Origin of the sequence: Alteromonas profundi, assembly GCF_010500865.1 — a bacterium.
Classification (GTDB): Bacteria; Pseudomonadota; Gammaproteobacteria; order Enterobacterales; family Alteromonadaceae; genus Alteromonas; species Alteromonas profundi.
On the sequence record NZ_JAAAWN010000015.1, the window covers coordinates 1 to 106,538 of the forward strand.

A 106,538-nucleotide genomic window follows, 5' to 3' on the forward strand; every position below is an offset into this window, starting at 1 on the left:
TGTATGACCTCCTCCAGCACCCTTTTTCCGAGCTCAGTATCCCACCGGTTCTTCAAAAAACGTTGAGTAACTAAGTCAAAAGTGAATCCTTCTCTATCCATCTACAGAGTCTCTATAAGGTATAACACTAAACTAAGGGGCAATTACTTGTTGGCGAAAATGGCGCAGCCGCCAACGAGTAATTGTCCCAGCGAACGAAGTGAGCGTGCTTGAGTGCTTTGTTATGTGCCATTGCTCACCCTCCAATAAGTGAACCAGAATGTATATGCTACGCAAACTGAAAAGTAAATATACATCAAGGTGATTGTTAACCCAAAACCACTAATTGAAAAAAACAGAAGAGCTGGTATTGCACTTATTGGCAACAAATAAACTAGTCTGAATTTATTGCTACGCTGTAAAAAAATAACAAGCGGTAACCCAAAAACTAACGTTAAAACCTGTGCGACTACCCAACCAGGTATAGCTGCAAGCATACTGTAATATATTGACTGCCCAAGATTAAATAGAGAATTGACTACATCATGTATGACGAGCGGTATAAATAGCGCTGGGACAATTGCAATAGGTGCGGTAATGCTTGCGATTATTAGCTTTCTTGTTTTATCGCTGAATGTTCTCATGGCACATAACACTAAGCTAAGGGGCACATAAACGTGGGGCATAATGGCGAAGCCGCCCCGCGTAAATGCGTCCGAGCGACCGAAGGGAGTGGTCTTAAGCGCTTGTATGGATAATAACTCATGTAAATCATCCTGATTTTAATCAGTTTGAGGTAAAGTGAGACCCAGGCTTTAGCAGCAACTAAAGCTTTCTTTTGTGGTAGTTCGATTGAGCGATGGCTCCTCAGTTGAGAGACCGATAACAAGAAAGAACACCACAAAGGACTCCAAGCTCCACACTCGAATAGTCTACTGGGTCTCGATTGCACCGGTCACCGGACCGCATTATGCAAGCAAGAGTTAGCTTATTATGAATACAAAAACAAAGCAAAACGTTAGCGTCGGTGTTGATACGGGTAAGTTTCAGTTGGATATTTATATCCGTCCACTCGACATATATTTCACCGTCAATAATGATGAAAAAGGCATTAAAGAAGCCGTTAAAACAATCAAGAAATATTCACCCGAACGTATCGTTATAGAGGCCACTGGTCGTCTCGAAATGCCTTTTATCATGGCATGTGCAAGCGCTAATTTACCCTTTGTTATTGCGAATCCTATCCACGTAAAACGCTTTGCCGGAGCGTTAGGCCAGCGAGCAAAAACTGATAAGCTCGATGCGCAATTAATTGCGCATTATGGTGAAGCCATTCAACCCAATCTCTCTCAGCTAAAGCCAGAAGCGATGCAGGCTATGAGTGATTTAGTCGCAAGAAGAAATCAATTGTTGGTCATGCAAACGATGGAAAAGAACCGCCTTCAAATTCTGCCCAAAGAACTCGCCATGACCATCAAACCTATATTGACGGCTTTCAAAAATCAGATTGAAAAAATAGAAAGTAAAATTGTTAAACTCATTGAATCATGCCCAGACTATCAAGCTAAAAACGATATATTACAGAGTATGAAAGGCATTGGGAAAATAGCCTCAGCTTCCATCATCAGTAACCTACCTGAATTGGGATACATGACCAACAAACAAGCTTCAGCGTTAGTCGGCGTGGCACCCATGAATCGAGAAAGTGGCCGCTACAAAGGCCTACGAAAAATCCAAGGCGGGAGGCATCAGGTCCGTACAGATTTATACATGGCCATGATGTCAGCAATTCAAAGTAATCCAGTATTTAAGGCAACATATCAACGCCCTTAAAGTGATTCAACCTGCGTAGTCCAATCATCAATGGCTTCAGCTGAAAAGTAACGATGTTTCGTTACACCGAAAACATTTTCAAACTCTCCATCATCAACTTCATCTGAATTGATAAAACCAACGATTTGAAGCTCGAATAATAAGAACAATAAGCACCTCTCCGATGGCTCGAAATATTTCTTCCTGAACTCTTCTGGAAGCTCATTTGCGAGACCGTCTGAGATAACAAAACCGTTCGTAACAAACTGCTCGTTCTTATGTTCGTACACGTAATCCAGTGTTTTTGGATTGAAATACCAACATAAACGGAATTTGTCGGGCCATGGTGTTCTTGTCGCTCTTTTGAACTGATGAATGAACGTGATTTGCAGATCACGCTTCTGAGTCTTCTTTGTCATAGTTATGTCCTGTTTTAGTAAACCTCAGGATTAACTAGGCACAGATGGAGGGGGATTGTTGAAGCTATAAGATAAACTAACCTTCAGTGTATTTTCTTTGGAGCTAACCTATTCAATTTTTTAAATATTAACTTCAATTCTTTTTTTCGGTTTTTCTCTTTAATTGAGTCTTTTCTTATAACCCACTTCAATACTAACCAACTAAAATTCTCATAGAATGTTACTTGTCTCTTTTGTGATGAGCTTATAAATTCACGAAAATATAGACCAAAATCAACAACCATTGATTTGTAAGCTTCATATAAATACAATTCGTCATACAAATCATGCCTTATTGCATTTGATGCCTGCTCCCAAGTATTCAATACATACCTTATCGCTATAGTATACTCGTTACTTCTTTGTTCTGGTTGTGCCAACTCAGCGAAATCGAGTTCATTTCTTTTCGCAATAGCTTCGCCAACCTTTCTAACGTGTTCTATATATTCGTCATTATCTTGTAGTCTTTTTTGGAACTCCAAAGAATTCGCCTCTCTAGCTGTTTGACGTGAGTATGCTAGATTTAAAAGTGCAGCTGTTAGAGCAAGTGTCGCTGAAAGCAAAATCGCTGTTGCAGATATCAGTTTTTCATCTACACGATGAATTAAAAATATCCCACCTATAGACGTTATCACTACAACACCCACAAGAATGTAATTTAACTTAGTTCTCTTCTTCAAAACTCACCCACAAAAAAAGAGCCATTAGGCTCTTCTTATAATCTTGATTACATATTTGGTTAGGCAGCTGCGCCAAATCCCCAATCTTCTTCTCTATACATAGGAAACTCCCTATTTATAACCACATATACCAATAAACTATAGTCTCGATATACTATAGATGTCAACATCAAACAAAAACATCTACAAAAAAACATCTACAAAAAAATAAAAAACCTTTAAAATCAACAATTTAGATGATTAATACTACTGGGCAACAGAGTTACGCTTTAGCTACGCTAAAGCGTAACTCTGTTGCCCATTCAAGTCAATGCTTTCTTTTTCTTAGTTTACAAGAGCCACATATAAAAAGCAACTTAGCTGCACGCCCCAACATAAAGATGAGTGCTGCCCCCCGTTTATGGAGTAGAGCCAATGATATCAAGAAGAGCGTATGGTTTTAGAAACTTTGAAAACTATAGAATGAGAGTGATGACCCATTGTGGATGGGATGGTGTTATCAATCGTGTAAGGTGAATGCTGATCCCCCGTTTATGGGGTAGAGCCCAATTGTGGGACAGTTTTGGGACGCTCTTTATACGAGCAATCAATGAGCGGGGTAAGTCATTGAAAAATAGGAGAAGTTGGTCGGTGTGAGAGGATTTGAACCTCCGACCCCTGACACCCCATGACAGTGCGCTACCAGGCTGCGCTACACACCGACCGAAAGAGCCGACAAGTCTACTCAATTTTTTTCACAATGCAACGATATTTAGCAAAAAGCGCGGTTAAGCGCTTAATTGCTAACCAATTAAGTGTTATCGCCCTCTTTCGTCTCTGCAATACAGTCTTTTCGGGGGGGAAACAGGGCCTTAACTTAATGTTATGTAGCATACTCCTGTTACTACAAAGGCCACTATTACATTAAGTACTATCCCCTCACGGGCCATGGTTTTTATATCAAACTTATCCGTTGAATATGCAATGGCGTTTGGCGCGGTGGCAACCGGTAGCATAAAAGCACAACTTGCGCTTATTGCTGCGGGTATCATAAGTAGCTTAGGGTCTACCCCAACGGCAATACCGGCGGCGGCCAATATAGGCATAAGCAGTGTAGAGGTTGCGGTATTTGATGTAATTTCGGTTAAAAAAGTTACAAATAAGCAAATACCTAAAATGAGCAATATTACTGGCAAGGTGGAAAGCCCGGTAAGCCATGTGCCCATTAGTACGCTTAACCCTGATGCCATAAAGGCTTTGGCGATACATATGCCACCGGCAAAGAGTAACAACATGCCCCAAGGTATGTCGTTGGCGGTTTTCCAATCGAGCAGTTTATCGTTATTACCTTTTTTATCTACTTGGCCGTTGTCGTTACCGCTGTTAACTAAAAACATCGCAACCACGCCCGCTACTGCAATGGTGCTATCGCTTATGGTGGTAACGCCAATCCACGCGGTCCAAAATGGTCGAAAAATCCACGCGAAAGCAACAGTACCGAAAATGGCGAGTACCCGCTTTTCTGCGCTGCTCCACGCACCAGGCTGTGGAAGGTTGATATCGCCAACCGTGCGAATTCCCCTCGCTAACCATAGCGCCATTATTGGAATGGCAACTATAACTATAGGTACACCTGTTTTCATCCACTCAATAAAGCTGTATTCCATACCTTGGGTTTCTTCATACACACTCATGAAAATAATATTGGGCGGGGTTCCAATTGGCGTACCTACGCCGCCTAAACTGGCGGCATAAGCTATACCTAAAATAAGCGCCACACCGAATTTGGGGTTATCGAGGGCATTAACGATGGCAATGGCCATTGGCAACATCATTAAAATAGTGGCGGTGTTGCTTATCCACATACTTAAGGTGGCAGTGGTTAGCATAAAGCCAAGTATAACTTTAAGCGGGCTACCTGAGCCGGTTACGCGCAGCATGTAAATGGCGAAGCGTTTGTGTAAATTGGCTCTTTCTAACCCTTTAGACAACATAAATGCTGCCATTAAAAGCATGATAACGTGGCTACCGAGTGACGAGGCCGCTTCTGCATGGGTTAACACGCCAAACAGGGGGAATAGCGCGAAAGGAATAATAGAGGTTGCTGGAATGGGTAAAGCTTCCGTTACCCAAAGCACGGCTACAAACAGCGTGATTGCAGCAGTGAAAACAATATCTTTTGGTTGTTCAAATACGTATAACGCGCCACCCACTAACAATGACGACAAAAACGCGATAACTATTATGGTGTTTTTCTTTGTCGCGTGCTTCTGCATTGCGCTTCCCTTTTTACCGGTAGTAATTATAAATTTTTTTTATACCTTTATATTTTCTACCAGCAAATGAAAAGAAACGCACTACATGATATTGAATTTACATTTTATTTTTCTTGTTCGTCAGATGAGATTCGACTGGCCACGGCTCCGTCTTGCCCTTTGTACTTGGCATCTACGCGAGCGTTATACGGCTTTTCTGCTGGGCTTGATAGCACTTCAAAACTAAGCGCCCCTATTTTCATTTTAGGTTTAAGGGCCAAGGGTAGTTTTCCGCTGTTGTAAAATTCAAGGACTATATTACCCGACCAACCTGGGTCAATTCGATGAGCGGTGACGTGCACCATCAAACCAAGCCTCGCCAGTGAAGAGCGCCCGTCCAGCCAACCTACAATATTATCGGGCAACGTAACTGACTCGTGGGTAATGGCCAAGGCCAGCTCGCCTGGGTGTAAAAAGAAGGCCTTACCTTCAGGCAGTTCAATTTCATCACTCATTACGTGATCAAGCGCTTCTTGCACCTGGGCTTTGGGGCCGCTTAAATCGATATAGGGGGCTTGGTGATCTTCAAAAACACGAAACTTATTACCTAAGCGAATATCTACCGTTACCCCGCTAATTTCGTCGTAGCTAGGGGTAGGATCGAGTTTTATTTTACCAGCTTGTAGATATTCGAAGATATCGCGGTCACACAAACGCATGTTATAAATTCCTTATTACAGTAGGCCGCTATTATGCGTATGTCCTAAGGGCCAATCAACTACTGAACGCGGGGTTTTTCGAGTTAATCAGCCCATTGTGCAACGGCAACTAATATTCACCCTTTCCCTACAATACCTATTGGGTCACCTTTAATATGCTTTGCCCCTTCGCTACGAGTGGGAACGGTGAGCGCCAACTGCATAGAAAGTGCCCGTGCTGCGTCTCGATAGTTCTCGGCTAATGGGCTTTGGGGTTCGCTTACCAACAATGGGCTGCCTGCATCGGCATGCTCGCGAATATTAATATCGAGTGGCAACTGTCCTAATAACGGAAGCCCATGGCGCTCAGCCAACGCTTCGCCGCCATCTTTTGAAAATACATAATCTTTGGTGCCACAGGCTCTGCATTGGTAATAACTCATATTTTCAATAAGACCAAGTACAGGTACATCTACTTTTTCAAACATACTTATGCCCTTTTGGGCATCAGCAAGGGCAAGATCTTGAGGGGTGGTTACTACCACTGCGGCGGTAAGGGGCACTTGTTGGGCCATAGTAAGTTGAATATCTCCCGTGCCGGGGGGCATATCTACAATAAGATAATCAAGAACAGGCCATAACGTCTCATCGAGTAATTGTTTTAACGCCCGGCTCGCCATCGGGCCGCGCCATACGGCAGCATCTTCTTGGGGAACCAAGTAACCGATAGAGTTCGCAACCATGCCATGAGCTTGAAGCGGTTGCATATGTTTATTATCGCTACTTGAAGGGTGTGCGCCTTCGTTGCCTAACATAATAGGAATAGAAGGCCCATAAATGTCAGCATCTAAAATACCCACTTTGGCGCCTTCTTGTTGTAATGCAAAGGCTAAGTTAATACTGGTAGTAGATTTCCCCACCCCACCTTTACCCGACGCCACAGCAATAATATTTTTTATATTAGTTATCGGCGCTACGGTTGATGCGTTGGGGTTATGGCTGGCAATACGCGTTACTACGGTTAGCTGGTTTTCTGTAATAACGCCTGAAAACTCACTAAGTAAGTGCGCTTTCATGGCGGCTAGTTGGCTATTGGCGCAAAATGGCAGAGTTATAACCAGTTGAGTGGCATTATCGCCCTTTACTTCCTTACACCAAGGTTGGGTATCAGCCACGTCCAAACTAAAGTAGCTGGCTAAAATTTTAGCCGCTTTTCGAGGTAAATTTGCTGCTTTTTTGGAAAAGAACATACACCTTCCTTCTCTAAGGTAGATTAAAGTGAATTACGTAATGCAAAAAACGCTAATTTCAGCTAGTATTTGCAGCCATTTTGAAACGCAAAGAATCATAACGTCATTATGTCAGATAAACGCCGCATTCTGGTGACCAGTGCGTTGCCATATGCCAATGGCTCTATTCATTTAGGTCATTTGCTAGAACATATTCAAACCGACATTTGGACTCGTTTCCAACGTCTTCGTGGGCACGAATGTTACAGTGTTTGTGCAGACGATGCACACGGTACGCCGGTTATGCTTAAAGCCCAAGAGCTTGGCATTACGCCTGAAGAGATGGTGGCGAGAACCCGTACTGAGCATCATCAAGACCTGCTCGATTTTCATGTTGAATACGATAACTACTATGTTACGCATTCACCGGAAAACAAAGCCTTGTGTGAAGAAATTTATACGCGCTTAGACAATGCCGGATACATTAGCAAACGCACAATTAATCAGCTTTTCGACCCTGAAAAAGAAATGTTTTTGCCCGACCGCTTTGTTAAAGGCACGTGCCCAAGTTGTGGTGCTGAAGATCAAAACGGCGATAGCTGTGATGTGTGTGGTGCAACTTATAGCCCCACAGAAGTTAAAGATCCACGCAGTGTTGTTTCTGGCGCTACGCCGGTATTGAAAGAGTCTGAGCATTTCTTTTTCGACTTACCTAAGTTTGAAGACATGCTGAAAGGCTGGATCCGTTCTGGCGCCTTACAAGAAGAAATGGCCAATAAGCTTCAAGAGTGGTTTGAAGAAGGTTTGCAGCAGTGGGATATAAGCCGCGATGCACCTTACTTCGGTTTTGAAATTCCTGGGGCGCCGAATAAGTTTTTCTACGTATGGGTTGATGCCCCTGTAGGCTACATGGCTAGCTTCAAAAACTTCTGCGATCAAAACGATTTAGTGTTTGATGATTTTTGGAAAGAAGATTCTGATGCCGAGCTATACCACTTTATCGGTAAAGACATTACCTATTTCCACTGTTTATTTTGGCCAGCCATGCTAGAAGGCGCAGGCTACCGTAAGCCTACCGGCGTGAATATTCATGGGTTTGTAACGGTAAATGGCGCGAAGATGTCAAAATCTCGTGGCACCTTTATTAAAGGCCGTACCTACTTAGACCATCTTAACCCTGAGTACCTGCGCTATTACTTTGCCTCTAAGCTAAGTGAAGGGGTTACCGATATCGACCTTAACTTCGCCGATTTTGCCCAAAAGGTAAATTCTGACTTAGTGGGTAAGGTAGTTAATATCGCAAGCCGTTGCGCCAGCTTTATCACTAAACGTTTTGACGGCAAGCTATCTGACAATATTATTGAGCCTGACCTAATGGCGCAATTCCAAGCCGCCGCCGACAGCATTGCCGATTTGTATGAACGTCGCCGTTATCATCAAGCTATTCGCGAAATTATGGCGCTAGCTGACAAGGCAAACCAGTTTATTGATAACAATGCGCCTTGGGTTACCATTAAAGATGAAAACAAGCAGCAGTTTACCCACGATGTATGTTCACTGGGTATCAATATGTTCCGTATGCTTGTGGTGTACTTAAAGCCAGTTTTGCCTGTATTAGCGCAAAAAGCAGAGAGCTTTTTAAACGACGAGCTTACGTGGGCGTCGTTAGACACTATTTTAACTAATCATGGAATTAATAAATTTAAACCCATGATGCAACGTGTAGATATGGAGAAAGTTGACGCTATGGTTGACGACTCAAAAGAAAACCTTGAACCTACGCAGCCTGCGATTAACCCTGACAGCCCGCTTGCGAAAGATCCTATCAGCGAAACCATCAGCTTTGATGACTTTGCAAAAATAGACTTACGTATTGCGCGTATTGCTAATGCTGAGCATGTAGAGAAAGCCGACAAACTACTACGTTTAGAGCTTGATTTAGGTGGTGAAACCAAGCAAGTATTTGCCGGTATAAAATCAGCCTATTCACCCGAAGCGCTTATTGGCAAGCATACCGTAATGGTGGCTAACTTAGCGCCGCGTAAAATGCGCTTTGGCCTTTCGGAAGGAATGGTATTGGCCGCAGGTCCAGGCGGTGAAGATTTATACATTTTAGAGCCCCATGAAGGTGCTAAGCCAGGCATGCGAGTGAAGTAACTTGCTTGCGGCAATATAGTTAACACCAATATTGCCTTAAACGTTCTATTGAAAAGCGCGGCTTGTATAAGCCGCGCTTTTTTTATAACACATTAAACGCCTATTTGGGTGTGTCTGATAACCGGCACGAAGGCGTGCGTGCACTTGCCGCTCCAACGGGGGCGAAGCGGGGTTTCACCCTTAGCGGTGAGCGAATAGCTGTCATGGGGATCACCCTTTTTCGGGCCAAAATTACATAAGCAGCACTACACCAAGGAATATAGCTAGACAGGAATTGCTGGATTTTCTCTGAATATTGCCAGCGCGGCTGAAAAAACAGCGTGGAAAACATGATTTGTCGTTGCTCAACTATTTCAAAGCCAAGTAACTGTAACCAGTCTTTAATGCGATATGAGGTAAAAAAGCGCGCATCGTGCAGAATATTATTGCGTTTTACCGGTAAAAATTTCGCTATGCCCGCTAAACTAAGGGGGTTGAACCCGCTAATCATGACATACCCACTTTGCGTGATAACCCTATCTACCTCACGAAGAATCTCATGGGGATCTTGGGCAAAATCGAGTTCGTTGGCTAATAAAAGTCCATCAATACTATTTTTTGAAAAAGGCAGAATATGCGACTGACCTACAATATAGTTTCCCGTTCTAATTGCTTGCTCATCAAGAGATGTTTCGCTGTTAAGGGGGGCATCGGTATTTTGCACCTGGCTAACCGAGTCTTTTAGGTCAGATGAAATATGGGGAATTACGTTCACCATATTTCTTATCGGGCTTTGTGTAAGTGGAATATAAGAACTCAATGTACCTAGCTTAACAAAGTGGTAACCAAATATACGCTGTGCGTAGTCGTTACATACCTGTGTCACCGCTTGTTGGATAAGCGCCCCTGCTGGAATGTCTAACCAATGGGTAGGGTAGCGCGGCGGCTTACTTTGAAATGCTGATTTCATTGGCTGTGGTGGCACCTTTAGGTTGCTCTGCGTACTACAAGTTCTTATAGTAACGCATAATTGTAGCTACACAAGCAGGCGCATCATGACAACAGAACATCTTCCTAAGGGTATTGCTCTTACTCCCATCGCCGCATTTACTGATAATTATATTTGGTGCTTGAACGACGCAACGCATGCGGTTGTTGTAGACCCTGGCGATGCCGACCCTGTATTGGCCTATTTAAATGCCAATAAGCTTACCCTAAGTGCCATTCTTATTACCCATCACCACCACGACCATACCGGCGGTATTGCTAAGCTAGCCTCGGCCTACCCCGACGTACCAATTATAGGCCCGCGAGGCAACCATATTCGTGGTATAACAAAATCGGTGTCGCAGGGCGACGCGGTACATCTACCCATTTTGGGCCTTCACTTTCAAGTAATGGAAGTGCCTGGACATACCCTCGATCACATTGCTTTTTTCGGCCACGACATGGTGTTTTGTGGCGACACTTTATTTTCAGCCGGATGTGGCCGATTGTTCGAAGGCTCGCCCGAGCAAATGCTGCATTCACTGAATAAATTAAAGCGCCTACCGGATAGCACAAAAGTATGCTGTGCCCATGAATACACCTTGGCCAATATAAACTTTGCGTTGGCGGTTGAAAGCGATAACAGCGCGCTAATTGATTATCAAAAATGGGCCGAGGCGCAGCGTAGCAACGGCAAGCCTACCCTCCCCTCAACCTTAAGTGAGCAAAAAAAGATTAACCCTTTTTTACGTTCCCATGAACTTTCTGTCAAAACGGCTGCCGAAGCCTACTGCGAAAAAATACTCAACGATGACGTAGCTGTGTTTGCAGCTATACGACGTTGGAAAGATAAGTTTTAATGCATAATTCGCGCATTTTTAGTAACATGCGCGGTTTGCTTTTGTGTCTAGAGGTTCCTCCAATAATGCAGTTGAAGTTTGTTTTGTCTCCCCTTGTCTTAGCAATAGCGCTAAGCGGATGCCAGATCACGGATGAACACTCCCAAACCGCCGAGTCGAATGTTGCGCCCCTCGCTGATTGTGATGAACTTCACACCAACGAAGAAGCCATTAATGATTGTGAAATTGCACGCGATGGCGTGATAGATGTGGTTCACCCTAAAGATGAATTGCTTGATGAAACGGTGGCGTTGGTAGAAGCACAAGATGTTGAAGCAGAAGTTGTTATTACTGATGTGTGGCAGCGCGTTAGTGATGGACTGTATTTCGACGTACCCGATGACAGGCGGGTAGATGTTCAAAGAAAGTGGTATTTGAAACACCCTGAATATATGGCACGGGTGGTCAATCGAGCAAAGCCTTTCTTACATTACATTGTAAGTGAAGTTGAGCAACGCGACATGCCTATGGAGCTGGTTCTACTGCCTATAGTAGAAAGTGCCTTCGACCCCTTTGCATACTCTCATGGTCGCGCAGCCGGTATGTGGCAATTTATCCCGGGCACGGGAAAGCGCTTTGGTATGGATCAAACCTGGTGGTATGACGGCCGTCGTGATGTGGTCGCGTCTACAAAAGGCGCATTAGATTACCTTACCTACCTAGCCAATATGTTTGACGGCAACTGGTTACACGCGTTAGCCGCGTATAATAGTGGTGAAGGCCGAGTTTCAAGAGCCATACGCGCGAACAAAAAAGCGGGCAAGCCCACTGATTTCTGGCATTTAGACCTACCGCGAGAAACTCGCGCCTATGTACCTAAATTACTTGCTCTTGCGGATATTTTGAAAAACCGCGATACCTACGCTTTTGCGTGGCCTGCGGTAGAAAACGTAGCAGTTATTGAAATTGTAGATATCGGTTCACAGGTTGATTTGGCCTTTGCCGCCGATCTCGCAGGCATGACCTTAGAAGAGTTACATGCGTTAAACCCAGGCTTTAATCGCTGGGCAACCTCCCCAGAGGGGCCGCATCGATTAGTTCTACCGGTAGAAAAAGCGGCCGATTTTTCTATGGCGCTTGCCAAAATTGACCGCAACGATAGGCTAAATTGGGTTCGCTACGAAGTGAAACCGGGTGATAGTTTAAGTGAAATTGCCAGCCAATATCACACCACCGTAAAGGTGATAAAGCAGGTAAACGATCTATCCTCTAATACCATCCGTGTGGGTCAACCTATAATGGTTCCTGTGGCGTTAAAAGCCCTAGATAGCTATTCGCTATCGCAGGGAGAACGTCTTGCTCGTACCCAAAATGCGGCGCATGGACGACATAAAATTACTCATACGGTAAAATCGGGTGATACCTTGTGGGATATTGCACGTAAATATAATGTATCTACCAAGAAGTTAGCAAAATGGAATGGCATGGCCCCCACTGATATGCTGCGTCTTGGTAAAAAGCTTGTTGTTTGGCAAGGCAGTGAAAATGCAGACAACGCCGACGCCATTATTAAGCAACTTACGTACACAGTAAGAAATGGTGATTCGCTGTCGCGTATTGCTGCTAAGTTCAATGTTCGTATAAACGACATAAGTAAATGGAATGATATTAGTCGCAAACGCTACTTGCAGCCGGGTCAGAAGCTAAAGTTGTTTGTGGATGTAACAAGGCTAAATAGCACAGGGTAAATTATATGCTAAAGATTAACCGGGAAAATTTACGCAATAGCCATGAAACCCCCTGGTTAATTTTAGATTTAGTCATGCTAGGTATTTTGTTTATTAATCTAGCATGGCTAATTTTCGATGCGCTATACGCATCCGATTTTATCTATTCGCAAATTGCTACCTATTTTCCCGCGCTGATTAACGCCTACGATCCTATCCACCATAATTTTTTATTGGTCGACCTGGTATTTATCACCATCTTTCTCACCGAGTTTTGCTTTCGTTGGATAGTTGCGGTTGTTCGAAAAGAACACCTACGATGGTACTTTTTCCCGTTTTTGCATTGGTACGATATTGTCGGGCTCATCCCTTTAGGTGCCACCCGCATATTCCGTTTTTTACGTATTTTTTCTATTTTACATAGGTTGCATAAATACAAGATTATCGATTTAAACCAAACTGCTATTTTTCGCTTTTTCGCGTTTTACTACGATGTATTTGTGGAAGAGCTAAGCGACCGCATAGTGGTAAAAGTAATTAGCGACGCACAAAAAGATATTGAAGCAGGCTCTCCTTTAGTTGACGATATTACCCGCACGGTACTTGCGCCAAGGCGCCCAGTCCTTACACAGTGGATGGCTGGCGTTATTAACCACCTAGGCCAGTCTATAAGTAATGATGAACATGGCGATGTTATTCGCGAGCATGTACGTAAAAGTGTGGGAAAAGCAGTAAGAAGCAATGCCCAAGTCTCTTCTCTTCACTACCTTCCTGTTATTGGCAAAACGATTGAAAATACCCTTGAAGAGTCGGTAACCGATATTGTAACCACGTCACTGGTAAATTTATTGAGTGATTTGGATGCCGAGCGAATTGATCATTTTATTTCAGTGGGTATGCATGATTACACGCCCACGGCAGACGCTTTGGATAAAGAAGTGCTCAGCGTAATAAACGAGTGTTTAGAATTAGTCAAAGCCCACGTAGCCCAGCAACGGTGGAAATCGGAGCTTATGGAAAAAGAGAGCGCTATACCTGCTGAATCGACCGCTACGCCGCCTACGCAGCACAAACCGCGTTAAACCGCCGCCTTGAACAAGTCGCGTTTAAGCCATCGCTATAACAAATAACATGCCTTACGTCGTTCACACGGGCAACAGAACCCCATATTTATTGCAAAATTCATCCCTGTCGTTAAGAATTTAGACACCTTATCAAAATAGTTAATGATAACTATTATCATTAGCGCTTCTACTATGATACACTTTTTGACACACAACTTGGATAACCCTTTGAATAGAGGAACCTTTAATGTCGAAAAATTGCAATGAGTGGTTTGTCCCCTCGTTAACTGCATTGGCGATCGCTGTTGCTTTACCGTCTGTAGCACAAGAAAAAAATGACGAAGAGCTAGAACATATAGAAGTAAACCCACTGCAGTCGTATCGAAGTACGGCGACAAAATCGTCCCTACGCCCGGTAGATTCGCCGGTTAGCGTTAGTGTTATAGACCAAGAATTATTGCAGCTTCGTCAGGCAGATTCTGTGTCTAAAGCGTTGCGGTATGTGTCTGGTGTTACAACCGAAAGTCGCCCCACTATTACTATTTTCGATCAGTTCAACATTCGCGGTTTTGATACCTATCAAACGTTCTACGACGGCTTGCCTTTACTTACCAACAATAGTTGGAACCTATACCCTCAGGTAGACGCTTTCGCCACCGAATCGGTAGAAATATTAAAAGGCCCGGCATCTTCACTTTATGGCCTGGTTCCTCCTGGTGGAATGGTTAATCAGGTGGCAAAATTCCCTAAAGACGAAGATGAAACTTTGCTACGCGCGGCGGTGGGATCAGACAGTCTTTTCGAGCTTGGTTTAGATACAACAGGTGCACTTAGCGAAGATGCACGTTACCGCGTTGTGGCCCTTGGACGCACACGAGACGGTTATCAAGATACAACTGAAACGGAGCGCTATACCTTTGCGCCATCGGTTACTGTCGATGTAAGTGATGCTACCGAGTTAACCCTTTCTGTATTCTTCCAAGACGATCCAGAAATGGTACCGTCTACTTCGCTACCGGGACTAGGTACCTTGTACGAAGCGCCTTATGGCAAGTTAGACGTAAGTACCTATGCGGGTGATGAAAACTGGAACAGCTTCTCTCGCGACGTATTGATGGTGGGTTATAAAGTTAATCACGAAATCAATGACGATTGGTCTATATTGCAGAAATTCCGTTATACCGACGCCAATGCGTTGCAACGTAATACGTACCACAACATTGCGCCTATTGACGATGTATTGCTGGCACGTTCTGCTTACCTAACCGACGAAAAAATCAACGGTATTACTGTAGATACGCAAGTAGCTGGGCAAGTGCAAACCGGTAGCATTCAGCACAACCTGTTATTTGGCGTAGATTATCAAACCTCAGACTCCCAAGTTAAGTATCGTGATACCTTAACCACAGATACGCCTTTACTAGATTTAAGCGATATCAATAACGACCTTTTCGACGTAGATAGCCTGCCTCTCGATTTCTATCAAGCCGATCACCAAATCGATATTGAACAGATTGGTTTGTATGTGCAAGATGAAGTGCAGATAGACAAGGTAACCTTGTTATTCAATGGTCGCTACGACCAGTTTGAAAGCACCGATGATGTTGATAACGTATACGATGGCTTTGCGTATGGTAGCACTGATGAAATAGACCAGAACGAGTTTTCAGGTCGTGTGGCTGCGATGTATACCTTTGATTCTGGCTGGCGTGTTTATGCAAATTACTCCGAGTCGTTTGAGCCCGTTGTAGGCGTAGACTCGCAAACCGACGAAGCGTTTAAGCCCACCACAGCAGATCAGGTAGAGGTTGGCACCAAATACCAAAGTGCGAATGGTGCTACCACCTTCTCTAGCGCCTACTTTGTGCTAACCAAACAAAATGTCGTGGTAAATTCACCTGATTACCTACAAAAAACCCAAACCGGTGAAGTTGAATCTAAAGGGCTCGAGCTTGAACTTGATACGCGACTAACCCAATCATTGTCGTTACAAGCAAACGCCACATTCCTTGATATGGAAGTTACCAAGGATGAACTTGATAGCGACGTAGTAGGTAAAACCCCAGTATGGGTGGCCGATAAAACAGCGTCACTGTGGGCGTCGTACTTTTTAGATGATGCAATAGAAGGGTTAATGGTGGGTGCAGGTATTCGCTATGTAGGCGAAACCCAAGCAGACAAGTATAACTCCGACGTTGTACCGTCTTACACCTTAGTTGATGCGGTGGTTACCTATGACATGCCTGAATATGATTTACGTCTTACAGGCAGTGTTAGTAACCTTACTGACAAAGAGTATATTGGTGCATGCTACGACACTAATAACTGTTGGTATGGCGCCCAGCGTCGCTTCGAATTAGGTATCGAAAAACGCTTCTAAACACATAAGCCAAAAAAAGCCTGCTAGCTAGCAGGCTTTTTTATGTTGGTTGGGCTTTAATCAAGCAATACCTAAAACGTATTACTTCACTACGCCCCGGATACGCTTTTAGGGCACGTTATTAGCCATACAGTATTGGCAAAGCAAACTTATGCCCGGCGCCACGTGGTGCCGCCTGCGCCATCTTCTAACACTATGCCTTTCGCGGTTAACGCGTCACGGGCGGCATCGGCAGCCGCCCAATCTTTTGCCGCACGAGCATCGTTACGTTGCTTAATTAATGCTTCAATTTCAGCGCTTTCGTCATCGTTTTCGTTGCCGCCTTTAAGGTAGCTATCTGGATCGCTTTGAAGCATACCTAAAATACCACCAAGACCTTTTAATACACTTGCCAGCTTACCGGCTTCTTGTACATTGTCTTTTTGACGGTTTATCTCTCGTGCAACATCAAAGAGCACAGAGAATGCTTCTGGTACGTTTAAATCGTCATTCATGGCAGCTTCAAAACGCGCTAAATAGCCACCATAACCAAGCTCGACAGATTCATCTATTTTTACGCCACGCATAGACGTATACAAACGCTCTAGGGCAGCTTTTGCTTGCGTAATGTTATCTTGCGAATAGCTAAGCTGACTGCGGTAATGCGCCGACATAAGAAAGAAACGTAAGGTTTCCGCATCATGCTCTTTAAGCACATCACGTAAGGTAAAGAAGTTGCCTAGCGACTTTGACATTTTCTCATCGTCTACCTGCACCATTCCGGCATGCATCCATACGTTTACATAGGGTGTGTCAAAGGCGCAGCACGACTGTGCCACTTCATTTTCATGGTGTGGAAAGATAAGATCGGAGCCACCACCGTGAATATCAAAATGGGCACCAAGGTGTTTATGGTTCATTGCCGAACATTCAATATGCCAGCCAGGGCGACCTTCACCCCATGGCGATGACCATGCAGGCTCTCCTGGCTTCGCGGTTTTCCACAATACAAAATCTAACGGATCGTCTTTGCCAGAAGCCACTTCAACCCGTGAACCTGCATTGAGTTGTTCCAGATCTTGCTTGCTTAGCTTGCCATATTCAGGAAATTTACTGACATCAAACAGAACATCGCCACTAGAGGCCTGATAGGCAAACCCTTTATCTACCAAACGCTGAATAATGTCGATAATCTCGTCCATGTGGCCGCTAACGGTAGGCTCTACATCAGGCTCGGTAAGATTAATCGCAGCAAAATCGTCGTGCATCATGGCAATGGTGCGCTTAGTTAGTGCATCAAACGATTCGCCATTTTCATTGGCACGGCCAATAATTTTATCGTCGATGTCGGTAATATTGCGTACATATTTCACCTGGTAGCCAAGATGGCGAAGGTAGCGTACTAGCACATCAAAACTTAAATATGTGCGGGCATGACCCATATGCGAAAGGTCGTAAACGGTAATTCCACACACATACAAGCCCACTTTCCCTTCTTCAAGCGGAACAAACTTCGCTTTTTCTCGGGTTCGGGTATTGTATAAATGCAGCATAATTATCGTTTCCTTAGTAAATTTTTGGCCGCAAAGTTTAGCACTGTACGCAGTTAAATGATAAGACTTTGCACGGCTTTTTATGCTTCATGCTTCCCTGCAAACGATTTTTTGGGTTACCATAAGTTATTAGAGACTACATATAAAATCAGGACACACGAAAATGGTTACATTTAAAACAAATTACGGCGACTTTACGCTTGAGCTATTTGCCGATAAGGCGCCTAAAACGGTTGAAAACTTCTTGTCTTACGTAGAAGACGGCTTTTACGACAACACTATTTTTCATCGTGTAATTGACGGATTTATGGTTCAAGGCGGCGGCTTTACCGTTGACATGGAACAAAAAGACACGAAAGACACCATTGAGAATGAAGCCAACAATGGCGTAGCAAATGAAAAAGGCACTATTGCCATGGCGCGTACCAACGATCCGCATTCAGCTACGGCACAATTTTTTATTAACGTAAACAACAACGACTTTCTTAACCACACCAGCGAAAGCGTAAACGGTTGGGGTTACTGTGCGTTCGGTAAAGTTGTAGAAGGTATGGACGTTGTAGAGAAAATTAAAAGCGTTAAAACAGGCTCTAATGGGTTCCACCAAGATGTACCTGTAGAACCTGTTATCATCGAAAAAGCGATGACTGTTTAATCATCCTCTTCCTTGGCTGCTTTGTTTTGCAAAGCAGCCTTCTTCTACCCTAGCGTTGTACTATGCCATTTACTTACTTTATCGCCGATTTACACCTGAGTGCCGACCGCCCAGATATTACAGAATGTCTACTTGCATTTTTATCATCAGACGCGAAACAAGCTGACGCTTTGTATGTATTAGGCGATTTATTTGAAGTTTGGATTGGCGATGATGATGTTACCCCTTTCAATACAGCTATTGCTGACGCGTTTCGTGACGTAAGTGCGCACTGCCCCGTCTACTTTATGCACGGAAATCGCGATTTTGCTATTCGTGATGCATGGTTAAACAAAGCGGGGATGACACTGCTTGAAGAACAAACCGTGGTAGATCTTTATGGTACACCTACCCTTTTAACTCACGGCGATGAGTTATGTACTCGCGACGTGGCCTACCAAAAGTTTAGAAAGAAATCTCGCGGTTGGTGGTGGCCTAGGCTAATGCTTGCACTTCCTTTATGGTACCGACGCCGTGTTGCCGAAAATGGCCGCGCAGAAAGTAAGGCCAAACAAAAAGGGCTTAAGCCTGAAATAATGGATGTGACGCCTGAAGAGGTAGAAAAGGCCATGGCCCGTCACGATGTACAACGATTAATTCATGGTCATACTCACCGCCCGAATATTCATTCACTCACAGTAAACGGTAAACCCGCCACCCGTATTGTATTAGGAGATTGGTACGATCAGGGCAGCATTTTGAAGGTAACCCCCAAAGAGGTTATGTTACAACATAACAAATTTATTAAGTAAATTCTGATACTTAGCTATTAATATCAATTGTCACTAAAATTTAACACTCGGTTTTAGCCCCTTTCTCTGTTCCGCCAACAACCTGATCTGTAAGTATATTTAATTTTCACTTACCAATAGCCTCTCGTTATCCGTGGTCCTATTTGCAGACATTAATTTGCGTTAACAATACTGTCAAACAACCGTCACTTTCTCTCCCTATCGTAAAAACAGAGCCACGCTTGTAAGAATAATTATCATTTGCAAAAGGCTCTACAGCTTTACAAAAATTAATACAAACCTTCTACCAACTTAATAACAAGTAGGAAAAAACGATGACTCGTACTTGGAAAGCGACAGTGGGTGCAATAGCACTTGCGGTATCGTCTGGTTTGCACGCAGATGTGCTACCTACCAATCAATCAGATAGTGCTTGGTACACAGATGCCCAGACACAGCTTCTAAAAAAGCTTGCCACCAATAATCAGTTTAAAGCGAAAAATGTAATTCTTTTTGTTGGCGACGGTATGGGCGTATCTACCCTTACCTCTGCGCGCATACACAAAGGACAACTTGAAGGAAACATGGGAGAGGAAGGATACCTTTCATTCGAGTCGTTCCCGCATACAGCACTGGTTAAAACTTATAACGTGGATGCCCAAACGCCAGATTCTGCAGGTACTATGACTGCGATGATGTCAGGCCTTAAAACCGATGTGGGTGTTATTGGTGTGGACGAAGACATTGAACGCGGCGAGTGCAGTACTGTTGCCGGCAACGAAGTTATCACTGCTCTTGAGCTGGCGGAGATTCGTGGCCTATCTACCGGTATCGTTTCTACTGCACGTATTACCCATGCTACGCCTGCTGCTACTTACGCAAAATCGGCCGATCGTAATTGGGAAGATATCTCTGATATGCCTGAAGATGCGGTGACGAATGGCTGTGTAGATATCGCCGATCAGCTCGTAAACTTCGAACGGTTTGTGGAACAACGTTATACCGGCGTAGATATTGATGGTATTGAAGTAGCGATGGGCGGCGGAAGACGTCACTTTTTGCCTAACGATGCATCTGCGAATAGCCCAGATGCGTCAAGTGATGTTGAAGGCGATCGTACTGACGAACGTAACTTAGTTACTGAATGGCAAGATACCTACGCAAACGGTGTTTACGTTTACGATCAAAACGGTTTTGACGCCATAGATACAGAAACTACCGAGCGCGTTTTTGGGTTGTTTAACGAATCGCATATGCAATATGAAGCCGATAGAGCGAACGATATTGCCGGTGAACCTTCAATTGCTGAAATGACCGAAACCGCCATCAACATTCTTGATAACAACGATAGCGGCTTTTTCCTTATGGTTGAATCTGGCCGTATAGACCATGCTCACCACGCCGGGAATGCGGCCGGGGCACTAACCGACACCCTCGCATTTGAAGCCGCAGTAACGGCTGCACTTGAAAATACCGATCCTTCTGAAACGCTTATCTTAGTTACCGCCGACCATGGCCACGTGTTTACTATTGCGGGTTATCCTAAGCGCGGAAATCCTATCTTAGGCAAAGTAGTAAATGTGGGTGAAGAGGCTCCTGCTACTGCTTCAGATGGCACGCCCTATACAACATTAGGTTACACCAATGGGATGGGGTTTCATGACCTCGGTGATGAAACTAACGCTGACGCTGTTTACGGATTAGACATTGCAGCAGGTCGCGCAGACTTAACCAATGTGGATACCACAGCTGCTGGTTATCACCAAGAAGCGCTTATTCCTTTATCGTCTGAGACTCACTCAGGTGAAGATATTGCTCTTCACGCAACGGGGCCAGGCAGCCAATTAGCACAAGGCGTGGTAGAACAAAATGTTGTTTTCCACCTCATCAACCAAGCTCTTGGCCTGATTAACGAATAAGTGGAGAAGTACTATGACTCTTTTTAAATTAAGTATTATTGCCGTTGCTATTGCGGGCCTATCGGGCTGTGTATTAGAAGGTGACGATGGTGCCGACGGCACAGATGGTGTTAATGGTGTTGATGGCACAGACGGTGCTAATGGCAGTAACGGTCAAGACGGCGCAAATGGCGTAACCAGTTTAACCATGCAAACAAACTTAGCCCGAGGCAATGAGAACTGCCCTAATAGCGGGGTACGTTTTGATACGGGCTTAGACACAAATGGCGACGGTGTATTAGGTGATGATGAAATTACCGAAACCAGTTATGTGTGCGTGCCTGGCGTATCACAAGTTGCATCAGGTGAATTACTGACCAGCCTAAATAACGATTGGTTTACGGCAGCGCAAACAGAAGTAGAGACCAACAAACAAGTTTGGTTGCAAGCCACAGGCTCTAGCACAGTAAGTTCAACAAGCGTAAACAATGTGAGCGTTCAAGCGGTGGCTACCGATGATGTACAAGCGCTCGCTGAAAGCCTTCGGGGTAGCGCAAAAAATGTGATTCTTTTCGTTGGCGACGGTATGGGTATTTCAACCGTTACCGCAGCGCGTATTCTTGAGGGCCAAATGAACGGGTTAGCAGGTGAGGAATACGAGCTAAGCTTTGATAAATTTCCTTTCTCAGGGCTTGCGAAAACGTATAACGTGGATGCGCAAACACCAGACTCTGCTGGCACCATGACAGCCATGATGAGTGGTGTAAAAACCGATGTAGGCGTAATTGGTGTAGATGAAGACATTGAACGTGGCGACTGCGCCACGGTAAGTGGAAATGAACTTGTGACCGCCTTAGAGTTAGCAGAAATTGCAGGCAAATCTACCGGTATCATATCTACTGCTCGTATTACCCATGCAACACCCGCAGCAACGTATGCTAAATCGGCTGACAGAAACTGGGAAGATATTTCTGATATGCCGGACGCTGCGGTTGACGCTGGCTGCGCCGATATTGCCGATCAATTAGTTAACTTTGAAAGCAATCTTGAGACAAACTATGCTGACTTAGACGTAGACGGCATTGAAGTGGTTATGGGCGGCGGGCGTCGTCACTTCTTACCGAATGAGGCAACGGCGAATAGCCCAGATGCGGCGAGCGCTGTTGAGGGTGATCGCACCGATGGCCGAAATCTGGTTAGCGAATGGCAAAGCATGTACACAAACGGGGTATATGTTTACGACCAAAGCGGGTTTGATGGTATTGATACAGAAACCACTGAACGACTCTTCGGTTTGTTTAACGAGTCACATATGCAATACGAGGCCGATCGCAGTAACGATATTGCTGGTGAACCTTCTATTGCAGAAATGACCGAGACCGCCATCAACATTCTAGACAATAACGACGACGGCTTTTTCCTTATGGTTGAGTCGGGACGTATTGACCATGCCCACCACGCGGGTAATGCTTATGGTGCACTGCATGATACTTTAGCATTTGCAGAAGCCGTGGCAAAAGCGGATGAGCTCACCGATGATTCTGACACGCTAATTATTGTCACTGCCGACCACGGCCACGTATTTACCATTGCAGGCTACCCTAAACGCGGTAACCCCATTCTCGGTAAAGTAGTGAACGTAGGTGAAGAAGAAGCTGCAACGGCTTCCGACGGTACGCCTTATACTACCTTGGGTTACACCAATGGCTTAGGCTATCGAAATCTTGGTGATGAAACCAATGCTGATGCGTCTTACCTTGCGGCGCCTGATACCGGCAGAAAAGACCTCACAGAGATTGATACTACAACGCCGGGTTACCACCAAGAAGCACTTATTCCACTTGGCTCAGAAACGCATTCTGGCGAAGATGTGGGTATTTATGCTAAAGGGCCTGGTGCATTTTTGGTTAACGGTACCAACGAACAAAGCGTCATTTTCCATGTTATGGATTTTGCCGCAGACTTCGTTAGCGAAGCCGATAGCGTAGTGGAATAACCGCCGCTATCGTTCGCACCATAAAACAGTAATAAAAAGAAAGTATCATTCAATAAAGTAAGACCGTGGAGGCCACTTGGCCTCCACAATTTTTGGAGCTTAAAATGCGTCGTTTTTCAGTATTGCTTGTAACTTTGCTTAGTCTTTTGGGTATAAATGCGGCAAACGCCAACATAGACTGCGCACTGAACCCACAAGCCTTAAAAGCTACCTATCAGGTTGCCACCACAAAAGGTACAAAGCGTTCCTCCCCCACTACGCTGGTGCTTTGGCGTGATGGCGACAAAGTAGCGCACCAATATCCGCAAACCAATATTACCGAAACTTGGCATCTCATTCGTAACAGACACATCAAAACGGTACGCTATTTTGATGCCCATGAACGTGCCATAGAGTATCAACCTAACGAGCGCATTCACGGCCATGTGGAAAAAGACTTTTCTTATCGCTACCAACTTATTAGCGATAGTGTTCTAGCGCGCATGGTAAAACAGCCTTCAACCGGCGATACGCCTGCAAATAGCTGTTATACAGAAATCAAAATGACCTTAGAGGAAAACGGACAACATATTGCGTTAACCTGGTTACCCGCTTTACGCTTAATAAAAGATTTTCAAGTAACAGGGAAAGGCATGAAGCGCGAATGGCAACTTACTTCGCTCGCACACCACTCGCAAGGCAATAACCGCGACAAAAACATTGACCAAGGTACAAGCCAAGCAATAGACACCAAGGCATTTTTTGCCCAGCGCGAAGCCTACCAAACTACTGATTATGCAGACATTGGCGATGATCATACCGACCCATTTCTAACCAAAATGGTGCATCAGGGCTTTATCGAAGCGGGTGCCTCTGGTTTTTATCATCAAGATGGCAGGGCTATTGAAGGTCAACACACTCACTAGACAAAAGTATAAATATCAAACAAAACTGTCCTTCGCTATAGCGTTTAGCATACATATGGGGCTAGTATATAGCCCTACGTATTTAAACGGTTAACATGATCATCAAGGATGGTGTAGCGTATGTTGGACACATTATTAAGCGACGCAAACTACTGGTTTAGTGTCGCTTTCATTAGCGTTGTTATTCTGTTTGTCTTAGAGCTTAGCTTTTTACTATTTGGTAGAAGCGTTTTAGGCTTACTTGATGCCCCCGCCGCCACTACTCAACATTCACAAGATACGGGGTTTCTTAGCCTCTTTAGTTGGCTGAACGAAGAGAAAGCCCCTTTATTGGTATGGCTAATCTGCTTTTTATTTTTATTTGGCAGCTTGGGGCTTACGCTAAACGCAGCCACCACCTCGCTACTGCAATTTACCTTACCGCCATGGATTTCACTTACCTTCGCAACGGTATTTGGAATGATTACGACTGCGAAGCTCATTGGCGGTATTGCTAACGTATTGACGAAGTTTCAATCCTGTCGGCACCTCAATGAGGAGTTTATTGGTGCAGTAGCGCATATCACCATAGGACGTGCTTCTCGGGGCAATCCGGCGGAAGCTAAATTTACTGATAACTACGCTCAGCTTCACTATGTGTTAGTAGAACCCCGTGAAGAAAGAGAGTTATTTGATCATGGTGAGCGCGTAATTTTGGTTGAACGGACACCGCATAGTTGGCTTGCTACCCGCTATCAATAGCCTAAGAATATTAATAGCAATAGAGAAAAAGGCCCGCGCCTAAAGAACTAGGCGCGAACCGTATATTGCTTAAAAGCCCTCTAAAACCAGCTTCCCGATTGCCCTACCCGCCTCTAGCTCACGATGGGCATGAATAATATTTTGTGCGTTAATGGCACCTAGATGCTTCCCAACCGTGGTTTTTAACACCCCGTTGTCTATAAGTTGCGCAACTTCGCTAAGTAGCTTACCTTGCTCATCCATGTCTTCGGTGGTGAACATAGAACGGGTAAACATAAACTCCCAGTGAAGAGACAAGCTTTTTTGCTTCAGCTTTTTAATATCTAGCGCCTCAGGATCATCGATAAGCGCAATTTTCCCCATAGGTTTCATAACAGCGACATAGTCATCTACATAACTATCAGTATGATTTAAACTAGCTACGTGAGTAACTTGGCCTATACCTAAGCGTTCAATTTGCGCGGCCAAGGGTTGAGTATGATCCACTACATAATCGGCCCCTAAATTAGTGACCCACTGTTTAGAGCTTTCTCTTGAAGCCGTTGCAATAACCGTGGCATTCGTTAGTTTCTTTAGTAGTTGCAGCATGATTGAACCTACTCCGCCAGCCGCACCGACCACCAAAACAATATCGTTGGCGCCTGACCCATGTTCTACTGTTTCCTTTGGCAAGGCTAAGTGGGTAAATAATAATTCCCACGCCGTTATGGCAGTAAGCGGCAGCGCTGCGACATCGCTGTCAGATAATGTTGTAGGCGCTTTTGCGATAATGCGTTCGTCCACTAACTGAAACTCTGCGTTACTGCCTTGGCGGGTTAAATCGCCTGCGTAGAAAACCCTATCCCCGATAGCAAAGTTTTCTACTTCATCGCCAATATGGGTAATTTCACCTACGGCGTCCCAACCAAGTACTTTTATATCACCATTTTGCGGCGTTACCCGTTGACGTATTTTGCAGTCAACCGGGTTCACAGCAATGGCATTTACCTTTACCAAGACATCACGTCCGGTGGCTGTAGGCGTTTCAATATCGAAACTTTGTAATGCATTATCGTCAGTTATGGGTAAAGACGACGTATATCCAATGACTTTCATAAGGCGATCCTTTTACGAATTTATAGGTCAGTAGTATGGGCACAAATCAGGCATTTTAAAGCACCCGGAAAAAAAACGCTTGAACGTTTACCCATGCTTTTACGCCGTTTTTAACCCTTTAATACTCAACGGACTTTTGTTCTATACCGTGGTGCGCTACATGTTGAATAAGCTGAGGAAAAAACACATTAAAATGATGCTCAAAGGCCGCATAATTAGCCTCAAGGGTTGTAACACTTTGCGCAAATTGATTGGTAAACCTGATCCTATTTGCTACCCGTGAAATGGCATACGCGATACCGTCGAATTTAGCATAACTATTAAACCAGTCGTTCTCTATCATATGGGAAACTGTTTTATACATAGCCAGAGGCATTAATGGCCTGGCCTCGTTAAGTAACCCGTAACTGCGCTGACAAAACTGGGTAAAAGGTGTATTGCTATAACAACACCAATGCTTAATTAATAAGTGATCAAACATCATATCTAATGCCACAGGTGCAAAGCGACGATGCTGGGGCGCAAACAATAACTTGGCGTGCTTTACCTGTTCATGAGCGTCGGTAAATTTATCTACCAAATAGTGGTTACTAAGGCCATTTCTTACCCCATCAGGTAGGCCGTTTAGGCTAACGCCTTTGCGAAAATCGCCAAGTAAATTTCCACAGTGCGACTGCGCTGTGGGTTGCGCTAAGAACAAATGTGCTAGGTAATTCATTCGATGAGTATGCAATGTTTATATTATAAAGCAATGTTCGTCCTCAAAAGAACACTGTCACTAAACCCATATTCGTGGTTTTGTCGCAAGGTAACAATTAAAATAGCCCTATTATTTAATCATCGCCTCCCCTCTAACCAAAAAGAAATTATGCTATTATTCTGCAGTCCGTAGAGCGCGGATTAAATTTTATCTAGTTTGAATGAGACGTACCTTTGAAAGATTTACTCGCCCCTATTAATACCTTTTTACAGTGTGAAACACCCGACGCATGGGTAAACGAAGCAACCAAAAAAGAAAATTTACCTACGGTATTATTAGACCATTTGGTGTGTGAGCTTAAAGCGGCGCAAAGCGCTATGTACCTTATTCGAAAATACGCGGTAGATAAAGAAAGTGGCGATGCACTGTTAGCATGGTTAAAGCCCTTTGAAGACTTTACCTATCGTAAGGTGGGCGATTGGCGCGAATTGGCCAATCATGAAAAGCTTAATAAGTCGATGATCCCAAAATCGGGGGCGCCTTACAGCCAAGACCTCATTGATAAAATGGTCATGCTAATTAAAGAAGAGTTGCATCATTTCTATCAGGTTCTGGAGATTATGGACGACTATGGCATTGCTTATGAATCGGTAGGTTCCAGCCGCTATGCCAGGGGTATGCTTCGCCACGTGCGTACCTACGAACCGCAAGCCCTTATTGATAAACTTATATGCGGCGCCTATATTGAAGCACGCTCATGTGAACGATTCGCCAAGCTAGCCCCTCATGTGGACAAAAAGCTCAGCGACTTTTATATATCGCTATTACGTTCTGAAGCCCGCCACTTTCAAGACTACCTCACCCTTGGCGAAGATATTGCCGGGCATGATATTAGCGACCGGGTCAGCTTCTTTGGTGAAGTAGAAGCCGAACTTATCGCCTCCCCTGATCACGACTTTAAATTCCATAGTGGCATACCTCTCTCATGCTAAATGGATATTTTTTCAACAATTAGATTGACCATTTATTAACCTTATTGCACACTGAGTTGTAAATAATTTGTTAACTTTAACAAATTACAGCAGGCCGCGCCTGTTTATAACAACAAAAATGTGAGCAATTAGGGTAATAATAATATGATACTCAATCACTTAGTCGGTATTTATACACATCCTCGCGAAGAATGGCAGAGCATTGATAGCCGCCACGAAACTTATTTTTATGCACTTACACACATTGCTGTTATCGCGCTAATTCCGTCGATTGTAGCTTACTATGCAAGTGCCCATATTGGGTGGAGCATTGGTGCGGGAGATCTTATTCGCCTGAATGAAGGCAGTGCATTTATGATGGGGTTGGGCATGTATTTTGGGCTTGTAACCGGGGTTATCGCTCTGGCTGTGCTTATACATGAACTTGCAAAAGCCTTTGACGCTACGCCAACCTATACCCAGTCTCTTGAACTTGCCGCATACACTGCTACACCGCTATTTATGGTGGGCTTTGCAGGGCTTTACCCCGAACTGTGGGTAGTGATGAGCGCCCTGTTAGTGGGCGTAAGCTATTCGGTATATTTACTTTATTCAGGTGTGCCAATTTTGCTGCATATGCCAGAAGATAAAGGGTTTATCTATTCGAGTTCAGTGGTGACCTGTGGCTTAGTTTTGCTAGTTATTTTAATGACTGGTTCGGTTTTAGTTTGGGGGTTATCTGGCGGGCCTGTGTTTGTACACTAATACGTGTTTAAGTGTTCACGAAAGGTAATTGATATTAAAAACCCGCGTAAGTGAATTAGCTTACGCGGGTTTTTCAATAAATAGCGGTTTTACGCGCTTAGCTATTAGCGCCGTTAGTCGGCTGCATCCATGTTATGCATGTCTAAGTTACTTAACTCAGCTTGCATTATTGGTGCTTCACGAGACTTTTCGCCGCGGGTAATATCAATGCGCTCAAGATACTCTTGGTTAATATCAGCAGTAATATAGTTGCCGTCAAACACTGACGTTTCAAAACGTAAAATAGCATCGTTCTCTTCACGCACGGCTTCAACCAAATCTTCTATATCTTGGAAAATGAGACCATCGGCTTGAATAAGCTCGGCAATTTGATCGATTTCCCGGCCATAAGCAATAAGCTCGTTAGCCGAAGGCATATCTATGCCGTACACATTAGGAAAGCGAATTTCCGGTGCTGCCGAGGCAAAGTAAACTTTCTTAGCCCCCGACTCTCTTGCCATTTCAATAATTTGGCCTGAGGTAGTACCACGTACAATAGAATCATCCACTAAGAGTACATTCTTACCCTTAAACTCAGATGAAATAGCGTTAAGCTTACGGCGTACCGACTTTTTACGCATAGTTTGGCCTGGCATGATAAACGTACGGCCAATGTAGCGGTTTTTCACAAAGCCCTGACGATAAGGAAGGTCGAGGGTATTAGAAATTTGCAGCGCCACATCCATTGATGTTTCCGGAATAGGAATCACCACATCGATATCTAAATCGCTCCATTCACGCTTGATTTTTTCGCCTAACTTACGCCCCATGTTTACCCGCGATGCGTAAACCGACACGCCGTCGATAAAGCTATCTGGGCGGGCAAAATAAACAAATTCGAAAATACACGGTGACGTTACGGGGTTTTCAGCGCACTGTTGGGTATGAAGTTCTCCCGCTTCACTAATAAAGATAGCTTCGCCGGGTGATACGTCGCGGATAAATTGAAAGCCTACGGCATCTAGCGCTACACTTTCAGAGGCTACCATCCACTCTTCGCCTAGTTCAGTCATACGCTTGCCTAGCGCTAACGGACGAATACCGTTTGGATCTCTAAAGGCAACAATACCCTGCCCAATAATGGCTGCCACTACCGCATAAGCGCCGCGGATTTTTTTATGAACCCGGGTAACCACTTCAAAAATATGTTCTGCAGAAACGCTCATACCCGCTACTTGCGTTAACTCGTGCGCTAAAATATTAAGCAGCAATTCTGAGTCGGATGTAGTGTTAATATGACGACGTGCAATACGAAATACTTCTTCTTGTAAGTCGTGTGCATTAGTAAGGTTACCGTTATGGGCAAAGGCGATACCAAAGGGTGAGTTTACATAGAAGGGCTGTGCTTCTGCAGAACTCGAGGTACCTGCCGTAGGGTAACGAACGTGTCCTATACCCATGTTTCCAGACAATCGTTTCATATGACGGGTATGGAAAACATCACGCACCAGACCATTTGCCTTTCGCAAATTAAACATATTTTGGTCGATAGTCATGATTCCTGCAGCGTCTTGACCACGATGTTGTATCACAGTTAAACCGTCATACAGTGACTGAGCCACCGGTGTTTTACCAACTATTCCGACAATACCACACATGTGCGTTACCTATATCAAGCGGGATTTAAAAAACTGGAGGAGTCTTTTACAAAAGTAAAAAACCACTCAATAATGACACCGAATTCAGGAATTAATACTGAAGCTTGCCACCACTGTGATGTTGCTGAAGCGGTGAATGTGTCTAAGAAAAACAGTAGCGCGCTGACTACGAGAACGCCTCGTAGCGCACCAAAAACTATACCTAGCACCCTATCGGTTCCCGATAAGCCACTAACTTGTACAAGCTGACCAATAGCAAAGTTAAGCAAGCCGCCGAGAATAAGCGTGGCCACAAAAAGTGCCAATATGGCGGCGCCGTTACGTAAATAGATGTCGTTAATTGCGGTAAAGTAAACCGCTAAGTCCGCATAGAAGTTGCTGGCAATAAAGAGCGCCGCAAACCACACCACAAGGGAAATGGCTTCTTTAACAAAGCCTCGAATAAGGCTTATTAAGGTAGATACCGCAACGATACCCAAAATGGAAAAGTCTACCCAGTTCATCGTCTCAAAATTGCGTTGTTGTTGCTGTTAATAAGGAAAGCAACATGCCGTTGGCGAGATGGCGCGCATTCTAACAGAAGCGGTATAAATTACCAACGCGTAATGTTGCTCTCACGCCTGTCGTGTAAATCTAATTTACTTTAAAGGTAGTTACCTTACCTTTTAGCTCGGTTAGTTCGCGTAAATGGGGTAACGCGGCTTCGAGTTTTTGTTTTTCTAAATCGGGGCCTACAAATACTTTGGTTAGTGGCCCTGAACTGGTTTGAATTCGGCGGCTAAATGCGCGGTAGCCCGCTTTTTCAAGCTTTTTGAGCAAGCTTGCTACGTTCTTTTCGTGACGAAAGCTACCCAATTGAATAACCCACCCCGCATCATCGCTTTGTGCATCGTCGGGGGCGTCTATCACCGTCTGGCTCGCCAACTCATCTTTTGGCTCAATCGTTGCCTCTACGGGTTTAGGCAATGACGCTTGAGCAACAGTGGCTGATGCTGTATTGCTATTGCTTGCACTTTCAGCTGAAGCTTCATCGTCTACGGGGGCTTCATCGACAACTTCAACCGGGCGCTGTGCGGCGTTTGCTACCCGCTGGGTAGGAAAAGGCTCTGGCTCAACAATCGGTTTTTTCTGGGGGCTTGCTGGAACAGACACAAAAGGCTCACGGTTGGTTTGCTTTTTGCCGTCTAGAAAGTCTGGTAAAAAAATTACAGCGAGCGCTACCACAATGATAGTCCCCACCAGTCTATTCTTTAATGCCGACGACACTATTATCTCCCGTTAATACCTAATTTACTCTGATTGATGCACTGACATTACTTCAGCAACAGTCACAAATGATCCAAACACAAGCACCAAGTCGCCCGGGGAATATGCCTCTCGCGCCTGACTATAGGCACTAGCCACACTGTCAAATGTTGCTATACAGGAGGCAGAAACCTTATTTTGCGTAAGGGCATCTGCTAATGCTTGTGCGCCTAGCCCTCGAGGACCGTGTGTGTCTGCTACATACCATTGTGCATTTAGTGGGGACAAAGGTGCAAGCGTTTCTGTTACCGACTTATCTTTTAGCATTCCCACTACCGCGTGTATTCTACTTGCTTGGTAGTGTTCTAGCCATAGGCGCATGGCTTTTGTCGCTTGGGGGTTATGGGCTACATCAACCACCACCAACGGAGCCTCGCTTATTTGTTGCTGCCTTCCGGGCAAGTGGGTGTTAGCTATTATATGTTTTACACGTTCTTCGCTTGGCAGTAAATCTAAGGTTTCTAACGCCGCAAGCGCAGTACATACATTTTGTAAGGGAATATGCGGTTTGGGAAGCTGTGTGAGTACCCTCGACTTTCCGTGCCAGTTCCACGTAGTCTCATCAATATAAGGGGCGGAGAAAAAGTCACGTGTGGCCCACACTGCATCGACATTAAGCCTGTTTACTTCCTCGTGTAGTGACGCTGGCGGGTCTAGTTCCCCCAACACAGCCTTGCCCTGTGCACGCATAATACCGGCTTTTTCTCGGGCAATTTCATCCCGCGTATCGCCAAGCCAGTCTTGGTGATCCAAATCGATAGTAGTAATAATGGCCAAGTCGGGGTCGATAATATTAGTCGCATCAAGACGCCCTCCTAGCCCCACTTCCAAAATGGCTACATCAACCTGCCACTGCTGCATCATTTGCATCGCCGCCAAGGTGCCAAACTCGAAATAAGTGAGGCTAATTTCACCGCGCGCTTGCTCAATGTCATTAAACGCAGCGACAAATGCACTGGCATTCGCCCATTCGCCGTTTATCCGCACACGTTCGCGATAATCAACTAAATGAGGAGAGCCATAAACCGCTACTGTTTTGCCTTGGGCCAACAAAGCTTGTTCTAGTAATCGGCAGGTCGTGCCTTTGCCGTTGGTGCCCGCTACGGTAATAACTAGTGTGTCGCTAAGGGTAATAGCTAGGCGCTCAGCCACGTTTTTCACCCGAGTAAGGCCCATATCAATGGCAGTAGGATGAATAGATTCTAGGTAAGTAAGCCACTGCGTTAACGAAGACTCGCTTGATACAGTGGCTGGATTATGTTGTTTATTCACTAATTTTGATGATGCAACTTGAGTAATAGGCCGTGCAATTTATCACGCATTTCTCTGCGGTCAACAATCATATCAATCGCGCCTTTCTCAATTAAGAATTCGCTGCGTTGGAATCCTGCCGGTAATTTTTCGCGCACAGTTTGCTCTATAACCCGGGGGCCAGCAAAACCAATAAGTGCTTTAGGTTCGGCCACATTTACATCGCCAAGCATAGCTAAACTTGCTGATACACCACCCATTGTGGGGTCGGTCATCACAGAAATGTAGGGCAACCCTTTTTTGCTCATTTTCGCTAGCGCAGCGGAGGTTTTTGCCATTTGCATAAGCGACATTAGCGCTTCTTGCATACGCGCTCCACCACTGGTTGAGAAGCAAATAAGTGGCGTATTATTTTCTAAACACGCATTTACCGCCGCAATAAAGCGCGCACCTACTACCGAGGCCATTGAACCGCCCATAAAGGCAAATTCAAAACAAGCTACGACTACCGGCATACCTTTTAGTTTGCCTTGCATTACGACAAGGGCGTCTTTCTCATTGGTGGCTTTTTGCGCCGCAGCGATACGATCTTTATAGCGTTTTGAGTCTTTGAATTTAAGTACGTCTTGAGGTTCATGCTCTGCACCAAGCTCGACACGATCACCTTCATCTAAAAACGCATCAATGCGACGGCGCGCGGTAATACGCATGTGATGGTCGCATTTAGGGCAAACTTCCTGCAACTTTTCCAGCTCTGTTTTGTACAACACAGCCTGACACTCACCACATTTGGTCCAGATCCCCTCAGGAACATTACCTTTAGTGGACGTTTGGGTACGTGGAAGAATTTTTTGAATCCAACTCATGGAAAATGAATCCTTTATATTTTTAGTGTACCGGCAAACATAGCGTTTTACTTATATTGGCTGCCAGTACTGCTTGAATATTTCGGCGACTACACACGGTGCAAAGAGAAAAAACGCACTGCGATAGCCCTGCTACATAATATAGCGCGCTATTAGACCACAATACAGGAAAATGGAAAAAACAAAACTGGTCTAAGAAGTTGAGCTGTATATAAATGTCAGCACAAATATACAGCTCTTAGCCGTTACATGCACAGCGAAACTGGCGTTATGACTCTGGAAGAAATAAGGGCCCTAACGGCGGCTTAGGCAGTGCGTGTTCATCAGGATAGGTAACGTCCACCAAGTAAAGGCCATTCGGTTTTGCTGTGGCAGCAGCTTTGCTTCTGTCTTTTAAAGCAAGCAACTCACTTATCCAGGTTATAGGCTTATCCCCTGCGCCTATCTCAACGAGCGCGCCGGTAATGTTACGCACCATGTGGTGCAAAAAGGCGTTCGCTTTAATATCTATCACCACATAGCGGCCTTGGCGGTACACGGTTACATTAGTAACGTTACGAAAGGGAGTTTTACTTTGGCATAAGGCAGCCCGAAACGAGGTAAAATCTTGTTCACCTAACAGCGACTGTGCTGCTTCGTGCATTTTTTGCTCATCGAGTTGGCGATGCACATGGGTTACACCATGGTGCAAAATCGCCGGGCGCAATCGCGCATTATGAATAACATAGCGATAACGACGGTGAGTGGCTGAAAAGCGTGCATGAAAGTTCTCAGAAACGTCTTTCACCCAGGTAACGGCGATAAAATCAGGTAAATTCGCGTTTACGCCTAAGGTCCAAGCACGCTGTGGACGCTCAATATCTACGTCAAAATGCACTACCTGACCGGTGGCGTGAACCCCCGCGTCGGTGCGCCCTGCACATTGTACCTCTATAGGTTGGTTCGCTACCGTGGAGAGTGCTTTTTCCAGATACTCTTGTACACTAGGCACTTCTCGCTGACGTTGCCAGCCGTACACTGCAGCCCCATCATACTCAACGCCTAAGGCAATTCGCCCCATCTTAATGACACCTCTATGTTGAAAAGCGCCATAGTGTAGTCATACCACCCTCAACATGCAATTAACTGATAGATTTAAGAATAGATTCTGCTTCTTGCTTTTGCTCTTCGCTACCGTGGGCGACCACATCGTTCAGCAATTCTTTGGCTGAGACAACGTCGTCCATTTCAAGGTAAACTCTCGCCAAATCGAGGTTGGCGTTTTGCCCCGCGTCTTTGTCAATATCTATAACTTCATCGGTATCGCTTACGCCGGTAAAATCAGACAAGCTCACGTCTAAATCGAGTTCCGCGCTATCTGGGTCCATTTCATCCTCATCACCGCCATCATCCATTAAGGCGTCAACATCTAAAAATTCTTCAGGTGGCGTTTTATCTCGCTGCTGGGTTTGTACAAAATCGTCATCGTTAAGTAATGCTGACAAGTCTAGATCAGGGTTATCTAACTGTAATTCCGCTTCGTTTTCACTCTCATCTTTCGCCTGCGATGGGTTGTCTAGCGCCTGCTCTTCATCGTGGTCAAAGGTAGCCTGTGGCGCGTTATCAGGCGCGTCAGTAGCCTGCGGAGGCGTTGGTGTTTGTGGCGATGCATCAACCGCGTTATCAGCGCTATCCGCTTCTAAGCTTTCAAGTAGTTCGTCAAACTCATCGTTATCAAGCTCATTAAATATATCGTCATCTGAACTATTGCCCTCAGAAGCTTCATCTCCTGTAAGCCAATCATCTAACCCAGGTACATCGTCTAATTCGTCTATCTCTTTTTGTTTATTGCTATCAAAGGGTTCTGATGCAGGAATATCAGCATCTCCGATTACGCCATCTTGCTCCTGTGCTAGTTCAAAATCATCCACATCATTGTAGGCACTATCTAAAATACTATCGTCAAAATTTTCAAGTGGCTCAGACCCACGGGCTTGTGTGACAGACGGTTCAAATTCTGAGTGGGGTTGTTCATGTGTATCTTCAACTTCACCAAAACTTGGAATATCATCCATTAACTGTTTATCAAACGCCGCTAAGGCATCGTCAAGGGGGTCGTCGCTTGCCGGTACGTTTTCCTTATCGGCAACGGTGTCGTCTGCATCGGTTATTGCGTCAGGTACTTCATCTTGCTGCGGTAGTTCGCTATCTTCGTCAAACGTAGGCCCCTGCGCTTCAACCTCTTCCTCTGATTTGTTATCTAATTCGTTATCTGCTTCGATAGCTTCGTCAAAGCTTTCACTCTTTGTTTCTCCTTGAGCTGTGTCTTTTTCAGCCTCTGGCGCTGTATCATCCAACCCTGCTTCAAGTTCTGATAGAAGTTCGTCAGACAAACTGTCTATCTGCGAGGCGCTTTGTTGCTCCTCAGCTTCAAGTTCAGCAAGCAGTTCGTCAGTGAGCGGATCGCTTAATTCTTCATTGTCATCAATGTCGAAAGCGCCTTCAGCTTCAGTTGGCTCAAACTCGGGTTGGTCTGCGTCAGTAAGCTCAGACTCGGGTTGGTCTGCGTCATTAAGCTCAACGCGGCTATCGTCAGTACCGCGTCCGTCGTTTAATGTATCCGAGGAATCGTCCCTTGCTTCAAGGTTTTCTTCCTCTAATTCATCGCTATCTTTTGCGGGTAACTCGCTATCCTGCTCAGATACTGAGGGGGCTTGAGAACCAAGATCTTCTGTATTATCTGGTGTTTCGGGGTTTGTGTATTGCTCATTAGTACTTGGCTGCGCGTCGGTAGGCACATCGAAGGGTTCATCAGCGGCTTCATCAAGCTCTATGTCATCGCTTTCTGCTTGCAGTTCGGCAATAAGATCATCGGATAAAGGATCGATAAATTCATCCGCATTCGACATATCTTCGACGTCAACTTCATCAAGATCATCGGTAAGCGCATCAAGGCTTTGAATACTTTGTGGCGAGGGTGCAGGGTCGCTGATTTCAATTTCATCATCGTCCTCATCATCATCGTCATCATCGGGCAGGCCGCCCATCATCTCTATCTGCTCAATTTCGCTAAGCAAACCATCGGTTATTCCATCTAGCTCTTTATCTTGCTGAACAATCTCATCTTCGAGCTTTTCAATCATATCGTCATTGATAAGATCATCATTGCTATCAAGCTCATCCGTCAAGCTAGGCTCAGAAGGTGTAGACTCTAGTAAGTCGTCGATACTAATTTCGGGTTTGTCGTCTTCATCTTCTACTGAAGGCAGTGCGGCAGCACCTAGGGTTTCCCCTTGGGCGGGGGCGTCAATTTCAGCAACGCTGTCTGTATCTAACGGCTCATCGCTGGCAAACTGAGAGGCACTGGTATTTTGTGCATCGTTTAAAATATCGTCTATATCAAAATCGTCAAGGTCGCTTTCTTGAGGCTGTGACGTCACTTCAAAATCATCCTCGTTTTCTTCACCGGCATCTAAGTCGGTAAGCTCGTCATCATCTTCTAGGTTACTATCTGCTTCAGCGTCATCTTGGGTCGTCTCTGTGTCGGCTTCGCCATCAAGGTTTTCATCAAAGTCTTCAAGGGCATCGCCCTCACCCGATAAGTCATAGCCATCGATATTTGTGTCTTCTGATAACACATTGTCTGATATATCATCATTATCAAACAGGCTGTCTAATTCGCTTTGGTCAAGTGCATCATCGCCGGCTTCAAACAAGTCATCTTCACCCTCATCGTCTGGCACCAACATATCGTCTTCAAGCTCAGAGAAGGTATCAAGTTCATTGTCTAAACTCTCTTCAAGCTCAGAAGTTAGAATGTCATCAAGCAAGTCATCATCGTTAAATAATTCGTCATCAGTAAGATCTGCCGTATCATCTAAGTCAACATCAAGGGCCGAGGCTAAATCATCTACATCACTTTCAGGTACCGGTACAGGGGCTGGTTCAACGGCTGATTCAAGCTTTTCTTCCGCCGGCTTTCTTTTTAGTAGCCACACTATTAAGCCGCCCACGAGCAGCAAGGTAACGAATATAGACCCAATTAATAAGCTTATTGGGCTGGCAAGAGTATTCATAAGCGAGCCTTGCTTTTCAGCTTCACGCTGTGCTTGCTCGGCCCTAATCATCTCCAATAACTCTTCTTGCAACGCAAGTTGAACATCCAGTTGCTGCTTTACATCGCCTTCAACCTGTCCGCGCAGCGACTCTAACTCGCCATTAACTTGGTTTACACGCTCATAAAGTTTTCGGTTTTCGTTCAGCAACGCCTCTACATTTTCAAGGGAGGCGGCAAATTGCATGCGTAGTTCGTCAAATTGACGGGTTTGCTCGGCGTCTAGGCGCGTTATTTTTTGCTCAATATCAGACTGGGTTTGCGTTAGGTCTTGCTGATTGACCAGCGGCGAGGCGGGCTTAACATTGCGTACGCTGTTACCCGGTTGATTGGCCATTTCGGCAAACAGTCGTTCGTCTTGCTCCGCGCGTAACCGGGCTTTTTCAGCATCAATACGGGCGATATAGCGTTCAGAGGGAAGTTTCAGCGTGGCGCCGTCTACCAAAAGGTTTAAATTTTCTTGTTCAAAGGCAGTAGGATTTAGTTCATAAATCGCCGTCATTACCTGATAAACAGTGAGATTATTGTTCTGCCGGTATCGTTCAGCAATGCGCCAAAGGGTATCTTGGGCATCAATAGGGCCATATTCCAAACCAGAATATTGGCTGCTTGCACTTTTCGGGCCTCTAAGTTGCGTGGCGCGCTCTTGTGCATCAACATTAATGTGGGGGGCAGATAAAAATAAGGTTAAAAAAAGTAAGCCCGGTAAATGCAGTTTCATAGCAATCCTATATGCCCTCAAGCGTCGACATTGTCTGTTGAGAAAGACAATGAACGTGGCCATATTTGTACGCTCTTTTGTTGAATCTGCGCACAAACCTCTGACCTTTTATTCTTATAGTTTGATAGTTTAAACACGCGTAAAAAGCGCCGCCATCAAAATCATCATGTAAAAACTCGTGGAGCTCGCTAACTCTCAGATTTAAAGAAGCTTAGCGCTATTTATTATCATATTTTTCACACTGGTTTAGGAAACTATAAACCAGTTAGCATGGGCAATCTAGTTAGCCCGATGGTTTTCGCTATCTATTTGGTGAATATCGATATAATGCTTATCGGCTGAATAGCTAAAATATTTACATTTCACAGCCACAAATTATATCCGGCGCCCCAGCAATACGAGTGAGACCCCGGATAACCTCGCGTTACATGTAGTCGCGTATTAGGGTTTCAGCAATCTGAATACTGTTGGTCGCGGCTCCTTTGCGGATATTATCAGACACCACCCATAAATTAATACCACACGGGTGGGTGATATCGTTGCGTACTCTGCCAACATGCACATTGTCATTGCCGCTCGCGCTGCTTACCTGGGTAGGAAATTGCTCTGCTCCTTCGTATAAGGTTACGCCGGGGGCATCGGCAAGTAACTGCTTTACCTCTTGAGCATCAATAGGCGCGCGTGTTTCTAAATGAATGGCTTCAGCATGTCCATAAAAAACAGGTACGCGCACAGCGGTGGCGTTCACTAAAATAGTGTCATCAGACATTATTTTTTGGGTTTCCCACACCATCTTCATCTCTTCTTTGGTGTAGTCATTATCTTGAAACACATCAATTTGAGGGATGGCATTAAACGCAATTTGACGACTAAAGGCTTCGGTTTTCACCTCACGGGCGTTTAGCAAGCTTGCCGTTTGTTTAGCTAACTCTTCCATAGCAGATTTGCCCGCCCCCGAAACAGATTGGTAAGTGCTAACATTAATTCTGTCTATTCCCACTGCATCTTGAATAGGTTTTAACGCAACCATCATCTGAATAGTTGAACAGTTGGGGTTGGCAATAATATTCCTGTTTCTAAAATCGGCCAGTGCATGGGGGTTAACTTCTGGCACAACAAGGGGGATATCATAGTCGTAGCGAAAGTGTGATGTATTATCTATAACGATACACCCAGCTTCTGCTGCCTGCGGGGCGAATTCAGCAGAAATATCGCCTCCGGCTGAAAAGAACCCAAATTGCACTAATGACCAGTCGAACGTGTCGGCACTAAGTACTTCAATGTCTTCACCTTTAAACGACACTGTAGTTCCCGCAGAGCGCTCGCTGGCTAGCGGATAAAGGCGGTTAACCGGAAAGCCCCGCTCTTCCAACAACTCGATCATTGTTTGTCCTACCATACCGGTTGCGCCTAATACGGCAACATCAAAGGCTTGTGACATAATGTTGGTTTCTCCTAAAATTTGATATAAATGGTGTAAAACTAATTAGTTACTGAAAATCCGAGTGCGCTAAGCTGCTGCCTTATTTCAATACTGGTATCGCTTTGTAGTTGTAACGCATAAGCACTACATTCGCGGCGAATACGGTATTGTTTTCGCAAGCGCGAAAAAGTATTAGCGATAGCCTTGGAAAGGGCGTCATTATCTTTTGGCGCATTTTCAATCGCATCGGCCATTGCTTGGCGCATTGCAGCATCATCTTCCGACACATCGTATACGGGTAGCATTACCTTCGCTAAATCTTTTGCTGAGAGAGCTTTTTCTGTCGGACACGTTAATGCTATCGATAACGGTGGGGGTGGCGCCAAAAAATCACTCAGCTGTTTTTTAATGGGTTTATTGACTAGCTGACAGAGCTGTTCGTACACTATTTGCGTGCCGCGAACTTTGCCTTCTACTGAATGGCCTGCAATATGGGGTGTAACCATCCAACATAAGTTAAAAAGAGCAGGATTGATGGCGGGTTCGTTGTTAAATACGTCTAACACTACCACTGGTGCATTGCTACTTTGTAACCGTGAGATAAGGGCTTGTTCGTCTATTACTTCACCGCGACACGCATTAATTAACAATTGCGAGGCGTTCAGGCATGCCAAGGCATCGCTATCAATAAGTTTCCCAGTGGCATAAGGCCCCGTTTTTACATAGGGTACATGCAAAGTAATAACATCACAGCGTAAGATTTCTGCTAAGGGGTAAAAACGTCTGCTATCGTTAGTTTGTTCAAGGGGGGGATCGCACAACTTATAGTTTATGCCAAGCGCGTCGAGTTTATTAGCAAGCGCAGTGCCTACATGCCCTGCCCCAACAATACCCACGGTACAGCGTGAGGTATCCACTCGCCCTTTTTTTTCAGCTAGCAATAACGTACTTACAACGTATTCAGCTACCGCAACAGCATTGCATCCTCCGGCTGAATTCCACCGAATATTTTGTGATGCAAGCCATGCAGTATCAAGATGATTGGTTCCCGCTGTAGCGGTTGTAACCAGTTGTAAGCGCGTGTTGGCGGGCATAGTGTGCGCGTTCACCTGTGTGGTTGAACGAATTGCCATCACATCAGCATCCTGGATGTCTTGCGCCGCAAGCGATTGCCATGCGTACGTTTTTACATCACCAAGATCGGATAGGTATTCCTTCCCAAAAGGGATGGTGTCTTCAAGTAATATTTTCATGGCGCCAAGTTTAACGTAAACAAGGCAATTAGTAACCTTGCCAACGTATTTCTTAGCGCATTTTTGTTAAATCAGGTTAACTATCGAAACCGGGAAGCTGACGACTAACTCGGCGCTTAATACCCGGCCAAGCAAGTGCCCCTCCGGCCTGCTTAGTAACTTCAGACGCTTGCGCGCGAATACCCTGTAAAATCGCTGAATGAATAGGGATCAATGGTTGCCCGGTGGCCTGCGCTCTTAATTGAATTTCACAGGCACGCTGCATAATAAACATATATAAAAATGCATCGGCAATGGTGTCTGCACAGGTTAACAACCCATGATTACGCAAAATCATAAAGTGGGTATCTCCAAGATCCCGCACCAAGCGTACTTTCTCTTCTGGGTCTAGCGCCACACCTTCATAAGCGTGATAAGACAGTGAGGCCAGAGGAAATAACGATTGCTGGGAGTACGCTTGTAAGCCCTCTTGTAATGTAGATACGGCTACCCCTTCTGCCGTGTGTAAATGCATAACACACTTGGCGTCTTCTCGTGCCTCATGTACGGCGCTGTGAATAGTAAAGCCGGCTGGGTTAATATCAAACTCACCTTCCATCACTTTATTGCCCTGAAGGTCAACCTTTACCAAGCTTGATGCTGTAACTTCATCGAACATCATGCCATATGGGTTAATTAAAAAATGATGTTCTGGGCCTGGCACACGCGCTGATATATGAGTAAAAATAAGGTCGTCCCATCCGTACATCGCCACCGCGCGATAACAAGCGGCTAAATCTACTCGGGTTTGCCACTCTTCACTGCTTACTTTCTGTTGAACTGACGTTGCCACTTTTGCTCTCCCTTACGGTAATACTAACGTGTTAGCTGATGGTAGGTGCACTACTGGCTTCTGTATTCGCACATAGGGTCTGTTCGTATTCACACCGACGTTAAGCACAAATATCGGTATTCACACTGTATGTTATGCCGATAACAATACTCAGTAGCTTGCGCATCGAAAGCCCTGATATAGCATGCAGCGCACCATTGTAAAAAACATGTTAACAGGCACGAATAAAAAAAACATATAACGATAATTTATTGATGAGTATAGACAGGACATCATAGTCAACACCGCGTAGCGTGTGTACACCCCAGGTTAGCAAGACATGCTATTGAATACGCCTGCCCCAACGCTGTTAAAAAATGCGTTGGTTGGCCACCCTATGGCATGGTGCTATTAGGTTGGAGTAACCGTAATCTCAAAAAATAAAAGAAGGGGCAGCTTTTAAAAAGAAATTGGAGAGAAAGCAAAACAAATGAAACACTTACTTGGCCAAGCGCTGATTGACCAAGTAAGTGTTATATAAAGTACAAATTATTTTTCGTAGCGCTGCATTACTAATGTAGCGTTTGTACCACCAAACCCGAAACTGTTCGACATTACAGTGTTGAGTTTAGCCTCGCGGGCTTGCGTTACAATATCAAGGCCCGCCGCAGCTTCATCTAAGTTATCAATATTGATAGACGGGGCAATGAAGTCATTTTCAAGCATGAGTAGGCTGTATATAGCTTCGTTCACACCCGCCGCGCCCAGCGCATGACCGGTAAGCGACTTGGTTGCACTAATTGGCACGCCCGATGAGCCAAATACTTCTTGGATCGCCGCTAACTCTTTTACATCGCCCACTGGCGTTGAAGTGCCGTGGGTATTAAGGTAGTCAATAGGCGCGTTAACATTTTGCATGGCCATCTTCATACAGCGAACTGCGCCTTCACCAGAAGGTGCAACCATGTCAAAACCATCAGATGTAGCGCCATAACCCACCACTTCACCATAAATTTTTGCGCCCCGGGCTAACGCATGTTCAAGTTCTTCCACAACCACCATACCGCCGCCGCCAGAACTAACGAATCCATCTCGTGCAGCATCATAGGTACGTGACGCTACAGCCGGGTTATCGTTATACTTAGAGCTTAAAGCGCCCATAGCATCGAACTGACTTGAAAGCGCCCAGTGAAGTTCTTCACCGCCACCGGCAAAAACCACGTCCTGCTTACCTAATTGAATAAGCTCAAGCGCGTTACCGATACAGTGCGCACTCGTTGCGCATGCAGAGGCAATAGAGTAGTTAACCCCACGAATTTTAAACGGCGTAGCCAAACATGCAGACACGGTAGAGGCCATACAACGCGGTACCATATAAGGCCCAACACGTTTAACGCCCTTTTCCCGTAACACATCAGCCGACAATACTTGGTTTTCCGACGAAGCCCCGCCAGAGCCCGCAATTATACCCGTACGCTCGTTAGATACGTCTTTGTCTTCTAAGCCAGAATCTTCGATTGCTTGTTGCATTGCCACGTACGCATATGCCGCGGCATCGCCCATAAAGCGCATAGCTTTACGGTCTATATGTTCTTTAAGGTCAATATCAATATTGCCCCATACTTGGCTGCGAAGCCCCATTTCAGCGAACTGTTCTGAAAATGTAATGCCCGACTTGCCCGCTTTTAGAGAAGCCAGCACATCTTGTTTATTTACCCCGATGCTTGAAACAATACCAAGCCCGGTGATTACTGCTCTTTTCATAGTTTACCCTTTGCGTTGATGCGCCCTATGGTAACGATTTTGAATAATAAAGTGGTCTGCTCTGCATTTGTACGCACACCCACTTATTCCTATTGGTTGTTATTGTTGTATTCATTGTTACTGTGAACGTCATACTGTTGATAATGTAGCATGAATTCTGGATTTGGCGACCACGCCCGCCTTAAGTGTTCACAAAACATTCATCTCTACACCGACAAAACGAAAATTAAACGTAGAGTTACAAGCACTGCGCTGCGCTTTTTAGTAAAATATACGCATTTGACCAGTCTTAGATTAGCGAGCCCGAAGAAAACGTGAAATCACCTCAAGCACAAGTTCACTTTAACGATAATGGTATTCCTGTCGCCTCCCAATTCGATGATGTTTACTTCTCTAACGATAGTGGCATTGATGAAACCCAACACGTTTTCATTGACGGCAACGACTTACTCGCGCGCTGGCAGCATTGGTCACATTCACAATTTGTGATTGCCGAGACAGGGTTTGGCACTGGGCTTAACTTCCTCGTGGTGATGCAAGCGTTCGCGCAATTTAGACGTGAGAACCCAACCCACCCCTTAAAGCGTCTTCATTTCTTAACGACGGAGAAATTTCCGTTACCCAAAGACGATATGGCACGGGCACTCAGTGCGTTTCCTTCACTAAGTGGCATGGTAACGGCACTACTAAATCAGTACCCCCTTGCATTAGATGGCTGCCATAGGCGCCATTTTAGCGACTACTCAACTACCTTAGACCTATGGATTGGTGATGTGCATCACCTTTTACCTCAATGGCATTCACCGAAAGCGGGATTAATTGATGCGTGGTTTTTAGATGGCTTTGCGCCAAGCAAAAACCCAGATATGTGGACAGATAACCTATTTAGCCAAATGGCCAGGCTGTCGAAAGTGGGGGCAACCTTTGGCACTTTTACTGCGGCAGGCGTAGTTAAACGTGGCTTAGCCGCCGTTGGCTTTGAGATTAAAAAGCGTAACGGATTTGGGCGTAAACGAGACATGCTAACTGGGGTGTTTAATGCAGAAAAAACACCTTCAACTACACGTGAAGGCCCCTATTACCGCTATAACCAAAGCCCCCTTTACGCTGGCGATAGCGTTATTGTGGTGGGGTCTGGGTTAGCTGCAGCACTTACTACGTTAGCACTCGCTAAACGGGGCATTAAGGTTACGCTTTGCCACGATAAAGCGACCCTTGCCTCTGGCGCCTCCGGCAATCCCCAAGGCGGCTTTTACCCCCAGCTACATTCCCAGGTAAGCCTTGCTAGTCGTCTACAAGCACACAGCTTTTTATTTGCACGTAATTTTTACGACGATGTCATTGCCCAAGCTGGTAGCGGTAAGGTAAGTCATGATTTTTGCGGCGTAGTGCAACTTAACTTTAACCCCAAGGTTGCGCAACGACAGCAAAAATTAATTGAAAATAGTGTATGGCCAGAAGGTCTCATTCACTACGCGTCATCAGACTTCATTTGCCAAAAAGCGCAAGTACAGCTTGCCCAAGATGGCCTATTTATACCTCAAGGCGGCTGGCTGTCGCCCCCCGAACTGGTTGCTGCGCTTATTGAGCAAGCTAGGGCTTTGGGCTGCGTTTCACTACTGCCCATGCATACGTTTAGCCATTACGAACGTAAATATCTCGAAGGTGAAAAGCCGTCAGTGCTGGCACATTTTGACAATGGCGCGACACTACAAGCTAAGCATCTTATATTGGCATTAGGTGCAGGCGCTGTTGCATCTTCTTCATTTACGTCGCTGCCGCTGCGCCCAGTAAGGGGGCAAGTAGAGGCTATTCCTAGTCAGGCGCCCATAAACCAATTAGCCACTGTGCTTTGTCATAAAGGCTATATGACACCTGCCTATAATCATCGCCATGCTCTAGGGTCAACGTATGGCAAAAATGACTTAGACATTGAGGTGCGTAGTGAGGATACACAACAAAACCTCGTTACTCACCAAAAAGCAATGGAAGGAAATAATTTGGTTGAACAGCTAACCCATGATGGTACCGCGCGAGCAGCTACACGGTTAGGTTCACCCGATCATCAGCCGCTATCGGGCATGTTAACCAATTATAATGCGTTAAAATCGCGCTACGAAGGGTTGTCCCTTGGAAAACCCCTACACAAAGAATGCGCCCTTCCAGATGAACCTGTAAGCACCCTGTGCTGTTTAGGCTCACGAGGGCTCACTACTGCGCCACTTATGGCAGAGTTATTGGTGAGTGAACTAACCCATGCGCCGCTTCCGCTAGATAACGATTTATGCCGAGGTGTGCATCCAGCGAGGTTTATGGTGCGCGATTGCATTCGAGGGATCATGGGCGACACCTCGAATGAAAATGATTAGGGTGCAGTAGATACCATGCTGGTCGCTTTGTTTAAATCCATAACGATAAACGCGGGTATATAGATATTCGCGCTCGCTACTATTTGTTTATCTTGCATAGACACAATACGAGCATTCACTCTTACACCGCGATCATCTTCAATTAAGGTTCCTGTCACCACGTGGTCTATGCCAACTTGCTTCGCTAGCCTGTTAGCGTCTCTGGATAACACAAAATCCCCATAAGGGGTTACAGTAATGTTACCGGCAAGCTTAAAATCCACCATGGCCAAACCAAAATCTTGTAATTCCGCAATTAAGTTTTCTGATAGTTGATTGCCCAGCACCGTGCCTTCACTTAACGACTCAGTTAAACGAACAAAACTGGTAACCCCGACGCGGTCGTTTTGCGTAAGTCTTGTGGTCTTATCCATTAACGCCATAGCAAGCTGCGATGCATAGTCATTTAGTTGCTTATGGGTTTGTGAAGGTGAAAAGCCGCTTCGCAGTGGATCACGGTAACCCGGTTCTACAGCAAGGTGCTGTTGATACTCGCGATCCCGTGAATCGGGGGTATACACTAAGCCCGAACCTTTAGGAACAGGTACCGGCTGGGCATCGTGGGAAATTTCACCATCATCGCCTAACCAAAACGAGCCTACAGACTGTGTGCTAGAACACCCTGAAAGACTAAGTATTAGAGCACCTGTAACCGCGCCGAGAATGTATCCCTTGAATTCCATGATTAACCCCGGCTTAGTTTAACACCATCACGCATGCCATTTTGCTGGCTGCCGTCACTTGGAATAAGCGCATCAACCACATAAAAAGGCACTAACATTTGCGCGCTTGCTACAACTGCACGAGAGTTAATACCCAATATTCTTGCATTCACTAATACACCGCCTTGATGCTTGGCCATTGTACCGGTTAATACGTACTCGATAGGCAAGCTACTGCTTAATTCTAAGTAATCGCGACTTAAAACAAAATCGCCCCCTTCGGTAATACGGATGTAATCAGTGGCTTTAAAGTCAATAACTGGCACCCGAAACTTGTGAAGTTCATGCACAAAAGATTCTGCCATTTGACGCCCGAGTAAATCGGTAGTTTGTAAGTTAGTATCTAACAACGCGAAGTGGGTTACACCAATGGGGGTTTTTTCATTGACATATTCCATGTTGGCAATAAGATCTTGGGTCATGTTTTTCACATAATCGCCAATATGCTTTGTAAGTGGCCTGCCCTTATACGCGCCTTGCACACTTGAATATAGCGGCGGTTGCCCGATAGCGCCGTAAGCATCCATGTCTTGCTCATCAGCCTTATCATCGTCTTCGTTATTTACTAAAGGCGCACGGTCTATTGCAGTAATATCTACCACATTCATCGACTGAAATTCTGTTTGTTGCTGTGCATTCTCATCATTGTCGCTCATCATTGCGCAACCAGAGGTGATTACGCTTAACCCTATAATGATTAACGCTACGGGAGTATTAAAAGCATTCATCCTGCTACCTCATACCTTCAGTTCTGTACAGTTTGCCATGTCGGCTGGTGACCTGTTCCCTCTCCCAAAATAACTCAGCAGGAAAGAATCGTGTGGCCGCTGCAACTACATTTTTTGTTCGTACGTTAATAATACGTGCGTTTACCATTGCGCCAGCTTGTTGCTGAACCAAGGTGCCAGTAATGTAATAGTCGACGCGTTCAACATCTGAAAGCTGTTCGATATTGCGGGTAAGCACCCTATCACTTTCATCGTTAATCATTATATCGTTCGATAATTTGAATTCTTGAGTAGTAAACCCCCTTTTCGAGGCTTCAGTAATCATGCCCTGCTCGAGTTGGTGACCTAGCATCATTAAGGGGTGCTGATCATCACCGTTATATTTCATCGTATCAGCAGGCACAAACCCTACGACTGCATAGCGCGCCTGACGGGCCGGGCGTACCCCGGCAAACAGCTCGTTTGCTAAGATATAGGTGTGATATTCTACATTCCCTAACGCGGGTACATTTGGCACCTCGGCCTGTTCCATTTGTGTATCTTTCGTGGTGGAAGTAGCACAGCCGCCCAACAAGGTTACCAGCGCCACTGTTACAAGTAGCGGTTTATTACAACCCAACATACATTCACCTAGGCTTTAATTAATCTGTGGCATACGCGCACATTGCGTGGTTAAATTCATTGTGCGTCAGAAGTATTGACGCGCGTATTGCTGCGCTGCAATTATTGCACCAAAATTGGCTATTTCTGCTAAGCATGACAACAGTTAGCCTAAGGCCTTGATAATTGTGAGGTGAAGGCAACAAAGTACGACAAAATGCTTACCTCCTTAGCATAATTGGCCCGCAGAAAAGGGCGCGAAAACCTTGGCCGCATAGCGGCAAGCGGAAGAATATTGCCGCTCTTAACTATTTAAGCGCGGCAAGGTTGTTGGTTTTAAGAAGAAACCACTCACTTTAGGACAAACTCAAACTTATTGCTTTTACTCTCAGCAATGTCGATGGTGCCTAAATCATACTTGATGCCTCTACCGGTTATCTCTGCATGATACGCCCCATTAAGTAAACGTGTTTCTATCTCAAGTCCTCTGCGCCCCATTCGTTCTTTAAAGCTGATGGCCTCTCCCTGAGAGGGCTTTAACGTGACTTCAACCCTCTCTCTATATAAGGTGTTCACCTTAAAGCTAAGCACTACATCAAGGGGCACTTGATACGCGAGCGCGGGCAAAGTAAAAACCGTGTTTAAGGTTTCGTTAGGCCGAATACTAACCCTCTTTTGTAACAGCACTTCATCATTTTGTGTACTGATAGCTGCCACAGAGTAGTCACCCGCAGGGAGCGTGGTGGTGGGCTTCACGGGGTATTGACGCCCCTTAGTGGAGGTTATCGTATAGCGTACGTCGCTTCGAGTTGGCGAGATAACAAGCTCACCATATTGTGCAACATCCTGTTTTAGTTTATCTGGATCATTAAGCGGCGCTCCCGTTACAGACACCACCTCTACCGCCCCCTGCTGCGCTGAAGCCTCTGAAACCCGTAAACTATGTTCAGCGCTCACGCTTCTTGTAGGTTTAAGCTGGATAGATTCGGTCGTTAACCTATTTTTAGTAATCGTGACTGTCACTCTATGTTCATCATATCCAGACTTGCTCACCTTCACTTCGTAGCGCCCCTCCGGCAGCTTTAAACCTTCATGATATTTGTGAGGTGTTCCATATAGAGTAATTTTAGCGTCACGGGGCGATACATCCAGCTTCAAGCGCCCTAGGCCCGTGCTTCCGTTAGCCTGCGTTAACTGGGCAAGTTGATAGAAGTCTAGGGTTAAGCCTTTGCTTATAGAAATTTGTGTGGCGCCGGTCCCCACATTAGCCGTTAATAAATAGTTGCCGGGGCGTAAGTAGTTTCGCTTATATAATGTGCGTTTAGCGCCCACGCCGTTTATCGGTTCCAGACTAAAAACCACATTACTTTTCCAGTTGTCTATCTCAACTTTAACGCCTTTTCCATACTTCACACTGTGAACACGATTTTCTTCTACTTGGGATAGAAGAAAATCCACATCGAGATATTTTAATACCGACTCTATGCCCCAGCCTGTGGTACTAGATACGCCCTCTTCTTTCGCGACATCGAGAAGTTTCGTGGTTTTTGAACACGACGTTATAAAAATAGATCCCACGACTAGGGCGGCAAGTTTAATGTGTTTACTCACTGGCGCTCCCCACTGCATCTTCAATGAGTCCACTTATCGACTCGAACGCCACGAACTCTGCGTACAGGTGAGTATTATCAGAAAGTAACTGATAGAGCTCTGACATTGCTCTATCAACAAGCACTTCATTATTTTTCAAAGCTTGATTAATAACCTCCCCAATAACGATATCTTTGCCTGCAGATTTACATTCCTCAATAATCGCATCAAATAACTGGTTCTGGCGCTCAGTCGCTTGTTGTAAGCGTGCCTGCAAGGCATCTTCACTTTCTACAGATGCTTGGGTAACCTTTGAGGGCATAAACAGGGTGTCATTAGTGATAAATTGGGCTACTTGGGTGGCACAATACTTCCTGCTTGCCTCACTTTTTCCGCTGGTTATTTTCTTAGGGAAAGTATTCACATTGCGCCGCATAATAAGGGTTTGGTTGTTGGTCACCGGCTGTTGTTTACCGGCTACGGTAAGCCGCGTTGCTGCGCTGCTATCCCCATAGGTAATATTGCCGGTCACTTTACATACTAGTTTGCAATGTAGCTCCATAGAGGGTATTTCATCTGTCACCTTCGACTTTAACAAGCTCTCAGGCAAAAATTGATTGAGGGTTTCAACTAACCGTGTATTTAGCGCACTGCCTAATTCTTCATTCGATGGCTTAAAATAGCGCCTATCGTATTCGGCCTTTTTCTCATAGGCTTCTATTTCTTCTTCGCCCGTAAGATCGTCTATTTCTACAAAGGTAGCTACGCTGGGGTACCATTGACTGGAGGTTCTCAGTTGGTTTGCAATGTATAGCAATACCCCAGAAGATGCGGCTGGGGACTGGTTAGAGAGCTTATTGAGCAGTTCGATTAAGTAGGTGATATATACCTGACGTATTTTTTGAAAATCCCGTTTAGCTTTCCGCCGTTTAAAAGGTTGTAGAAAACGAATAGGTTTTGAAGCGGTTAGATAGCTCTGATAATACTGCAACCTATTATTTCTTCGTGCCGCTTTATATAACGCGGAAGCCGCACTGGCATTATGCAGTTTGTTGATAAAAACGTACCAAAGCAAAAAGAAGCCAACGAGGGTAAGCTCATTTACCCAGCTTTTAAAACCGCTTACTGAAGGGTACTCTTTTAAGGGGGTGACACCAAAAGCGCTAAAGTAGGTATCATTGCTGATGAAATCACTTAGATCTTGGCTAATTACACCGTATTTTTTATACGCTGCGCCTTGAAATATCAGATGATTTTTTACCGCAGGGTAATAAGGCTTTCCCTCTACCAGCTTAGGAGGAACGTCGTCGTACACAAAATAGCGGGGAACACCGTATGCATGTACAACAAAGAGAAATAACAAAAAGAAGGGCGTGCCAAGTAAGAGTTTTCTTTTCCAATATTTAGTAACTACCTCGGTACCAATATAACAAAAGAATAATGCAGCTGCCCAAAATAAAAGGGTACTGCCCCACCCCAATAGAAACACTTTTATGAATCCGATCACTTCGCATAATCCATTAAAAAATAACGGTACAACCACGCATTTATTGTTTTGTATTCGTGCTTTAGCGTGAACCTAAATTGAGATTAAATGAGTTAGCTTATTGATTCAACATAATTTACGAAGAGAAAGGGGGTTCATGGGGCGCTAAGGACACATTAAGTAGCCGACATTAGTCGCTGCCACATAGCCGACACTAAGACGGCATCACCTTCATCTAGCTCATTGTTAGCAAACGCGCTTTCTAAGCTAGCGAGCACTCGTTCATTTAACGTATCCATGGTTGCATCGTCTTGCATCTCTACCTGACGAGATTCTACCGCGAAATGTCCTTGCAAGTAGCTCGCGATAAAAAGCTCATCATCACTACCATGGTTAACTACATCGTCTAATGCAGCTTCAATGTTAGCAATTTTGTCTACCACGTGTTGTGGTGCAGCAGCGGGTGGTAACAATGTATTCTCCTACTTTAATAATGTTTAAATTTTCACTCTGTTAGGTGAATTAACGACGTTGATTTATACGCCGTTATACAACACCTTGTCTTTGTAACCTGTGATAATGGTAAAGGCACCCGCTAACTCGAGGTCTAAATCTGCATCGCCAGTATCTAACCTTAGGGGCTTTCCTTCGAGTGCCTGAAGTTTTTGTTTAGTGGCAACCACCACCAAATTGCTCTTATTAAGCTGGCGTATAAACGCCGGGCTAAGCTGTTGATTTCCTCTACCAAAAATATGCCCTTGTCCGCCAATAACAGTAACAACGGCTTTACACGGCTTGAGGCGGGTAAGTTCAATAAGCTGCGCAGCGGTAACGTCGCTGGCAATGAGTTGCCCATTTTTTATTACATCTACCCCAAGTAGGGTATTGTCAATATTAAGGTATTCCATTATGGCTGCCACGGTTGAACCCGACCCCATCACAAAATAGGTTTCAGGCTCTTCTTCCATAATCTCGCTAACGTAAGCGGCAATATCATCAAGTACTAGCGCTTCGTCTTCCCTGCCGCCCATTTTTACCGCTTGAATGTAGCTAAGTTCAGCGGGAACTCGCATCTCGCCATAAGGTTTAGCAATAACCTTACCCCGTCGAAATGCGTCTTCGTCAATGTCCCGCACCTCCGCTTCCATTTCACTCACCAGCTCGCCAGCGATCATTTGGCTTACTACCTGCCCTGCGGCGGCAGGTGATACACAATACACGCCAGAATGGATTTTACAGCCCGCCGGTACACCAAGCACTGGGATAGTATCGCCTACCACGTGGCAAATATTACGGGCAGTGCCGTCGCCACCAGCAAACAGCAACAAATCAACCTCGGCATCTATCAATGCCTTTGCGGCTCGTTCCGAATCTTCGCCTTCGGTTTGCGTTGATGGGGGGCTATACACTATGGTGTAAGGCAATCCGAGAGAGGCGCAAACTGTTTCCCCCATATCACCAGACGCAGTGAAAATTTCAAATTGCCCGCTTAGCGCGTCTAAAATGCTAAGTGCTTTGGCCATTTTTTCATTGGCTTTTTTTTCCGCCCCCATAGCCAACGCCTGTTCACGTATTTTCGCACCATCACTGCCTTTTAAGGCGAGTGCGCCGCCAATGCCAGCAAAGGGGTTTACGATAATACCTAACCGGAATATAGGTTTACTCATGCAGCATCGTCTCCAGCAGCTATAGATGATAGTGGGCGTGTATCGTTTTGTTTTAAGGATGAAAATGTATCGGACAGTGCGCCGATAAAGCGCTGCGCGCGAGGAGGAAACCCCGTAGCGCGGTAATGTGCCAATTGCGCGGCTACATTGTTAGTGAACGCTTCTCTATCAGGCTCTACGCCATCTAAGTTATCGGTACTTACTTGAAATTTTCTGCCGGCTGCTTCTGTAAACGCCCATTCAATCGCTTGGGGTTTTACTTCAACTTTTTCAAATTCGGCCTGTTGATGGGCGTTACGTCCGTCGGGGCAATACCAATAGCCATAATCTTCTAAAAGACGTCGCTTTTCGCCCGCAATACACCAATGAGAAATTTCATGTAATGCGCTAGAGAAAAAACCATGGGCGAAAACGATTTGATGATAGCTGCACGTCTCATCGGCAGGCAAATAAATAGGTTCATCGTTACCACGCACTAAGCGTGTATTAAAATCGGCAAAGGTGCGGTTAAACAGCGCGATAAGAACATCAACATCGCTATCGAACTCGTTTTTTTGCGACTGATTACCTTGTGTATTCATACGGCTCTTATTGGTCAGCTAAAGGGAAAAAGACGATCACTCATGGTTTATTGGCCGCCAATTATATCAGTAAAAACCCGACTTCTCACTTGAAAGCAACGCGCGCTTGGGTCAATCTAGCTTTACCCGGCTAACTAACAAACTCGGCCAAGGAGTGTGCATTTTGGCGCAGCAAATAATCAAGCATATTCATCGCGTTAACGCGCTACGGGATCTTGCGACCAAGCTGGATATTATGCCTGTCATTCATCAATTACAGCATTGGCAGTGCGAACGCTTGCTGGTATCTCATGCCGATTTAGCGCAGCAAAAGCGTTATCAAAAAGCCATGGCGTTTTTTGTGGATGAATTATATGGTCCGAAAGATTTTAGTCAACGAGATGCAGACTTAGCGCGGGTTATTCCAAAGCTTGCCAAGGTTCTTCCTGATAAGGCAATGAACGCCATGGACGATGCATTGGCGCTAAATGCCCTTTCCTTCGATTTAGATATGGAGATGGCTCAGTTTTTGAAGGCGAATTATAGCCACCAGCCTATTGACCGGCACTCCTACGCACAGGCATATCGACACGTAGGGCGTATAGACGATCGAGCCCACCAAATTGGTATAATCTCTCACCTTGGCGATCAATTGGGCGATGTTATTAAAATTCGTGGCATAGGTATGCTTATTTCGTTGTCTCGTCGCCCCGCTAAATTAGCCGGGGTACTTGCGTTACACGAGTTTCTAGAGCGCGGCTTTAATGCATTTAAGGCCATTGGCGATGTACAAGGCTTTGTTCAGCCGGTTTTGGCTAGAGAGAAAAATTTGATGGGCGCGTTGCTAGATGAGAATTTAACTTTACCTGACGACAATCCCCTCCCTGCAATTTAAGGAACACCGGTGAGCGAACAAGAATTACCCTGGATGTACCCCCATCCTTTTGTGCAAGACTGGCACATAGACCAGGTTCATATTGATCACTATAAACATGTAAACAATGTGGCCTATTTAACCGAAGTTGAATCCCTCGCCTGGGCGCACTCTAATGCTCTGGGTCTTCAATTTGCAGATTATCAGGCCCTTAACCGGGCAATGGTAATAAAACGCCACGAACTGAATTATCATCTCCCGGTTCATCTAGGCGATACCCTTAAATGCGCAACTTGGATAGTTGAGTGTGATAACAAACTCACCCTTAAGCGTCAGTTTCAATTTATCTGCCCTACGCGTAATAAAGCGGTGTTCGACGCCCTTACAACATTTGTTTGCGTTAGCTTAGATACTGGAGCCCCCCGCCGCCTGCCGCCGCAATTTATTGATGTGTATGGTAACGCGCGTGTTTCGCTTTAAGTATCTTATCTTGCGCTGGGAATAATACCCCTTAATAATGAACAACGCCGCGAGTTAGCGGCGTTGTTTATTATCGGTTAAGTACTTTATATTGTATCGACTATACTTCGGCGCACACCCGTGTACCTTGGTCGATAGCGCGTTTAGCATCAAGCTCTAGTGCTTCATCTGCACCGCCGATAAGGTGATAAGGCATTTTAAGCCCTTCAACAATATCGCGCATTGGCTCTTGTCCCGCGCATATAATAATATTGTCTACTGGCAATAGCTGCTGGTTACCGTCTACCGTTATATGTAGGCCTTCATCATCTATTTTGTCGTAAGTGACACCTGGGATCATCGTAACCCCTTTGGCAAGTAACCCTACCCGATGGGCCCAGCCCGTGGTTTTTCCAAGTCCGCCGCCTACTTTAGAGGATTTACGCTGAAGCAAAAAGATTTCCCGGGGTGAAGGTTCAGGCGCAGGTGTAACACCTTCAATTCCCGCCCGGGCAGTTAACGACATATCAATCCCCCATTCTTTCATAAAGGCGGGAATATCCTGACTTGGCGTTTCTTTGCCGTGGGATAAATACTCTGCGGTATCAAAACCAATACCCCCAGCGCCAATAATAGCAACTTTATTACCCACTGACTTTTTGTCTTTTAACACATCAATATAAGACAACACTTTCTCATGGTCTATACCATCGATAGCCGGCGTTCTTGGCTTAATACCGGTCGCTACCATCACCTCATCAAATCCTTCGTCGTTGAGCATAGCGGCATCAACATAGGTATTTAATTTAAGCGTAATATTGCTATGTAGCTCAATTTGTCGTTTGAAGTAACGTAAGGTTTCATAAAACTCTTCTTTGCCTGGAATTTGCTTAGCAATATTAAACTGCCCCCCAATTTCACCGGCAGCGTCATAAATGACCACGTCATGACCACGCTGCGCCGAAGTAACCGCTGACGCAAGCCCAGCAGGGCCCGCACCAACTACCGCCACCCGCTTTTTGGTTTCAGCAGGTTTAACGTTTAGCTCTAGCTCGTGACACGCACGCGGGTTGACCAAACAACTGGTCATTTTGCCATTAAAAACATGATCTAAGCAGGCTTGATTACACCCTATACAGGTATTAATTTCATCCGCTTTATTTTGCTGCGCTTTACGCACAAACTCAGGATCGGCGAGAAAAGGGCGGGCCATCGATACCATATCGGCATCACCCCGCGCCAATACTTCTTCAGCCACCTCAGGTGTATTTATACGGTTTGAGGTAATAACAGGAATAGAGAGCGCATCGCGAAACTTAGCCGTTACCCACGTGAACGCAGCGCGAGGGACTTTTGTCGCAATAGTAGGAATACGCGCTTCATGCCACCCGATACCGGTATTGATAATGGTAGCGCCAGCTTGCTCAATTTCTTTGCCTAACTGCACCACTTCCTCATAACTCGACCCACCTTCAACTAAGTCCAGCATAGATAAACGATAAATAATAATAAAGTTAGTGCCTACGGCTTCACGTACCCTGCGCACAATTTCAATGGGAAGACGTATACGATTTTCATACTCCCCTCCCCATTCATCGTCGCGCTGGTTAGTACGCCGGGCAATAAATTGGTTTAAAAAGTAGCCTTCAGACCCCATTATTTCTACCCCATCATAACCCGCCCGTTGGGCTTGTATAGATGCCGTAATAAAGTCTTCAATTTGTTTTTCTATTTCATCTGCTTCCAGCGCTTTAGGCTTAAACGGATTAATGGGCGCTTGTACCGCGGAAGGAGCAACCAGTTTTGGGCTATAGGCGTAACGCCCTGTATGCAAAATTTGCATGCAAATTTTACCGCCCGCAATATGCACAGCATCTGTCACTTCTTTATGATTGTTCACCGCTTCATCGGTATCTAGGCGGAACGTTGAAGGGTGCGTTGCACCTTCTTCATTGGGCCCTATGCCACCCGTTACGATCAGGCCTACGCCGCCCCGGGCGCGCTCAGCATAAAATGCTGCCATACGTTTATGTCCATCGGGCATTTCTTCTAGCCCCGTGTGCATGGAGCCCATCAACACCCTATTTTTTAATTGGGTAAAACCTAGATCGAGTGGCCGAAATAAGTGGGGGTATACGGGATGATCAGTAACGGTCTGGTTCATGATTAATCCTTCTAAGATGCCTGTTAATTTAAGATTTCATTGACGTAACCGCGCCATGTAATGGCGGGTAGTCTGGAATTGTTTTTGTTTTTTGTGCCTGCATGGCGTTGAACACATCTTCCATCTGGAACATGCCTGCTTGCCATGTCGCCATATAATTAAGGCTTTCAGCTACCGAGTGATCCACTGCGTAGTTGATCATGGTTTTGGTGCCGGCGACAGCTAACGGCGAGTTCGCAGCTATTTGTTGCGCCACTTCCATTACGCCTTCTAACATAGCGTCAGTGTTATCAAATACCTTATTGACAAAGCCCAGCTGCTTAGCCTCTTGCGCACCAAAATTACGACCGGTATAAGCCAGCTCTTTTACCAAACCTATGGGAATGAGCTTAGGGAGACGCTGAAGGGTGCCAACGTCAGCGGTCATGCCCAACTGCGTTTCTTTAATAGTAAAAAATGCATCGTCGGTGCAATAGCGCATATCGCAGGCGCTCAATAAATCTACTGCACCGCCGATTGCGCCTCCTTGCACAGCACCAATAACCGGCATACGCGCTTCTTCTAGAGCAGTGAAACTGTCCTGCAGTAACTTCACCGTACGGCGCATGCGCTCAGCACGGCGGGATGGATCGCCTTTAAAGTCTTCTTTCATATTTAAAAATACCGACAAGTCCATACCCGCAGAGAAATGCTTGCCAGTGGAGGAGATGACAATAACCCGGGCACTCCCTTCATTGTCGATAGCACGTATAGCTGCAGGAAATTCCACCCAAAAGTCGGGGGTCATACTGTTCATTGCATCAGGGCGATTAAGCACAACCTGTGCAATGTGCCCTTGCTGTTTTATTTCTAATGTAGAGTAATTCATGGTTTGCGTTGGCTCCATAGCGATTTATTAACATTTTTGCAAACTGGACAGTGTCAAGATAAAAGGCTATGTTGACACTGTCAAGATAAAACGTTATTTAGTCTTTTGAATGTTTACTTTAATTAGGTAGTGCTTAAGTATTATGGGCAATGGCGCGCAAAATTATCATCACGGTGATCTACGTTCGGCACTTATTGAAGTTGCCACCTCTCGGTTAGCGGCCCATGGCGTGGATAGCTTATCGCTTAGAAAATTAGCCGAAGATGCAGGCGTTTCACGCACTGCGCCCTACCACCATTTTAAAGACAAAAGTGCGCTGTTAAGTGCTATTGCGGCAAAAGGATTTAGTGACTGGCACGCCACTGCTAAACGTATTTTTGAACAAACCAGTAAATCGCCTCGCGCCCGGTTTAGAGAGTTTGTACATGAATATGTAGGCTATGCAGCCAAACACCCAGAAATGTACGAACTAATGTTTGGCCGTACGATTTGGCAAAACCAAGCGGCGACGCCAGATCTTAAAGAAGTGGCCTTTCCTTGCTTTCAGTTTCAAGTAACAATGACCCGCTACTGGCAAGAACACGGCTTATTGCCAAACGATAAAGCGGCGCTACGGTTAGCACAAGTAACATGGGGAACCTTACATGGGATTGCTCGGTTGTTAATCGACGGCATTTATGCCGATTCTAGCCACATTGATGAAATGTGTGATTGTGCAGCCGATCTCTTTATGCAGCCCCGCTAATCATCACTGGCTATGGGTACGGCCTGCCCTTCGTGATCAGCTTTTATAAAGTCTACTGCGCGCTCAGCAATCATTATGGTAGGGGCATTGGTATTCCCCCCTATTAAGCTTGGCATTACAGATGCGTCTACCACACGTAGCCCAGCTATGCCCTTAACCTTCAACTGATTATTCACCACCGCCATGGGGTCGCTCTGTAGGCCCATCTTACAGGTACCTACCGGGTGATAAATAGTTTCAGCTCGTTGCTGTAAAAAGGCCAATAACTCCTCGTCTGACTGGGCCTCTTCGCCTGGGTACAGCTCGCTTCCCTCAAACTCATCGAAGTTAGGCGCAGCCAATAATTTACGCGCAATTTTTATTCCCTCTATCATAACTTTCTGATCGTCTGGATGGGTTAGATAAGCGGGGTCAATGAGGGGATGATCAGCTGGATGATTACTTTGTAGTTTAATGTTGCCTCGACTTTTAGGATACAAGCAACATACGTGAACTCCGTACCCATACCCAAAGGCTAAACGCCTTCCGTGGTCTTGTAAAATAGCCGGTAAGAAATGAAACTGAATATCTGGGCCGTGCTCGGCTAGAGAAGAACGAACAAACCCACCAGCTTCGGCAATGTTGGATGAAAATATGCCATTACGCTTAAACAAATAATCAACGCCTGCCTTGATATATTTACCCAACATTCCGGCGGCCACAGCATAGCCCTCTTTTGCCTTGCACGTAAATTGCACAATGGCATCTAAGTGGTCTTGAAGGTTTTGCCCTACACCGGGTAAGTCTTGATGTACAAAAATACCCATATCTTCAAGATGCTTACGGGGCCCGACACCGGATAGCATTAATAATTGGGGCGAATTTATTGCGCCGCCACATAAAATCACTTCGCTTTTAGCAAAGTAACGTTGAACCTTGCCTTTTTCACGAACCTGAACACCTAGCGCTCGGCCCTGCTTAATAAGTACTTTTTCGGCTGCTACTTTGGTTAGTACTGTAAGATTTTGACGATGGATAGCATGGGATAGAAACCCTTTTGCTGTTGAACAGCGCTGGCCATTAATTTGCGTAACATGGTAGTAGCCTAAGCCTTCACGCTCTGCGCAGTTAAAATCCTCAACCACGGAATAGTTGGCAAACGAAGCCGACGCGACGAAAGCGTCAGATAATTTGCTGGTATGCGCCAAGGGAGAAACATGCAATGGACCATCTACGCCGTGATACGCGTTTTCACCCGCAAAATAGTTTTCAGAGCGTTTGAAATAAGGCAAAACCTCACTGAAGTTCCATCCTTGGGCTCCTTGTGCTTCCCATCGGTCGTAGTCTTCCTTTTGTCCGCGGATATAGCACATGGCATTTACCGAACTGCTACCCCCAAGGGTTTTACCGCGAGGCCAAAACAACTCTCTATCATCAAGTGCCTCTTGAGGGGCGGTATGATACCCCCACCCAATCGCTTCAAAGCGTGTAAGCACAGATAATCCAAAGGGAATATGAATAAAAGGATTACGATCCTTGCCACCCGCCTCTAATAACAATACCTGCAATGCAGGGTCTTGTGACAAACGGCTTGCTAATACCGCACCCGCTGAGCCCCCGCCAACAATAATATAATCAAATTGAGGATTGCTTTCGTTCATGTTCCACTCCTGATACGCACAGCACGACGAGAAATAGGTGGTGATTTCGTACTTGCGTGAAAGATGCCCATGATTAATGTAATCAATTTACTATGGTAAGACCAGTGAATATCTATTACTTACACTAAAGTTTTGCTCGCACTGGCCAATCGTAAATTGATTGGGTGTATTTATCTTATTAAAGGGTGCTAATCTATGACAAACTGACGAAACCTAGACTTGTTATCTCGTACTTATATGCCCCTATCCGTTAATGCGCGCATTAAGCTTCTGTTTGCCAGCGTGCTAATTAAGCTTGGTAAATTAAAGCACGATGACTTCACCGTGGAAGAACTTACCGCGCTGCTTACCCGTGAACTTCCCGTGTCTTTTCCTCTATCTATTCCGGTTGGGGTGGCGAAAGTAACCATGCTAGAAGGTAAAATTGGGCTTGATGAATACACCAACACTGTTAGTGCACAGTTGTTGGCTAGCCTTAATATTTCCGTGTCGAAAACCACGGTATACCGCGCGCATTTTATAGTCGTGCTATCTGCAAAGCCTGCGTACGATGTGCTTAATAAGGCGGTCTACCTAAGTCATGTATCCCTTGAGCACATTAACTTGGTAAACGATGAATATGCCCTTATTGGGGATACCCGCGTGCTCATGACATCTTTATTACCTGGGGGCGTTGATCAATTGTTAGGGCGCTCTTTGCAAAGCGCGCTAAGCTTAATGACCATAGGCACATCTGACCGTGCCATCGCCTACGCCAAAGTATTTATGGCGGGGTCGAAACAAACTATTCTTGATTACCATAAGCCGCAAATTACCGAAGCGGTATACAAAGAATTGCGCAAACACACCTTGTCTCACACTCTGCGCGATAACGTATGGCGTGAAGTAGTATTTGCGCGCTATGGGAAAAGCGTGGGCGTAGAAAATAACCACTTACGTTTTTACTTTTGAGTTAGTGTTCGCTAACAATAGAGATAGGCATAGTATCAATATGTTCACCTACATCTTCTATCCTCAGTCGCGGGTTATCCACACTGGCTTCCAGCATATTAAAGGCTTCGGTAACGTAGGCGGCTAGAGGCTGCAAGGATTGGATATTTTTATTGCAACACACTAAGCCAATATTAGCGGTTCCCGCATAGGTCATTAACGTTATATTAATTCCGCCGCCAGGCGTCATAGTAGATATGGGGTAACAAGCCAACAGTTCGCAATCTTTAAGGTAACGGGTGTCTTTAGGGCCTGGCACATTAGATACCAGAATATTGGCGATGGGCTTAACCCAATTAGATATTTTTAACCATTCAAATAATAGTGCTAGCGATTGAATAACAATGGTATACCCACTAAATGCAGAAGGTCTGGCGTGTTGAGCGGCATGTTTAACAATACGATGGTTAATTATTATTTGACGCAGTCTGAGGTAAGGATCTTGGTCTCCATGGGCTAACTTCACCGGTACAATGGCTATTTTATTTCCCGTGGTTTTCTCACCGGGCTTTCTTAAATTAATAGGCATATTTGTGTACAACGCCTTCTTAAACACCTGACCATGATCTTGCAATAATCTGTGTACACCTATATCGAACGCACACAACAACACTTCGTTGGCCGTAGCCCGCGTACGTCTTGCAAGCGCTTTAATACGTTTGAAGTCAAGATCCATAGTGGTTACTGCTCTACCCGGCTCAACCTGACCAGTTAAAATTGTTTTAGTGCCACTAAAAGGGATAGGCATATAATGAGGGTTTACCCGTAGTATTTTCATAAACAGGCGAATAAAAATAACCAATAAGTCGAAGCCGGTTTTTAGCCCGTGTCCCACCGCAACAATGCGTTTGTACCAACTTAGTTGTTCTTTGCGTCTATGGCGCAGTCGTTTCATGGCCCAAACTGGAGTAAATTCTCGCTTATTTCCCCGCGCAACATAACAAGACTGAAACCATCGCACTAAGGTAGCCCCATCGCCATACATATGATGCACCCGCGCATAAATAGCGAAGGTTCGCTGTTTGCCATCATAAATAAAGTGGTACTGCCACAGCGGCTTATCTGGGTCTAAGCGAGAGCCGTGCAACTGAGCCGCTAGGTTATCAAGTGCAACACGGTTGGTGACATCGTCAATACGGTGTAACTGAAGATGATAATGCATGTTCAGCTTCTTTACCGGAACTAGCGCTACTGGGTAGCCTAAAACAGTTTTCACATAACAATTAAACGGCGAAGTGCCACGGGCAAACCCTTGCATTTCTTTAAACAAATCGGGCACATATTCTGCGCTATTCGCTCCTTCTGGCACCGAAAGTAATTGCAGGGTTCCCACATGCTTTGTATTCGCTTCAGATTCCGTTATCCAAAAGGATTTGTCGAGAAAGCTTAATGTTTTACCCATCGTTCATTCCTTTTGATTAAAGATGTCTTGCGAAAGGCTGTTGCTCATATTTGCAAATGCATGAGATTCGATTGCGTTGCGTATGGCTTCGCTTTGCGATTGCGAGATCACTAAGCGAGGTAACAAACTCACCATAATGAGCGATAACGCATGGTATCGCTGCGTCGTCTCATCAAGATGGCGGTTGAGTTCGTCATATTGGCAAGATTGCGACATGATAAGACACAATAGCTCGACCAACATGGTTTGATCTGTAGCACTAGCGCTAAGCAGGCCGCGACGCTTAAGGCGCCCTAATAACTCGGCAAGGTGGGTTTGCAGTGCTTGCAAAATGTGTTTTCTAGGGCGCGCTATATCAGCATACTTTTCAACTAAGTCTGCGGGGCTACGATAGAAAAAACGGAAAACGTGCAAGCTATCGATAAGCAAATAAAGGTAATACATCACTTCATCTGCATTGAGCTCATCTAACTTTTCTGCTACCAAAACACGCTGCATTTGCTGCTTGTGCATACGCATTAGTGCCACCACAATGCTCTCTTTACCTTTAAAATGGTAGTACAAATTACCCGGACTAATATCCAGTGCTAGAGCTATATCAACACTGGTAACGCTGTTTTCACCGTGTTTGTTAAATAGTGTTAGCGCGGTAAGCAAAATACGTTCACGGGTTTTCATATTACATAAACACCAAGTAGAGTTGTGCGATACCCGCCAACATTCCCAGCCATGCGCCGGTAACGATAAGCTTCCATTCATCTTGTTGGTATGCCGGACGTAAGACCCCTTCAAATTCTTCTGAGCTCAGTGACTGCATACGGGCACACAAATCGTCTTTAACTTTAAGGGCATCGTTAGCATAATCAAATGCATAAGACAGGCATTTATCTGAGTTTTCAAAAATTTGCTGTACTGCCAAGGCTTTCATTCTATGGTAGTTGTCAGACCCTACACCTAGCGCAAAATAGGGTTGAGCAATAGCCACATACCTTTCTATGGCATCATTTACATGCAATTCGATAAGCTCTAATAATTGCGCCGACCCTGAACCATGCAAAATAACATGGGTTATATTTTGCGGCGTAATTAACTTCTCTTCGATAATAGACGCATAAACTTCTGAGACTTCTTTTTGCCGCTTTAAAAACATGCCCTGAATAATAAAAGGCCCTATTTTACGCGGCCGCTTAGGCTCAAAAATTATCTTAATGGCTATCCAATTAGTAGCGTAACCCACTAATAGACCGCCTAGGGGTAAAATCCACCAGTGTTGGAAAAAGTGCCAAAACAGCATGGTGGGTAAACCAAACAAAAAGCCAAAGTAAAAACCAGATCGCACAATAAATGGGAATTCTTTGCTTCCTGCGGTAAGAAAAATTTCATTAATAAGTGTAGGAGAATTGACCAACTGCTCTACCACCAACTCTTTGATATCGAGTATTTCACTTACGTTATGCTGAAAATCATCAACTAATTTATGCACCACGTTCGGAATATCGTTTTCGATGCGTTGATACACCAAATTCTTACCGTGCACAGGCAATGCAGCCCATAATTGGGGCGCTGACGCTGTCATGACATCGTTAACGACTTTGCGGATCACTTGGTTTAGTCTTCGCTCGATGGCACGGGTAAGTTCGTCTGGGTCTAGGCGTTCAGCCAACTCTTCTACGCTGAGTAATTTTCCAAGTACCAGTTCAACTTCAATTTCGGCCATTTCTCTACGTTTAGCAGGTATAAGCCCTTGCCAGCCTAGAAAAGGTTTAATGCCCACAAACTCTAACGGATAGAACATCATTTTTACCGCTAAATAGTTTGTCAGCCACCCAACCAACGCACTAATCAACGGGATTGATATCAAACTCAGTGTTTCTACATTCCATTCCATACGGCAAACGTTGTGTCCGAATTTTTATTGTTCTTTCTCAGGCTACTGAGTGCGCAAGGCTTGGTCAATAACTAATGTAGAAAGCGCATGGTTTTCTTAAACTAATAGCAATTAGTTTGATCTAGGTAGTGAATTCTAATTTATCGCTCTACACTTTTTGTATCGCTTAAAAAGGACGCAGTTCATGGTAGTGTTCGACCCACGCTTAAGAAAACTCGATCTTGATATCGCAAATGCCGAGAGTTACGCAGCCTATAAAGAAGCTTGTCTTTTACATGATGATATATCGGGTGCTAACGACTGGAAGGCTGATGATAGCTCTAATGACTACGATCATCTTTTAATACAAAAGCGGGTTCAGCGCCTTCAAATAGCGCGAGGCAAAAATGATGCCTTGGCGTTGATGTCTATTTTACACGAAGGGTTACACGGCAACTTGGGCAACATTGCAAACCCCAGACTTCGTATGGAATGCAAAATCGGCACTAAGCTATTGATTGAACAATTTATTCAAGAAGTAAGTTTAGCTATCGAACATATTTACCATGCTGATGAAAACCATATCGATTTTTATGAGAAGCTCTCGTTCTTTGAAGAAACAGCCCACGCGTTTGGCCGAAGTTGCTTAATGCTTTCTGGGGGAGCGGGCCTAGGCTTTTTTCATTGTGGGGTGGTTAAATCACTTAACGAACATAAATTGCTTCCTACTGTGATTTCTGGCGCCAGCGCAGGCTCTATCATTGCCGCGCTAATTGGCACCCGTACCCATGAAGAGCTTCTTCAATCTTTATCTCCAGAACACATCTATAACGCCTTTAGAGACTGGCGCCGGTGGCAAGGACTAGGTAAAAATAGTTTATTTGATAGTGCTGTACTAGAAAACGCCCTTATTGAGCTATTTGACGTTATGACCTTTGAAGAGGCATATAAGAAAACCCGCCGTCATATTACCGTGACGGTATCCCCTGCCGACCTACATCAACATTCTCGTTTACTGAACGCGAAAACGTCGCCGAATGCAATAATCACCCAAGCAGTACGTGCTTCTTGCGCGGTACCAGTTATCTTCAGCCCAGTTCAATTACGTGCTAAAAACGCCAGCGGGGATATCGTACCTTATATTCCCAACCGTCGCTTTGCCGATGGCTCACTTATGGCCGATCTTCCCTATGAAAGGCTAGCGAGGCTATACGGTGTTAATCACAGTATCGTCAGTCAAACTAATCCTTTGGCAGTTCCCTTTATTTCCACCAACCGTATAGATGCCTTTTCTGTGTGGGATATGTCGGCACGGCATATAGGTAACCTTGCCAAAAGTAACAGTATTTTTGCGATAGACTTAATTGAACGTTTAACCACTAATAAAAGTGCTAAACTTGCTATTCATAAGGTGCGTTCTATTATTGAACAGCAGTATGTAGGCAATATCAATATCTTGCCCAAACGACAATTACGTAATTTAACTCACATATTAGCCAACCCTACATTAGAAAGTTTGACTACACTGATAGAAAGTGGCGAACGGGCGACGTGGTCACAACTTGATGTTATCGAAAGAAATACCAAAATAAGTGAAAATTTACGGTATTATTTAGGCCAATTAAAGCAAAGAGGAGCGGTAGAGCTAGGGCATACAGCCTAATTTAAGCTAACAACGTACCCTTCCTTCCAAGGTATTATGCAAATAAAGGATAGTGGTGAGCGCGCAAAGTCCCGACAATATTTACACCCAACAGGTTAAAGAACTCATCAATATGGTCTACCCAAAAGATTTTGGGTACGGCTCAGTTTTCGAAGACGCCCATAAATATTTTACCGTTACCCCCGAACTCGAGGCCGAAGCCAAAGCAACTACCTCCCGAATAATTAGAATGAAAGGCAGTGGCAGAGATGAAGCTGCTATTGCCAATATGCAAGACAAGCTTAAACAAACCAAAGCAGACATTGAAGATATGCGTCTTGCTCGTCTTCAGCGCTTAGAAAACGTGAGCGATAAGCTTATTGCTTTGTGCGAAGGCGACAATTGGCAAGAGACTCAGCAATTAAGTGCTAAATTTCTCGGCACTCTGTTATTGCTCACTCGCGGCACAGAAGGTAATTTCGCTAGTCTTCATCAGCGTTTCAAACCTCTTTACAAAGCAGTACTTACGCTACGGTTGGCAGACAGGTTACTGGAACACGATACCATCGGGCATAATTATTTATCTAAATATCGCGACTCACTCTCGCGCTTTCGGGGTAACCGGTATTGGCGAGAAAAGTGGCGACTAGAGTTAGGTATACCCCTTATTTCGGCTGCCATTTTGCAAGATATTGGCCTGCAAAGCCCCGCGGCCCTCACACTGTTGAAAGGCGAAAATCAACAATTAGACGAGTTTCGGTTACTTGATGAAGGCCAGCGTAAAGATTTACTTAAGTTAAATTATCACTTCACCATGAAATATGTGAGTGAAGGCTTAGGGATCCCCGCTTATGTGGGCAACGTTCGCGAGGAGCGAGACCGCTTTATTCAAACCCATGAAGAGGTGAGTCGCTTTCTTCAAGCGTTGGTCAAAGACGCTTTCATTTCAAAGTCGGGGTTAGGTGAAATACTTAAAATACCGCAGATTTACGTTTCTATCGTGCTTTCAACAAAATCTGACTATAGCCGAAAATCACTTCCTAAAGGCTATCTACTTATTGAGCAACTTGCCAAAAAGGGCGCACTCAACAAAAAGTTAGCAAAAGACTTCATCGGCTTAGTGGGTTATTTTCCTCAAGGGTTTGGTATCACTTTCATACCACTGAACGATAATGGGGAAGAGAAAAAGCAATACGAATGTGCGATTGTGACTGAGTTAAACCCTAAGAACCCTGCCGAGCCTATGTGCAAAGTGGTTACTCGTAATCAAAAATACACGACAAACGGCGGCTTTGACATTGTCACAAAGAGCAGCAACCTTTATTTTCCTGCCAACAGAAAGAAGCTTATGCGCATGGGTGAAAAAAGGCTCAATGAAATTATGAGCCAACTATCCGGTAACTTCTCTGCTGATGCCGTTGAAAACTTGGTTCCCAGCTTTTGGGAACCACACGATTATTTTAGTTATAAAAAGCATCAAAACTTGTGGAGCAAGAAATAACCAAAGGACGAGCTATTCGCTGCCAGAGGGTTTATTCACACTTTTTGTATTCGCCGTACTTTTCGCCTTCGCTCCTTGAGTACTTTTGGCAGCAGACGCCGTGGGTGCTGTAGCTGTGGTCGCTTTCGGGGGCACAGGCGTGGTTTTTGCGGTAGTTTTCTTTGCCGTTGTTGCTTTTCTCGCGCCGCTCGTTTGAGCGTTGGACGCGCTTGTTTTATCGTCCGACGTTTTGGCGCTTTCGCTCGCGGCCTTTGCTCTTTCGGCTGGGGTCTTGGCCGCCGAAGCTTTACTCGGCGTAGCTTTGCTCGGCGATGTATCGTTCGCGGCGCTTTTTGCTGAGCGGGTAGCAGCGGCTTTATTTGCGGGCTTTCGCTTGGTCGCCGGCGCCTCGTTTTGTGCCGCTTTTTCAGCGGCTTGTTTTGCTGCAAGCAACGCTACCTGTTCAACCAACACATCAACTTTATTAGACAAGACTTCTAATTGTTGCGCGCGCCCTTGCATCTCTTTATTGCCAAATAGCGAAGAAACTATAGGTAGCGAAGATACTAATTGTTGCGCGTTATCAAACACCGCAGAAGGTTGCCACGTGCGTTTGAGTTCACGTTCAACTTGTTCGCCTTTTTTTTGCATAGAGGTAAACATATCCTGCGTGTCGTCTAAGCGTTTACTCACCATACTGGCGGTGCTATCAAGTTGCGCGGATACTAAGTCGGCCCCTGCTGCTAGCCAACCGAATAAAGGGGATGATTTGTATTTTTCAGGCATTTGAACCTCCACATAAAGAGGTGAATGAAAGCAAAGAGGCAGCCGCCCCCTTGCTAAGGTGAACACGTACTATTTATTAGCGGCTAATTTCGCTACGGCTTCAGTAAGCGCGTCAATTTTCGCCGAAAGCTCATCAATTCGTTGATCGGCGGGATCTGTATCCAGGCCTAACTTTTTACGGACATCAGAAACCCGGCTTTCAACATCGTTGGTTGTTGACTTAAATTTACTACGGGCATCATCTTCTAACGTTTCGCCTTTAGACACCAATTCGTCGAACATTTTTGTGGCTTCTTCGCTTAGCTTCTCGTAGCGACCTTGTGCTTCTTCCACACTTTTGCCGTACGCGCCTAAACCAGCTAGCCAAATTTTGCGGGCTACATCTTCCGCTTCGTTAATTTTACCTTTGATAGTATTAGTTGTAGTCATCGTCAGCTCCTATACATGTCCGAATACACAGCTAATATAATCAACGCAATTAGAATCCGCATACTAAAAACACAAATTAAATAAAAAAGCGTGGCTGAGTGTTTAATTCAGCCACGCTTCTTTATTCGCTAAGATAACGTTTAAACGCTACACACACGCTTATAAGCTAGTCTTCAATACCTGCCAAATACAAAACGAATGCGTATTCTAGCGCTGTAGACTCTAAACGTTTAAACCGGCCTGACGCGCCGCCATGCCCTGCTTCCATTTCAGTTTTAAACAATAACAAGTTGTCGTCGGTCTTCATTTCGCGCAGTTTTGCTACCCACTTCATTGGTTCAAAGTACTGCACCTGTGAGTCATGTAACCCTGTGGTAACCAATAAGTTAGGATAAGCTTGTGCTTGCACTTGGTCATAAGGAGAGTACGTTAGCATATAGTCAAATTCATCCTTATTGGCAGGGTTACCCCATTCTGTATACTCACCGGTGGTCAGCGGTATAGACGCATCACTCATAGTTGTTACCACGTCGACAAAGGGGACATGTGCGCTCACACCTTCATAAAGCTCAGGCGCTATATTTACAACGGCCCCCATCAATAACCCGCCAGCACTGCCGCCCATGGCAAAAGCTTTTTCACTATCTACGTAATTTTGCTCAATCAACCCTTTAGTTACATCAATGAAGTCAGTAAAGGTATTCATCTTACTGTGCATTTTTCCATCTTCGTACCAGTCTCTACCTAGCATTTGCCCGCCCCGAATATGGGCGATAGCTACCACAAACCCTCGGTCGAGTAGCGATATCCACGAACTTCTAAAAGTGGGTTCTACCGTAGACCCATAAGAGCCGTAGGCATATTGGTACAGAGGGTTAGTCCCGTCTTGGCTAAACGAATCTTTACGGTAAACCAAAGAAACCGGAATATCGCTTCCGTCTTGCGCCTTCACCATAACCCGTTCTGAACGATAAGCGGATGCATCGAACGAATCAGAAATTTTATTTTGCTTCATCACCTTTGTGTCCATCGTTTTCAGATTAATATCTAAGATAGACGGTGGGGTAGTCATTGAACTGTAGTAAATACGCAAGGTATCAGTATCAAGCTGGGTGTTGCCGGTAAAATAGGCACCGTAAATTGGATCATCTAAGGGAATAGTGCGGGCATCTTTCGTTATAAGGTTGTGGGCTACAATGCGTGGTACGCCCTGTTCTTTTTCCTTAACAACTAAGTAGTCACCTATAATCTCGATATCTTGAATAAATACGTCGGGGTTGTGCGCAACAACGTCCTTCCATTTAGACATATCATCAGTAGCGTTTGCCGGGGCTACCATAACTTTAAAGTTTTTGGCGTCTTTATTGGTTAGAATGAAGTATTCATCGCCCGCCTTTTCTACTGAGTACTCGTGTCCCTCTTCGATAGGAAGAAATGTTTTAGGGGCTTGTGCCGGTGCATTGGCATCAATTAATGTTACCCCTGTCATATCCGTATTGTCGTGGTGAATATAGATAACTTCGTCATCTTTGCTTTTACTTATATGGGTGTAAAACGTCTCGTCATCTTCTTGATACATTAACGCATCTTGGGCTTGCTCTGTACCTAGTTTGTGCCGATACACTTGAAAGCCAAGCAATGTTTGCGGGTCTTTTTTAACATAGAAAAGGTGTTCGTTATCATTGGCCCACACCACGGCACCTGAAGTATCTATAAGACGGTCTTCATAAAGTTCACCAGTGGCAATATTGCGCACTTTAATGGTGTACATACGCCGGCTCACGGTATCTTCAGAATATGCCATAAGTTGGTTATTGCTACTTACTGCAACACTACCAACAGAGAAATAATCGTGGCCATCTGCTAGCTTATTAACATCTAATAGCACTTCATCTTCACTTTCTAGCGTAGGCTTTCTTATGAAAATAGGGTATTCATTGTCACCAGAATATTGCGTGTAGTACCAGTACCCGTTATCGAGTACGGGAACAGTTGAGTCGTCTTTTTGAATTCGTGACACCAATTCTTCATACAAACGTTCTCGAGACTCACTTAGTGGCGCTAGTACCGTTTCTAGGTACGCATTTTCTTTTTCAAGGTGACTGAGAATTTCTGGATCTTCACGGGCATCGTCTCGCATCCAATAATAGTTATCTACGCGGGTCACACCATGGGCCGTTAATGGGTGAGGAATTTTTTTAGCCACTGGGGCAGCTGTATTCGTATTTAACGTCATAATCTCATCTAATTGAACTTCATCGTTTGAAGGGGCCACGTTACTACACCCTCCCACCATGGCACTAGTGGCAAGTGCGAGCCAAAGATATTTCATTCTATTTTCCTCACCAATTCGTTTGTATTCTTGTTCTATGTGAATAAGCAGTATGAAAAAAATGAAGTTGATATACCAGTTTTTGATGAGCTATTCATCGCAAGTGGGGGGATTAAATTGTTACTAGGTGTAACTTAGAAGGCCTAAATGAAAAAACGCCCTATTAGGTGGCGTCTTTTCATTAAATGGTGCGAAAGTGGCTGTTTAGTTATACGGTTAATCTACAAGATCGTTAGGCATACTTTCTCTTACTACCTGCCATACTTTACCACTTTCAATACCGTAATTTCTCACAATAACGGGCACACTTTCGTAGTTGCCCTTTTCTGCAGCGTCCAACAAATCTGCATAATAGCGCTTAGCAACATCGCGGGCTTGCTGATGCGAAAAATAAAATCCACCAATACGTGAATATAGCCCTCTAAAGCCATTCATCATTAAAACAAACACGTTGTTGTTAGAAGCAAGTGCTAAATCGTGCGTCATTTGATAATCAAATTGCGCGAACGCAAGCCCTTCTTCTTCTACCTCTTTATATCGCGCTATAATGTCGGCAGAGGCTTGTGGATTGTGACGGATAGCACCACGGATAAATACTGCACTTAGGTTCGTTCTAGCGGCAAGCAAGTTATCAACTAACTCAGGAATACCTTCTTGGTCGAGCCTGGCTAATGTCTCAAGAATATTAAGACCACAGGTTTCCCAAAAGTTGTTTACCTTCGTAGGCTTTCCATGCTGTATGGTTAGCCAGCCATCGCGTGCTAAACGTTGCAGCACTTCTCGCAATGTGGTTCGTGTTACTCCAATTAGCTCAGACAATTCACGTTCTGCGGGCAATATGGTGCCCGGAGGAAAGCGTCCACTCCAAATCGACTCAACAATATATTCTTCGGCAAATCCAGCGGGACTCTGAGCCTTGTAAATCATAACTAATCGCCTGCACGTTATTGTTATTTTGCAACTGATTGTACCAGATGACCATTTATTATCACAATGAAATATGTCGTGTCTGGCGCGTCTATTAACAAACTATTAAAAACTCTATGTAAATAAATAGATTACCTAAGGAGCCGACGGGAATTTTTAAAATCCACTTTGCGAATTGGTGAACGAATTGACTATTTTGTAAACGACGTTGCAAACAACGCGCCCGACCCCCTTTCAACTTTCACAGTGTGGGGTCTGTGAATTGCTTTCTCAAGGTTGTAATATCGTGTACGCTTAAATTATAACTACAATGCCAGCAGCAAAACTGTCCCAATATCGATAACTTGCCTTCGATTTATGACTGTTTATGTTTGCAACAACCGATAATTCAACTCGTAAAGTCGCGCATTTGCGCCTTTGTTGTAAAAGGAATAGGAACCCATGCAAACCTCTATGGTAACGGCGATCTATAAAAACTTTTTGGGGCATGCCCCAGATTGGTATAAAAAGACCATCCTCGCCTTTCTCATCATCAACCCCATAATGTTTAGTATTGACCCTTATGTGGCTGGTTGGACACTTGTTATTCAATTTATCTTTACGTTAGCCATGGCGCTTAAGTGTTACCCGTTACAACCTGGAGGGTTATTACTGATAGAGGCAATGTTTATCGGTATGACGTCGCCTGAACATATGATGCACGAAATAGAGGTTAACTTAGAAGTACTGCTATTGCTGGTATTCATGGTTGCCGGTATCTACTTTATGAAAGACCTGTTGATGTTTTTATTCACCAAACTGGTCATTAAAGTTAAAAACAAACTGATTCTATCTCTTGCATTTATTGCTGCATCTGCTTTTTTGTCGGCATTTTTAGATGCCCTTACCGTGGTAGCTGTAATTATAAGTGTCGGGCTGGGTTTTTACTCTATCTATCATAAGGTGGCTTCGGGGAAAGAGTTTCACTCTGATCACGACCATACCAGTGATGATGGTGTTCAAGACCTAGGTAAACACGATTTAGAAAATTTCCGCGCTTTTTTACGCAACCTAATGATGCACTCTGCGGTAGGTACTGCACTAGGTGGCGTTATGACTATGGTGGGTGAGCCACAAAACCTTATTATCGCCGATAAAGCAGGCTGGGACTTTGTCGAGTTCTTTATTCGCATGGCGCCGGTTTCACTTCCTGTGTTCGCGTTCGGCTTATTAACCACTATCATGCTTGAGAAAACCAAGTGGTTTACCTACGGAGCCCAACTTCCCGACTCTGTACGAGGCATTTTGAGTGAATATAACGATCATATGGACAAAGGACGTAGCAAGCGAGAAACCGCCAAGCTAATCGTTCAAGCGCTCATTGGTGTTTGGTTAATTGTTGGGCTAGCTACACATATGGCGTCTGTAGGGCTTATTGGTCTATCGGTTATAGTTCTTGCAACTTCCATGAGTGGGGTTATTGAAGAGCACGCGTTAGGCAAAGCGTTTGAAGAAGCGCTGCCCTTTACGGCCCTGCTGTGTGTTTTCTTTGGCGTAGTAGCAGTAATTATTGACCAAGGGCTTTTCCAGCCGGTGATACACTGGGTGCTAAGCTTTGAAGGTGAAACACAAATGGTGATGTTCTACTTAGCCAATGGGGTTTTATCTATGGTTAGTGACAACGTATTTGTTGGCTCGGTTTATATCACCGAAGTAACCGCAGCGCTTCAGGCAGGCCAAATTACACGTGATCAATATGACATGTTAGCGGTAGCAATCAATACAGGCACTAACCTGCCAAGTGTAGCAACACCAAACGGCCAAGCTGCATTTCTATTTATGCTAACCTCGGCAATCGCTCCTTTATTGCGATTATCCTATGGACGCATGGTGATGATGGCGCTGCCTTATACCGTGGTACTTACCATTGTTGGCCTTGTTGCAACGTACGCTGGCTTAGCCGATGCTACGCAATGGCTATACGATATGCACTTAATCGAACACCACACGGTAAGCGATGCCGTGGGTGGTTCAGTCGGCCACTAGAGGAATTTTTATGCGAGCAGTTATCCATCGCATTAGCCAATGGGCAGAGCACAAATCGTCTTGGTTTGTGCTGTTTGCCAGCGCCCTTGCGCTTGAAATCGCCGCGCTGTACTTCCAGTATGGCATGGGGTTAAAACCTTGCATTATGTGCATTTATCAACGTACAGCCATGTATGGTATCGTTTTGTCTGGGCTATTAGTGCTAATTAGCAATAACGGTTTTACCCGAATGCTGGGTTTTGCCGGTTGGGCTGTATCTGCGGGCTGGGGCTATTTAATTGCCAAAGAACACGTAACTATCCTCAATGCGTCTAATCCTTTTTTTGCCAGTTGCGAAATAGTGCCTAACTTCCCTGCTTGGTTACCTTTGCACGAGTGGTTACCAGCTGTGTTTGCCGCCCAGGGCGACTGTTTAGAAGACAGTTGGCAATTTATGTCGATGGGTATGGCCGAGTGGATGCAAATTATTTTTGCGGCTTACTTTGTGGTATTCGCCGTTGTCTTCATTTGCCGCTTACTGGATAAGAAACCCTTTTGATCGACCTATCGATACTCCCTTCACGATTACCGCCCATTCATACGGAACAAGGGCCGGTAACCGTAGAGCGCATAGCTGCGAAGCACACACAAATATTGTGTGAAGCTTCGCAACAGGCGATTCATCACGTTAAACCCTGGCTTGGCAGCGGCTTATGCCCGGTAACGCCTGCATTGGCTAAGCAATGCATACACGCCATGGAAGTAGACCGAGATACCGGCTACGGGCTTACCTATTTACTTGTACATGAAGAACGCTGTTTAGGCATGGGACTTATTAATTATATCCATCATTCTCACTTAACCGCTAACCTAGGCTATTGGTTAAGGCCTGATGCTTGCGGAAAAGGACTGGCAACGGCAATTTGCGAAACCTTAAAGAAGCTGGCTTTTAATCAAATGAACCTAAATCGATTAGAATGCCTGATTGAGCCGAACAATAAGGCAAGTTTACGGGTAGCAGAACGCATTGGCGCGGTAAAAGAAGGGCTGTGCAGAAAGCGCGTATTTGGTCGCGACGCGCTTTTGTATAGTATTACCGTTTAACCACGTTAGGGCGTTAAACGGCATCAATAAGTGGCTTTTTAGTCGAGGTCTTCAAGGGGCCAAATAGCGATATAATCTTCAAACGCGTCTAAATCTACGTCAGACTCAAACACTGTTTTATTTCTAACCGACATTCCTTTTTTGTGCATCTCATGCTTTTTGCCTTTGTTTAGTAGCGGGTGCCAAGAAGGTAAGCCACGCCCCTCATGTAAACGTCGGTAGGCACAACTGGTAGGCATAAAGAATATATCTTTAAGGTTTGCCTTGGTAAGTTGCACACATTCAGGCACAAGCTTAGTGCGCTTAGCGTACTGAGTACATTCGCAGGATTTTGTATTGAGCAAAGAGCAAACAATATTCGTGTAGTGAATTTGCTCATTAGCATGCATATAGTCTGTGGCCTCTGCCTCTTCTACTGCTTCGTCATCAATAAACTTGTGCAGGCAGCATTTAGCACAACCATCACACAAAGATTCCCATTCTTGTTGGGTCATTTCTTCAAGTGCTTTGGTTTCCCAGAACGCTTCACTCATACTTTCACCACCTGGGTGCTCACACTCAATACGTCACCTAACTGTGCATTAACACTATCGCCCGCCACAAGAGGACCCACCCCTTTAGGCGTTCCCGTTAGTACTACGTCGCCAGCGTCTAAGGTAAATGAATGGGACATGTGCGCAATCATAGGAATAATCTGGTGTAGCATCATGGCAGTATGCCCACGTTGGCGTAATTGCTGATTAATGGTTAACGAGAAATGAATGTCTTGGAGATCGTTAAACTCGCTTACTGGTACAAAGCCTGATAACGGACAGCTGTTATCAAATGCCTTCGCCCGCTCCCATGGCTGTCCTTGTTGTTTCAGTTCCTTTTGCACATCACGAAGGGTTAAATCTAACCCTAAACCTATTCCCCATATTGCCTGTTTTACAGCACTTTCATTCGCGCAGGTTAGCGGAGATTGCAGCAATACCGACACCTCTAGCTCATTGTGACATTCACCTTTGTCTGAAGGCACAACTAAAGGCTCACTCATATCGCATAGCGCCGCTTTAGGCTTTAGAAACAATAGCGGTGATGAGGGAACTGCTGACTTCATCTCGTCGATGTGGTCGAGATAATTTCGTCCAATACATACCGCTTTGCCCACCGGCAATGAAATAAGGTTGCTGTTAACGTCTTTATGTTGGTACACCCTAATTTCCTCGCTTAATTCTTTCTGATAGGTACCCCACAGAGACACCGAAATAACTCGAACGGTTCCACTTCATTAGGGTTTGAAAATTATTGTAGACTAAATATATGCGGCCATCTTTACCGTCGGGCATAATTAGCGCGGCTTCAATATCAACATTAGGTAAGGCAGTGCCGTCAAATCGACGTACCCCGGCTTGTTGCCAATCTATAAGTGAGCGACGTTTCGATTTCGCTAAACCGTACTCGTCAATAGGCGCAGTCAAGGTTACTTGGCGCCCCCAGGTTCCGTTGCCATCCCACCCTTCCGTTGAAAGATAATTAGCAATTGAGGCAAATACGTCGGCCGGCGTCCCCCAAATATCCTTTTTACCATCACCGTCGTAGTCCACCGCGTAATTGAGAAATGAGACAGGCATAAATTGACTTTGCCCCATCGCTCCGGCCCAAGACCCCGTCAGCTTCTCTGCGCTAATATGCCCTTGTTCGAGAATGCGTAATGCTGCAAAAAAATTTTCTTTAAATAAACGCTCTCGTCGGCCTTCATAGGCTAGCGATGCAAGTGACGAAAGCACGGAATACTTGCCTTGAATGCGCCCGAAGTTTGACTCATTGCCCCAAAGCGCAACGATAAACCTAGGCTGAACATTATACTCCCGCCCTATTTTCTCCAACAATGCTTTGTGTTTGTGATACGCATCAACGGCTTGTTTAACTTTCCAATCGGGTACCCGAGTGGCAAGGTAACTATCAAGGGTAATCTTTTTTTCAGGTTGGTTTTTGTCCGACTTTATTACTGTGGGACGAAACGCCACGCCCGTTAAAACAGTGTCGATAAATCCCTCGTCAAAGCCTTTTTGCTTAGCCTCTTGAGCCAGTGTTTGAAGATATAGCTTAAAGCCTTCGGCATTTTTCTGTTGCGCTGCAACGCTTTGACATGAGAGAGCAACAAACGCCAGTATAAGTGTCGCCCGCGTTAGCAAACCTATCAATTTCATTTTTTATCCGGGGTGGTAGGCAGGCCCAACGAGGCACGATGCTGCATTAGCAGGTCGTCTTCCTTAGGCGGCATTTGCAAATAAAAGCCTTCGTTATCAAGTGCATCTATTAACTTTTTCTTATCGACGCCTGCTAACGTTTTATGCTTATCTATCGCTAAGATTGTCACCAACTCTGGCTTACCAAACATATCTTTGAGTACGTCTGGTACATCGTCAAAATGGTCTTTTTTAGGCACGTATAAATACATGCCTTGTTTTTTACGTGTTTTATAGATGGCACACAACATAATATTACCTTCTGTTAAATCTTTGCTGACATACTACGCAGAGGGAGGATCACCAAGTAACTTTTCCACATGGGGTTGAAACAAGGGCTTTCTCCAACCACACAATACGTCAGGTTCAAGGCCTAGTACGCGGGTATCGTCTACCGCAAACCAGTACCACTTAAGCAGTTGATTCAATTGCTTTTTAGAAGCAATCACTTCAAGTGCAACGTCGTTTTCTTTTGCTATATTTTCGCTAATAACTTTTAAGCTTGCGAGGGTTTTCTTGTAGTTAGGCACATCAATTAGGCGTTTAACTACGGGTAAGCGCAATGCTTCTGGCGTAGTGCTAAAGCGCTCTCTGGCCTCTTCTACCATCGACACTATTTTATCACCATAGCGGCGAGCTGACTGCGGACTTAAACCATGCAAGCGCGACAAAGCACTCTTGCTAGCAGGCATAATTTGCGCTGCTTCGAACAAATGCAATTCTTTGAAAACGAAGTTAAGGGCGATGTCTTTTTCTCGTGCTCGCGCTAATCGCCACGCTGCCAACGCTTGTAGCACGGTAAGTTGCTCGCTATTAAGGCGCCAGTTATTTTTAATTAGCAAATAGGCGAAGTCTTCCGGCATGCGGCTACGCTTTTTTCCAATGAGCAACTCTATTTCTTGATATACCCAGTCAAGTTTGCCGGCGGCGTTTATTTTGCTGACCAAGTTGTGATAACAAGGCAATAAATACAAAACGTCATTGGCGGCGTAGCTTAACTGTGCTTCACGCAGTGGGCGGGCTATCCAATCAGTTCTTGATTCCCCTTTATCTAAGCTTACTTCACAAAGCAATTCTACAAGCTTAGCGTAGCCTAGCGAAGGACCTAAACCTAAAATACTGGCTGCAAATTGGGTATCAAATACCGGCCTTGGCACGGTATCAAAGGCGGCCAGAAATGTTTCGATATCCTCAGAGCACGAATGCAATACTTTCACGACACTCTCATCTTCCATCAAGCTGACAAAAGGAGACATATCTTCAATCGCAATGGGGTCGATAAGAACAAGCTGATGGCCATCGTATAGCTGAATAAGGCCTAAATGGGGCGATAGCGTACGCGTGCGAACAAATTCCGTATCAAGGGCTACAGCAGGCTGTTGCTGCGCCATTTCACACACTTTAGTTAATTGGGCATTAGTAGTAATTAATTGATATTGCATAATAAAAAGCCGACTTACGCCGGCTTTACTCGTGTTAATTTCTGCTATTGAGCATTAATCACGAAGTTCCCGACGTAGTATTTTCCCTACATTGGTTTTAGGTAAGTCTTCTTTAAAGACCACCTGTTTAGGCACTTTATAGCCTGTTAGATGAGTTCGACAATGTGCTATCACGGCGTCAGCGGTAAGTGATTCATCGTTACGAACCACAAATAGTTTAACCACTTCACCACTAACTTCATGGGGAACCCCCACTGCAGCAGCTTCCACAACGCCATCGTGCATTGCTGCAACTTCTTCAATTTCGTTAGGAAACACATTGAAACCAGAAACGAGGATCATATCCTTTTTACGGTCAACAATATAGAAATAACCTTCATCATCTACCGTTGCAATGTCACCGGTAGCTAACCAGCCATCTTTAAGCACTTCTTCTGTGGCCTCAGGACGGTTTAGATAGCCCTTCATTACCTGCGGACCTTTAACCCACATTTCACCCGCTTCACCTTTCGCAACTTCATTGCCATCATCGTCCAACAATTTAATGTCGGTTGAAGGTACAGGCATGCCTATAGCGCCTTTATACGCCTCTATTTGAGGGGGGTTAACCGCGACAACCGGCGAACACTCTGTTAGTCCGTATCCTTCGAGCAAAACAGTACCCGTTACTTTTTGCCATTTCTCTGCTACGGGACGCTGAACCGCCATGCCTCCCCCTAAACCAAACTTAAATTGGCTAAAGTCGAGCTCACTAAACCCAGGTGTATTAAGCAGGCCATTAAACAGGGTATTTACCCCAGGAAGAATAGTAAATGGGTACTTACTTAGCTCATTAACGAAGCCTGGCATATCCCGCGGGTTGGTAATAAGCAGGTTCTTACACCCATACTTCACAAACATCAAGCAGTTCGCAAGCAGTGCGAAGATATGATAAAGCGGAAGCGCGGTAACCACGAGATCTTCACCTTCCTCGATAACCGTTTCCAAAATACCTGAAACCTGTTCTAGGTTTGCTACCATATTGCGGTGAGTAAGCATGGCGCCTTTCGATACACCCGTGGTACCGCCAGTATATTGAAGAAAGGCTAAATCGCTGTTGCTGATTTCTGGGCGTTGATAACTCAGGCTCGCGCCTTTTTTGACCGCAGACATAAAAGATGTGGTGTCTGACAGATGATAGCTTGGCACCATCTTCTTCACATATTTCACGACTGCATTAACCACCCATCGCTTAGGGGCAGGTAACATGTCGCCAAGGGAAGTAAGAAATACTTCGTTCACATTTGTCTCACCAATCACTGCTTCTAACGTACTGGCAAAGTTTTCCACTATTACGATAGCTTTTGCATTAGCATCGTTTAACTGGTGTTTTAGCTCACGGGCGGTGTAAAGCGGATTGACGTTCACTACCACCAATCCTGCGCGTAATATACCAAACATAGCTACAGGGTACTGTAGAAGGTTTGGCATCATAATGGCTACGGCATCTCCGCGCTGCAAGCCACTGTCTTGTAAGTAGGCTGCAAATTGTGCAGATAGCGTATCCAACTCGCCGAAGGTCATCGATTTACCCATATTAATAAACGCAACCTTGTCTTTGAACTTCTTCACAGACTGTTCAAAGATATCTACTACTGAATCATAATGATCAGCGTCAATTTCCGCGGACACGCGAGGGTCGTAATGCTTAAGCCAGGTTTTTTCCACCAAAACCTCCTTCGTTAATAATATTGCCTAAATAACACGCTATCTTTCCGCGGGTCACTGCAACTGGTCTGATTTCTTGCGAATAGTATAGGATGTGTAAAAAAAAATAAACGGTGTAGTTTACATTTAACCAACAAACCGTTGAATTAATGTACCAATTTCATCACTTTTTTCCATATGGATATGATGGCCTCCTTCAAACGCCGCATATTGAGCGTTTTTAAACCAACCTCTGCGACGGGCAAACGCGTCGTCTAAACGCTTAAAACTCTTGGAAGCACCTATAAAAAGAATGGGACAGTTTATTGCTTGCATTAAATTTTCAGCTTGGTTTTCTGTTAACCGAACAATTGATTTTGTGCGAACTTTTGCATCACTACACCAGTAATAATCGCCGTCTATCTCCTGTACTATATTACGAGATAAAATCGAACGGGCATGGTTCGGTGCTATATCTGATACGCGGCAACGTGCAGTCACAGCATCATCTAAATTTACCTTACGCCGTTTGGTATGTTGTTTTCCGTGACGACTAACGATGGCATCGCGCATTTGGCGCTGTGTGGTGGTGGCGTCTAACGTTAACGGCCCACACGCATCAATACTAATAACTGCCGTCACCTTCTCGGGGAACAGCGCTGCATACAAACTTGCTAAGATACCGCCCATCGAGTGACCAATGAGAATAACACTTTGCCATTGTTGCCGCTCTATTAGGCCGTGTAAGTCTTGTAGATAATCTGCCTGATTATAATGGCTGCCTTGAGGGCGGTGGTCTGAGCGGCCGTGGCCAGCTAAATCAAGAGCGATAAAGCGAAACGCGTTCAGATACGGCGCTAAGCCACGTAAACTTTCAGCATTATCAAGAAAACCGTGAAGCCCCAAAATAACGGGCCCTGAGCCCTGATTATCAAGTGCGGCCAACGTAATATGTCCAGCATCTAACCGAACGTCATTCATGAAACAACCCTTTAGTTTGAGCGGCAAAGATTTGCCTCTTTACAGGCAACATGTAGCCACCACATACAAAAAGGTGGCCATTTTTAGCCACCTCTATTCCCGCACTAACGATGATCTTAGCTACTCTACTGATGGAATAACTCTGTTTTTCTTAGGCGGCTGTGAGCGCCGTTCAGAAGGCGGCTGTGAGCGCCGTTCAGAAGGCGCAGCATTGCTTGGGAATGTTGGTTTACTTGAAGCACGTCTGCTAATAGGCGCTCTGTGGGGTCGATCATCATATTCAATTATTCTTATGCGGCTATGGCCAAATCCACGGCCGTATATTGGCCCCCACGGCGAGTAGCGACCATAAAAGGGTGAGTACCAGCCCGTACCATAATTAAAATGAAACATAGTGACATCATACGCCTGCTGATTTCTCCACATATGATAATCTTCTACTAGCAGTGTAGGATAAATATAAGGCTGTTCGCCTACCATACCGGAGGTAGGTGCGGTAAGTTCACCTAAAAAGGTAATTAGTCGCCCTTCTTCGAATACAACTGGGTCTACAAAGCCATCTATTTGAGCTTTAAAACGCCCGGTTGTCTCCGCACCTCGATTTGGTTTGCCGTAGTGGTTTAAAGGAAAGTGGACGACTTCTACAAAGGTTTTCTCAGGCTTATTTTCAACACCAACAATTAAGCCCCCCCAACGCGCCGTTTGTCCTTGTGCGTTGGCACCCGCACTCACCGCTTTGTTGTAGGAGATAAGGGGCGTTCCTTCTGGAACTTCAAGACTATCGGGAACAATAGCGCACCCTGAAAAGAATAATACGCTAAGTATAAGCATATGTTTAAGCTGCATACGTCCTCCTGTCAGCGTACCTCGCTGAACATGCACAATAACGACAATCTAAATGTAAATAACCAAGTGGAAGGATGTCACTCTCCCTCTAAACACACTAGCACCCTTACCCCCTAAACACCATAATAGTAGGGTTGAGTTGCATAATTTTCATGATGTGGTTGATGAATAACGAAGTAATAAAACGTGGTTTATGCGTAAATGTCGACACCAAACATAGCTTCGACAGACTCCCGTTGCTGTTGTTTGGCAAAGCTTGTGTATGAGGCAATTGCATTTTGCGAATACGGGTTGCTCTGTTCGCGAATAAACTGCTGGTACGCTTGCGCGTTATCGGTGGCGTTTTTATCAGGCGCAACAACTACCGCCTCTAAGTGAGACGGCTTTTGGTTATTACTTTGCTGTTCAGCATCTTTATCTACTCTTCCTACACGCCCTTGGGCTGCCTGCTGGGAGGCATCTTTGGAAGGAATAATAAATTGATTATTGATTTCCATTTAACTACAAAGCTTCAATTGGCATAAAAATAAAAACTTACCCACACAATGGGATAACAACCTACGCTTACGGGCGGCGACACACATTAGCCTTAGTGGCTATTTTTAATCGCCGCATTTAGGGGCAACATTTAACCGCCAAGCCAAAGGGTGAAGCAAAAACTGCGCCACTGGGTTTTCAATATTCTATATTTGCGTCAAACTGTACTACTCTCTGCCTGGTAGCTTTTTCCACGTCACCTTATCGCGCAAATACACAGGCTCCACCGCTGCTGCGCTTGATACCTCACCGTCTTCTTTTAACGTTTTTGCTATATTTACCATGGCTTTTGCATCGGGATAAAGCACGCTTACGCTTTCACTGTTTAAAAGCAGAGCGCCTAACGATTCATAAGCAGCCCAACCGGTACCCGCAGGAACAAATTGCGGGTTACTTTTCAGCAAATTTTGGACACTGGTTGCAGCCACTTCTGGAGGGCATACTTGCTCTTCAACAACCTCTTCAAGGCCCTTGTCTGATACGCGATATACCGCATAATAGACCTCGCCCATACGCGCATCTGTGGCACACGCCACAAGCGGTACGCCAGACGATGTGGCCGCTTGCACAGCCATTGCTGCAAGCGTGCTAACGCCAGCGACCTGTAGCCCGGTGCCAAGGGCTAGTCCTTGAATCATTCCTGTGGCAATACGCACACCGGTAAAACTTCCTGGCCCACGCCCAAAGGCGAGAAGGTCTACGTCGGATAATTCAACACCGGCCTCTTTTAATACTTCGTCTACCATAGGTAGTAAACGCTGACTATGCTGCTGCGGGCATATCTCAAAACGTGATACCACTTTTGATTCGGTATCTAAAGCCACAGAACAGGCTTCTGTGGCGGTATCTATAGCTAACACTTTCATTGGAGATTTACTCTTCATCAATTCGGCTAAGAAATGACTCTACTTCGTCTAAACTTCGGGTTCTTCGCATATCAGGCAAACTGCCGATAAACGTTTTAGCATAAGGCTTGGTAACTAAGCGATTATCACAAATTACCAATACCCCTTTGTCTGATGGATCTCGAATCAATCGCCCAGCCCCCTGCTTTAGCGCAATAACTGCTTGGGGAATTTGAATGGTGGCGAAGGGATTTGCGCCCCGTTTTTTTACGTCTTCCATCCGCGCTTGTAGGAGTGGATCATCCGGAGACGCAAAGGGAAGTTTATCTATCATAACACACACAAGATCGTTCCCCCGTACGTCTACACCTTCCCAAAAGGCGCCGGTTCCCATTAATACTGCATTTTCATCGGCAAGGTAGGCGTCTAGCAATGCTTGTTTAGTGGTGGTTCCCTGTACCAACAAAGGGTTGTCAATTTCGTCTTCTAACTTACCTGCGATTTCTCTAAGCATGGCATGGCTGGTAAACAATAAGAAACATCGCCCTCTGCTTGCTTCGATCAGCCGCTTAGCTGTATTTAATAGGGTTTCGCGCATGCTAAAGCTATTTGGCTCAGGCAAATAACGAGGCACACAAAGCATCGCTTGTTCAGGATAGTTAAAGGGGCTATCTAGCCCTAGTGTCGTTGCATCTTCTAGCCCCATACGGCGCTGAAAGTGTTCAAAACCACCATTAACCATCAAAGTTGCCGAGGTAAACACCCACCCTCGTGGAGGCGCAGAAACAAAGCGTCTGAATTTGGCCGCTATCGATAATGGCGTTAGATGCATAATTAAATGACGTTGTGTGGTTTCATACCACAAACTCACATTTTCTTGTTTCTCGTCACTTAACGCATCTAACTGCTCGCGAGCCGCTACTACTCGTTCATAGAGATTATCGAGATCTTTGTCCCGGCCAATATGTAACTTACATACTTCATGTAAAACCCCTAACGCTTCGGCCAGTTTTCCTACTTCTAATCGAACGTCATCGCGGGTTAATGCTTCGGCCCAATTGCCACGCTCGGGCGTATCGGGAAACAATAAGCGCAAATCGGATGAAATCATCCTACATTTATCTGCAGCTTTATCTAGCTGTGCGGCATCTTTTAGTACAGTACGAAAAATTAGGGTTATGTCTTTGGCTAAGTCGTGAATTTGGCGGGTAGAAAGCGACTCACCGAAATAATCACTCGCGATGTCTGGAATTTGATGAGCTTCATCGAAAATAATGGCATCGGCTTCGGGGATTAACTCGCCAAACCCCGTATCCTTTAACGCCATATCCGCGAAAAACAAGTGATGATTCACCACGATAATATCAGCATCTAAGGCTTTACGGCGCGCTTTTACTAAATAGCATTCTTCATAATCGGGGCAATCACGGCCTAAACAATTATCTACAGTAGAGGTGACTAACGGAAGAACCTTGGCATCTTCAGGCAAGGTTTTAAGTTCCCCCATATCGCCGGTTTTGGTTTCGCTGGACCAGCGCTTTACTTCTGAAAGTTGCCCTAATACCTCTTTTTCTACCAAGGTACTATTGCCGCTGTGCTGAGCCACCCTATGCAAGCACAAATAATTCGACCGGCCTTTTAATAGCGCCGCTTTTCGTTTACTTCCCAGCGCTTTTTTAACTAGGGGCAGATCGCGATGATATAACTGTTCTTGCAAGTTCTTTGTGCCAGTAGAAACAATAGCTTTCCCCTTTGACAACAGAGCGGGCGCCAGGTAGGCGAATGTTTTACCCGTTCCTGTGCCCGCCTCTACAATAAGACTGCTGGGTGTGGCAATGGCCTCTTCAACGGCTTTGGCCATATCGGTTTGCGCATCACGAGGCACAAACCCTTTAATCGCTTTCGCTAACAGGCCTTTAGAGGAAAATACGTCGTTTATTGTAGGCATAGTGTGCTGCGTCTTTTATATGTAACTTTATGGCGGCACCGAAGTGCAAAGCGCTGCATTATGCCAAAATTTTTGCTAAAAGTGGCAGTATTGTTTAAAAGTGTAGTGGAAAAGTACCTGTTAGTAAGGCGCACTAAATAGACAAAACATAGACTCGCCCACCACACCCCTTTACTTTACTATCCAGCTACGTCGGTACTGATCCAAATAGCATAAGACCAAGGTTCAAATCGTTCTGTTTTACCTGCGCTTAAATTTACAGGAGTTTGGGCGTTCCATTGTTTATATTGCCCTTCAAAGAGCGGCTCCTTAAACTCGCACTCTACAGTTTTACTTGATAAGTTAAGCACAATAAATACTTTCTGACCCTCATCCATTCTCACAAAACTAAATATGGCATCCATTTGTGTGTTAGGTACCTGAATCATAGTACCGCCATACTGTCCGTTAGCGAGGGCTGGCACAGACTTTTTAAAGCGAATTAAGTCGCTATATAACTGGCCAATTTCGTGGCTTTGCCACTCAATAGGATCGCGTTCGAAAAAAGCTAAGCGTTTTGTTTCACCGGCCTCTTGCCCATTGTGTATTAAAGGCATCCCCTCACCTAGTACCGAAAGTACTATAGCTGCGGGTAAGGCCTCTTTGAATTGCTCATGCTGGGTTCCATCCCACGCGTTTTTATCGTGGTTACTCACAAACGTCATACGCAGCGCGTTATCTGGCCACGCCCGTTCGTTCCACGAATAGTATTTACGCAAACGATCTAGTGCACACTTTTCATGGGCAACTTCATGCATGGTTTCATTCCAGCTCCATGCATAGGACATATTAAACGCCCGTTCATGTAGATCTCGGTCTTCCCATTCGGCCAATAAAAATATGGGTTTTATTGCATCAAGGGCTTGTCTCGCTTGATACCAAAAGTCATTTGGGACATACCCGGCGACATCGCAGCGAAACCCATCAATATCGAATGTTTCAACCCAATACACCATCGCATTTACCATGTATTCACGAAGCTCTGGCTTAGCATAGTCAAACTCGATAATGTCTGACCAATCCCACCATGGAGAGGGTCTAAAGTCTCCTTTATAATCTTTTGCATACCACGAAGGATGTTTTTCCACGAGATCGCAATCCCACGCACTATGATTTGGTACCCAATCTATCAGTACTTTTAATCCTCGTTTATGCGCCTCCTTTACCAAACGCTTGAAATCGGACTTGCTACCAAACTCAGGATTTATGCCGTAATAGTCTTTAACCGCATAGGGGCTACCAAGTTCACCTTTACGATTCATCTGTCCGATAGGTTGAATGGGCATTAGCCAGATGCAATTTACCCCTAGCCCAGCAATTCGATCTAATCCGTCGATAACCCCTTGGAAATTACCTTGTTGAGAAAACTGGCGGGTATTAATTTGGTAGATAACCCCATACTTTGTCCAAGCAGGTTGTGTTACCTTATAGGGGGTTACAGCTGAGTAATACTGTTGCATTCGACTACTCCGGTATATTTTTGAACTGAACTTTTGAGACTAAAAAACTGGCAAACCCGATACCTCCAAAAGACATACTTAAGTACCAAACAATAGTTTTAAATATTTAGGCATAAATAGCAGCATCACGTGCTAAATTAATGCCTCGCTTTTGCTGGTGCCCGCGCCTACCCAAATGACTGCGTGCCAATCTACCCCATGGGTTACTAATTAGTGATAAACTTTTGTCCCATGCGGTATACGCCAATAAAACTGCTACTAATACACCTATGCAATATATCAATGCGCGTTGATTAACCCAATTAAAGTAAGCATTTTGCGAAGCGAAAAGCCTTAAGCCACACATACGCTACCTAATTCTTCGCTAAGGGTAAACATACCGGCATAGAACGGGCTGGCGATAGCCGTCTTTTTAAAGGGAAAACTTTTTTGAAAAGAACGAAATAAAAGCGGCAATGCGAGAAGATACTGCCGAGTTCTTATAATAGACGGCATTGATCTCTTCCCTAGGGTTAGGGGACATTACAACGTGAGGAAGCACTTCAATAAGTCGATTACTGTCGAGATCTTTTCTGATCATAAAGTTGGAAAGCAATGCTATGCCATTGCCATTTAACACTAACTGTCTTAGCGCCTCTCCATTACTTGCGGTTAAATACGGTTTAATCGTTATTTTTTCTGATAAATACCAGTTATTCAGTTTTGGCGAATCAGCAAAACCTATTAGCTTATGCTTTGAGAGCTCTGCTACCGATGTTGGTGCCTGATATTTAGCTAAATAGCGGGGGCTGGCCACTAAATGAAGTTGGCTATTTCCTAATCTTTTGGCATGAAGGTTAGAATCGGCAAGCTTGCCAATGCGAATTGCCACGTCCGTTTTCTTTTCAATTAAATCGACGATGTTTTCATTAGAAATAAGATCAAGTTGAATATCAGGGTATGCGAGCTGGAAGTCTTCTATATAAGGGATGATTTGATGGATCAAAAAAGGACTCGCTGCATCTACCCGTAACTTACCCTTAGGCGCGCCTTTTAGATTATTTAGCGCCTCTTCTCCTCGATTTAACGCGCTTAACCCCTCTTTAGCATACTGAAGAAGAAGGTGCCCTTCTTCGGTTAACTCTATGCGGCGGGTACTTCGATTTAATAGGGTAACCTCAAGCTCTTTTTCTAACCGCGCGACCGAGCGTGAAACCTTTGCTACTTGCGTGTTTTGCAAATTCGCAGCTCGTGTAAAACTGCCGGACTCAACCACAGTGATAAAATTTTCTAGATCTTCTGTTTTAGACTTTACACCCATATAGCATGACTCCAGATATTCGCGTTTGTTGAAGCTTATTACACATGCGGCGGGTGCGCCCAGAAGATATTGCAATTTTTATTACATTAGCGACAAAATTATAGCGTTACTATTGTGATTTTTAGTGTTATTAGTGCGATGGTTTATAGCTTACTAAACCCGTTAACATTCGCTTACATCACCAAAACCGCGATAAGTTGCCAGTGCTTATAAGACTGTTTACAGTGGTAGGCTAATTAAATTAAAGGATTAGTTATGTTTCGGGTGTGCGCTTTTTGGATATTTGTTACCACGTTTGTTTCTTTAAGTTGCAATGCAGCGTCGGTATTTAAAGTATCGAAAGAAGGCAACCATCTGTATATCGGCGGCACCTTACACCTTCTTAGCGAGGATGATTACCCATTGCCTGTGCAGTATCAAAGCGCATACGAAAAATCTCAGCTAATTGTTTTTGAAACTGATTTAGCTGCCCTATCCTCAGAAGAATTTTCAAAGGCCATGTTAAATGCGCTTACCTATAAAGATGGCAAGACCTTAAAAGATACGCTCGCCCCGGAAACCTTAAAAGCACTATCACAACACCTTGAAACCCGGGGGCTTAACCTTTCACAGTTTATAACGTATAAACCCGCGCTAATGAGCATGACACTGAGTATGATAGAGCTTCAACAAATGGGGCTCACCAGTGAAGGAGTAGATAAGTATTTTCATCAACTCGCACGCTTAGACGAAAAACCAGTGGCATGGCTTGAAAGTCCAGAACAACAAATATCCTTCATTGCGCATATGGGAAGTGACAACCCAAATGCCTTTATGCGCTATTCGTTAAACGACCTCACCACTCTACCCACGCTATTACCTGTGCTTAAAGAGAGTTGGAAAAGCGGAAACCTTGAACGCATGTATAATGAAAGCTTGGTTGATTTTAAAGCAGAATACCCCGATGTGTTTAGTACCATAATTACCCATAGAAACACAGCGTGGCTGCGTGATATTGAAAGCTACTTAGCCACACCCGAGACAGAATTTGTGTTAGTAGGTGCGCTACACTTACCGGGTGAAGTAGGTCTTCTTCAGAAGTTGACGGCGCGGGGTTATACCGTAAGCCAAGTAAATTAGTGTAAATACGCCTTTTGTTTGAGAGATGTGCACATATTTTGCGTAGTCATACATAGTGCAACACACTAATTGCCTTTTTAGAGGGGCGATTAGCAACCAATTAAGAAAGGAAAAAACCATGCTATTTAAACACTTGCGTACAATTTCTATGGTAGGGCTTATGTCATTAATGATGGTAGGCTGTGCGTCTATGGGAGATGGCACCGTCGCACAAAAGCGACAAGCTATTCTTGATATGCAGCAAAACGCACTGGCGCGTCTTTATACGGAAAAACCTGATACTCGCTCGCAAATCCGTGACGCTGCGGGCTACGCAGTATTTACCAATGCCAATATCAATGTGATTTTTGTTTCTGCAGGCACAGGCTACGGCGTAGTCACTAATAATGCTACTGGCCAGCAAACCTATATGAATATGGCAGAAGGCGGTGTAGGGCTTGGGTTAGGTGCTAAAGATTACCGCGTGGTTATGGTATTTCATAGTCAACAGTCGATGGATTACTTTATCGAAAATGGTTGGACTGTTGGCGGTAATGCCGACGCAGCGGCTAAAGCAGGTAACAAAGGCGTATCGGCAGAAGGCGAAGGCTATATGGGTAACGTAACGATATACACCATGACGGAAAGCGGCTTAGCCTTACAAGCTACCATTAAAGGCACCAAGTTTTGGGTAGATAAAGAGCTTAATTAACAAAGCGAACACCATAGCTTGAGTAATGCAGAACACGTGATGCAGACGTACTATTGCTTAGCTTGAGCTAAATGCCCAGCGCCCCTAGGGCGTTGGGGCAACCTACCTGCAAAGCTAGACATCCACATCTATATGTTTACGCTTGGGCGTTTTGGTCGCCTCTTCATCACTTTTTCGATTGTTTGTCTTTTCTCGCTTGGCCATATGGGCAAGAACCTCAGCATGCTTTACTTCATCGAACTGATCGCGTTCCTCGTGATCAACATGCTCCGATCGTTTCGATTTCTCTACTTTTTTTACGCGTTTATCTTCTTCCACTGGCACCTTAGTGTTACGCGGTAAAATAGGAAATAACAGGTCGTTACTCATAGTGCCCTCTTAATTAGCTTGCAAGCGATTTACAGTGATACTATCCCTTGTGGATATCGAGGTGAAAAAAGATCACATGTACTCATATCAAAAAGTTTTAGTTTATACATATTAATTTAGACTAATTAAGCGAAAAGAGTTCATTTCGCCTTGCAAAAACCCACACAAACCGCTAATGTTTCAGCCGTTCGAAAATAGGATTTTATAAATTAAATGATTAACTGCGCTTTAAACCACCACCATCATCACAAAGCATAGCCTTTCAGGTTCGTGCTGGAAGGTTATTGTCTCCTTCCAGTGGCGCAGATAAAAAAATTCTCGACCCCCGGAAGGAAACTTCCGGGGGTTTTTCATTTTAAGCGCAATCGCAATATGTAGTACAACGTGTAAGGAACGTTTCAATGAGTAACAGCAAAAGACTTCGAATTGCCGTACAGAAATCAGGCCGTTTAAGCGATGATAGCATCGCACTACTTAAGGCGATCGGCATAAAACTGAACATTCGTGATCGCCTGCTGATTGCGCATTCAACTAACGAGCCTATCGATTTACTTCGTGTACGTGATGACGATATTCCTGGTCTTGTCATGGATGGTGTGGTTGATCTTGGCTTTATTGGTGAGAATGAGCTTGAAGAAAAATCGCTTGAGCGCAAAGCTGCTGGAAAGCCCTTTGAGTATGAAACCCTGCGTCGTCTAGACTACGGTGGCTGTCGTCTGTCTATTGCCGTACCTAACGAAATGGAATACCAAGGTATTGAATCGTTAGAAGGTAAAGAAGTTGCCACCACTTACCCTTATCTGCTAGAGCGCTATTTCGCAGAAAAAGGCATTAACGCTAAAGCCGTAATGCTAACCGGGTCTGTTGAGGTTGCCCCGCGTGCAGGTGTGGCCGATGCTATTTGTGATCTGGTTTCTACCGGCGCAACCCTTGAAGCCAATGGCCTAGTAGAAAAAGAAGAAATTTTCCGTTCTAAAGCGGTACTTATTAAGCGTGCTGGCGGCGAGATGAGCGATGAAAAACTAGCCCTTATCAACCGTTTAATGCCGCGCGTAGACGGCGTACTACTCGCTAAAGAAAGTAAATACATTATGCTGCACGCGCCAAAAGCATACCTTGAGCAAGTGAAAAGCTTACTACCAGGGGCAGAAAACCCTACCGTGTTACCTCTTGCAGGCAATGAAGAGCAAGTGGCCGTGCACGTAGTTTCTACAGAAACCTTATTCTGGGAAACCATGGAGAAACTTAAAGCGCTTGGTTGTAGCTCTATTCTGGTATTGCCAATCGAAAAAATGATGGGCTAAAGGCAAATAATTATGATTACTTGGTCGTCTCTATCTCGCGATGAGAAAAAAAAGGCATTGGCACGCCCCGCTATGGCCAATAGCCAACAGTTGAAACAAACAGTCAGCGACATTATTGCTAAGGTAGAAGCCGAAGGCGATAGCGCAGTATTAGACTTTACCCGTAAGTTCGACTGTTCTGATTTGCGTTCATTAGTGTTATCGCAAGAAAATATTGACTTACTTGCCGCTAAAGTTACCCCTGAGGTAGCCAGTGCTATTGATACCGCGTTTGATAATATCAAACGCTTTCACGAGGCACAGCAACCGGAAGATATTGCACTTACCACCACCAAAGGTGTGGAATGTGAGTTACGCTTTACACCGCTTGATGCAGTAGGTTTGTATATTCCTGGTGGGAGTGCTCCACTCCCTTCTACAGTATTGATGTTAGGCGTTCCCGCACTCGTGGCCGGATGCGAAAATAAGTTACTTTGTACACCACCAAATCAATCCCAACTTATCGCCCCTGAAATTGCTTACGCGGCCCGTAAATGTGGCATCGAAAACGTATTTTTGTGTGGGGGAGCACAAGCTATTGCTGCCATGGCGTTGGGTACACAAAGTATACCTCAGGTGGATAAAATCTTCGGCCCTGGTAACAGTTTTGTTACTGAAGCTAAGCAACAGGTTAGCCAGCGTGCAGACGGCGCTGCCATTGATATGCCGGCAGGCCCTTCTGAAGTATTGGTGTTAGCGGATAAATATGCCGATGCGGAGTTTGTTGCTGCCGACCTACTATCGCAAGCTGAACATGGTCCCGACTCGCAGGCTATATTGGTAAGCAACGATAGTGCTCTCATCGAAGCGACTAAAGCGGCGGTTGAACGACAACTAGCTAATCTTTCACGGGCCGAGATTGCGCGTCCTGCGATGGAAAATGCGCGCTATATTCTGGCCGACTCTATCGATGAAGCGATTAAGGTGAGTAACACCTACGCGCCAGAGCACTTAATTGTACAAATTGAAGACGCCCGTAGTTATCTGCCCAAGATTAAATATGCTGGTTCTATCTTTTTAGGCCCTTGGTCACCAGAATCGGCGGGAGATTATGCCTCGGGTACTAATCACGTACTGCCCACATACGGTTACTCAAAAAATTATTCCAGCCTTGGATTATTAGACTTTATGCGCCGCTACACTATTCAAGAGCTTTCGCAAGAAGGAATGCGAAATTTGGGCCCGGCAATAATGGCATTGGCCAGTGCTGAAGGCCTTGATGCTCACGAACAAGCCGTTGTACTGCGCATGAACAAGTTACAAAACGGGAGTGCGCGCTAATGTCGACGCTTATTGATAAGCTAATTAACGATAACTTAGTACCGTTAAAGCCGTATGAATCTGCCCGGCGCTTGTTTTCCGGAGGCCAAGACTGGCTTAATGCCAATGAATCGCCTTTTGCTAACGAGTATAGTGTAGATAGCAGTAATTTTAACCGCTATCCCTCATGCCAACCAACGGCAGTGATAGACGGGTATGCCGATTACGCTGGTTTAGACGCCTCAAATGTCCTTCTCACCCGTGGTGCAGATGAAGGAATTGAACTGCTTATTCGCACTTTTTGCACGCCAGGTAAAGATAAAATTCTTATTTGCCCACCCACTTACGGTATGTATGCAATTAGTGCAGAAACCTGTGATGTGGGCGTAGAAACCATTCCTCTTAACGAGGATTTTAGCGTAAATGTTAATGCCATCTGCGCTAACGAAGACGTGAATGTTATTTTTATTTGTGCGCCTAATAACCCAACAGGAACACAGGTTGCGCGGAACGATATAAAGCAAATACTTAATCACTTTGCTGATAAGGCGCTGGTGGTTGTAGATGAAGCCTATATCGAATTTGACGCCGACAATAGTTGGGCGAATGAAATTAGCAATCACCCTAACCTAGTGGTGTTACGCACTCTATCCAAAGCCTTTGCATTAGCCGGTCTTCGCTGCGGCTTTACCCTCGCTCAACCCGCTATTATTCAAGCTTTATTAAAGGTTATTGCGCCCTACCCCGTTCCCGAACCGGTAGCGCAAATTGCAGCTAAGGCACTGTCTACAGACACGTTAGCGTTAATAGCGCTACAAGTTGACACTATTAATCGCGAGAAAGAGGCGCTGGCGGAATCACTCGCTGCCCTAGAAGGCTTCACCCTAGTAGGCGATAGAAAAGCTAACTTTGTTTTGTTTAGATACGCAAAGTCTGGCGAACTCATGCAGTTTTTAGTTAGCCAAGGCATGCTTATTCGCGATCAATCGAAACAGCTCAACTTGAAGAACTGTTTGCGGGTTACGGTTGGGACTGAAGAGCAAAACCAGCGCTTGATGCAATTAATTAATGAATTTTTAAATGAGGACGCGGCATGAGTCAGCAAGCCATTTTATTTATAGACCGCGACGGCACTTTGGTAGAAGAGCCGCCAGTTGACAAGCAACTCGATAGTTTAGAGAAGCTGGTTTTTGAGCCAAATGTAATCCCCGTATTGCTTAAACTTAAAGCCGCTGGTTTTAAACTGGTGATGGTATCTAACCAAGACGGGTTAGGCACAGATAGTTTCCCTCAAGAAGATTTTGATAAGCCTCACAATGCTATGATGGCTATCTTTGAAAGCCAAGGTATAACCTTTGATGACGTACTTATTTGTCCTCACTTCGACGAAGACAATTGCAGTTGTCGTAAGCCTAAGCTTGGTTTAGTAAAAGACTATTTACAGCAAGGTAAGATTGATTTCACTCGCTCCTATGTTATTGGCGATCGAATTACCGATGTACAGCTTGCTGAAAACATGGGCATTAAGAGTTTTCAATATAGTCGCGAAAACCTTGACTGGAATGCCATTCAAAAAGCCATATTAGCGTCGTCGCGGATTGCTGAAGTTGTGCGTACAACCTCTGAAACAGACATTAGAGTACGTGTCGACTTAGACTCGCAAGAGAAGTCTACCATTCACACTGGTCTTGGCTTTTTTGACCATATGCTTGATCAAATTGCTACCCACGGTGGGTTTGAACTTAACGTAACGGTAGATGGCGATTTGCACATAGATGACCACCATAGTGTTGAAGATACCGCGCTTGCGTTAGGTGAAGCATTGAAAAAAGCATTAGGCGATAAGCGTGGTATTGGCCGCTTTGGTTTTGCCTTGCCGATGGATGAGTGTCGCGCCGAATGCATTATGGATATATCTAACCGCCCTCACCTTAAATTTGACGCTGAGTTCAGTCGTGATCAAGTGGGTGAAATGGCCACAGAAATGGTGCCACATTTCTTCTATTCGTTGGCACAAAGTATGGGGCTGTCATTGCACCTTTCCACCAGCGAGGGTAATGCTCATCACCAAGTAGAGAGTTTATTTAAAGTATTTGGTCGCGCCCTTCGCCAAGCCATTACCCGCCAGGGTGATGCTTTACCTAGCAGTAAAGGAGCGCTGTAATGCAAAGGCAAAAAATTGTCATTGTAAATACCGGCTGTGCCAACATTTCATCTGTTCGCTTTGCCCTTGAGCGCTTAGGCGTTGAAGTGGAGGTGTCGGATGATAAGCAGGTTATTGTTGCTGCCGATAAAGTATTCTTACCTGGTGTAGGTACAGCATCAGCGGCTATGGCTAGCATCAAACAAAAAGGGCTAGTAGAAACGCTACAGGAGTTAACACAGCCGGTACTTGGTGTGTGTTTAGGCATGCAGCTTATGGTGGCCAGTAGCGCTGAAAGCAAACAAGGTGATATTCCCTGCTTGTCTTTGATGCCGGGACATGTAGCGCGCATGCAAGCCAACGGGCTGCGCTTGCCTCACATGGGGTGGAATACAGTAACCCATAAAAACGACGACTTGTTTAAAGGCATCCCTCAAGATACATATTTTTACTTTGTGCATAGCTTCGCGGTACCTGAATATGCGCATACGTTAGCAAGTTGTACCTATGGAAGCGAGTTTTCTGCGGCCATTAATAAAAACAACTTTTATGGGGTGCAGTTTCATCCCGAGCGTTCCGGCGAAGCTGGGGCACAACTTCTTACTAATTTTGTGAACCTATAATGATTATTCCAGCCATTGATCTTATCGACGGGCACGTAGTGCGCCTGTATCAAGGTGACTACGAACAGAAAACCCAATACGAACTTAACCCTGTAGACGTTGTTCATGACTACGCCGACCAAGGCGCCACGTGGCTTCATATCGTTGATCTTACAGGGGCTAAAGATACCAACAAGCGCCAACTGTCTCTTATCAAGTCGATGGTAGACACGCAACGGATGAAATTCCAAGCGGGCGGTGGCATACGAAGCGAAGAAGAAGTTGCTCAATTACTAGAGATTGGCGTGAGTCGTGTGGTTATCGGATCTCTTGCGGTAAAGCAACCTGAATTGGTGAAGTCGTGGGTAGAAAAATATGGTCCAGAACACATTGTGTTGGCGCTAGATATCAATATTAGCGACGAAGGTGAAAAGCTTATCGCTACCCATGGCTGGCAAGAGAACTCAGGCGTAGCCCTAGAAGGCTTGCTAGAGGATTTTGCCACCGTAGGTGCTAAGCATGTACTGTGCACCGATATTAGCCGTGATGGTACGTTACAAGGCGCAAATACCGAGCTTTATCAGGAAATGGCCGCCCGCTTTGGGAATGTGAGTTGGCAGGCCTCTGGCGGCATTGGCAGCCTTGAGGACATTGAAGCGCTCAAACCTACTAACGTTGGCGGCGTGATTTTAGGCCGTGCGTTGCTTGAAGGTAAATTTACCGTGCAGGAGGCGATTGCATGTTGGCAAAACGCATAATTCCTTGTTTGGACGTACGTGATGGTAAAGTGGTTAAAGGCGTACAGTTTAGAAACCACGAAATTATTGGCGATATTGTTCCACTTGCAGAACAATACGCAAAAGCCGGAGCAGATGAGCTTGTGTTTTATGATATTACCGCAAGCTCAGATGCTCGCGTGGTAGATAAAAGCTGGGTAAGCCGCATTGCACAGGTTATCGATATTCCATTTTGTGTGGCAGGCGGCATTAAAAGCATTGACGATGCGGGGCGCATTCTGGAAATGGGCGCTGACAAAATTTCGATTAACTCTCCGGCCCTTAATAACCCTGAGCTTATTAACGCGTTACACGATGTTTACGGTCAGCAGTGTGTGGTGATTGGTATCGACAGCTTCTATAACGAAGCAACAGACCAATACGAAGTCTATAAGTTTACAGGCGATGAAAGCCGCACACAAAAAAGTAAATGGCAAACCATAGATTGGATTAAAGAAGTTCAATCACGTGGTGCCGGAGAAATTGTACTTAACTGTATGAACCAAGACGGCGTACGTAAAGGTTACGACGTTAAACAACTAAAAGCCGTACGTGATGTATGTGAAGTTCCGCTCATTGCCTCCGGCGGTGCAGGTGAAATAGCGCACTTTACCGAGGTATTTCAACACGCCGATGTAGACGGTGCTCTTGCAGCCTCAGTGTTCCACAAAGGTATTATTAACATCGATGCGTTAAAAGCAGAACTTACAAACAACGGTGTACCTATGCGTAAGCGCCATGGTTTAACCGCGCAAGCAAAAGGAGTTAATCCATGATTATTACAAGCGAAAATAGCAGTACTTTAGCGTGGGGTAAAATGGACAATTTGCTACCGGCTATTGTTCAAGATGCACTGTCGGGCAAGGTATTAATGCAAGGTTATATGGACCAAGCGGCATTAGATAAAACCCTAGAGACAGGTAAAGTTACGTTTTTCAGCCGTTCTAAGCAGCGCCTGTGGACTAAAGGGGAAACGTCTGGCAACACATTAGACCTAGTTAGCGTAGCGTGCGATTGCGATAATGATTCCTTGTTGGTGCTTGCTAACCCGAATGGCCCCACGTGTCATACCGGCGTGGAAAGTTGCTGGTTTGAAGGCAACACACCGGCGTTCACGTTTCTTGCCGACCTTGAACGCGTGCTTGCCGAACGAAAAAATGCCGACCCTAAGAGCAGCTACACCGCCAGCCTTTACAACAAAGGTATTAAACGTATAGCACAAAAAGTGGGTGAGGAAGGTGTAGAAACGGCGCTTGCCGCTACGGTACACGACAAAGAAGAGCTTAAAAACGAAGCTGCTGATTTGTTGTACCACCTGACTGTACTACTTCAAGCCAGTGATATGTCGCTAAACGATGCCCTTGAGGTGTTGCGCGAGCGTCATAAATAACGCACTGTCTTACTAAAGCTATAAAACTACTCTGCCCTTATCGCTTTATGCGGTAAGGGCATTTTTTATCTTTTCATTGCTCTATTTCTCGAACTACCTGTCCATACGCTAATAACGCAAATAACCCTGTTCCTCCTACAATATTTCCCATGAGCGTTGCCCCAATAAGCGCGGCAGTCTCGCCAATGCTAATGTGCCCTTGAAGCACAAGTAAAAAGAGCTCGGTAGAGCCCGCTATCACGTGGGTAAAATTGCCTATGGCGATAAGATACGTAAAAATTATAATCAGTAACACTTGTGAATGTTTCACCGATGGCTTCATCCATACGATGGCTGCGATTATAAAGCCAGAGGTTATGCCATAAGAAAAGGCTTCTGAGGCACTAAATTCGGCGTAGTGTTTAGAAATAGCCGTCATTCCCTCTACTAGGGCTGGAGGCACAGCTTGCAAGGTATAACTAAATACGGCAGCCAAAAAGGTACCAACCATATTAGCCGCAAACACAATTAACCACAGTCTTGTAATACAAAGCATCATATTCAGTGATGGTTTACTAAGAAGCGGTAAGATGACTGACAAGGTATTTTCAGTAAATAGCTGAAGCCGGCCCACAATGACCAAAACAAAACCTACGGTGTAGCCCAAGTTTTCAATTACAAATTGGTATTCGGAGTTTTTAAAAAGATGATGGAGGATCCCTTCGGCTAAAATGGAAATAGATATTCCTATACCCGCTGCTACGCCTGACCACCACAACGACATCATGGGGCGCTGAAGCTCTTCTAACCCTTCGCGATGTACGATGGCATAAAGAGAGACTGAATTTAAGCTTTGGTTGTCTCTTACGTCCTGCTCTTCGGTGTGGCTCAGTGCCACGTCTTTTTCCCTATTCTTTGACTGCTGCGATTTCTCAGCCATTAATGCCTCCAGCATAGCCCAATAGACTCACGTCTCGCGTTAAATCACTAAACAATTAATACGTGGGATGCCATGTAATTCGGTCACATTAATTTGCATTATTTGGCCGTATTGAAAAATAACAGCATAAAAAAGCCCCACGTTATCTACAAAAAAACGTGGGGCTTTTTTGTGAACCTGCGTTTTTTACTTATAGGCCAAAATGGATAAGCGCAAGATTTGCCACTGCAGCGATGAGCATAGCCGCAAACGTTAATAGCATACCAACGATGCGCTGCCAGCTTGCCCCCGTATGTTGGCGCAAGCCATAAGCATGAAGTACCCGGCCAAACAGCAACGCGGCAGCAAGCGCATGTACGCCCCACGCCTGCCCTGCATTAGCCTCAAAGCAAGCAATCATAATTAAGGTAATTGGCACATATTCGCTAAAGTTGCCATGGGCCCGGGTTAAGCGTTTTAAGTCTTCATCTCCGCCGTCGCCTAAGCTAATTTGCTTAGCTCGTCTTATTCCTATAACCAAAAATGACAGGTAGAGATAACAAATACCCAGCAAACTTACATAAAACGCGGTAATAGGTAACACCATATGGTGACTCCACTTTTAATAATTATAGTAAGATTAAACGCTATATAACGCTGAGTTACAAGCAACAAAAAAGGCCGCTACTGCGACCTTTTTCTCTATAGAAGCTACGACTAACCCAGTAATTCGGCAAGCTCAGCGCTTACTTCGTCTACCGGACGCGTTCCATCTAGCTTGTGATATTCACAGTTGCCAGACTCCGCTTCTTGGCTGTAGTAATTTACCAAGGGCTTAGTCTGCTCATGATAGATTGCCAAACGTTTACGTACGGTTTCTTCTTTATCGTCATCACGAATAATGAGCTCTTCACCCGTCTTGTCGTCTTTACCCTCTTCTTTAGGTGGGTTGTAAACAACATGGTAAACACGGCCTGAAGGTGGGTGAACACGACGTCCGCCCATACGCTCTACAATAACGTCATCTGGCACATCAAACTCAATGCAGTGATCCACTGAGATACCCGCTTCTTTCATCGCATCGGCTTGCGGAATTGTACGCGGGAAGCCGTCTAGTAAAAACCCATCTTTACAGTCGTCTTGCGCAATACGCTCTTTCACTAAACCAATAATGATTTCATCAGAAACTAGCTTGCCTTCGTCCATAACACGTTTGGCTGCTAGCCCCATTTCTGTGCCTGCTTTTATTGCAGCACGAAGCATGTCGCCCGTTGAGATCTGAGGGATCCCGTATTTGCCCATTAGAAACTGAGCTTGTGTGCCCTTACCCGCGCCAGGAGCGCCGAGAAGAATAATTCGCATGTGTGCGTTCTCCGCTTATGATTTTGAACTTTTTACTTCCGGCACTTTACACATTCAGCTTCAAAGTGACAAGTAGAAGCCCGTGCAAATATCAAACTTAAGACTAATAGCGAATATATATGTGTGTTATTTTCGAGCAACAACGGGGCAGTGACTACTCGTCTTCACCTGCTAGACAGAATATTGCCCATTTATAATTACACAAGATGATGATTTAAAAACTAATTATTCACCCTTTCCCACATTTTCTAGCATGCAAATAAAAAGCGAGCCTAAAGCTCGCTTTTCTTATAGTTACTTCGTGAAAATTAGCCTTATTTAGCTAACTTCATTAGCAAACTGTTTAGGTTTTGTACAAAGCTTGAAGGGTCTTTTAAGCTTCCCTGTTCAGACAGTGCAGCTTGGTCGAACAACACCCCAACCCATTCGTTGAATAAGGTCTCATCTTGTGTGTCTGCCAACATCTTCACGAGTGCATGCTCTGGGTTTAATTCAAAGTGATATTTTACATCAGGCACTGGCTGGCCGGCTGCTTGCATCAACTTCATCATTTGCGTAGTCATACCACTGTCGTCTGCTACAATGCAGGCAGGAGAATCTGTTAGACGATGTGTAAACTTAACATCACCTACTTTATCGCCCAGTGCAGTTTTTGCTCGCTCTAGAATGCCTTCAACTTCTTTCTCAGCTTCTTCTTTCGCTTTTTTGGTTTCTTCGTCTTCTAAGTCGCCAAGATCCAAGTTTGCCTTTGCAATTGACTCAAACTGCTTCTCGTTAAACTCAGTTAGGTGTGACATTAACCATTCGTCAATGCGCTCACCCATCAGCAACACTTCAATGCCTTTCTTGCGGAAGATTTCTAAGTGCGGGCTTGATTTTGCCGCTTGCAAGCTGTCAGCCGTCACATAGTAAATTTTGTCTTGGCCTTCCTTCATACGCTCAATATAGTCGGCAAGCGATACTGTTTGTGCATCAGAGTCGCCGTGGGTTGAAGAGAAGCGTAGTAAGCCAGCAATCTTTTCACGGTTACTAAAGTCTTCAGCAGGCCCTTCTTTAAGCGCGTTACCAAATTCATTCCAGAACGTCTGGTATTTTTCGGCGTCGTTTTTCGCCATTTTTTCCAGCATCTGTAGCACACGCTTAGTACAACCTTGACGAAGCGCCTGCGTAATCTTGTTGTCTTGCAAAATTTCACGAGACACATTCAATGGTAAATCGTTGCTATCAAGCAAACCTTTTACAAAACGAAGGTATGTAGGCATGAATTGCTCAGCGTCATCCATGATGAAGACACGTTGAACATACAGCTTCAAGCCATGATTCTGTTCACGATTCCACATGTCAAAAGGCGCTTTAGAAGGAATATACAGCAAGCTAGTATATTCAGTTTTGCCTTCAACTTTATTGTGGGCCCAAGCTAGAGGGTCGGCAAAGTCATGTGAAATATGCTTATAAAACTCTTTGTACTCATCTTCAGTGATATCTGATTTTTCGCGAGTCCATAGTGCTGTAGCTTTGTTTACTACTTCCCACTCACCTGGCTGGGCTGGAACTTTTTCGCCATCTGGGCCTTCACTTTCAGGCACTTCGTCTTTCCACATTTGCACCGGAATGCTGATGTGATCAGAGTATTTACTTACGATAGAGCGCAAACGCCAAGTATCTGCAAATTCAGTTTCGTCTTCACGTAGATGCAGCACAATTTCAGTGCCGCGAGATGGCCTATTGATTTCGGCGATAGTGAATTCACCCTCACCTTCTGATGTCCACTCAATGCCTTCTGCCGCATCAGCGCCAGCGGCGCGTGTACGCACTGTAACCTTGTCAGCCACAATAAATGCAGAGTAAAAGCCAACACCAAATTGACCGATAAGCTGCGAATCTTTGGCATTATCGCCTGAAAGCTTGCTAAAGAAATCTTTCGTACCTGACTTTGCAATGGTACCTAGGTTAGCGATAACCTCGTCGCGGGTCATACCGATACCATTATCTGCGATGGTGATCGTGTTAGCATCTTTATCAACGCTAATTTTTACGTTTAGCTCGCCGTCGTTCTCATACAAGCTATCATTTTCCAATGCACGGAAACGAAGCTTGTCAGCAGCATCAGCGGCATTTGATACTAACTCGCGTAAAAAGATTTCTTTATTCGAATACAAAGAGTGAATCATCAGATGCAGAAGTTGCTTTACTTCTGTCTGAAAACCGTGGGTTTCTTTATGGGCTGCTTCAGCCATAATCCAATATCTCCTCGTTGAATGGATCACGTTACTCTCTGACAGGTAGGGTCTATCAAGGTGTTTTTCAACAGTAAGCGTGAAAAATTATCCTAAATAGGGTAATTATTCGAAGGAGGGTTTAGAGCATGTGGTTATGCGCTGTTATAACTTACGACGCCCCGAGAAAGCGTGAGTGAGGGTATTACCGTCGATATATTCTAATTCGCCGCCTACGGGTACGCCATGAGCAATACGTGACGCTTCCACGTTATAGCTAGCACATACTTGCCCAATATAATGCGCTGTTGCTTCACCTTCTACCGTGGGATTGGTAGCTAAGATAACTTCGTTAATTCCACCCGCTTCTAATCTTGCTTCGAGCTCATCTAGGCCTATTTCCTTTGGCCCTACTCCGTCGATAGGGGATAGGTGCCCCATCAATACGAAATATTGCCCCTTATAACTTAGCGTTTGTTCAATAGCCAATACATCTTGTGGGCTTTCAACTATACATAATAAACCACTGTCTTCCCGCTCTGGATGTCGGCATATATGGCATAACTCGTCCTCGGTGAAAGTACGGCAGCGTTTGCAATGATGTATATGTTCCATCGCATTGTGAAGCACATTACTTAAGTCTAATGCACCACTTCTGTTACGTTCGAGCAGGTGAAATGCCATACGTTGCGCGCTTTTTTGCCCCACCCCCGGTAAACAGGTTAAGGCTTGGATAAGTTCTGACAGTAGTGGGCTAAACTTCATAAAAACACATAGCTATTAAGTAATGAGCCGCATATTAGAGAGAACCGCGAAAATTGCAAGGTAGTAGAAGACACCAACGCAAGGATATGGCGGTTAGATGTGAAACAGTGTGAACAATTTCTACACTCCAGCCGTATCGTGAATGAAACGGTAGAACTCGATGAGTGGATGAATACGAAAAACTACCCCCAATTTAAGGAGGCGTTTATGTTTTTGGAATCAATTAAAACACCGGGTATTTCCCATCTTTCCTATATTTTCGGCAATGCAGGAGAAGCCTGTGTTATTGACCCCCAACTTGATATCAAAACTTACCTAGACATTGCTAGCACACACCAATGTAAAATTACCACCGTAGTAGAAACGCATAGAAATGAAGACTTTATTTCAGGCGCACTCGCGCTACATAAGCGTACCAATGCCGAGGTATTACATGGAAAAAATGCAGATAGCACCATACAGTACGCCGACACAGTTTCTGATGGTGACAAACGTACTATAGGCGCGTGGGAAGTATCCTTCATTCATACGCCCGGCCACACCAAAGACAGTATTTGTGTAGTTATTCGCGACAAACAAACTGCCCAAAGCCCCTGTGGCGTATTTACCGGTGATACCTTATTTGTGAATGATGTAGGTAGAACAGATTTCTACCCGAATGAAAAAGAAGCTATGGCTGGCGCGCTATTTGATAGCCTACAGCGCTTATTATCATTAGGTGATGACGTAATTGTTTACCCCGCTCACGGCGCCGGTTCGGTTTGCGGCGGCGGGATGGCAGACCGTGAATTTACTACCCTTGGGGTAGAACGTAAAAATAACCCTATGTTGCAGCTAGAGAGCCGAGACGCTTTCATCGACAAAAAAGTGAATGAATCCCACTATATTGCTCCCTATTTTGAGGCAATGGAGGAAGCCAACGTGAGTGGTGTAGATGCGCCTTGGTTACCTGAAAACCTTCAACCTATTATTGGTAACGACTATGAAAGCTGGCTTGATGCTGAAACTAGGCCCGGACACCTTATTGACATAAGAAGCCATAGCGCGTTTAGAGATCAACATGTTAAGGGTAGCATCAACTTACCCGGCGACCTGTTAAGTGCGTACGGCGGCTGGCTATTAAACTACGATACCCCTATCGCGTTTGTTGCTCAAAGTTTTGAAGAGGCAAACGATGCAGCCAAACAACTATGGCGAATGGGCTTTCACAACATAGCAGGGTTCTTTAGTAACATTCCTATGCCGATAACAGAAGAAGATAAATGTATGTCACACCTGTCGTACATAACAGCCGATGTGGTTAAAAAGCGTTTAGAAGATGAGAAAAACTGGGTTTTGCTGGATGTAAGAAAGAATGAAGAAGTATCGGCTACCCCTCTCCCTGGTGCCATTCATACCTATTTAGGATACCTTAAAGAAAAATCTGAAAGTTTAAACCCTGATATTTCCTATACCTGTATGTGCGGCAGCGGTAAAAGAGCCACCGTGGCCGCGAGCTATTTACGACAGCTAGGAATTAAACATGTAGATGTGTTCAATGGCTCAATGCAAGCATGGAAAGACAGATACTATTGAACGAATCTCTCGCAGAAACAGGTGACAAGCCTATTCAGCTTAATGCTAGGGCTTGTCATCTTCGCTGGGGTGAAAAGCCTACCTCGTTTTATCTGTCTTACGTTACTTGAAAGTGCCTGGAGCATCGACCAAAGGGCTTAAACTTACATCTTTACACCATAATGCAGGGAATGGAAATCAAAGGTTAATTTAAATAAACATAGTTCTTGCCCCCCATACATACGCTTACACGCAATCGTCCCGTTCTTAATGCCCATGTTGAGCGCTGTATAACATGCGTTCAAGCCAAGCATTCACAGTAACATCCAGCACTAAGTGAACTCTGTCGATGTCGCTTTCATTCGTAACATAATGGGGATCACTCAGACGTAAATACCAGCACTCTCCCGCGTTACACGGAACCACTTTATCGTTAACCCAAAAGGTAACCTTATTGTGTGTAATAATAGGAATGTGCAACCTTACTGTGCCCATCTCGACACTTAAATCGTAATCGATATGACGTTTAATCTCGGAGCCCGCCGTTAGTTTCATCAAGCGCACCGACAACAATGGGCACATAAAAGTATTAAGCACCTTTGGTATATAATTAAGGTTTTGTAGATAAGGCGTATCGGTAATTTCGTTGCAACCAGGATTCGAGTGGCTCATTAGAATTGGATGGGTGGCATGCGCAGGGCCACGCAAAGGAATAATAGACCAATCACCTAGATAGTTTTGCTTCACAAAATGACTAACCCACTCTATAGAATCGAGTAAGCGTACGTCGCATTTCATTTTTTCAACATCAAAATTAAGTTGTAATTTCACTCGATCTGGCCACATTTAGCCCCCCCCGTATTCGACGTAAATATTTAACCTATAAAAACGCGCTGTTCGTAGGCATGCCTTAAAGGGGCGCCCCACAACATCGAATGAATGGTTTACATTAAAAAATAGATGCATTAGCTGTATAGTGAAAGTGGTTGTAAACAAATATTGGTATGGCCAAGGCATTACCGAAACTAGCTTAATTGCAGTTTTGCGTTTGGGCATACTTAGTTCCCCCAAAAGGAATAATGAGTACTATCTACGGATTTCAGTCGACCCTGCCTGCCCCTCCAGTTTTTTTAAAAAAGATGCTTCAACGACTTTTTTTGCAGCTTACGTAAAATAAAAAAGAAACATTCCGTACTTTGCAGTGGTGATTTCGACTCCCGAGTGTAGGATATTGATGTAGATGCTATTACGTGCGAAAGTAAGTAGATTGTTAAAGTTGTATACGGATTTTATCCACGTTACATAAAGGATTTTTTCCGTACATTAAATTGTTAGTACCCTCGGAGCAGGAAGCTTGAAAGTAAAACCATCCAAAAAGCTATACCTAAAAATGCTGAGAAGTCTTCTAATAATTAGCGTTTTATTCGGTTTTACTGCATATGTCTGGTCAACTTCAGTGTATGAATGTATCTCTATCTTTTCATGGGATTTTTGCGGGTCTATTGGGCAAGCAGAATTAATTTACCCGCTTTTTGCTTTAGACGTGTTCTTAGCATTTTATTTGTTATCGCCGTTTTTTACCTATTTCAGTTACCGAGAAATAATCAAAAATAGGAATAAAATTAAATAATGTTGCTAGGTAGTATTGGGTTTACGGGTACTAACAACCCAATTAACACACTCACTACGTTCGCTGGGACGCATACACGCGGGGCGGCTGCGCCATTATGCCCCACATGTCTGCGCCCGTTATTGGAAAGTTAGGTGCTTTGGTGAAAAAAATGTTTACTTCGGGATGGGAACCAACGCTTCTTTCAGAGGAAGTTTTGGCCTCTGGCGTGTGGTTTTATGATAATAAAATACCATTCAATGCAAAGTTGCTTAGA

At 44.9% G+C, this 106,538-nt stretch carries 92 protein-coding genes, 1 tRNA gene, 1 pseudogene and 1 other annotated feature; of the genes and pseudogenes, 35 read left to right on the forward strand and 59 right to left on the reverse strand.

Going from position 1 to position 106,538, the window contains the following annotated elements; translation table 11 throughout:
* Positions 1-972: 972 nt before the first annotated feature.
* A pseudogene (locus GTH32_RS11925) lies at positions 973-1,806 on the forward strand (IS110 family RNA-guided transposase); the annotation flags it as partial.
* A gap of 2 nt (positions 1,807-1,808) precedes the next feature.
* On the opposite strand, the gene GTH32_RS11930 reads toward GTH32_RS11925, so the two are convergent.
* The 6 genes from GTH32_RS11930 to apbC all read right to left on the reverse strand — a co-directional run bounded on the left by GTH32_RS11930 (position 1,809) and on the right by apbC (position 7,111).
* Positions 1,809-2,210, reverse strand: a complete 402-nt coding sequence (locus tag GTH32_RS11930) for a hypothetical protein (protein ID WP_163086006.1) — start codon at positions 2,208-2,210, stop codon at positions 1,809-1,811.
* Positions 2,211-2,293: 83 nt separating this feature from the next.
* Positions 2,294-2,884 carry a DUF4760 domain-containing protein gene (locus GTH32_RS11935; protein ID WP_163086008.1) on the reverse strand — a complete coding sequence of 197 codons (591 nt, stop codon included), beginning with the start codon at positions 2,882-2,884 and terminating at the stop codon, positions 2,294-2,296.
* Positions 2,885-3,553: 669 nt separating this feature from the next.
* Positions 3,554-3,630, reverse strand: a tRNA-Pro gene (locus GTH32_RS11940).
* 150 nt (positions 3,631-3,780) lie between these two features.
* Entirely contained in the window at positions 3,781-5,184 is a 1,404-nt protein-coding gene (locus GTH32_RS11945) for an SLC13 family permease (RefSeq protein ID WP_163086010.1), read from the reverse strand.
* A 104-nt stretch (positions 5,185-5,288) separates the two neighbouring features.
* On the reverse strand, positions 5,289-5,882 hold the full coding sequence (gene dcd / locus GTH32_RS11950; RefSeq protein WP_163086012.1) for a dCTP deaminase: 594 nt from the start codon (positions 5,880-5,882) through the stop codon (positions 5,289-5,291).
* Between the two features lie 116 nt (positions 5,883-5,998).
* Entirely contained in the window at positions 5,999-7,111 is a 1,113-nt protein-coding gene (gene apbC / locus GTH32_RS11955) for an iron-sulfur cluster carrier protein ApbC (protein ID WP_163086014.1), read from the reverse strand.
* Between the two features lie 108 nt (positions 7,112-7,219).
* On the opposite strand from apbC, the gene metG reads away from it, so the two are divergent.
* Complete coding sequence (metG, locus tag GTH32_RS11960; protein ID WP_163086022.1) at positions 7,220-9,247, forward strand: methionine--tRNA ligase; 2,028 nt, start codon at positions 7,220-7,222, stop codon at positions 9,245-9,247.
* A 100-nt stretch (positions 9,248-9,347) separates the two neighbouring features.
* Here the strand turns inward: metG and GTH32_RS11965 are convergent, their stop codons facing one another.
* Positions 9,348-10,196, reverse strand: coding sequence for a methyltransferase domain-containing protein (locus tag GTH32_RS11965; protein ID WP_163086024.1), 849 nt, complete (start codon positions 10,194-10,196; stop codon positions 9,348-9,350).
* A gap of 85 nt (positions 10,197-10,281) precedes the next feature.
* On the opposite strand from GTH32_RS11965, the gene gloB reads away from it, so the two are divergent.
* From gloB to GTH32_RS11985, 4 genes are all read left to right on the forward strand, one after another.
* Entirely contained in the window at positions 10,282-11,073 is a 792-nt protein-coding gene (gene gloB / locus GTH32_RS11970) for a hydroxyacylglutathione hydrolase (protein WP_163086026.1), read from the forward strand.
* 65 nt (positions 11,074-11,138) lie between these two features.
* Positions 11,139-12,800, forward strand: a complete 1,662-nt coding sequence (locus GTH32_RS11975) for a lytic transglycosylase (protein ID WP_163086028.1) — start codon at positions 11,139-11,141, stop codon at positions 12,798-12,800.
* A gap of 5 nt (positions 12,801-12,805) precedes the next feature.
* Entirely contained in the window at positions 12,806-13,861 is a 1,056-nt protein-coding gene (locus GTH32_RS11980) for an ion transporter (protein ID WP_163086030.1), read from the forward strand.
* Positions 13,862-14,090: 229 nt separating this feature from the next.
* Complete coding sequence (locus tag GTH32_RS11985) at positions 14,091-16,223, forward strand: TonB-dependent siderophore receptor (protein WP_163086031.1); 2,133 nt, start codon at positions 14,091-14,093, stop codon at positions 16,221-16,223.
* Between the two features lie 149 nt (positions 16,224-16,372).
* On the opposite strand, the gene cysS is transcribed toward GTH32_RS11985, so the two are convergent.
* Positions 16,373-17,755: a cysteine--tRNA ligase gene (gene cysS / locus GTH32_RS11990; protein ID WP_163086033.1), complete on the reverse strand. Its 1,383-nt coding sequence runs from the start codon at positions 17,753-17,755 to the stop codon at positions 16,373-16,375.
* A gap of 163 nt (positions 17,756-17,918) precedes the next feature.
* Here cysS and GTH32_RS11995 point away from each other — a divergent pair, with 163 nt between their 5' ends.
* The 6 genes from GTH32_RS11995 (at position 17,919) to GTH32_RS12020 (ending at position 24,720) form a co-directional block, all read left to right on the forward strand.
* Positions 17,919-18,410 carry a peptidylprolyl isomerase gene (locus GTH32_RS11995; RefSeq protein ID WP_163086035.1) on the forward strand — a complete coding sequence of 164 codons (492 nt, stop codon included), beginning with the start codon at positions 17,919-17,921 and terminating at the stop codon, positions 18,408-18,410.
* 62 nt (positions 18,411-18,472) lie between these two features.
* Entirely contained in the window at positions 18,473-19,201 is a 729-nt protein-coding gene (lpxH, locus tag GTH32_RS12000) for a UDP-2,3-diacylglucosamine diphosphatase (RefSeq protein ID WP_163086037.1), read from the forward strand.
* 314 nt (positions 19,202-19,515) lie between these two features.
* The gene (locus GTH32_RS12005; protein ID WP_163086039.1) at positions 19,516-21,099 is read left to right on the forward strand and encodes an alkaline phosphatase; all 1,584 of its coding nucleotides are present in this window, start codon (positions 19,516-19,518) and stop codon (positions 21,097-21,099) included.
* A 13-nt stretch (positions 21,100-21,112) separates the two neighbouring features.
* Entirely contained in the window at positions 21,113-23,074 is a 1,962-nt protein-coding gene (locus GTH32_RS12010) for an alkaline phosphatase (RefSeq protein WP_163086040.1), read from the forward strand.
* A 104-nt stretch (positions 23,075-23,178) separates the two neighbouring features.
* Positions 23,179-23,979 carry a hypothetical protein gene (locus tag GTH32_RS12015; RefSeq protein ID WP_163086042.1) on the forward strand — a complete coding sequence of 267 codons (801 nt, stop codon included), beginning with the start codon at positions 23,179-23,181 and terminating at the stop codon, positions 23,977-23,979.
* A gap of 120 nt (positions 23,980-24,099) precedes the next feature.
* On the forward strand, positions 24,100-24,720 hold the full coding sequence (locus GTH32_RS12020) for an OB-fold-containig protein (RefSeq protein WP_163086044.1): 621 nt from the start codon (positions 24,100-24,102) through the stop codon (positions 24,718-24,720).
* A 69-nt stretch (positions 24,721-24,789) separates the two neighbouring features.
* On the opposite strand, the gene GTH32_RS12025 is transcribed toward GTH32_RS12020, so the two are convergent.
* Both GTH32_RS12025 and GTH32_RS12030 read right to left on the reverse strand, forming a co-directional pair.
* Positions 24,790-25,815, reverse strand: coding sequence for a zinc-binding alcohol dehydrogenase family protein (locus tag GTH32_RS12025; protein WP_163086046.1), 1,026 nt, complete (start codon positions 25,813-25,815; stop codon positions 24,790-24,792).
* A gap of 118 nt (positions 25,816-25,933) precedes the next feature.
* The gene (locus tag GTH32_RS12030) at positions 25,934-26,533 is read right to left on the reverse strand and encodes an acyl carrier protein phosphodiesterase (RefSeq protein ID WP_163086048.1); all 600 of its coding nucleotides are present in this window, start codon (positions 26,531-26,533) and stop codon (positions 25,934-25,936) included.
* A 215-nt stretch (positions 26,534-26,748) separates the two neighbouring features.
* Here GTH32_RS12030 and miaE point away from each other — a divergent pair, with 215 nt between their 5' ends.
* Together miaE and GTH32_RS12040 are read left to right on the forward strand one after the other, a co-directional pair.
* A complete protein-coding gene (gene miaE, locus GTH32_RS12035) occupies positions 26,749-27,507 on the forward strand; it encodes a tRNA isopentenyl-2-thiomethyl-A-37 hydroxylase MiaE (protein ID WP_163086050.1) in 759 nt (252 codons plus the stop codon).
* Between the two features lie 144 nt (positions 27,508-27,651).
* The gene (locus GTH32_RS12040; protein ID WP_163086052.1) at positions 27,652-28,251 is read left to right on the forward strand and encodes a Yip1 family protein; all 600 of its coding nucleotides are present in this window, start codon (positions 27,652-27,654) and stop codon (positions 28,249-28,251) included.
* A gap of 113 nt (positions 28,252-28,364) precedes the next feature.
* Here GTH32_RS12040 and purF read toward each other — a convergent pair whose 3' ends face one another.
* The 11 genes from purF to fabB form a co-directional block, all read right to left on the reverse strand.
* Positions 28,365-29,888, reverse strand: coding sequence for an amidophosphoribosyltransferase (gene purF / locus GTH32_RS12045; protein WP_163086054.1), 1,524 nt, complete (start codon positions 29,886-29,888; stop codon positions 28,365-28,367).
* 14 nt (positions 29,889-29,902) lie between these two features.
* The gene (locus GTH32_RS12050) at positions 29,903-30,391 is read right to left on the reverse strand and encodes a CvpA family protein (RefSeq protein WP_163086056.1); all 489 of its coding nucleotides are present in this window, start codon (positions 30,389-30,391) and stop codon (positions 29,903-29,905) included.
* A gap of 130 nt (positions 30,392-30,521) precedes the next feature.
* Positions 30,522-31,154 (reverse strand): SPOR domain-containing protein, encoded by a 633-nt coding sequence (locus GTH32_RS12055; protein ID WP_163086058.1) that lies wholly within the window; start codon positions 31,152-31,154, stop codon positions 30,522-30,524.
* 24 nt (positions 31,155-31,178) lie between these two features.
* Complete coding sequence (gene folC / locus GTH32_RS12060; protein WP_343033425.1) at positions 31,179-32,465, reverse strand: bifunctional tetrahydrofolate synthase/dihydrofolate synthase; 1,287 nt, start codon at positions 32,463-32,465, stop codon at positions 31,179-31,181.
* Positions 32,465-33,310, reverse strand: a complete 846-nt coding sequence (gene accD, locus GTH32_RS12065) for an acetyl-CoA carboxylase, carboxyltransferase subunit beta (RefSeq protein ID WP_163086060.1) — start codon at positions 33,308-33,310, stop codon at positions 32,465-32,467. The genes folC and accD overlap by 1 nt, the downstream gene beginning before the upstream one ends.
* Before the next feature lie 268 nt (positions 33,311-33,578).
* The gene (gene truA / locus GTH32_RS12070) at positions 33,579-34,370 is read right to left on the reverse strand and encodes a tRNA pseudouridine(38-40) synthase TruA (protein ID WP_163086062.1); all 792 of its coding nucleotides are present in this window, start codon (positions 34,368-34,370) and stop codon (positions 33,579-33,581) included.
* Positions 34,371-34,431: 61 nt separating this feature from the next.
* Entirely contained in the window at positions 34,432-38,124 is a 3,693-nt protein-coding gene (locus GTH32_RS12075) for a FimV/HubP family polar landmark protein (RefSeq protein WP_163086064.1), read from the reverse strand.
* 424 nt (positions 38,125-38,548) lie between these two features.
* Complete coding sequence (locus GTH32_RS12080; protein ID WP_163086072.1) at positions 38,549-39,565, reverse strand: aspartate-semialdehyde dehydrogenase; 1,017 nt, start codon at positions 39,563-39,565, stop codon at positions 38,549-38,551.
* A gap of 41 nt (positions 39,566-39,606) precedes the next feature.
* The gene (locus GTH32_RS12085) at positions 39,607-40,800 is read right to left on the reverse strand and encodes a 4-phosphoerythronate dehydrogenase (protein ID WP_163086074.1); all 1,194 of its coding nucleotides are present in this window, start codon (positions 40,798-40,800) and stop codon (positions 39,607-39,609) included.
* Between the two features lie 76 nt (positions 40,801-40,876).
* Complete coding sequence (locus tag GTH32_RS12090; protein WP_163086076.1) at positions 40,877-41,632, reverse strand: class II aldolase/adducin family protein; 756 nt, start codon at positions 41,630-41,632, stop codon at positions 40,877-40,879.
* A 528-nt stretch (positions 41,633-42,160) separates the two neighbouring features.
* Positions 42,161-43,375: a beta-ketoacyl-ACP synthase I gene (gene fabB / locus GTH32_RS12095; protein WP_163086078.1), complete on the reverse strand. Its 1,215-nt coding sequence runs from the start codon at positions 43,373-43,375 to the stop codon at positions 42,161-42,163.
* A gap of 314 nt (positions 43,376-43,689) precedes the next feature.
* On the opposite strand from fabB, the gene mnmC reads away from it, so the two are divergent.
* Complete coding sequence (gene mnmC / locus GTH32_RS12100; RefSeq protein ID WP_163086080.1) at positions 43,690-45,744, forward strand: bifunctional tRNA (5-methylaminomethyl-2-thiouridine)(34)-methyltransferase MnmC2/FAD-dependent 5-carboxymethylaminomethyl-2-thiouridine(34) oxidoreductase MnmC1; 2,055 nt, start codon at positions 43,690-43,692, stop codon at positions 45,742-45,744.
* Here the strand turns inward: mnmC and GTH32_RS12105 are convergent.
* From GTH32_RS12105 to GTH32_RS12140, 8 genes are all read right to left on the reverse strand, one after another.
* The gene (locus GTH32_RS12105) at positions 45,741-46,466 is read right to left on the reverse strand and encodes a FlgO family outer membrane protein (RefSeq protein ID WP_163086082.1); all 726 of its coding nucleotides are present in this window, start codon (positions 46,464-46,466) and stop codon (positions 45,741-45,743) included. The two genes, mnmC and GTH32_RS12105, sit on opposite strands and share 4 nt — an antisense overlap.
* 2 nt (positions 46,467-46,468) lie before the next feature.
* Entirely contained in the window at positions 46,469-47,233 is a 765-nt protein-coding gene (locus tag GTH32_RS12110; RefSeq protein WP_163086084.1) for a FlgO family outer membrane protein, read from the reverse strand.
* Positions 47,234-47,237: 4 nt separating this feature from the next.
* Positions 47,238-47,855 carry a FlgO family outer membrane protein gene (locus GTH32_RS12115; protein ID WP_163086085.1) on the reverse strand — a complete coding sequence of 206 codons (618 nt, stop codon included), beginning with the start codon at positions 47,853-47,855 and terminating at the stop codon, positions 47,238-47,240.
* 329 nt (positions 47,856-48,184) lie between these two features.
* Positions 48,185-49,444 carry a PEGA domain-containing protein gene (locus GTH32_RS12120; RefSeq protein ID WP_163086087.1) on the reverse strand — a complete coding sequence of 420 codons (1,260 nt, stop codon included), beginning with the start codon at positions 49,442-49,444 and terminating at the stop codon, positions 48,185-48,187.
* Positions 49,437-50,930 carry a hypothetical protein gene (locus GTH32_RS12125; RefSeq protein WP_163086089.1) on the reverse strand — a complete coding sequence of 498 codons (1,494 nt, stop codon included), beginning with the start codon at positions 50,928-50,930 and terminating at the stop codon, positions 49,437-49,439. The genes GTH32_RS12120 and GTH32_RS12125 overlap by 8 nt, the downstream gene beginning before the upstream one ends.
* Positions 50,931-51,085: 155 nt before the next feature.
* On the reverse strand, positions 51,086-51,382 hold the full coding sequence (locus tag GTH32_RS12130; protein WP_163086091.1) for a YfcL family protein: 297 nt from the start codon (positions 51,380-51,382) through the stop codon (positions 51,086-51,088).
* A gap of 63 nt (positions 51,383-51,445) precedes the next feature.
* The gene (locus GTH32_RS12135; RefSeq protein ID WP_163086093.1) at positions 51,446-52,576 is read right to left on the reverse strand and encodes an ATP-NAD kinase family protein; all 1,131 of its coding nucleotides are present in this window, start codon (positions 52,574-52,576) and stop codon (positions 51,446-51,448) included.
* Positions 52,573-53,157 (reverse strand): elongation factor P hydroxylase, encoded by a 585-nt coding sequence (locus GTH32_RS12140; RefSeq protein WP_163086095.1) that lies wholly within the window; start codon positions 53,155-53,157, stop codon positions 52,573-52,575. The genes GTH32_RS12135 and GTH32_RS12140 overlap by 4 nt, the downstream gene beginning before the upstream one ends.
* Positions 53,158-53,320: 163 nt before the next feature.
* On the opposite strand from GTH32_RS12140, the gene GTH32_RS12145 reads away from it, so the two are divergent.
* Both GTH32_RS12145 and GTH32_RS12150 read left to right on the forward strand, forming a co-directional pair.
* Entirely contained in the window at positions 53,321-54,031 is a 711-nt protein-coding gene (locus GTH32_RS12145) for an FFLEELY motif protein (RefSeq protein WP_163086097.1), read from the forward strand.
* Positions 54,032-54,064: 33 nt separating this feature from the next.
* A complete protein-coding gene (locus tag GTH32_RS12150; protein ID WP_163086182.1) occupies positions 54,065-54,490 on the forward strand; it encodes an acyl-CoA thioesterase in 426 nt (141 codons plus the stop codon).
* A 100-nt stretch (positions 54,491-54,590) separates the two neighbouring features.
* Here GTH32_RS12150 and GTH32_RS12155 read toward each other — a convergent pair whose 3' ends face one another.
* Positions 54,591-56,633 (reverse strand): NADPH-dependent 2,4-dienoyl-CoA reductase, encoded by a 2,043-nt coding sequence (locus tag GTH32_RS12155; protein ID WP_163086099.1) that lies wholly within the window; start codon positions 56,631-56,633, stop codon positions 54,591-54,593.
* 28 nt (positions 56,634-56,661) lie between these two features.
* Positions 56,662-57,501, reverse strand: coding sequence for a crotonase/enoyl-CoA hydratase family protein (locus tag GTH32_RS12160; protein ID WP_163086101.1), 840 nt, complete (start codon positions 57,499-57,501; stop codon positions 56,662-56,664).
* A gap of 142 nt (positions 57,502-57,643) precedes the next feature.
* Here GTH32_RS12160 and GTH32_RS12165 point away from each other — a divergent pair, with 142 nt between their 5' ends.
* Positions 57,644-58,246, forward strand: coding sequence for a TetR/AcrR family transcriptional regulator (locus GTH32_RS12165; protein WP_163086103.1), 603 nt, complete (start codon positions 57,644-57,646; stop codon positions 58,244-58,246).
* Here GTH32_RS12165 and GTH32_RS12170 read toward each other — a convergent pair.
* Positions 58,243-59,886, reverse strand: a complete 1,644-nt coding sequence (locus GTH32_RS12170; RefSeq protein WP_163086105.1) for a GMC family oxidoreductase — start codon at positions 59,884-59,886, stop codon at positions 58,243-58,245. The genes GTH32_RS12165 and GTH32_RS12170 overlap by 4 nt on opposite strands.
* 237 nt (positions 59,887-60,123) lie before the next feature.
* Here GTH32_RS12170 and GTH32_RS12175 point away from each other — a divergent pair, with 237 nt between their 5' ends.
* On the forward strand, positions 60,124-60,837 hold the full coding sequence (locus tag GTH32_RS12175) for a DUF1439 domain-containing protein (RefSeq protein ID WP_163086107.1): 714 nt from the start codon (positions 60,124-60,126) through the stop codon (positions 60,835-60,837).
* A gap of 1 nt (position 60,838) precedes the next feature.
* Here the strand turns inward: GTH32_RS12175 and GTH32_RS12180 are convergent, their stop codons facing one another.
* From GTH32_RS12180 to GTH32_RS12190, 3 genes are read right to left on the reverse strand one after another with little or no spacing between them, the layout of a single operon-like run.
* Positions 60,839-62,278, reverse strand: coding sequence for a wax ester/triacylglycerol synthase domain-containing protein (locus GTH32_RS12180; protein WP_163086109.1), 1,440 nt, complete (start codon positions 62,276-62,278; stop codon positions 60,839-60,841).
* A 3-nt stretch (positions 62,279-62,281) separates the two neighbouring features.
* On the reverse strand, positions 62,282-62,956 hold the full coding sequence (locus tag GTH32_RS12185) for a TetR/AcrR family transcriptional regulator (protein WP_163086111.1): 675 nt from the start codon (positions 62,954-62,956) through the stop codon (positions 62,282-62,284).
* Between the two features lies 1 nt (position 62,957).
* Positions 62,958-64,166 (reverse strand): DUF445 domain-containing protein, encoded by a 1,209-nt coding sequence (locus GTH32_RS12190; RefSeq protein WP_163086113.1) that lies wholly within the window; start codon positions 64,164-64,166, stop codon positions 62,958-62,960.
* A gap of 184 nt (positions 64,167-64,350) precedes the next feature.
* Here GTH32_RS12190 and GTH32_RS12195 point away from each other — a divergent pair, with 184 nt between their 5' ends.
* A complete protein-coding gene (locus GTH32_RS12195; protein ID WP_163086114.1) occupies positions 64,351-65,808 on the forward strand; it encodes a DUF3336 domain-containing protein in 1,458 nt (485 codons plus the stop codon).
* Between the two features lie 112 nt (positions 65,809-65,920).
* Positions 65,921-67,288, forward strand: a complete 1,368-nt coding sequence (locus GTH32_RS12200; protein ID WP_246223239.1) for a hypothetical protein — start codon at positions 65,921-65,923, stop codon at positions 67,286-67,288.
* Positions 67,289-67,300: 12 nt separating this feature from the next.
* Here GTH32_RS12200 and GTH32_RS12205 read toward each other — a convergent pair whose 3' ends face one another.
* From GTH32_RS12205 to fadR, 4 genes are all read right to left on the reverse strand, one after another.
* Positions 67,301-68,053 (reverse strand): hypothetical protein, encoded by a 753-nt coding sequence (locus GTH32_RS12205; RefSeq protein WP_163086115.1) that lies wholly within the window; start codon positions 68,051-68,053, stop codon positions 67,301-67,303.
* A gap of 69 nt (positions 68,054-68,122) precedes the next feature.
* Positions 68,123-68,482, reverse strand: coding sequence for a phasin-related domain-containing protein (locus GTH32_RS12210; RefSeq protein WP_163086116.1), 360 nt, complete (start codon positions 68,480-68,482; stop codon positions 68,123-68,125).
* Positions 68,483-68,648: 166 nt separating this feature from the next.
* On the reverse strand, positions 68,649-70,814 hold the full coding sequence (locus GTH32_RS12215) for a S9 family peptidase (protein ID WP_163086117.1): 2,166 nt from the start codon (positions 70,812-70,814) through the stop codon (positions 68,649-68,651).
* Positions 70,815-71,030: 216 nt separating this feature from the next.
* Positions 71,031-71,741, reverse strand: coding sequence for a fatty acid metabolism transcriptional regulator FadR (gene fadR, locus GTH32_RS12220; RefSeq protein WP_163086118.1), 711 nt, complete (start codon positions 71,739-71,741; stop codon positions 71,031-71,033).
* Positions 71,742-72,182: 441 nt separating this feature from the next.
* On the opposite strand from fadR, the gene nhaB reads away from it, so the two are divergent.
* From nhaB to GTH32_RS12235, 3 genes are read left to right on the forward strand one after another with little or no spacing between them, the layout of a single operon-like run.
* Positions 72,183-73,766: a sodium/proton antiporter NhaB gene (gene nhaB, locus GTH32_RS12225; RefSeq protein WP_163086119.1), complete on the forward strand. Its 1,584-nt coding sequence runs from the start codon at positions 72,183-72,185 to the stop codon at positions 73,764-73,766.
* A 10-nt stretch (positions 73,767-73,776) separates the two neighbouring features.
* Positions 73,777-74,304, forward strand: a complete 528-nt coding sequence (gene dsbB, locus GTH32_RS12230) for a disulfide bond formation protein DsbB (protein WP_163086121.1) — start codon at positions 73,777-73,779, stop codon at positions 74,302-74,304.
* On the forward strand, positions 74,301-74,849 hold the full coding sequence (locus GTH32_RS12235) for a GNAT family N-acetyltransferase (protein WP_163086123.1): 549 nt from the start codon (positions 74,301-74,303) through the stop codon (positions 74,847-74,849). Before dsbB ends, GTH32_RS12235 begins: the two co-directional genes overlap by 4 nt.
* 38 nt (positions 74,850-74,887) lie before the next feature.
* Here the strand turns inward: GTH32_RS12235 and GTH32_RS12240 are convergent, their stop codons facing one another.
* The 13 genes from GTH32_RS12240 to GTH32_RS12300 form a co-directional block, all read right to left on the reverse strand.
* The gene (locus GTH32_RS12240; protein WP_163086125.1) at positions 74,888-75,382 is read right to left on the reverse strand and encodes a YcgN family cysteine cluster protein; all 495 of its coding nucleotides are present in this window, start codon (positions 75,380-75,382) and stop codon (positions 74,888-74,890) included.
* A complete protein-coding gene (locus GTH32_RS12245) occupies positions 75,379-76,044 on the reverse strand; it encodes a fumarylacetoacetate hydrolase family protein (protein ID WP_163086127.1) in 666 nt (221 codons plus the stop codon). The genes GTH32_RS12240 and GTH32_RS12245 overlap by 4 nt, the downstream gene beginning before the upstream one ends.
* A gap of 1 nt (position 76,045) precedes the next feature.
* Entirely contained in the window at positions 76,046-77,041 is a 996-nt protein-coding gene (locus GTH32_RS12250; protein WP_163086129.1) for a lytic murein transglycosylase, read from the reverse strand.
* Positions 77,038-77,331 (reverse strand): YcgL domain-containing protein, encoded by a 294-nt coding sequence (locus GTH32_RS12255; RefSeq protein WP_163086131.1) that lies wholly within the window; start codon positions 77,329-77,331, stop codon positions 77,038-77,040. Before GTH32_RS12255 ends, GTH32_RS12250 begins: the two co-directional genes overlap by 4 nt.
* A 33-nt stretch (positions 77,332-77,364) precedes the next feature.
* On the reverse strand, positions 77,365-78,522 hold the full coding sequence (gene rnd, locus GTH32_RS12260) for a ribonuclease D (RefSeq protein ID WP_163086133.1): 1,158 nt from the start codon (positions 78,520-78,522) through the stop codon (positions 77,365-77,367).
* Positions 78,523-78,576: 54 nt separating this feature from the next.
* Positions 78,577-80,229: a long-chain-fatty-acid--CoA ligase FadD gene (fadD, locus tag GTH32_RS12265; RefSeq protein WP_163086134.1), complete on the reverse strand. Its 1,653-nt coding sequence runs from the start codon at positions 80,227-80,229 to the stop codon at positions 78,577-78,579.
* Between the two features lie 126 nt (positions 80,230-80,355).
* The gene (locus GTH32_RS12270; RefSeq protein ID WP_163086136.1) at positions 80,356-81,189 is read right to left on the reverse strand and encodes an alpha/beta fold hydrolase; all 834 of its coding nucleotides are present in this window, start codon (positions 81,187-81,189) and stop codon (positions 80,356-80,358) included.
* A gap of 120 nt (positions 81,190-81,309) precedes the next feature.
* Positions 81,310-82,035 (reverse strand): Slp family lipoprotein, encoded by a 726-nt coding sequence (locus GTH32_RS12275; protein ID WP_163086138.1) that lies wholly within the window; start codon positions 82,033-82,035, stop codon positions 81,310-81,312.
* 191 nt (positions 82,036-82,226) lie between these two features.
* A complete protein-coding gene (locus GTH32_RS12280; protein WP_163086140.1) occupies positions 82,227-82,532 on the reverse strand; it encodes a hypothetical protein in 306 nt (101 codons plus the stop codon).
* 207 nt (positions 82,533-82,739) lie between these two features.
* Positions 82,740-83,438, reverse strand: coding sequence for a tRNA (adenosine(37)-N6)-threonylcarbamoyltransferase complex dimerization subunit type 1 TsaB (gene tsaB / locus GTH32_RS12285; protein WP_163086142.1), 699 nt, complete (start codon positions 83,436-83,438; stop codon positions 82,740-82,742).
* Positions 83,439-83,445: 7 nt separating this feature from the next.
* A complete protein-coding gene (gene yoaA, locus GTH32_RS12290; protein WP_163086144.1) occupies positions 83,446-85,365 on the reverse strand; it encodes a DNA repair helicase YoaA in 1,920 nt (639 codons plus the stop codon).
* A 179-nt stretch (positions 85,366-85,544) separates the two neighbouring features.
* On the reverse strand, positions 85,545-86,864 hold the full coding sequence (locus GTH32_RS12295) for an alpha-amylase family glycosyl hydrolase (RefSeq protein WP_163086146.1): 1,320 nt from the start codon (positions 86,862-86,864) through the stop codon (positions 85,545-85,547).
* Positions 86,865-87,276: 412 nt separating this feature from the next.
* Positions 87,277-88,164 (reverse strand): LysR family transcriptional regulator, encoded by an 888-nt coding sequence (locus tag GTH32_RS12300; RefSeq protein WP_163086148.1) that lies wholly within the window; start codon positions 88,162-88,164, stop codon positions 87,277-87,279.
* A gap of 255 nt (positions 88,165-88,419) precedes the next feature.
* Between GTH32_RS12300 and GTH32_RS12305 the strand changes: the two genes are divergently transcribed.
* Both GTH32_RS12305 and GTH32_RS12310 read left to right on the forward strand, forming a co-directional pair.
* Positions 88,420-89,283 (forward strand): TraB/GumN family protein, encoded by an 864-nt coding sequence (locus tag GTH32_RS12305; protein ID WP_163086150.1) that lies wholly within the window; start codon positions 88,420-88,422, stop codon positions 89,281-89,283.
* Positions 89,284-89,401: 118 nt separating this feature from the next.
* Positions 89,402-89,974, forward strand: coding sequence for a lipid-binding SYLF domain-containing protein (locus GTH32_RS12310; RefSeq protein ID WP_163086151.1), 573 nt, complete (start codon positions 89,402-89,404; stop codon positions 89,972-89,974).
* A 114-nt stretch (positions 89,975-90,088) separates the two neighbouring features.
* Here GTH32_RS12310 and GTH32_RS12315 read toward each other — a convergent pair whose 3' ends face one another.
* Complete coding sequence (locus GTH32_RS12315) at positions 90,089-90,343, reverse strand: hypothetical protein (protein ID WP_163086004.1); 255 nt, start codon at positions 90,341-90,343, stop codon at positions 90,089-90,091.
* A 233-nt stretch (positions 90,344-90,576) separates the two neighbouring features.
* Positions 90,577-90,698 (forward strand) — a sequence feature (His leader region).
* A 46-nt stretch (positions 90,699-90,744) separates the two neighbouring features.
* Between GTH32_RS12315 and hisG the strand changes: the two genes are divergently transcribed.
* Genes hisG through hisIE form a run of 8 tightly spaced genes read left to right on the forward strand, consistent with a single transcriptional unit; the run spans position 90,745 to position 97,857 of the window.
* The gene (hisG, locus tag GTH32_RS12320) at positions 90,745-91,647 is read left to right on the forward strand and encodes an ATP phosphoribosyltransferase (RefSeq protein ID WP_163086153.1); all 903 of its coding nucleotides are present in this window, start codon (positions 90,745-90,747) and stop codon (positions 91,645-91,647) included.
* Positions 91,648-91,659: 12 nt separating this feature from the next.
* The gene (gene hisD, locus GTH32_RS12325; RefSeq protein WP_163086155.1) at positions 91,660-92,967 is read left to right on the forward strand and encodes a histidinol dehydrogenase; all 1,308 of its coding nucleotides are present in this window, start codon (positions 91,660-91,662) and stop codon (positions 92,965-92,967) included.
* Entirely contained in the window at positions 92,967-94,043 is a 1,077-nt protein-coding gene (gene hisC / locus GTH32_RS12330; protein WP_163086157.1) for a histidinol-phosphate transaminase, read from the forward strand. The genes hisD and hisC overlap by 1 nt, the downstream gene beginning before the upstream one ends.
* A complete protein-coding gene (hisB, locus tag GTH32_RS12335) occupies positions 94,040-95,110 on the forward strand; it encodes a bifunctional histidinol-phosphatase/imidazoleglycerol-phosphate dehydratase HisB (RefSeq protein ID WP_163086159.1) in 1,071 nt (356 codons plus the stop codon). The genes hisC and hisB overlap by 4 nt, the downstream gene beginning before the upstream one ends.
* The gene (hisH, locus tag GTH32_RS12340; RefSeq protein WP_163086161.1) at positions 95,110-95,712 is read left to right on the forward strand and encodes an imidazole glycerol phosphate synthase subunit HisH; all 603 of its coding nucleotides are present in this window, start codon (positions 95,110-95,112) and stop codon (positions 95,710-95,712) included. The genes hisB and hisH overlap by 1 nt, the downstream gene beginning before the upstream one ends.
* On the forward strand, positions 95,712-96,449 hold the full coding sequence (gene hisA, locus GTH32_RS12345; RefSeq protein ID WP_163086163.1) for a 1-(5-phosphoribosyl)-5-[(5-phosphoribosylamino)methylideneamino]imidazole-4-carboxamide isomerase: 738 nt from the start codon (positions 95,712-95,714) through the stop codon (positions 96,447-96,449). The genes hisH and hisA overlap by 1 nt, the downstream gene beginning before the upstream one ends.
* Positions 96,431-97,243, forward strand: a complete 813-nt coding sequence (hisF, locus tag GTH32_RS12350) for an imidazole glycerol phosphate synthase subunit HisF (RefSeq protein WP_163086164.1) — start codon at positions 96,431-96,433, stop codon at positions 97,241-97,243. The genes hisA and hisF overlap by 19 nt, the downstream gene beginning before the upstream one ends.
* Positions 97,240-97,857, forward strand: coding sequence for a bifunctional phosphoribosyl-AMP cyclohydrolase/phosphoribosyl-ATP diphosphatase HisIE (gene hisIE / locus GTH32_RS12355; RefSeq protein ID WP_163086166.1), 618 nt, complete (start codon positions 97,240-97,242; stop codon positions 97,855-97,857). The genes hisF and hisIE overlap by 4 nt, the downstream gene beginning before the upstream one ends.
* A 73-nt stretch (positions 97,858-97,930) precedes the next feature.
* Here hisIE and GTH32_RS12360 read toward each other — a convergent pair whose 3' ends face one another.
* From GTH32_RS12360 to recR, 5 genes are all read right to left on the reverse strand, one after another.
* Positions 97,931-98,776 (reverse strand): formate/nitrite transporter family protein, encoded by an 846-nt coding sequence (locus GTH32_RS12360; RefSeq protein ID WP_163086168.1) that lies wholly within the window; start codon positions 98,774-98,776, stop codon positions 97,931-97,933.
* Between the two features lie 190 nt (positions 98,777-98,966).
* Positions 98,967-99,362: an MAPEG family protein gene (locus GTH32_RS12365; RefSeq protein WP_163086170.1), complete on the reverse strand. Its 396-nt coding sequence runs from the start codon at positions 99,360-99,362 to the stop codon at positions 98,967-98,969.
* A gap of 110 nt (positions 99,363-99,472) precedes the next feature.
* A complete protein-coding gene (gene adk / locus GTH32_RS12370; RefSeq protein ID WP_163086172.1) occupies positions 99,473-100,117 on the reverse strand; it encodes an adenylate kinase in 645 nt (214 codons plus the stop codon).
* A 314-nt stretch (positions 100,118-100,431) separates the two neighbouring features.
* Positions 100,432-102,354, reverse strand: a complete 1,923-nt coding sequence (gene htpG, locus GTH32_RS12375; RefSeq protein ID WP_163086174.1) for a molecular chaperone HtpG — start codon at positions 102,352-102,354, stop codon at positions 100,432-100,434.
* Positions 102,355-102,498: 144 nt separating this feature from the next.
* Positions 102,499-103,098 carry a recombination mediator RecR gene (recR, locus tag GTH32_RS12380; protein ID WP_163086176.1) on the reverse strand — a complete coding sequence of 200 codons (600 nt, stop codon included), beginning with the start codon at positions 103,096-103,098 and terminating at the stop codon, positions 102,499-102,501.
* A gap of 99 nt (positions 103,099-103,197) precedes the next feature.
* Between recR and GTH32_RS12385 the strand changes: the two genes are divergently transcribed.
* Entirely contained in the window at positions 103,198-104,673 is a 1,476-nt protein-coding gene (locus GTH32_RS12385; protein ID WP_343033426.1) for an MBL fold metallo-hydrolase, read from the forward strand.
* A 246-nt stretch (positions 104,674-104,919) separates the two neighbouring features.
* Here GTH32_RS12385 and GTH32_RS12390 read toward each other — a convergent pair whose 3' ends face one another.
* Entirely contained in the window at positions 104,920-105,498 is a 579-nt protein-coding gene (locus GTH32_RS12390) for an aspartyl/asparaginyl beta-hydroxylase domain-containing protein (protein WP_163086178.1), read from the reverse strand.
* Positions 105,499-106,538: the final 1,040 nt, after the last annotated feature.

Excerpts from the sequence above, each read along its gene's own strand:
- GTH32_RS12170 (WP_163086105.1), bottom strand. The coding sequence starts at position 59,886 with ATGAACGAAAGCAATCCTCAATTTGATTATATTATTGTTGGCGGGGGC.
- GTH32_RS12030 (WP_163086048.1), bottom strand. The coding sequence starts at position 26,533 with ATGAATTACCTAGCACATTTGTTCTTAGCGCAACCCACAGCGCAGTCG.
- metG (WP_163086022.1), top strand. The coding sequence starts at position 7,220 with ATGTCAGATAAACGCCGCATTCTGGTGACCAGTGCGTTGCCATATGCC.
- hisF (WP_163086164.1), top strand. The coding sequence starts at position 96,431 with ATGTTGGCAAAACGCATAATTCCTTGTTTGGACGTACGTGATGGTAAA.
- GTH32_RS12080 (WP_163086072.1), bottom strand. The coding sequence starts at position 39,565 with ATGTCACAAGCCTTTGATGTTGCCGTATTAGGCGCAACCGGTATGGTA.
- GTH32_RS12305 (WP_163086150.1), top strand. The coding sequence starts at position 88,420 with ATGTTTCGGGTGTGCGCTTTTTGGATATTTGTTACCACGTTTGTTTCT.
- GTH32_RS12020 (WP_163086044.1), top strand. The coding sequence starts at position 24,100 with ATGTTGGACACATTATTAAGCGACGCAAACTACTGGTTTAGTGTCGCT.
- adk (WP_163086172.1), bottom strand. The coding sequence starts at position 100,117 with ATGCGAATTATTCTTCTCGGCGCTCCTGGCGCGGGTAAGGGCACACAA.
- GTH32_RS12270 (WP_163086136.1), bottom strand. The coding sequence starts at position 81,189 with ATGAATGACGTTCGGTTAGATGCTGGACATATTACGTTGGCCGCACTT.
- recR (WP_163086176.1), bottom strand. The coding sequence starts at position 103,098 with ATGAAGTTTAGCCCACTACTGTCAGAACTTATCCAAGCCTTAACCTGT.
- GTH32_RS12295 (WP_163086146.1), bottom strand. The coding sequence starts at position 86,864 with ATGCAACAGTATTACTCAGCTGTAACCCCCTATAAGGTAACACAACCT.
- GTH32_RS11930 (WP_163086006.1), bottom strand. The coding sequence starts at position 2,210 with ATGACAAAGAAGACTCAGAAGCGTGATCTGCAAATCACGTTCATTCAT.
- accD (WP_163086060.1), bottom strand. The coding sequence starts at position 33,310 with ATGAGTTGGATTCAAAAAATTCTTCCACGTACCCAAACGTCCACTAAA.
- GTH32_RS11985 (WP_163086031.1), top strand. The coding sequence starts at position 14,091 with ATGTCGAAAAATTGCAATGAGTGGTTTGTCCCCTCGTTAACTGCATTG.
- dcd (WP_163086012.1), bottom strand. The coding sequence starts at position 5,882 with ATGCGTTTGTGTGACCGCGATATCTTCGAATATCTACAAGCTGGTAAA.
- tsaB (WP_163086142.1), bottom strand. The coding sequence starts at position 83,438 with ATGAAAGTGTTAGCTATAGATACCGCCACAGAAGCCTGTTCTGTGGCT.
- hisG (WP_163086153.1), top strand. The coding sequence starts at position 90,745 with ATGAGTAACAGCAAAAGACTTCGAATTGCCGTACAGAAATCAGGCCGT.
- GTH32_RS12360 (WP_163086168.1), bottom strand. The coding sequence starts at position 98,776 with ATGGCTGAGAAATCGCAGCAGTCAAAGAATAGGGAAAAAGACGTGGCA.
- GTH32_RS12115 (WP_163086085.1), bottom strand. The coding sequence starts at position 47,855 with ATGTTGGGTTGTAATAAACCGCTACTTGTAACAGTGGCGCTGGTAACC.
- GTH32_RS12175 (WP_163086107.1), top strand. The coding sequence starts at position 60,124 with ATGCCCCTATCCGTTAATGCGCGCATTAAGCTTCTGTTTGCCAGCGTG.
- GTH32_RS12010 (WP_163086040.1), top strand. The coding sequence starts at position 21,113 with ATGACTCTTTTTAAATTAAGTATTATTGCCGTTGCTATTGCGGGCCTA.
- hisA (WP_163086163.1), top strand. The coding sequence starts at position 95,712 with ATGATTATTCCAGCCATTGATCTTATCGACGGGCACGTAGTGCGCCTG.
- hisH (WP_163086161.1), top strand. The coding sequence starts at position 95,110 with ATGCAAAGGCAAAAAATTGTCATTGTAAATACCGGCTGTGCCAACATT.
- GTH32_RS12365 (WP_163086170.1), bottom strand. The coding sequence starts at position 99,362 with ATGGTGTTACCTATTACCGCGTTTTATGTAAGTTTGCTGGGTATTTGT.
- fabB (WP_163086078.1), bottom strand. The coding sequence starts at position 43,375 with ATGAAAAGAGCAGTAATCACCGGGCTTGGTATTGTTTCAAGCATCGGG.
- gloB (WP_163086026.1), top strand. The coding sequence starts at position 10,282 with ATGACAACAGAACATCTTCCTAAGGGTATTGCTCTTACTCCCATCGCC.
- GTH32_RS12195 (WP_163086114.1), top strand. The coding sequence starts at position 64,351 with ATGGTAGTGTTCGACCCACGCTTAAGAAAACTCGATCTTGATATCGCA.
- GTH32_RS12185 (WP_163086111.1), bottom strand. The coding sequence starts at position 62,956 with ATGAAAACCCGTGAACGTATTTTGCTTACCGCGCTAACACTATTTAAC.
- GTH32_RS12255 (WP_163086131.1), bottom strand. The coding sequence starts at position 77,331 with ATGTTGTGTGCCATCTATAAAACACGTAAAAAACAAGGCATGTATTTA.
- rnd (WP_163086133.1), bottom strand. The coding sequence starts at position 78,522 with ATGCAATATCAATTAATTACTACTAATGCCCAATTAACTAAAGTGTGT.
- GTH32_RS12280 (WP_163086140.1), bottom strand. The coding sequence starts at position 82,532 with ATGGAAATCAATAATCAATTTATTATTCCTTCCAAAGATGCCTCCCAG.
- GTH32_RS12015 (WP_163086042.1), top strand. The coding sequence starts at position 23,179 with ATGCGTCGTTTTTCAGTATTGCTTGTAACTTTGCTTAGTCTTTTGGGT.
- hisIE (WP_163086166.1), top strand. The coding sequence starts at position 97,240 with ATGATTATTACAAGCGAAAATAGCAGTACTTTAGCGTGGGGTAAAATG.
- apbC (WP_163086014.1), bottom strand. The coding sequence starts at position 7,111 with ATGTTCTTTTCCAAAAAAGCAGCAAATTTACCTCGAAAAGCGGCTAAA.
- GTH32_RS12105 (WP_163086082.1), bottom strand. The coding sequence starts at position 46,466 with ATGGAATTCAAGGGATACATTCTCGGCGCGGTTACAGGTGCTCTAATA.
- GTH32_RS12310 (WP_163086151.1), top strand. The coding sequence starts at position 89,402 with ATGCTATTTAAACACTTGCGTACAATTTCTATGGTAGGGCTTATGTCA.
- GTH32_RS12160 (WP_163086101.1), bottom strand. The coding sequence starts at position 57,501 with ATGAATTACTCTACATTAGAAATAAAACAGCAAGGGCACATTGCACAG.
- purF (WP_163086054.1), bottom strand. The coding sequence starts at position 29,888 with ATGTGTGGTATTGTCGGAATAGTTGGTAAAACACCGGTGGCTCAGTCA.
- GTH32_RS12155 (WP_163086099.1), bottom strand. The coding sequence starts at position 56,633 with ATGAACCAGACCGTTACTGATCATCCCGTATACCCCCACTTATTTCGG.
- GTH32_RS12085 (WP_163086074.1), bottom strand. The coding sequence starts at position 40,800 with ATGAAAATATTACTTGAAGACACCATCCCTTTTGGGAAGGAATACCTA.
- yoaA (WP_163086144.1), bottom strand. The coding sequence starts at position 85,365 with ATGCCTACAATAAACGACGTATTTTCCTCTAAAGGCCTGTTAGCGAAA.
- GTH32_RS12110 (WP_163086084.1), bottom strand. The coding sequence starts at position 47,233 with ATGAATGCTTTTAATACTCCCGTAGCGTTAATCATTATAGGGTTAAGC.
- GTH32_RS12025 (WP_163086046.1), bottom strand. The coding sequence starts at position 25,815 with ATGAAAGTCATTGGATATACGTCGTCTTTACCCATAACTGACGATAAT.
- GTH32_RS12300 (WP_163086148.1), bottom strand. The coding sequence starts at position 88,164 with ATGGGTGTAAAGTCTAAAACAGAAGATCTAGAAAATTTTATCACTGTG.
- fadR (WP_163086118.1), bottom strand. The coding sequence starts at position 71,741 with ATGATTTACAAGGCTCAGAGTCCCGCTGGATTTGCCGAAGAATATATT.
- GTH32_RS12135 (WP_163086093.1), bottom strand. The coding sequence starts at position 52,576 with ATGAGTAAACCTATATTCCGGTTAGGTATTATCGTAAACCCCTTTGCT.
- GTH32_RS12315 (WP_163086004.1), bottom strand. The coding sequence starts at position 90,343 with ATGAGTAACGACCTGTTATTTCCTATTTTACCGCGTAACACTAAGGTG.
- GTH32_RS12040 (WP_163086052.1), top strand. The coding sequence starts at position 27,652 with ATGATACTCAATCACTTAGTCGGTATTTATACACATCCTCGCGAAGAA.
- cysS (WP_163086033.1), bottom strand. The coding sequence starts at position 17,755 with ATGCTGCATTTATACAATACCCGAACCCGAGAAAAAGCGAAGTTTGTT.
- htpG (WP_163086174.1), bottom strand. The coding sequence starts at position 102,354 with ATGGCTGAAGCAGCCCATAAAGAAACCCACGGTTTTCAGACAGAAGTA.
- GTH32_RS12250 (WP_163086129.1), bottom strand. The coding sequence starts at position 77,041 with ATGAAATTGATAGGTTTGCTAACGCGGGCGACACTTATACTGGCGTTT.
- GTH32_RS12050 (WP_163086056.1), bottom strand. The coding sequence starts at position 30,391 with ATGAACTGGGTAGACTTTTCCATTTTGGGTATCGTTGCGGTATCTACC.
- lpxH (WP_163086037.1), top strand. The coding sequence starts at position 18,473 with ATGCCATTTACTTACTTTATCGCCGATTTACACCTGAGTGCCGACCGC.
- GTH32_RS12140 (WP_163086095.1), bottom strand. The coding sequence starts at position 53,157 with ATGAATACACAAGGTAATCAGTCGCAAAAAAACGAGTTCGATAGCGAT.
- GTH32_RS12165 (WP_163086103.1), top strand. The coding sequence starts at position 57,644 with ATGGGCAATGGCGCGCAAAATTATCATCACGGTGATCTACGTTCGGCA.
- GTH32_RS12200 (WP_246223239.1), top strand. The coding sequence starts at position 65,921 with ATGGTCTACCCAAAAGATTTTGGGTACGGCTCAGTTTTCGAAGACGCC.
- GTH32_RS12240 (WP_163086125.1), bottom strand. The coding sequence starts at position 75,382 with ATGAGTGAAGCGTTCTGGGAAACCAAAGCACTTGAAGAAATGACCCAA.
- nhaB (WP_163086119.1), top strand. The coding sequence starts at position 72,183 with ATGCAAACCTCTATGGTAACGGCGATCTATAAAAACTTTTTGGGGCAT.
- GTH32_RS11980 (WP_163086030.1), top strand. The coding sequence starts at position 12,806 with ATGCTAAAGATTAACCGGGAAAATTTACGCAATAGCCATGAAACCCCC.
- GTH32_RS12180 (WP_163086109.1), bottom strand. The coding sequence starts at position 62,278 with ATGGGTAAAACATTAAGCTTTCTCGACAAATCCTTTTGGATAACGGAA.
- GTH32_RS12005 (WP_163086039.1), top strand. The coding sequence starts at position 19,516 with ATGACTCGTACTTGGAAAGCGACAGTGGGTGCAATAGCACTTGCGGTA.
- GTH32_RS11945 (WP_163086010.1), bottom strand. The coding sequence starts at position 5,184 with ATGCAGAAGCACGCGACAAAGAAAAACACCATAATAGTTATCGCGTTT.
- GTH32_RS12210 (WP_163086116.1), bottom strand. The coding sequence starts at position 68,482 with ATGACTACAACTAATACTATCAAAGGTAAAATTAACGAAGCGGAAGAT.
- GTH32_RS12075 (WP_163086064.1), bottom strand. The coding sequence starts at position 38,124 with ATGAAACTGCATTTACCGGGCTTACTTTTTTTAACCTTATTTTTATCT.
- GTH32_RS11975 (WP_163086028.1), top strand. The coding sequence starts at position 11,139 with ATGCAGTTGAAGTTTGTTTTGTCTCCCCTTGTCTTAGCAATAGCGCTA.
- hisC (WP_163086157.1), top strand. The coding sequence starts at position 92,967 with ATGTCGACGCTTATTGATAAGCTAATTAACGATAACTTAGTACCGTTA.
- GTH32_RS12275 (WP_163086138.1), bottom strand. The coding sequence starts at position 82,035 with ATGCAGCTTAAACATATGCTTATACTTAGCGTATTATTCTTTTCAGGG.
- dsbB (WP_163086121.1), top strand. The coding sequence starts at position 73,777 with ATGCGAGCAGTTATCCATCGCATTAGCCAATGGGCAGAGCACAAATCG.
- GTH32_RS11995 (WP_163086035.1), top strand. The coding sequence starts at position 17,919 with ATGGTTACATTTAAAACAAATTACGGCGACTTTACGCTTGAGCTATTT.
- hisB (WP_163086159.1), top strand. The coding sequence starts at position 94,040 with ATGAGTCAGCAAGCCATTTTATTTATAGACCGCGACGGCACTTTGGTA.
- GTH32_RS12150 (WP_163086182.1), top strand. The coding sequence starts at position 54,065 with ATGTACCCCCATCCTTTTGTGCAAGACTGGCACATAGACCAGGTTCAT.
- GTH32_RS12205 (WP_163086115.1), bottom strand. The coding sequence starts at position 68,053 with ATGCCTGAAAAATACAAATCATCCCCTTTATTCGGTTGGCTAGCAGCA.
- GTH32_RS12215 (WP_163086117.1), bottom strand. The coding sequence starts at position 70,814 with ATGAAATATCTTTGGCTCGCACTTGCCACTAGTGCCATGGTGGGAGGG.
- truA (WP_163086062.1), bottom strand. The coding sequence starts at position 34,370 with ATGGGGCGAATTGCCTTAGGCGTTGAGTATGATGGGGCTGCAGTGTAC.
- hisD (WP_163086155.1), top strand. The coding sequence starts at position 91,660 with ATGATTACTTGGTCGTCTCTATCTCGCGATGAGAAAAAAAAGGCATTG.
- GTH32_RS12390 (WP_163086178.1), bottom strand. The coding sequence starts at position 105,498 with ATGTGGCCAGATCGAGTGAAATTACAACTTAATTTTGATGTTGAAAAA.
- GTH32_RS11965 (WP_163086024.1), bottom strand. The coding sequence starts at position 10,196 with ATGAAATCAGCATTTCAAAGTAAGCCGCCGCGCTACCCTACCCATTGG.
- GTH32_RS12190 (WP_163086113.1), bottom strand. The coding sequence starts at position 64,166 with ATGGAATGGAATGTAGAAACACTGAGTTTGATATCAATCCCGTTGATT.